The 115,343-nt window shown below is 53.8% G+C and carries 88 protein-coding genes, 4 tRNA genes and 1 pseudogene (1 of these 93 cut by a window edge); 28 read left to right on the top strand and 65 right to left on the bottom strand.

Annotation, left to right across the window (positions count from 1 at the left end; all coding sequences use genetic code 11):
- Positions 1 to 2,321: the 3' portion of a nitrite reductase large subunit NirB gene (gene nirB / locus HMPREF2981_RS08215; protein WP_070662273.1), read on the top strand. 367 nt of this gene lie to the left of the window's left edge; only the last 2,321 of its 2,688 coding nucleotides appear in the window; its start codon lies off the left edge, out of view; the stop codon is at positions 2,319 to 2,321.
- Between the two features lie 10 nt (positions 2,322 to 2,331).
- Positions 2,332 to 3,225 carry a uroporphyrinogen-III C-methyltransferase gene (cobA, locus tag HMPREF2981_RS08210; protein WP_070662270.1) on the top strand — a complete coding sequence of 298 codons (894 nt, stop codon included), beginning with the start codon at positions 2,332 to 2,334 and terminating at the stop codon, positions 3,223 to 3,225.
- A 137-nt stretch (positions 3,226 to 3,362) separates the two neighbouring features.
- Here cobA and HMPREF2981_RS08205 read toward each other — a convergent pair whose 3' ends face one another.
- From HMPREF2981_RS08205 to HMPREF2981_RS08190, 4 genes are all read right to left on the bottom strand, one after another.
- Entirely contained in the window at positions 3,363 to 4,124 is a 762-nt protein-coding gene (locus tag HMPREF2981_RS08205) for a sirohydrochlorin chelatase (protein ID WP_070662262.1), read from the bottom strand.
- A 177-nt stretch (positions 4,125 to 4,301) separates the two neighbouring features.
- A complete protein-coding gene (locus tag HMPREF2981_RS08200; protein ID WP_070662259.1) occupies positions 4,302 to 6,086 on the bottom strand; it encodes an LPXTG cell wall anchor domain-containing protein in 1,785 nt (594 codons plus the stop codon).
- Positions 6,087 to 6,435: 349 nt separating this feature from the next.
- Positions 6,436 to 7,233 (bottom strand): SDR family oxidoreductase, encoded by a 798-nt coding sequence (locus HMPREF2981_RS08195; RefSeq protein WP_070662848.1) that lies wholly within the window; start codon positions 7,231 to 7,233, stop codon positions 6,436 to 6,438.
- A gap of 199 nt (positions 7,234 to 7,432) precedes the next feature.
- Positions 7,433 to 7,729 (bottom strand): hypothetical protein, encoded by a 297-nt coding sequence (locus HMPREF2981_RS08190; RefSeq protein ID WP_037230985.1) that lies wholly within the window; start codon positions 7,727 to 7,729, stop codon positions 7,433 to 7,435.
- 539 nt (positions 7,730 to 8,268) lie between these two features.
- Here HMPREF2981_RS08190 and valS point away from each other — a divergent pair.
- Both valS and HMPREF2981_RS08175 read left to right on the top strand, forming a co-directional pair.
- Positions 8,269 to 11,001 carry a valine--tRNA ligase gene (valS, locus tag HMPREF2981_RS08180; RefSeq protein WP_070662253.1) on the top strand — a complete coding sequence of 911 codons (2,733 nt, stop codon included), beginning with the start codon at positions 8,269 to 8,271 and terminating at the stop codon, positions 10,999 to 11,001.
- 152 nt (positions 11,002 to 11,153) lie between these two features.
- Entirely contained in the window at positions 11,154 to 12,737 is a 1,584-nt protein-coding gene (locus tag HMPREF2981_RS08175) for an LssY C-terminal domain-containing protein (protein WP_246825419.1), read from the top strand.
- 74 nt (positions 12,738 to 12,811) lie between these two features.
- Here the strand turns inward: HMPREF2981_RS08175 and HMPREF2981_RS08170 are convergent, their stop codons facing one another.
- From HMPREF2981_RS08170 to HMPREF2981_RS08130, 9 genes are all read right to left on the bottom strand, one after another.
- Entirely contained in the window at positions 12,812 to 13,462 is a 651-nt protein-coding gene (locus tag HMPREF2981_RS08170; protein WP_048779216.1) for a mycothiol-dependent nitroreductase Rv2466c family protein, read from the bottom strand.
- Positions 13,463 to 13,526: 64 nt separating this feature from the next.
- Entirely contained in the window at positions 13,527 to 14,822 is a 1,296-nt protein-coding gene (clpX, locus tag HMPREF2981_RS08165; protein WP_070662844.1) for an ATP-dependent Clp protease ATP-binding subunit ClpX, read from the bottom strand.
- A gap of 330 nt (positions 14,823 to 15,152) precedes the next feature.
- Positions 15,153 to 15,827: an ATP-dependent Clp protease proteolytic subunit gene (locus HMPREF2981_RS08160; RefSeq protein ID WP_048779215.1), complete on the bottom strand. Its 675-nt coding sequence runs from the start codon at positions 15,825 to 15,827 to the stop codon at positions 15,153 to 15,155.
- Positions 15,828 to 15,844: 17 nt separating this feature from the next.
- Positions 15,845 to 16,483 carry an ATP-dependent Clp protease proteolytic subunit gene (locus HMPREF2981_RS08155; RefSeq protein WP_048779213.1) on the bottom strand — a complete coding sequence of 213 codons (639 nt, stop codon included), beginning with the start codon at positions 16,481 to 16,483 and terminating at the stop codon, positions 15,845 to 15,847.
- Between the two features lie 276 nt (positions 16,484 to 16,759).
- Positions 16,760 to 18,061, bottom strand: a complete 1,302-nt coding sequence (gene tig, locus HMPREF2981_RS08150; protein WP_048779211.1) for a trigger factor — start codon at positions 18,059 to 18,061, stop codon at positions 16,760 to 16,762.
- 96 nt (positions 18,062 to 18,157) lie between these two features.
- Positions 18,158 to 18,232 (bottom strand) — tRNA-Pro (locus HMPREF2981_RS08145).
- A 491-nt stretch (positions 18,233 to 18,723) separates the two neighbouring features.
- Positions 18,724 to 18,794 (bottom strand) — tRNA-Gly (locus HMPREF2981_RS08140).
- Positions 18,795 to 18,875: 81 nt separating this feature from the next.
- Positions 18,876 to 19,760 (bottom strand): Fpg/Nei family DNA glycosylase, encoded by an 885-nt coding sequence (locus HMPREF2981_RS08135; protein WP_070662250.1) that lies wholly within the window; start codon positions 19,758 to 19,760, stop codon positions 18,876 to 18,878.
- A gap of 239 nt (positions 19,761 to 19,999) precedes the next feature.
- A complete protein-coding gene (locus HMPREF2981_RS08130) occupies positions 20,000 to 20,488 on the bottom strand; it encodes a ribose-5-phosphate isomerase (protein ID WP_070662247.1) in 489 nt (162 codons plus the stop codon).
- Between the two features lie 36 nt (positions 20,489 to 20,524).
- Between HMPREF2981_RS08130 and HMPREF2981_RS08125 the strand changes: the two genes are divergently transcribed.
- Positions 20,525 to 20,782, top strand: coding sequence for a hypothetical protein (locus HMPREF2981_RS08125; RefSeq protein ID WP_141756680.1), 258 nt, complete (start codon positions 20,525 to 20,527; stop codon positions 20,780 to 20,782).
- 155 nt (positions 20,783 to 20,937) lie between these two features.
- Positions 20,938 to 23,487 (top strand): aminopeptidase N, encoded by a 2,550-nt coding sequence (gene pepN / locus HMPREF2981_RS08120; protein WP_070662240.1) that lies wholly within the window; start codon positions 20,938 to 20,940, stop codon positions 23,485 to 23,487.
- 164 nt (positions 23,488 to 23,651) lie between these two features.
- Here the strand turns inward: pepN and HMPREF2981_RS11135 are convergent, their stop codons facing one another.
- From HMPREF2981_RS11135 to HMPREF2981_RS08105, 4 genes are read right to left on the bottom strand one after another with little or no spacing between them, the layout of a single operon-like run.
- Complete coding sequence (locus tag HMPREF2981_RS11135; RefSeq protein ID WP_246825418.1) at positions 23,652 to 23,795, bottom strand: hypothetical protein; 144 nt, start codon at positions 23,793 to 23,795, stop codon at positions 23,652 to 23,654.
- Positions 23,785 to 24,135, bottom strand: coding sequence for a GNAT family N-acetyltransferase (locus HMPREF2981_RS08115; protein WP_246825417.1), 351 nt, complete (start codon positions 24,133 to 24,135; stop codon positions 23,785 to 23,787). The genes HMPREF2981_RS11135 and HMPREF2981_RS08115 overlap by 11 nt, the downstream gene beginning before the upstream one ends.
- 47 nt (positions 24,136 to 24,182) lie before the next feature.
- A complete protein-coding gene (locus HMPREF2981_RS08110; protein ID WP_070662236.1) occupies positions 24,183 to 24,650 on the bottom strand; it encodes a globin domain-containing protein in 468 nt (155 codons plus the stop codon).
- Positions 24,647 to 25,483 (bottom strand): DUF8185 domain-containing protein, encoded by an 837-nt coding sequence (locus HMPREF2981_RS08105; RefSeq protein ID WP_246825415.1) that lies wholly within the window; start codon positions 25,481 to 25,483, stop codon positions 24,647 to 24,649. The genes HMPREF2981_RS08110 and HMPREF2981_RS08105 overlap by 4 nt, the downstream gene beginning before the upstream one ends.
- Before the next feature lie 73 nt (positions 25,484 to 25,556).
- Between HMPREF2981_RS08105 and HMPREF2981_RS08100 the strand changes: the two genes are divergently transcribed.
- Positions 25,557 to 26,453, top strand: a complete 897-nt coding sequence (locus HMPREF2981_RS08100; protein WP_070662231.1) for an acyl-CoA thioesterase — start codon at positions 25,557 to 25,559, stop codon at positions 26,451 to 26,453.
- A gap of 116 nt (positions 26,454 to 26,569) precedes the next feature.
- Here HMPREF2981_RS08100 and HMPREF2981_RS08095 read toward each other — a convergent pair whose 3' ends face one another.
- From HMPREF2981_RS08095 to HMPREF2981_RS08085, 3 genes are all read right to left on the bottom strand, one after another.
- Positions 26,570 to 27,145 (bottom strand): HdeD family acid-resistance protein, encoded by a 576-nt coding sequence (locus HMPREF2981_RS08095; RefSeq protein WP_006887992.1) that lies wholly within the window; start codon positions 27,143 to 27,145, stop codon positions 26,570 to 26,572.
- 253 nt (positions 27,146 to 27,398) lie between these two features.
- Positions 27,399 to 29,078, bottom strand: coding sequence for an energy-dependent translational throttle protein EttA (gene ettA / locus HMPREF2981_RS08090; RefSeq protein ID WP_070524111.1), 1,680 nt, complete (start codon positions 29,076 to 29,078; stop codon positions 27,399 to 27,401).
- Between the two features lie 43 nt (positions 29,079 to 29,121).
- Positions 29,122 to 29,727: a CGNR zinc finger domain-containing protein gene (locus HMPREF2981_RS08085; protein ID WP_070662230.1), complete on the bottom strand. Its 606-nt coding sequence runs from the start codon at positions 29,725 to 29,727 to the stop codon at positions 29,122 to 29,124.
- A 90-nt stretch (positions 29,728 to 29,817) separates the two neighbouring features.
- On the opposite strand from HMPREF2981_RS08085, the gene HMPREF2981_RS08080 reads away from it, so the two are divergent.
- The 3 genes from HMPREF2981_RS08080 (at position 29,818) to HMPREF2981_RS08070 (ending at position 31,737) form a co-directional block, all read left to right on the top strand.
- Positions 29,818 to 30,570, top strand: coding sequence for an MBL fold metallo-hydrolase (locus HMPREF2981_RS08080; RefSeq protein WP_070662228.1), 753 nt, complete (start codon positions 29,818 to 29,820; stop codon positions 30,568 to 30,570).
- 99 nt (positions 30,571 to 30,669) lie between these two features.
- Positions 30,670 to 31,083, top strand: coding sequence for an MmcQ/YjbR family DNA-binding protein (locus HMPREF2981_RS08075; protein ID WP_070662225.1), 414 nt, complete (start codon positions 30,670 to 30,672; stop codon positions 31,081 to 31,083).
- 15 nt (positions 31,084 to 31,098) lie between these two features.
- Complete coding sequence (locus HMPREF2981_RS08070) at positions 31,099 to 31,737, top strand: hypothetical protein (protein WP_070662222.1); 639 nt, start codon at positions 31,099 to 31,101, stop codon at positions 31,735 to 31,737.
- A 53-nt stretch (positions 31,738 to 31,790) separates the two neighbouring features.
- On the opposite strand, the gene trmD is transcribed toward HMPREF2981_RS08070, so the two are convergent.
- The 7 genes from trmD to ffh form a co-directional block, all read right to left on the bottom strand.
- Complete coding sequence (gene trmD, locus HMPREF2981_RS08065) at positions 31,791 to 32,672, bottom strand: tRNA (guanosine(37)-N1)-methyltransferase TrmD (protein ID WP_048779197.1); 882 nt, start codon at positions 32,670 to 32,672, stop codon at positions 31,791 to 31,793.
- Positions 32,673 to 32,675: 3 nt separating this feature from the next.
- Entirely contained in the window at positions 32,676 to 33,314 is a 639-nt protein-coding gene (gene rimM, locus HMPREF2981_RS08060) for a ribosome maturation factor RimM (RefSeq protein WP_048779196.1), read from the bottom strand.
- Positions 33,315 to 33,504: 190 nt separating this feature from the next.
- On the bottom strand, positions 33,505 to 33,747 hold the full coding sequence (locus tag HMPREF2981_RS08055) for an RNA-binding protein (protein ID WP_004004867.1): 243 nt from the start codon (positions 33,745 to 33,747) through the stop codon (positions 33,505 to 33,507).
- A 2-nt stretch (positions 33,748 to 33,749) separates the two neighbouring features.
- Positions 33,750 to 34,181 carry a 30S ribosomal protein S16 gene (gene rpsP, locus HMPREF2981_RS08050; protein ID WP_013399230.1) on the bottom strand — a complete coding sequence of 144 codons (432 nt, stop codon included), beginning with the start codon at positions 34,179 to 34,181 and terminating at the stop codon, positions 33,750 to 33,752.
- Between the two features lie 203 nt (positions 34,182 to 34,384).
- Complete coding sequence (locus HMPREF2981_RS08045; protein ID WP_070536106.1) at positions 34,385 to 34,870, bottom strand: NUDIX domain-containing protein; 486 nt, start codon at positions 34,868 to 34,870, stop codon at positions 34,385 to 34,387.
- A gap of 53 nt (positions 34,871 to 34,923) precedes the next feature.
- The gene (locus HMPREF2981_RS08040; RefSeq protein ID WP_070662219.1) at positions 34,924 to 37,335 is read right to left on the bottom strand and encodes a hypothetical protein; all 2,412 of its coding nucleotides are present in this window, start codon (positions 37,333 to 37,335) and stop codon (positions 34,924 to 34,926) included.
- A 406-nt stretch (positions 37,336 to 37,741) separates the two neighbouring features.
- Positions 37,742 to 39,328, bottom strand: coding sequence for a signal recognition particle protein (ffh, locus tag HMPREF2981_RS08035; protein WP_070662216.1), 1,587 nt, complete (start codon positions 39,326 to 39,328; stop codon positions 37,742 to 37,744).
- A 187-nt stretch (positions 39,329 to 39,515) separates the two neighbouring features.
- On the opposite strand from ffh, the gene HMPREF2981_RS08030 reads away from it, so the two are divergent.
- Positions 39,516 to 39,965 carry an NUDIX hydrolase gene (locus tag HMPREF2981_RS08030; RefSeq protein ID WP_070662213.1) on the top strand — a complete coding sequence of 150 codons (450 nt, stop codon included), beginning with the start codon at positions 39,516 to 39,518 and terminating at the stop codon, positions 39,963 to 39,965.
- 140 nt (positions 39,966 to 40,105) lie between these two features.
- Here the strand turns inward: HMPREF2981_RS08030 and ftsY are convergent, their stop codons facing one another.
- Complete coding sequence (ftsY, locus tag HMPREF2981_RS08025; protein ID WP_004004877.1) at positions 40,106 to 41,221, bottom strand: signal recognition particle-docking protein FtsY; 1,116 nt, start codon at positions 41,219 to 41,221, stop codon at positions 40,106 to 40,108.
- Positions 41,222 to 41,492: 271 nt separating this feature from the next.
- Here ftsY and HMPREF2981_RS08020 point away from each other — a divergent pair, with 271 nt between their 5' ends.
- The gene (locus HMPREF2981_RS08020; RefSeq protein WP_246825413.1) at positions 41,493 to 43,097 is read left to right on the top strand and encodes an MFS transporter; all 1,605 of its coding nucleotides are present in this window, start codon (positions 41,493 to 41,495) and stop codon (positions 43,095 to 43,097) included.
- A gap of 83 nt (positions 43,098 to 43,180) precedes the next feature.
- On the opposite strand, the gene smc is transcribed toward HMPREF2981_RS08020, so the two are convergent.
- Positions 43,181 to 46,798 (bottom strand): chromosome segregation protein SMC, encoded by a 3,618-nt coding sequence (smc, locus tag HMPREF2981_RS08015; RefSeq protein WP_070662211.1) that lies wholly within the window; start codon positions 46,796 to 46,798, stop codon positions 43,181 to 43,183.
- A gap of 444 nt (positions 46,799 to 47,242) precedes the next feature.
- Between smc and HMPREF2981_RS08010 the strand changes: the two genes are divergently transcribed.
- From HMPREF2981_RS08010 to HMPREF2981_RS08000, 3 genes are all read left to right on the top strand, one after another.
- Positions 47,243 to 48,316 (top strand): 3-oxoacyl-ACP synthase III, encoded by a 1,074-nt coding sequence (locus HMPREF2981_RS08010; protein ID WP_070662208.1) that lies wholly within the window; start codon positions 47,243 to 47,245, stop codon positions 48,314 to 48,316.
- A gap of 133 nt (positions 48,317 to 48,449) precedes the next feature.
- A complete protein-coding gene (locus HMPREF2981_RS08005; RefSeq protein ID WP_070662205.1) occupies positions 48,450 to 51,380 on the top strand; it encodes an alpha/beta fold hydrolase in 2,931 nt (976 codons plus the stop codon).
- Between the two features lie 115 nt (positions 51,381 to 51,495).
- The gene (locus HMPREF2981_RS08000) at positions 51,496 to 52,644 is read left to right on the top strand and encodes an NAD-dependent epimerase/dehydratase family protein (RefSeq protein ID WP_070662202.1); all 1,149 of its coding nucleotides are present in this window, start codon (positions 51,496 to 51,498) and stop codon (positions 52,642 to 52,644) included.
- A gap of 8 nt (positions 52,645 to 52,652) precedes the next feature.
- Here the strand turns inward: HMPREF2981_RS08000 and mutM are convergent, their stop codons facing one another.
- The 10 genes and pseudogenes from mutM to HMPREF2981_RS07950 all read right to left on the bottom strand — a co-directional run bounded on the left by mutM (position 52,653) and on the right by HMPREF2981_RS07950 (position 64,269).
- Positions 52,653 to 53,648, bottom strand: coding sequence for a bifunctional DNA-formamidopyrimidine glycosylase/DNA-(apurinic or apyrimidinic site) lyase (gene mutM, locus HMPREF2981_RS07995; protein WP_070662199.1), 996 nt, complete (start codon positions 53,646 to 53,648; stop codon positions 52,653 to 52,655).
- Between the two features lie 78 nt (positions 53,649 to 53,726).
- Positions 53,727 to 54,413 (bottom strand): ribonuclease III, encoded by a 687-nt coding sequence (gene rnc, locus HMPREF2981_RS07990; protein ID WP_004004884.1) that lies wholly within the window; start codon positions 54,411 to 54,413, stop codon positions 53,727 to 53,729.
- 17 nt (positions 54,414 to 54,430) lie between these two features.
- Positions 54,431 to 54,634 carry a 50S ribosomal protein L32 gene (rpmF, locus tag HMPREF2981_RS07985; RefSeq protein WP_004004885.1) on the bottom strand — a complete coding sequence of 68 codons (204 nt, stop codon included), beginning with the start codon at positions 54,632 to 54,634 and terminating at the stop codon, positions 54,431 to 54,433.
- Positions 54,635 to 54,664: 30 nt separating this feature from the next.
- A complete protein-coding gene (locus tag HMPREF2981_RS07980) occupies positions 54,665 to 55,192 on the bottom strand; it encodes a YceD family protein (RefSeq protein WP_004004887.1) in 528 nt (175 codons plus the stop codon).
- A 208-nt stretch (positions 55,193 to 55,400) separates the two neighbouring features.
- Complete coding sequence (coaD, locus tag HMPREF2981_RS07975; protein WP_070620704.1) at positions 55,401 to 55,898, bottom strand: pantetheine-phosphate adenylyltransferase; 498 nt, start codon at positions 55,896 to 55,898, stop codon at positions 55,401 to 55,403.
- Positions 55,892 to 56,509: pseudogene (rsmD, locus tag HMPREF2981_RS07970) on the bottom strand (16S rRNA (guanine(966)-N(2))-methyltransferase RsmD); the annotation flags it as partial. The pseudogene rsmD and the gene coaD, both read right to left, overlap by 7 nt.
- Before the next feature lie 68 nt (positions 56,510 to 56,577).
- Positions 56,578 to 59,931, bottom strand: coding sequence for an ATP-dependent DNA helicase RecG (locus HMPREF2981_RS07965; RefSeq protein WP_083313876.1), 3,354 nt, complete (start codon positions 59,929 to 59,931; stop codon positions 56,578 to 56,580).
- Positions 59,932 to 60,059: 128 nt separating this feature from the next.
- The gene (locus HMPREF2981_RS07960; protein ID WP_246825405.1) at positions 60,060 to 61,274 is read right to left on the bottom strand and encodes a DAK2 domain-containing protein; all 1,215 of its coding nucleotides are present in this window, start codon (positions 61,272 to 61,274) and stop codon (positions 60,060 to 60,062) included.
- Positions 61,275 to 61,329: 55 nt separating this feature from the next.
- A complete protein-coding gene (locus tag HMPREF2981_RS07955) occupies positions 61,330 to 62,415 on the bottom strand; it encodes a thiamine-phosphate kinase (protein WP_141756678.1) in 1,086 nt (361 codons plus the stop codon).
- 81 nt (positions 62,416 to 62,496) lie between these two features.
- A complete protein-coding gene (locus HMPREF2981_RS07950; protein WP_246825403.1) occupies positions 62,497 to 64,269 on the bottom strand; it encodes a transcriptional regulator in 1,773 nt (590 codons plus the stop codon).
- A gap of 275 nt (positions 64,270 to 64,544) precedes the next feature.
- Here HMPREF2981_RS07950 and HMPREF2981_RS07945 point away from each other — a divergent pair, with 275 nt between their 5' ends.
- A complete protein-coding gene (locus tag HMPREF2981_RS07945) occupies positions 64,545 to 65,135 on the top strand; it encodes a DUF3515 domain-containing protein (protein ID WP_371326227.1) in 591 nt (196 codons plus the stop codon).
- A 111-nt stretch (positions 65,136 to 65,246) separates the two neighbouring features.
- Here HMPREF2981_RS07945 and HMPREF2981_RS07940 read toward each other — a convergent pair whose 3' ends face one another.
- From HMPREF2981_RS07940 to leuC, 6 genes are all read right to left on the bottom strand, one after another.
- Positions 65,247 to 66,371 carry a D-alanine--D-alanine ligase family protein gene (locus tag HMPREF2981_RS07940; RefSeq protein ID WP_070662187.1) on the bottom strand — a complete coding sequence of 375 codons (1,125 nt, stop codon included), beginning with the start codon at positions 66,369 to 66,371 and terminating at the stop codon, positions 65,247 to 65,249.
- A 107-nt stretch (positions 66,372 to 66,478) separates the two neighbouring features.
- Positions 66,479 to 67,591 (bottom strand): NAD(P)H-dependent glycerol-3-phosphate dehydrogenase, encoded by a 1,113-nt coding sequence (locus HMPREF2981_RS07935; protein WP_070662183.1) that lies wholly within the window; start codon positions 67,589 to 67,591, stop codon positions 66,479 to 66,481.
- A gap of 11 nt (positions 67,592 to 67,602) precedes the next feature.
- A complete protein-coding gene (locus tag HMPREF2981_RS07930; RefSeq protein WP_004004897.1) occupies positions 67,603 to 68,457 on the bottom strand; it encodes a lysophospholipid acyltransferase family protein in 855 nt (284 codons plus the stop codon).
- A gap of 1 nt (position 68,458) precedes the next feature.
- A complete protein-coding gene (gene murA / locus HMPREF2981_RS07925; protein ID WP_004004898.1) occupies positions 68,459 to 69,892 on the bottom strand; it encodes a UDP-N-acetylglucosamine 1-carboxyvinyltransferase in 1,434 nt (477 codons plus the stop codon).
- Positions 69,893 to 70,237: 345 nt separating this feature from the next.
- Positions 70,238 to 70,831, bottom strand: coding sequence for a 3-isopropylmalate dehydratase small subunit (gene leuD / locus HMPREF2981_RS07920; protein ID WP_013399252.1), 594 nt, complete (start codon positions 70,829 to 70,831; stop codon positions 70,238 to 70,240).
- 11 nt (positions 70,832 to 70,842) lie between these two features.
- Complete coding sequence (gene leuC, locus HMPREF2981_RS07915; protein WP_070662180.1) at positions 70,843 to 72,327, bottom strand: 3-isopropylmalate dehydratase large subunit; 1,485 nt, start codon at positions 72,325 to 72,327, stop codon at positions 70,843 to 70,845.
- Between the two features lie 200 nt (positions 72,328 to 72,527).
- On the opposite strand from leuC, the gene HMPREF2981_RS07910 reads away from it, so the two are divergent.
- Positions 72,528 to 73,367: an IclR family transcriptional regulator gene (locus HMPREF2981_RS07910; RefSeq protein WP_244864735.1), complete on the top strand. Its 840-nt coding sequence runs from the start codon at positions 72,528 to 72,530 to the stop codon at positions 73,365 to 73,367.
- A gap of 79 nt (positions 73,368 to 73,446) precedes the next feature.
- Here the strand turns inward: HMPREF2981_RS07910 and HMPREF2981_RS07905 are convergent, their stop codons facing one another.
- Together HMPREF2981_RS07905 and HMPREF2981_RS07900 are read right to left on the bottom strand one after the other, a co-directional pair.
- The gene (locus HMPREF2981_RS07905; protein WP_070662176.1) at positions 73,447 to 75,228 is read right to left on the bottom strand and encodes a dynamin family protein; all 1,782 of its coding nucleotides are present in this window, start codon (positions 75,226 to 75,228) and stop codon (positions 73,447 to 73,449) included.
- Positions 75,225 to 77,108, bottom strand: a complete 1,884-nt coding sequence (locus HMPREF2981_RS07900) for a dynamin family protein (protein WP_070662173.1) — start codon at positions 77,106 to 77,108, stop codon at positions 75,225 to 75,227. The genes HMPREF2981_RS07905 and HMPREF2981_RS07900 overlap by 4 nt, the downstream gene beginning before the upstream one ends.
- Positions 77,109 to 77,364: 256 nt before the next feature.
- On the opposite strand from HMPREF2981_RS07900, the gene HMPREF2981_RS07895 reads away from it, so the two are divergent.
- The 8 genes from HMPREF2981_RS07895 (at position 77,365) to epsC (ending at position 84,913) form a co-directional block, all read left to right on the top strand.
- Entirely contained in the window at positions 77,365 to 78,186 is an 822-nt protein-coding gene (locus HMPREF2981_RS07895) for a DUF6318 family protein (protein WP_246825402.1), read from the top strand.
- 38 nt (positions 78,187 to 78,224) lie between these two features.
- Positions 78,225 to 78,938 carry a DUF6318 family protein gene (locus HMPREF2981_RS07890; protein ID WP_004004908.1) on the top strand — a complete coding sequence of 238 codons (714 nt, stop codon included), beginning with the start codon at positions 78,225 to 78,227 and terminating at the stop codon, positions 78,936 to 78,938.
- 121 nt (positions 78,939 to 79,059) lie between these two features.
- A complete protein-coding gene (locus HMPREF2981_RS07885; protein ID WP_141745432.1) occupies positions 79,060 to 79,869 on the top strand; it encodes a DUF6318 family protein in 810 nt (269 codons plus the stop codon).
- 347 nt (positions 79,870 to 80,216) lie between these two features.
- Complete coding sequence (locus HMPREF2981_RS07880; protein ID WP_070662170.1) at positions 80,217 to 80,837, top strand: DUF6318 family protein; 621 nt, start codon at positions 80,217 to 80,219, stop codon at positions 80,835 to 80,837.
- 250 nt (positions 80,838 to 81,087) lie between these two features.
- The gene (locus HMPREF2981_RS07875) at positions 81,088 to 81,837 is read left to right on the top strand and encodes a DUF6318 family protein (protein ID WP_048751519.1); all 750 of its coding nucleotides are present in this window, start codon (positions 81,088 to 81,090) and stop codon (positions 81,835 to 81,837) included.
- Positions 81,838 to 82,304: 467 nt separating this feature from the next.
- Positions 82,305 to 82,916, top strand: a complete 612-nt coding sequence (locus HMPREF2981_RS07870; RefSeq protein ID WP_246825401.1) for a DUF6318 family protein — start codon at positions 82,305 to 82,307, stop codon at positions 82,914 to 82,916.
- A 261-nt stretch (positions 82,917 to 83,177) separates the two neighbouring features.
- Entirely contained in the window at positions 83,178 to 84,113 is a 936-nt protein-coding gene (gene cysK, locus HMPREF2981_RS07865; protein ID WP_004004913.1) for a cysteine synthase A, read from the top strand.
- 215 nt (positions 84,114 to 84,328) lie between these two features.
- The gene (epsC, locus tag HMPREF2981_RS07860; protein ID WP_070662164.1) at positions 84,329 to 84,913 is read left to right on the top strand and encodes a serine O-acetyltransferase EpsC; all 585 of its coding nucleotides are present in this window, start codon (positions 84,329 to 84,331) and stop codon (positions 84,911 to 84,913) included.
- Positions 84,914 to 85,253: 340 nt separating this feature from the next.
- Here epsC and gndA read toward each other — a convergent pair whose 3' ends face one another.
- Complete coding sequence (gene gndA, locus HMPREF2981_RS07855) at positions 85,254 to 86,726, bottom strand: NADP-dependent phosphogluconate dehydrogenase (RefSeq protein WP_070662161.1); 1,473 nt, start codon at positions 86,724 to 86,726, stop codon at positions 85,254 to 85,256.
- A 192-nt stretch (positions 86,727 to 86,918) separates the two neighbouring features.
- Positions 86,919 to 86,991: transfer RNA gene (locus tag HMPREF2981_RS07850), tRNA-Val, on the bottom strand.
- A 476-nt stretch (positions 86,992 to 87,467) separates the two neighbouring features.
- Between HMPREF2981_RS07850 and aceE the strand changes: the two genes are divergently transcribed.
- The 3 genes from aceE to HMPREF2981_RS07835 all read left to right on the top strand — a co-directional run bounded on the left by aceE (position 87,468) and on the right by HMPREF2981_RS07835 (position 93,753).
- Positions 87,468 to 90,203: a pyruvate dehydrogenase (acetyl-transferring), homodimeric type gene (aceE, locus tag HMPREF2981_RS07845; protein WP_070536065.1), complete on the top strand. Its 2,736-nt coding sequence runs from the start codon at positions 87,468 to 87,470 to the stop codon at positions 90,201 to 90,203.
- Between the two features lie 237 nt (positions 90,204 to 90,440).
- Positions 90,441 to 92,144 carry an McrB family protein gene (locus tag HMPREF2981_RS07840; RefSeq protein WP_070662158.1) on the top strand — a complete coding sequence of 568 codons (1,704 nt, stop codon included), beginning with the start codon at positions 90,441 to 90,443 and terminating at the stop codon, positions 92,142 to 92,144.
- A complete protein-coding gene (locus HMPREF2981_RS07835) occupies positions 92,137 to 93,753 on the top strand; it encodes an McrC family protein (protein ID WP_246825399.1) in 1,617 nt (538 codons plus the stop codon). Before HMPREF2981_RS07840 ends, HMPREF2981_RS07835 begins: the two co-directional genes overlap by 8 nt.
- A gap of 92 nt (positions 93,754 to 93,845) precedes the next feature.
- Here the strand turns inward: HMPREF2981_RS07835 and HMPREF2981_RS07830 are convergent, their stop codons facing one another.
- The 16 genes from HMPREF2981_RS07830 to HMPREF2981_RS07755 form a co-directional block, all read right to left on the bottom strand.
- Positions 93,846 to 98,078: a non-ribosomal peptide synthetase gene (locus HMPREF2981_RS07830; RefSeq protein WP_070662152.1), complete on the bottom strand. Its 4,233-nt coding sequence runs from the start codon at positions 98,076 to 98,078 to the stop codon at positions 93,846 to 93,848.
- Positions 98,079 to 98,158: 80 nt separating this feature from the next.
- The gene (locus HMPREF2981_RS07825) at positions 98,159 to 98,386 is read right to left on the bottom strand and encodes a phosphopantetheine-binding protein (protein WP_246825398.1); all 228 of its coding nucleotides are present in this window, start codon (positions 98,384 to 98,386) and stop codon (positions 98,159 to 98,161) included.
- A 276-nt stretch (positions 98,387 to 98,662) separates the two neighbouring features.
- The gene (locus tag HMPREF2981_RS07820; protein ID WP_070662149.1) at positions 98,663 to 100,378 is read right to left on the bottom strand and encodes a (2,3-dihydroxybenzoyl)adenylate synthase; all 1,716 of its coding nucleotides are present in this window, start codon (positions 100,376 to 100,378) and stop codon (positions 98,663 to 98,665) included.
- Between the two features lie 27 nt (positions 100,379 to 100,405).
- Positions 100,406 to 101,710, bottom strand: a complete 1,305-nt coding sequence (locus tag HMPREF2981_RS07815; protein ID WP_070662145.1) for an enterochelin esterase domain-containing protein — start codon at positions 101,708 to 101,710, stop codon at positions 100,406 to 100,408.
- Between the two features lie 10 nt (positions 101,711 to 101,720).
- A complete protein-coding gene (locus HMPREF2981_RS07810) occupies positions 101,721 to 102,572 on the bottom strand; it encodes an ABC transporter ATP-binding protein (protein WP_004004923.1) in 852 nt (283 codons plus the stop codon).
- Entirely contained in the window at positions 102,572 to 103,687 is a 1,116-nt protein-coding gene (locus HMPREF2981_RS07805; RefSeq protein WP_070662141.1) for a FecCD family ABC transporter permease, read from the bottom strand. The genes HMPREF2981_RS07810 and HMPREF2981_RS07805 overlap by 1 nt, the downstream gene beginning before the upstream one ends.
- On the bottom strand, positions 103,687 to 104,748 hold the full coding sequence (locus tag HMPREF2981_RS07800) for a FecCD family ABC transporter permease (protein WP_246825397.1): 1,062 nt from the start codon (positions 104,746 to 104,748) through the stop codon (positions 103,687 to 103,689). Before HMPREF2981_RS07800 ends, HMPREF2981_RS07805 begins: the two co-directional genes overlap by 1 nt.
- A 203-nt stretch (positions 104,749 to 104,951) precedes the next feature.
- The gene (locus tag HMPREF2981_RS07795; RefSeq protein WP_070662134.1) at positions 104,952 to 105,887 is read right to left on the bottom strand and encodes a hypothetical protein; all 936 of its coding nucleotides are present in this window, start codon (positions 105,885 to 105,887) and stop codon (positions 104,952 to 104,954) included.
- Positions 105,888 to 106,006: 119 nt separating this feature from the next.
- Positions 106,007 to 108,409, bottom strand: coding sequence for a hypothetical protein (locus tag HMPREF2981_RS07790; protein WP_070662131.1), 2,403 nt, complete (start codon positions 108,407 to 108,409; stop codon positions 106,007 to 106,009).
- Positions 108,410 to 108,580: 171 nt separating this feature from the next.
- Positions 108,581 to 109,654, bottom strand: a complete 1,074-nt coding sequence (locus HMPREF2981_RS07785; protein WP_013399279.1) for an ABC transporter substrate-binding protein — start codon at positions 109,652 to 109,654, stop codon at positions 108,581 to 108,583.
- Between the two features lie 241 nt (positions 109,655 to 109,895).
- Positions 109,896 to 110,615: a ribulose-phosphate 3-epimerase gene (gene rpe / locus HMPREF2981_RS07780; protein ID WP_070662128.1), complete on the bottom strand. Its 720-nt coding sequence runs from the start codon at positions 110,613 to 110,615 to the stop codon at positions 109,896 to 109,898.
- Between the two features lie 81 nt (positions 110,616 to 110,696).
- Positions 110,697 to 112,439: an RsmB/NOP family class I SAM-dependent RNA methyltransferase gene (locus HMPREF2981_RS07775; protein WP_070662125.1), complete on the bottom strand. Its 1,743-nt coding sequence runs from the start codon at positions 112,437 to 112,439 to the stop codon at positions 110,697 to 110,699.
- Positions 112,436 to 113,377, bottom strand: coding sequence for a methionyl-tRNA formyltransferase (gene fmt / locus HMPREF2981_RS07770; protein ID WP_070662122.1), 942 nt, complete (start codon positions 113,375 to 113,377; stop codon positions 112,436 to 112,438). Before fmt ends, HMPREF2981_RS07775 begins: the two co-directional genes overlap by 4 nt.
- Before the next feature lie 35 nt (positions 113,378 to 113,412).
- Entirely contained in the window at positions 113,413 to 113,985 is a 573-nt protein-coding gene (gene def / locus HMPREF2981_RS07765; protein WP_070662119.1) for a peptide deformylase, read from the bottom strand.
- A 147-nt stretch (positions 113,986 to 114,132) separates the two neighbouring features.
- Positions 114,133 to 115,017, bottom strand: a complete 885-nt coding sequence (locus HMPREF2981_RS07760; protein ID WP_070662117.1) for a cytochrome — start codon at positions 115,015 to 115,017, stop codon at positions 114,133 to 114,135.
- 82 nt (positions 115,018 to 115,099) lie between these two features.
- A tRNA-Val gene (locus HMPREF2981_RS07755) sits at positions 115,100 to 115,171 on the bottom strand.
- Between the last annotated feature and the right edge of the window lie 172 nt (positions 115,172 to 115,343).

The raw sequence follows: 115,343 nt of genomic DNA, 5'->3' as shown, positions 1-115,343 counted from the left end.
TGCGCATTCCGATTCCTAACGCAGATTGCGCCCATGTATTCCGCACCGCAGACGATGTTAAAAACATGGTCTCCGAAGTTGAACGGTTGCAGACTAAACTTGGGCGCGCACCGCGCGGTATTGTTGTCGGCGGAGGCCTTCTCGGGTTGGAAGCCGCAGAAGGTCTCAAAGACCTTGGTGCCGAACCCACCATCCTCGATGTTGCCCCGTGGCTTCTCTCTGTGGAGGTCGATCAGGGCGGCGGTTACGCGGTCAACGCCCAGATCAAAGCAACCGGGATCGACATCGAAACCGGTGCGTTCATATCCGCTATCAACAAAGATGCCTCAGGCGAGGTTATTTCGGTCTCCGTAGCAGATTCCACCTCGGACGAAGCCGTTATTCACCAGATTGATGCAGACCTCGTGGTCTTCGCTGCAGGTATTCGCCCCAACGATGAGCTGGCACGCGCCGCTGGACTAGAGACTGGCGAACGCGGTGGTATTCTCGTCAATAATGCATGCCACACAAGCGACGAGCATATCTGGGCTATCGGCGAAGTAGCCTGCGTACTTGGACGAACTTGGGGTCTGGTTGCCCCCGCCAACGCGATGGCGGATGCGGTCGCCAAGAATCTGCTCAACGGCAACGAAGATGCTCAGGTCGAAGAATTCGATATCGCCACGAAACTCAAATTCTCAGGCGTACAGGTTGCAGGCTTCGGTGACCGCCGCGGCACCACGGAAGGCTGCCTCGAAATTCTCTTCGCAGACCCCGCGCGCGGCATGTACCAGAAGATCGTAACCAGCGGCGACGCCAAGACTCTCCTCGGCGGCGTTTTCGTGGGAGACACCGCTCCTTTCGATTCCCTCAAGCCGCTGCTGGGACGAGAACTCCCGGCAGAGCCCAATGTGTATCTCACGGCGGCAGGTGGCGGCGACGGTATTCCCGATACAGAGCTGCCCGACGATGCCATTCTCTGCTCGTGCAACAACATTAGCTTCGGCGAAGTCCGTCAGGCAGTGGTTGACGGCAACCACGACGTACCCGCCCTAAAGGCATGCACCACGGCTGGCACCCAGTGCGGCTCCTGTGTGCCCATGCTACAGAAAACCCTCGAACAGCAGATGAAAAAGATGGGTATGACCGTCTCTAAGGCGCTGTGCGAACACTTCGATTTCTCCCGCGCAGAGCTTGCGGAAGCGGTACGCCTTACCAACCTCGACGACTTCGATTCGGTCATTGCACGCTTTGGGCACGGCGGCGACGGCTGTGCTATCTGCAAACCAACGGTCGCATCCATTCTTTCATCGTTCCGCAACTCCTACGTGCTCGATGCCGGTCGCGGCGGCCTACAGGAAACCAACGATCGTGCTCTGGCAAACATGCAGAAGAACGGTACCTATTCGGTTGTTCCGCGCATCCCCGCAGGCGAAATTCCCGCTAAGAAACTGGCCGTCATTGCTGCCGTTGCGGATGAGTTCAACCTCTACGTCAAGATCACCGGTGCGCAACGTATCGGTATGTTTGGCGCCCGATTGGAGCAGCTGCCCTACATTTGGGAGCGGCTGGTTGATGCTGGATTCGAGTCCGGTCAGGCATACGGCAAGTCGCTGCGTAACGTTAAATCCTGCCTCGGCTCAACCTGGTGCCGCTACGGTGTTCAAGACTCGGTGGGTATGGCCGTCGAGTTGGAGAATCGCTACCGCGGTCTGCGTTCACCCCACAAGTTCAAGTTTGGTGTCTCCGGCTGTAACCGTGAATGTGCTGAAGCACAGGGCAAAGACGTGGGCCTGATCGCCACCACCAACGGCTGGAACCTATACCTTGGTGGTAACGGCGGCGCGAACCCCGCGCATGGGCGCTTGTTCGTCAAGGATGCCTCCAGTGAAGAAGTTGTTCGTTACATCGACCGCTACCTCATGTACTACATCCGCACAGCGGATAAGCTACAACGCACTGCCCGATGGCTTGAAGACCTTGACGAAGAGCACGGTGATGGTTTGGCTCATCTGCAATCTGTACTCATCGAAGATTCTTTGAGAGTCTGCGAGGATCTGGAACGAGATATGCAGCGCCACGTGGATTCTTACCAGGACGAATGGGCTGCCACCCTCAAAGACGAACGCCGTCTGCGCCGCTTCCGTGCCTTCATCAACGAGCCCGATGGCAGCGATGAAGCAGCGCACCTGTTTGTTCTTGAACGTGAGCAGATTCGCCCAGCAACACCCGAGGAAATTGCTGCCGCAGAGAAGGGTGAAGGCAATACCGTGCTGGTGACGGGAGCGAAAATCCCAGTCGGCCCACCCAGCGCGCATAATCCTGTTCCAGCGAACGCCTAAGGACCCGCCCATGTCACCTAAAATTCCGCCGTTTCCACCGCGCGAATTTGCGACGATAGATGAGGTTCTAGCCAATATTCCGGCGGGTGTTGCTCAAGACGCGCCCTTAGTTCCAAGATCCCGGGCAGATGTACCCGGTAAGGTGTACATCGCCGGGGGCGGTCCCGGTGCTCTCGATTTGCTGACTCTACGTGCCGTTCGAGCGCTCGGTGAAGCCGATGTCGTGCTGCTAGATCATTTAGCTCCACAAGAGCTTGCCGAATACGCTCCAAACGCCCTGATCATTGACGTGGGCAAAGTACCCGGTAAGCATGCGGTGCCGCAGTCACGCATCCAGCAACTCATGATTGACTATGCACTCGCGGGCAAAACCGTGGTGCGGCTCAAAGGCGGCGATCCATATGTATACGGTCGCGGTGCTGAGGAGCTAGATGCTTGTTTTGCAGCCGGACTGGATGCTGAGGTTATTCCGGGCATTACTAGCGCTATTGCGGTGCCCGCCCGCGCTTCTATCCCCGTGACTCTGCGTAAAGTATCGTCGATCTTTACTGTAGTTTCGGGCCATTCGGGGCTTGATGCAACCGATATACAAGCTGTTGTTTCAACGCTGCGCGCTCACGGTACCGTGGTGCTTCTGATGGGCGTGCGTACTCTGCCGGATACTATCGAGCAGATAATGTTGCGCGGTGTTGAAAGCGATATGCCGTTGGCCACCATTGAGAAGGGGTTCACGGACCAAGAGCGCGTTATTGTCACGACCTTGCAGCAAGCTCTTCAAGACTGCCGAGACGTTAAATCACCTGCTATTACAGTCATTGGTGAGGTCGTCTATTATGCACGCGACGATCGGCATCAGTTCATCAGTCATGTACATGAACGGCTGCGTGAGCAATCCACGTCTTGAGTTCTCTGCCGCTCAGAAACTTGCTCCATAGTGGATTGATTATCCGCTAATTCTGGCGCATACAACGTGGCTTCCGTCTTCGTTTTCTTAGTTGTCGAAGGCGGAAGCCATTTTATATGCTTGACCGTATTTGAGTATTATTCGGCAGAGGTGGTCAGCGCCTCGTCAAGACGAGATAGAGCGCACTGAGCAATAATACGTGCGGAGGCAATATCGTGAGAGGATACCAACGGTGCAGCCACTATAGTTGAAGCGCTAACCGCCTCGATATCACGTCTCATCTTTTTGGCAAAAAATCCATCTGCAAGCAAGTACGGGCACGCGAACCTTGGTTGCTCTTGACGAGCTATATCAATTATTGTCGGCTCGATTGCTGCGATAAAAGCGTTTCTGGTAGGTGTGTGGAGAACTTCTGCGAGCAAATCGGCGGCGCGCTGCATATCTGCTCGCCCATCTTGGCGGGATGAACCTGCAGCCCCTTGAACAATCGGTGGTGCGGCAGAACCGGCAGCTATTTTTTCATGCCATCCAATTTCCTCAAGCCGAGTTCGCTGAAGATGGGCAAGCCGCGCATCCGGCCCCAGAGAGGCAGCAATATGAATATCTTTAACTCCGCTGGTACGTGCAGCGCGCCTTAGATCAACCTGGGTGTGAAATCCTGTTGACAGTAGAACCGGCACAATAACACAAGGCTCGCCATCCGGTAAGGCTTGAGCGGCTTCATCTACACTCGGTGTCTGCACGTCTACATAAGCTTCGTGAACTTTATATTCTCGCCCGTCAGACGTGCTTCGTTCATGAAGTAGCTTTTGAAGCTCGGCGCGCACGAGGGCAATCGCTTGGCGCCCTTCTGAAGAGTCAGTACCGTGAGAGGTCGCAAGAACATTGAGAACAGACATAGCTCAAGTGTACGCGCCTGAAGAACCCGACTCACCTATAAAGGTAATTACCACCTTATAGAAGGGCATAAAGAATGGGTACCCGTACGATGCGGATACCCATCCTTGTACCTATTCACAACACACGGAATTCGTGTGCTTCCCTATGTGATAACCTGCGGACTACCGCAGAGGCTCTTATGCGTTGTCTTTTTTACGACGACGAGCCGCAACGAGAGCGGTACCTGCCGCCAGCGTTGAGCCGCCAAGAGTCGTGAAGAGTACAACGCCGTCAGCACCGGTACGAGCCAGGTTACGCTTATTGGCTGAGGTCGTAGCTGCAGAGCTCGAGTTACTGTGCGCATTACCAGTATTGGCGTCCGGTTCAGCTTGTACTGCATCGCCTTCTGCAGATCCGTTCAGAGCAGCTGCACCGCCTTGTCCGCCGTTGTTGTGTCCAGCCTTCTTAGCGCCGGGACGGGTTGCGGCGACGTTGGCATTGTTATCCTCGCCACCGGGTGCCGGGTGCGAGTCATCAGAAACCATCGCTACTGTGTATGCCTGTACGTGTTCTTCACCCTTGGGATTGCTAATCGCGACGATACCGTATGAGTACCCTGGACGCAGCTTTGCAGCTTCGACTTCCAGCTGTGCAGTGAACGAACCATCAACAATTTCTGAGGGTTTCACAAAGACGCTCTTGATGGCTTCGCCTTGTGCTTTACCTTCGCTATCTAATTCGAAGATAGTAACTTCAACGCCTTCTGAGACGTGTTCGCCGCTAAAACCAGCGCCCCGGACTACAACGACGTTAGTTGCTGCATCGCCAGAGAAATGTGCGCTATCGACACGCAGAGAAGCCTTATTCGCTACATCCATCGTGGTTTCTTCTGCAGGGGATGCAGGGGCGGGAGCTGAAGAAGTTGCGGAGGGACTAGCAGATGCGGTCTCTGAAGCTTCAGCAGATGCACTGGAGGGGGTTGCACTAGCTGATTCAGACGCGCTGGGAGCCTCGCTCTTCCCTGTATCAGCGGATACGCTCGGTGCGGGAGCCGCGGACGACTCTTGGGGTTTGGGAGTTACTGTCTCTGTAGGTTTAGGCGCCTGGGTATTCTCGGGCTGCGCCGGTGCGGCAGTCGGGGCTTTTTTGTTACTAGATTCCTGAGGAGCCGGAGCCTCACTCGCTACAGTATGAGCAACGCGGCGCTGCTTGAGTTCAACGATGGTACCTGCTACAAGGTGATCTTTACCGCCGGGGTTACTGACAGCAACAATTGCATAGCTCTTATTGCCTTTCAGCCTGCTTGAGCTGACGTTCACAGTGGCGGTAGCAGTACCATCAATGAGTTCTTGGGCAGAGACACGACCGGTTGCAAGAGGGGAGCCTACAGGGCGGCCTTGAGCATTTACTTCCTGAATGCGAACCTCTATAGAGCTACCAACGCGCGGACCGTAGAAACCACTGACACGCACGGTGAAAGGGCTAAATTCGTTATCGGTGTAGATAGTGGCGGAATCAACAGAAACCTTAGGAGCGTTCTGGCGCCCCTCTGAGGTTTCATCACCCTCATTCTCAACCCCGATAACCTTTGTGCCGGGAGTAGCCTTTGAGGTTTTCTCGGTCTGTTCTGGAACGGCAGAGGTTTCAGATGGTTTAGCTTCAGGGGTTGAGGCTGAAGCAGTCTCAGAGGCGGTCGGAGATTCGGATTTTACCGGTTTTTCCTGTTCAGGCACCTGTGTAGAGGCCGCAGAAGCGGTTTCCTGAGCACCTGCCGGTTGAGCAGATGCGCTGGATTTTGCCCAAGGGATAGTCTGAAGCGGCAATGAGGAATTCTCATGCGTCGATTCAGTAGCGGAGGTATCTGAACCGGTCGAACTACCTGCTTCAGATGCAAAAGTAGCAGGAACATAGCTTAACGTTCCTGCTGTAATAACGGTCGCGGCGGCGAGTGCGTAGACACGGGTTGACTTCTTTGGAGCCATGTTTCCCTCTTTGAAGTTATGTGAGTTGAGCTACTGCATATTTCTGTGATGTGAGTGCCAGATTCAGTTACTCATTGACCCATCTCAATTTATCGGTGACGCCCTAACACTAGCATTCGTGAGGGGCTTGCAATGAGAAACTGTACCACCACCCCAAAAGTGTTACCAAATATTTATTTTTACCATTACTTAATCCACGTTAAAATCAGACCAATAGCGCATATATTACGAACACTGGGAGTAAACCTCAGGTTTCTCTTGAAGGAGTAATAAGAACGCCAGATACCGCGTGCGAAACCTTAGTTTTGCACGCCGTGTCTGTACTTGTCCTAAATACCTCTTTAAATATCTACGAGGACCGGATGACCTTGAACTGGCTTGCCTGAGCAAGCGGGCGCAAAGTCACATGATCAAGATTGATATGGTGAGGGATATTCAATGCAAAGACTACTGTCTGAGCAACGTCTTCTGCCACCAAAGGGTTCTGTACCCCGGCATATACCTTTTCAGCAGCTTCCACAGACCCCAAGCGATTCAATGAAAATTCTTCTGTATGCACCATACCCGGACGAATCTCAATGACGCGCACATTGTGATCAGCTTCCTCAAGGCGCAGAGCCTCGGTAAGTCCCCGAGCACCGAATTTCGCGGCGTTATACCCTGCACCTCCTTCATAACCGCCTTCGGCTGCTGTGGAGGTCAGGTTCAGAATACTCCCCTGACCATGAGCCCTCAGCGCGGGAGCAAAGGCACGCACCGTATGTAGAATTCCGAGCACATTCAGGCGGTACATCGCTAGGTAATCATCCGGATCTCCATCAGCAACACGATCAAGACCGATCGCTCCCCCAGCGATATTAACCAGCGCATCAAGCTGTAAGTGCTCCGTTATGATCTGCTTTGCAGCTGCGTTTACTGCCGATTCATCAGTAACGTCACAGGTTATAGGATGCGCTCCGGTCTCTGCTTCAAGCGTGCGAAGACGTTCGGTACGGCGAGCAAACGCATAAACCGTCCATCCGGTAGCCGTTAGCTGTTCAACGGTTGCGCGACCGATGCCACTGGAGGCTCCTGTTACGACGGCAACTTTACCCTCACAAGCGTTGGGGGCAAATGGATTGGCAGGAATACGAGTATTGTCTAGCATCATGAACTTACCTTTCCACGTCGGTGGTGAAAGTCTTATTCATCTATGATGCCATACACAAAATTATCGTATAGAAAGATAGGCAATGCGCGCTAACAGAGTCACACGCGCATCGTACATCTGCGGGATAGCAGACAGCATTATCGATTCTTCCCACTCTCATGAACGCTCACCTTTAAAGGTGCATAACGCAGTACTTTTAGCGTTTCCGCTGGGGAAAACCCCATTTAGAACGTTTACCGTCACGGAAACCCAGACGATGCTCAAAATGGCGAGAGCTGCTGCCCGTCTTCGTAGTATCGGGAGGAACGGTTCCTGCTTTTGCTGACATGAGGTATAAAATTCCCGCTCCCGGCAAGAAAAGCACAAGCGGAAGTATCATGTGCAGACGCTCTTCGTTGTATCCGGTTCGCGTTGTTAAATGCCAAACGCAAACCGCAACGATCGCGAGATGAAGAGCAAGTACCGTCATAACAGGAGCTGATATCTCAAACATGGAAGTCCCTTGAAAAGTTTTCCTGTGTGATACTCACCAGTCTACTCTTATGCGGTACCTTGTGATAGGGAATCGAGAGATAACACACGGTGAATAGATAAATACGTCACATAAGGCACGGAAACTACAGATATACCTATGGATCTTTTAGCATTTCGCTCTCGCAGCGCACGATGCAATGCTCTCTATACCCGCCGCGACCAGCTTCGTGCTCGGGCCGAGCAAATCCGTGCAAGAACGCGTCGCCCCTGGAGCTCCGATCTACATTTCCTCTTTGGACAGACCTACCGGGACCCAAAGTTCTATCATTATTTTTCGCATCTTCCACGCCGGGAACAGCGCCGTTTTCTCTCCTCGCAACGCGAGCTTATTGCACGAGTTGAGCGTGCATTAGCAGAGTATGAAGTACGGGCATATGGTGCGTGATAACCGATATTTCTGCACTACACAGGAATCTATACACTTACTCAACATAAAGGCGCTAACCTACGCTATGCGATACACCGCCACAGCCCATAAAGTATGAGAAAATAGCCCCTATGGCTGAAAATACTCAGGGCTCAGACTCGCCCGCACAGATTAACGTTCCTGATCGTCCCGCGCTTGAAGGCCTCGAAGAGAAACTCTCCGAACGCTGGGCACAACAGAAAACCTATGCCTTCGACGAGAACACGACGCGCGAACAGGTTTATTCGATTGATACCCCACCGCCGACCGCATCCGGCTCGCTCCATGTGGGGCATATGTTCTCCTATACTCAAACCGACGTTATTGCCCGCTACCAGCGTATGAGCGGTAAGAATGTCTTCTATCCTTTGGGCTGGGATGATAACGGTCTACCCACCGAACGTCGCGTACAAAACTACTACGGTGTGCTGTGCGACCCCTCCGTTCCTGATAACCCAGATTTTCGCCAGCTGATTCCGCTCAAGGCCGATGGCTCGCCCAAACCCGACCGCAGCCAAGCAAAGTGGCCACGTATTTCACGCAATAACTTCATTGAGCTATGTGAAGAACTCGCTGTTGAAGACGAGAAAGTTTTCGAGCATCTTTTCACAGCCCTGGGGCTTTCCGTCGACTGGTCCCATACCTACCGCACCATAGATGCGCATTCACGCAAAGTCTCACAGCTTGCATTCCTCAAAGACCTTGAGGCGGGTAATGCTTATATGGCGGAGGCGCCGACTATGTGGGACGTTACCTTCCGAACCGCCGTAGCGCAGGCCGAGCTTGAAGATAAGGAACGCGACGGAGCCTACCACCGTATAAGCTTCCACCGCGAAAATGGTGAAAAAGTCTGGATTGAGACTACCCGTCCCGAGCTGTTGCCTTCCTGCGTGGCGTTGGTGGCGCATCCCGATGATGAACGGTATCAGCCGCTCTTCGGAACGAAAGTGACTTCTCCTCTATTCGGCGTTGAGGTCGAGGTGATGGCGCATCCGCTGGCTCAGCCCGATAAAGGGGCTGGCATCGCCATGATCTGTACCTTCGGTGATACCACCGACGTTACCTGGTGGCGCGAATTGCAGCTTCCGACCCGAGCCCTCATCGGGCGTGACGGCCGTTTCTCCCGCGAGACTCCCGAATGGATTACCTCTGCCGAAGGCTGCGAGCGCTACGAACGCATGGCGGGTACCACAGTCTTTACCGGTCAGAAGACCGTAGTTGAAATGCTTGTTGAAACTGGCGAGATGGAGGGCGAGCCTAAAAAGATTAAACACCCCGTCAAGTTCTATGAGAAGGGCGATAAACCCCTTGAGATCGTGGCTTCACGCCAGTGGTATATTCGCAACGGTGGTCACGACGCCAAGCGCCGTGAAAAGCTTATTGAGCGCGGACGCGAAATTAACTGGGTCCCTTCATTTATGCGCAGCCGCTACGAAAACTGGGTGGAAGGTCTTAACGGCGACTGGCTGATCTCCCGTCAGCGTTTCTTCGGCGTTCCGTTTCCGCTTTGGTACCCGCTTGATGCTGAGGGTGAGCCGGATTATGAAAACCCGATTCTGCCGGCTGAGGATATGCTTCCTGTGGATCCGGCTTCGCAGACTGCCCCCGGATATTCGGAAGACCAGCGTGGTGTACCTGGCGGATTTATTGCCGATCCAGATGTTCTCGATACATGGGCTACTTCTTCACTCACCCCGCAAATTGCAACCGGCTGGGCTACAGATCCTGAGCTGCACGCGAAGACCTTCCCGATGGATCTTCGCCCGCAGGGACACGATATTATTCGTACCTGGCTTTTCTCCACCGCTGTGCGCGCCGAAACCCTCGCGTCCTCTGTACCTTGGTATAACACCGCGCTGTCGGGATGGATTCTTGACCCCGACCGCAAGAAAATGTCGAAGTCTAAGGGCAATGTTGTGGTCCCGCACGATGTACTCGATAAATACGGTTCGGATGCGGTACGTTATTGGGCGGCCTCGGCCCGCTTGGGCGCTGATACCGCCTATGACGAAGGCCAGATGAAGATCGGTCGCCGCCTAGCGATTAAACTTCTCAATGCCTCAAAATTCGTGCTGAATCTGGGTGCTACCGAGAATTCAGTGATTACCTCGCAGTCGCAGGGACAAGTACTCACGAACGCACTGGACCGATCCCTGCTTGTGCGTTTGGCATACCTCATTGAGGAAGCAACTGCAGCTTTCGAGAAATACGAATACGCTCGTGCCCTCCAGATTGCGGAGAGTTTCTTCTGGTCATTCACCGACGATTTCGTGGAACTCATTAAAGACCGCGCCTACGGCGCTCGCGGCGAGACCGAGCAGGCTTCCGTGCTGGCGGCTCTCGCCACCACTCTGGATGCGCTTCTGCGGCTCTTCGCGCCTTTCCTGCCGTTTGTGACCGAAGAGATTTGGTCGTGGTGGCGTGCGGGCAGCGTGCACCGCGCATCCTGGCCTCAGGCTCTGCCGGTTCTTGAAGGTGCATTATTAGCGGAGTATGCAGCAAACAACCCAACAGCCGGTATTTCGGCACAGTGGGTACTTGCTGATGTGAACCCCGCCCAGATTGAGAACCTCAAGCAGGTCCTTCCCGATGTCGCAGAAGCACTCGGCGGTCTGCGTAAGGCGAAGAGTGACGCAAAGGTTAAGCAGCGTACCGAGGTTGAATCTGCTACGATTGCCGCCTCTCAGGAGCAGCTGGAGCGCATCCAGTCTGGTCTTGAGGATTTGCGGGCGGCAGGCAACGCTCGCGAGGTTTCTCTGGTACCTTCGGAAGGAGAACTTGAAGTTCGTGACGTAGTGCTTGTTGTGGAAGAAGCTGCCGAGTAGTCTCTCTAGAACAGCCGCGTTCTCACGTTGTTTCTGGATATGCCGCATGGCATAGACTCCGTGCTGGAGCGAAGAATTAGGTTCTTCGCTCCAGCATTTTTTATACGGTGGGGAACGGTTCAGCGAAACGACGCCCTATTGCGCAACGCCCTATGGTAGCCTGTAGAATTCACATAAGCGCCGAACGCGCAAACGCACAGATTATGCAGGCAGAAGGAATCCCCATGTCACATAAACCTTCTGACATTATTAATGAGGGTGTAGCAGAAGAACATGTTAAGGCGAGCAAACCTGTAACGGTCGCGCCTCCAACATCTCCTCCAGTGTATCGGGGCGACTTTGAGTCGCGCGGCGAGCATAAGGATATTATTCCGAGGACCTTCTGGGTTGGTATTTGGGATACGGCTTTTTTTACGCTGGCAGGTATAGCCTCTGTGGTGCTTACCGTTCTGATCCTGCTTAATACCGTGGGACATTCTTGGTGGGGCATTCCGATTGCACTTTCGTTCTGGGCAGTCACCGCTTATTTGACGCTCCCCCGATTTCACGCGATCATGACGCGCATCTATGTTCCCGACTATTTTATTGGGCGCACCCGCACCCCGGATGGATTATTAGGCGACCCCGTCAATATCGGTATTATCGGCTCAGAAGAGCAAATTCACCAGGTGATGCAGGACGCTGGCTGGACTCGCGCGGATGAAGTCACCTTGGTTTCCAGCTGGAAGATTATTGTTTCGACAATTACCCGAAAATCCTATAATGAAGCACCGGTATCTCCTCTCAAGATTTTTGGGCGCGTACAGTCTTTTGCATACCAGCAGGAGGTTGAAGGGAACCCGGAGAAACGCCACCATGTGCGGTTTTGGCGAACTCCAGATGGCTGGCTGCTTCCCGGTGGTCACCGCGTCGATTGGCTGGCGGCAGGAACCTACGATTCGGGGGTCGGCTTTAGCTTTTTCACCCTGCAGGTGACGCATCGGATCGATGCCGATACGGATTTTGAGCGTGATTATATTGTCGAGTCTATTCAGTATGCGCATCCGAGCACACGGGTAGATATTCTCGAAGATTTTTCGACCGGCTACCACTCCCGAAACGGTGGTGGAGATACAATTCGTACGGACGGCGCGCTACCTATTATCACGTTAAGCAATGAGGGCGTGAAAGACCCGCGCCAGGTTAAAGACCTAAACTTGGCGAGCGCTCATGACCTAGCTTATGAGATGCCTGCGGGTCTGCTGATAGCCTCTGTGATGATGATTATTTCAACTCTCTTAGAGCTTGCTAACGCTGTTCTGACTGTAGTTAATCATCAGGAATTACGCAGCACGGTACTCAGAAGCGATGCGAGTGAAGAAATTACAGCCTTGCTTGCCGGGGAACAAGGGCAAACATTTTTGACGGTGCTTAGCGGTGTGCTTCTTGCGGTAACTCTTGTCTTCTCTCTCGTACAACTATTTCTACTCTGGAGTACGCTCCGGGGTTCGTCGAAGGCTCGTCGTCTGGTTCTCTTACTCCTTGCAGTGAGTTTTACAGTAACCGCTGGCGGTGTTATCTGGGGGCACCAGCATATGCCATTGAGCGCGCTTTTCTTCCAGCTTGGAGTCAGTGTTTTTGCCATGCTAGGTTTCACCTCGGATGCGGCGGTCAGCTATACGGCTGCACGCACATTCCATATGCGCGATATTCGCTTGCGGCATCGGGGTTCTCGGCGAAAGCAAACGAGTAGCTAATTCAAATACGCATAGCTGAGCCGTTACGCTCCTCCAGAGAAAGCGTAACGGCTCAGCTATAGTACATGGTAAATCTACTGCCCATCTTCACCGTGGAAGATAGGTCCCACGGTACGACTGCGCTTGAGCTCAAAGAACCCAGGATACGATGCCATTGCTACGGCACCGTCAAAGACCTTGCCGGCTTCTTCACCATGCGGTGAGGGCGAGAGCACGGGACCGAAGAAAGCTACATCGTTAATCGCAAGAAGCGGCACGCCAACATCATCGCCGACCTTATCAAGCGCCTCTGCTGTCGAGGCGCGTAACTGCGTATCGTATTCGTCGGTGGTAGCGTACTGAATCAGGTCCGCAGGCAAATTCGCTTCTTTGAGAGCTTCCTCAATAGCAGGCAAAAATTTGTCTCCTTCAGAGATGTTCTTCTGATGGTGGATCTGCTCGCCCAGAGCATCGTAGAGAGCCTTCAAAACGTCGTCACCGTGGAGTTCGCGGGCGGCAGCCACTACACGGGCGGGGCCCCAGGTGTTGTCGATCATAGCGCGGTATCCAGGATCAAGCTCGCGTCCTTCATTCAGAACAGCGAGTGAGAATGGGCGCCAATGCACCTGAATATCACGCACCTTCTGCACCTCGCCAATCCAGCGCGAGGTAATCCAACACCACGGGCAGGTAGGGTCGAACCAAAAATCAACGGTTGTTGTCACGAGGGTATTTCCTTTCATCATTGTATAAGTTCAAACCTCATCGAGACCTCCAATATTCCGCCAGGTTCTCACCTGCACGAATAACCTACGCAGCCTTCTTCTTGGCATGAGTACGAGCACTCTTAGAGGACTTTTCATCAGCTTCAAGAACGTATACGGGCTCAGCACCGGTGCGCACGGTATCTTCTGTGATTACCACGGTGGTAACGTCCTGACGGTCAGGAACCTCAAACATAATTGGCTGCAGAATACCCTCCATCATGGAGCGTAGCCCGCGTGCCCCGGTCTTACGGGTTTCTGCGAGCTCGGCGACCGCGTGCAAAGCATCATCTTCAAAGATAAGCTCAACGCCATCAAGCGCAAAGAGATGCTTATACTGCTTCAGCAAAGCATTTTTAGGCTTCGTAAGAATCTGTTCAAGCTCTTCGGTGGTGAGTTCTTTCAACGTAGAGATCACAGGCAAACGACCGATTAGCTCAGGGATGATACCGTAGTGGGTCAGATCTTCGGGCATGATCTGCGAAAGCGTCTGATCAGTATCCGGTGCGGCGGTCAGCTCGGCCCCAAAGCCTATGCTGGTTCGATCGGTGCGGGCTAGGATCCTGTCTTCCAGCCCATCGAAAGCACCAGCGACAATGAAGAGAATATTTGAGGTTTCAATCTCAAGATTGGTATGTGCCGGATGTTTACGCCCACCCTCTGGAGGAACCGTTGCCAGAGTACCTTCAATAATCTTCAAAAGCGCTTGCTGCACGCCTTCCCCCGAGACATCGCGGGTAATAGATAGGTTTTCTCCGCCTTTGCGGGCAATCTTATCGATTTCGTCAATATAGATAATGCCGTTCTGCGCCTTCTCGACATCACCGTCGGCAGCATTAATGAGTCGAAGCAGAATATTCTCGACATCGTCGCCAACGTACCCAGCTTCGGTGAGCGTAGTAGCATCGACAATGGCGAAAGGAACATCAAGCTTCTTTGCAAGAGACTGCGCAAGATAAGTTTTTCCGCTGCCGGTAGGACCAATCATTAGAATATTAGATTTTCCCAGGTCTACGGATTCACCCGCAGTTGCCGAAAGGGTTCGGGAGTGAAGTACCGGATTGTTTAAGTCATGGATGCGCTTGTAGTGGTTATAGACCGCCACCGCCAAGGTGCGTTTTGCAGAATCTTGACCGATCACATAATCATGCAGATAGCTGTAAATCTCGCGAGGAGTAGCGAGTTTCTTGATCTTTTTGGTCTGCGGCTTCTTTGTTTTTTGCCGTTCCTCATGCAAAATCTCGTTGCATAGTGCAATACATTCATCGCAAATGGAGACATGCGGACCGATCACAATCTTGAAAACCTGGGTACGCGTCTTAGAACAGAATGAGCAACGCATACCCGGAGCAACAGTTTTCTTGTTTTCTTCCGTACCACCGGTGTTGTCGGTGTTAGCCACGCGCTCTCTCCTTTCTACGAGTGTTTGCAAGCTATCACAAGGTGCTTGTTACCAGGCTACCCTAGTTTTTCGCTGAGGTGTGAAGACAGGCTGTCACTGCGATGCGGCGTGTCGTATTCGATGTAATTTGACAATTATGACGCTGTGTAACTTGAGGTTTTATGTACTTTTTGGGGTATAACGTATAGGTGCCGCATCCTCAATTTTGAGTATGCGGCACCTAATAATCGTATATACGTTTAGACAACAGAAAGGACTACACTCATATTTCTAATCGTGCGACGTAGCAGTATTGGTAGCAGGCTTGTTAAGTTTACGCGAATCCAGTACCTTATCTACCAAGCCGTACTCCTGAGCTTCGGCAGCAGTCAGGATATTATCGCGCTCGATCGAACGGTCAACTTCCTCATAGGTCTTGCCGGAGTGCAGAGCCAGGGTTTGTGCAGTCCACTCACGCATACGCATAACTTCGTTCGCGTGAATCTCAAGGTCAGAGGCCTGTCCGCCTTGCTGACCGCTCAGGGCGGGTTGGTGAATAAGCACGCGAGCATTCGGAAGAGCCAAACGCTTACCCGGGGTTCCAGCAGCCAAAAGCACTGCCGCAGCCGATGCCGCCTGACCTAAGCATACGGTCTGAATCTCAGGGCGAATAAACTGCATAGTGTCATAGATGGCGGTCATTGCCGTAAAAGAACCACCGGGAGAGTTGATGTACAGGGTAATATCGCGGTCGGGGTCTTGGGCCTCAAGTACGAGAAGCTGGGCCATAATATCATCTGCCGAAGCGTCATCGACTTGGGTTCCCAAGAAAATAATGCGATCCTCAAATAGCTTGGCGTACGGATCTTGACGCTTATAACCGTAGGGGGTACGTTCCTCAAAGCTGGGGAGCACGTAACGGTTCGAGGGCATCTGCGGTGCAGAATCTTGAGGTAGGTAGTTCATATGTGTATTTCCCCTCTTTACTTACCCTCGGCGGTCAGATTACCGCCAGTGGATAGTGCGATGTGATCGAAGAAGCCGTATTCCAAGCCTTCTTCAGCAGTAAACCAGTTATCACGGTCATTATCTTTCAGAATGGTCTCAAGGCTTTTACCGGTACGTTCAGCCGTGATCTCTGCCAGACGTTTTTTCATATCTAAGATGAGTTCTGCTTGAGTACGGATGTCGGATGCGGTACCACCAATACCACCAAGCGGCTGGTGCATCAGGATTCGGGCGTTGGGGGTCGCATAGCGTTTGCCCATGGCACCTGCTGTCAGAAGGAACTGCCCCATAGATGCAGCCATACCGGTTACTACGGTCACCACGTCATTCGGGATAAGCTGCATTGTGTCGTAAATAGCCATGCCAGCGGTCACCGAGCCACCGGGAGAGTTAATGTACAGGTAAATATCTGCCTCGGGATCTTCAGCCGATAGCAACAACATCTGTGAACAAATTAAGTTTGCGTTTGAGTCCCTTACTTCAGACCCCAGCCAAATAATACGTTCCTTAAGCAGGCGATTATAGACGTAATCTTCCTGCCCTGTGACGGGGTTAGCAGCCATAGTCGGGGTGTTATTCCCAGATCCAATAGGCAGAGGCATGTAGCTAGACATCTTCCCTCTTCTTCTCGATGGGTTTCACGCGCTCCCTACCATGCGGGCCCGTGAAAATATTCATTGCTACTACAATACCGGGTCATGACTGTATTCGGGCGGAGTTTCGCCGTAGTTCGCCAAAGGGCGAACGTCACTCAGCCCTCAGCACATCATATCCATTTCCGCTGTTGGAGCGTGTGCCAAAACTTAACACAACCATGCGGGCGTGCACCGCAGGATTCTTTCCTGCGCATGCACGCCCGCATCTGTTATAGGTATCTGCGGCGAGAAGGACTACTTCTCGTCTTCTTCACCTTCAGAGAGGAACTTGGAAAGGTCTACAGCCTTACCCTTAGTATCTTTGACGACAGCCTTCTTAAGAACTTCGCCTAGAGCCTTGGAGCGGCGTACCTCGCCCACAAGCATTCCAGCCTGGCCGGAACCGTCAAGCATCTGTGCGAACTGGTTCGGATCCATGCCGTACTGCGAGCTCATGGTGATGATGTAGTTGATCATCTCATTCTGGTTTACTTCAACTTCTTCAGCATCAGCAATAGCATCAAGCACCATCTCATTCTTAAAGGCGCTTTCGGTGTTCTCACGAACTTCCTGACGGTGCTCTTCGGTGTCGTGGTCTTCACCGGCTTCGGGGTTGTTGAAGTGCTGCTCCAGCTGTTCTTCAATGACCTTTTCAGGTACGGGAACCTCAACCATTTCGATGAGCTTAGCCAGCACCTTATCGCGTGCCTGCGCACCCTGCTCGGAGACCTTGGCCTCGGCAACCTGGTTCTTCATGTCTGCTTTGAGCTCATCAACAGTATCGAACTCAGAGGCAAGCTGCGCGAACTCGTCGTCAACCTCAGGAAGCTCACGCTCCTTAACGGCGGAGAGCTTCACCTTAATGGTTGCATCCTCCCCCGCGTGATCGCCGCCGGAAAGCGTGGTCTCGAAAGTTGCATCTTCGCCTGCAGACAGGCCGATCAGGGCCTCATCAATACCGTCCACCATGGTGCCGGAACCGATCTGGTAAGACAGGTCGTTTGCTGCGTCAATTTCCTGACCATCGATTTCAGCGGTGATGTCAATGGTGACAAAATCATTCTTAGCTGCGGGACGCTCAACGTTCTTCAAGGTACCAAAACGCTCACGCAGAGCTTCGAGAGCCTGCTCTTCGTCTTCTGCAGTAACCTTGATTTCGTCAACCTCAACCTCGATACCCTCATAGTTGGGAAGCTCAATTTCAGGACGAACGGTCACGGTGATGTTCAGCTTCACGTCTGCTTCACGGTCGTTCACCGTGGGCTGGCTCTGCACATCAAGTTCGGGCTGTGCCAGCGGGGAGAGCTCGTTCTCGCCCAATGCCTGTGAGTAGAAGTCATTCAAGGCGTCGTTCAGAGATGCTTCGACAATGTAGTCGTAACCTGTGCGCTGCTCAATGAGCTGCTTAGGCAGCTTGCCCTTACGGAACCCAGGAACGTTAATCTGCTGAGCCAGGTTCTTATAGGTGCGGTCCAGGTAGGACTTGAACTCTGCGAAGGGAACCTCGACCTCGATCTTCGCGAGGGTCGGGTTGAGCTTCTCGACGGCGGTCTTCACGTCCGTGTTCTCCTCATATAGTCGAATGCGGCACAAGCCTGTGAACCGCAGTTGGTTACTGGAAAAGGGCGCCGCATATGCGACGCCCGCTTCACGTCGGGGCGACAGGATTCGAACCTGCGATCTCCTGCTCCCAAAGCAGGCGCGTTAGCCAAGCTACGCCACGCCCCGTGAAACGCGAATGCTTTTAGGCATTCGGTTTTTAAGTTTACCGTGTACAAGGATAAATGCCTAACATTCGAATGTCTAATTTAGAACACGAAAACCTTAAGTCTTTCTGAGGAATTATCTGAGTACGCCCATCTATCATGCATGCTGGCTTATTCAGACGCTTCTGCACGTCCCAGTCTCATCGGATTGCCGCGTTAAATAGGCTCCTTGTATTCAGGAATTTTTCTAATTCAATACCAGGATGGATACAATCGGCTCTTTGGCGAGAGATTAAAAAACCTGTAAGAGATCCCTGTTTTGTCCTTTCAGTAAAACAACCCAGCGCGAAAACACTAAGATCTTTTTATTCCCGAGAGAGGGTGACGAGCTGAAGGGTACGTATTCTGAGCAAACGAGGCACGAAATCCGTGTCCGTAAACGATTCCCACTTCAGACCCTCGGCATAAGGAAAACGCCCCAGTGCGAAGCACCAAGGCGTTTTATGTATACCGAGGGGATGACGGGAATCGAACCCGCGTCATCAGTTTGGAAGACTGAGGCTTTACCATTAAGCTACATCCCCGCAAGAACTAGATAAGACTACCTGCCTGTACTGGAGACTGTCAAGTTCGGCGCGCATCGTTTGCGGGGACCGTAGCTAACGCTATTTCTGGCATCCAGGGCACCAATAGAGTTTACGGCCCGCGATTTCCTCCATACGAATGGTGGTGCCGCATCGGGGGCAGAGTTCTCCGTGGTGCTGGTAAACGTAGTTAGCATGCTCAGGCCAGGCTTCGGTTTCATGGATTCCCGGGCGGTCCTTTTGTTCGGTGGTGATGATGCGGCCGACACGCACGCCGATGGTGAGCAGATGTTTGTTATCTTCCCAGAGTCTACTCAGCTCATCATCGGTGAGAGTTTTACCGGGGCGAAGAGGATCTATTTCTTGGCGGTAAAGCGATTCGGCACGAAAAATATTGCCCACGCCTGAGATAGCGGCCTGATCCATGAGGATCACGCCGATAGGCCTTGAGCTTTTGCGGGCTGCTGCATAGAAACGTTCGGGATTTGCATCGGTGTTGAGAGGATCTGGCCCAAGTTTGGCGCGTACCTGGGCAACTTCGTCTGGGTTTAAGGTTCGGCAGATAGTGGGACCAACGAGGTCAGCCCAACCGTGTTCTGAAACCATGCGGCACCGGGTAGTGCCTTTCGGCGCGGGCGGTCCGGTATATTCTTCGGCCTCCCCCGCCGTATATTCTTTTTCGCCGATCTTCCGGGGTGCGCCTATGCTGGATGCACCCGTAAAGGTTTCGTCCCCTCCAAAGCTCCAGTTGCCATAAATGCCAAGGTGCACGTTGAGGGTCAGCTCATTGTTGAAGGGCACGAAGAGATGCTTACCGTGCGCATATGCGTTGAGAATGCTGGCTCCGTCAAGAAGGGCTGCGCCATCCGTATAACGCCCCTGTGGACTTGAGACTCGCACGCTCTCCCCCGTGAAAACATCGTTGAATTGGCGGGCGATACGATGTATTGAGTGTCCTTCGGGCATGGGATTCTCCTGCGAACGCGTGTCTGTGGTTGTATTTTGGTGCATGCATCTGGGGTCTAAACTTTAGAAGCCGCACCTTTAATACGGTACACCGCATATCATTCGGACGGCGCCTTGGGGGTGTTTCATACACCTATAAACTAAACGGCGAATGCAGCGGCATTTATTATTCCCCGATGTTTCGGGGTACGCTGCTGCCGCATCCGTATAAAAAATCTGTGGCTTACTGATCTACGGTGCTATGAGTCGATATGCTTACCTTCAATACGACCGGTTCGCTCGTATTCGGCAACCTGACCGATGCGGCGGGCGTGGCGCTCTTCATTCGTCCACGGGGTGGAAAGGAAAACCTTAATAATCTCTAGTGCTTCTTCGTTACTGTGCTGACGACCACCAACCGCAATGACCTGGGCATTATTGTGTTGGCGGGCAAGGGCGGCAGTATCGTTATTCCAGGCCAGTGCGGCGCGAATTCCTTCTACTTTATTAGCGGCAATCTGCTCACCGTTGCCAGAACCGCCTAGCACGATACCCAGTGAGTCAAGCCCCTGCTCACGGTCTCGTTTAACGGCAAGTGCGGCGTTAATGCAGAAACTTGGGTAGTCGTCCAGCGGGTCGTACTCTTGGGGCCCGTGATCGATCATGTCGTATCCTGCTGCGGTGAGCTGTTCGATCAGGTATTGACTCGTCTCAAGACCTGCATGGTCGGTGGCGATATGTACGCGCAAGGGGTTCTCCTGGTGATATTCCGTGGCGCTCACAGCGTGGATATTTATATCTTTGCAGTGAGTGGTGGACTGGCTTCCCGAAATGTGCACGGCGATAGTCGTCTCTATTCTGGGCGCCCTCAGCTGTTGTGTCTTTATAACTGTAGCGAATTTAAACTTATTCCTGTAACCGGTATCGGGGCAATGGCAGGTACTATTTCGGCACATATTTTTCTGCCCACACCTGCCCTTACCATCGGCACGTATTTTGCGCATGTGATGAGTAATAATGTGCTCTCTGACAGGATGCGTTAGACTGTGGTACTAGGCACTTTTTGTCGGGGCATATACACATATCTGAGTTTGTTTGATGCCCATATTCTTGAACTTAGTTTTGCGCTGTTTCTCCTGGTAGGTCCGCTGCAAAACACTACAGGAAGATTTATAAACACATATCGAGAAAGGGAATCATGCCCGGTCTAAATTTAACCCGCGATGAGGCGATTGAGCGTGCGGGAGTTATTAAGCGGGTTCACACCTACCGTGTTGATCTCGACCTTCGCACAGACAAAGATGTTTTCTCGTCGATTGTTGAGATTCGGTTCGATGCTGAGCCTGGCGCATCCACGTTTATTGACGCTATTACCTCTCAGGTAAATTCGATTGAATTAAACGGCGAGCGGCTTGATCCTGCTCTTGCCGATGGGGAGCGCATTACTCTGCCAAATCTTGCAGCGCAGAATGTTCTGAAGATCGATGCAGAGATGTTCTATACAAATACCGGTGAAGGTTTGCATCGTTTTGTGGACCCGGCAGACGGTGAAATTTATCTGTACTCACAGTTCGAGGTTCCGGATTCTCGCCGTGTTTTCCCTGTATTTGAGCAGCCAGATTTGAAGGCCGAGTTTGAGTTCAGCGTGCGTGTTCCTTCGCACTGGGTTGTGGTTTCTAACCAGCCCGAAGTGAAGATTGAGCCCAAGGACTGCGGCTGCGGTCGGGCGCAAACATGGTATTTCAAGCCTACTCCGCGCATGTCTTCATACATTACAGCCATCGTGGCGGGCCCATATGAGAAGGTTACGAGCGAGCTAACGAATTCTGAGGGGCGTGTTATTCCGCTGGGTGTTTACGCGCGTAAATCGCTGATGCCCTATGTAGATGCGGACGATATTTTTGAGCTGACTCGCCAGGGTTTCGAGTTTTATGAGGAGCAGTTCAAGACGCCGTATCCTTTCGAGAAGTACGATCAGCTCTTCGTCCCCGAATTCAATGCGGGTGCTATGGAAAACGCAGGGTGCGTAACCTATCTTGAAACCTATGTGTTCCGTTCCAAGGTTGCAGAGGCGCTGCGTGAGCGCCGCGCCATTACGATACTTCACGAGCTTGCGCATATGTGGTTTGGTGATTTGGTCACCATGAAGTGGTGGAATGACCTGTGGCTGAACGAGTCATTTGCCGAGTTTATGTCTACACTGGCTGCGGCTGAGAATACCCGATACGCACAGGAAGCATGGGCTACGTTCTCGGCTTCCGAAAAAACCTGGGCGTATAGGCAGGATCAGCTCTCCTCAACCCACCCAATTGTGGCTGAGATTCGTGACCTTCATGATGTTCAGGTGAACTTTGACGGCATTACCTACGCGAAGGGCGCATCGGTACTGCGGCAGATGGTTGCGTGGGTTGGTCAGGAAAACTTCATGGCGGCCTTGAAGAAGTATTTTGACAAGCACGCTTGGGGTAACACGGTTCTTGACGACCTGCTGGTCGAGCTGGAAGAGACTTCCGGCCGTGATGTACGCGCGTGGAGCGCCAAGTGGCTTGAAACCGCAGGGGTAAACACGCTTACGGTCGAGGTCGCCGATGATGCCGAGGGCACTATTACTTCTCTTGGTATCCGCCAATCCTATGCTGCCGGTTATGAGACGCTGCGCCCGCATCGCGCAGTTATCGGTTTCTACAATCTGACAGACGGAAAGCTTACTCGCACCGACCGCATTGAGCTGGATATTGACGGCGAGCTGACCGAGGTTGCCGAGGCCGTAGGCAAGAAACGCCCCGACCTGATTCTGCTCAATGATGAAGATTTGGCGTTTGCCAAGGTTCGCCTGGATGAGCGTTCTATTGATACTGCGGTGAAGCATCTGGGCGACATCGATTCGTCGGTGGCTCGCGGCGTGGTCTGGGGTTCCCTCTGGGATACTGTGCGTGACGCCCAGATGCCCGCGCGGCAGTATGTAGAATTTGTGCTCAACAATATTGGCAAAGAGACCAATTCAACTGCATTGCGAACCCAGCTGGGTAACCTCTCCATTGCTCTGCGTTCCTTTGTTAATCCTGAGTTTAGGGATGAAACTCGTGAACGCGCCGCCGATCGCCTGTGGTCTTTGGCTTGCGCCGCTCAGCCGGATTCAGACTCGCAGCTGCAGCTGGTTCAGGCGTTTGTGAACCAGACCCGAACCGAGGCGCAGTATGAGATTGTGCAGCGGCTTTTTGAGGGCGATATTGTGCTGGATGGCTTGGAGATTGACACCGATTTGCGGTGGACCCTAATCTGCCGCCTGGCGACGGGTGGCCGTGTGAGCGCCGCGCAGATCGATGCTGAGGCGGCGAACGATAACACGGCAACCGGTCAACAGTATGCGGCCCAGGCATATGCGTCTCAGCCGAGTGAACAGGTGAAAGCCGAGTACTGGAACAAGATTATGGTAACCGGCGAGCTGTCTAATATGATTCAGCGCTACGCCATTTTCGGTTTCAAATCGGGCGAGCCCGAGCTCATTGCGCCGTACATTGAACCGTATTTTGAGCTAATTGAGGGCATTTGGCGTTCGCGGTCACACGAGATTTCGATGCAGATTATTGGCGGCATGTACCCTTCGGAACCCACCGCCGAACTGCTGGAACGCACCGAAACCTATTTAGCGTCTTTGCCTGAGGATGCGGCGGCTCTGCGACGACAGATTGCGGAGGCGCGCGATGGCGTGGCTCGTGCCTTGAAGGTTCAGGCGGCTGACGTTTAGGGCAATAATCCCCTAAGCTTGCTGTCCCCAACCTATATAAAAAGGTTCTTGATGTGAAACAAACCGCGAAAATTACGCTTATTTCACGTCAAGAACCTTTTTTAGCGCCCATGGGTTATGTTGGGCCAAGTGGATCTTGAGAGTTATTGTTTTGGGCAACAGTTCTATTCGCTAAGATCCTTGAAATACCGAGCAACGGGCCAGCGAACAAATCCTTCGGATTCATAGAGTGCCCGGGCCGGTGCGTGCCCTGAATCGCCGCCGGTTTCGACCATCACCATGCGCATCCCGGCGTCTTTACTGCGCATAGGCGTGCTCCATGAGCTGCTGCCCCACGCCGCGCCGCTGGTACTCGGGATCGACAGCAATCACATAAATCTCACCCATCTGATCCTCAGGGTGAATACGTGTGCAAACCCAAGCGACCGGGTGCTCACCCTCAATCGCAACAGACACATTCTGAGGTTCCTGATCGAATACTTCCTTCAAATCGCTAAGCTGTCGCTGCTGCCATCCCTGAGGATAGAAAGCATCATAAACGAACTCGGGGACGTCGTTGTGCATCCGCGGAAAAACGGATCCCCAGGCGCGAAGTGAAATATCCAGAAGAGCTTCCGGGTACGCAGGGCTGTAAGAGACAATACGCATTGTTACACCCTATAAAAGCAACGTCTGAAATGCAATGCTGTCTTGAACTATGCCCGGTTCTGTATGGCACGTGCCGCACGCTCGAAATAGTCCCACATGGTCGCATCAATCATCATGGGAAGATCGAGGGTATCCATTGCCTGCCGCATATATTTCAGCCAGGTATCGCGTTCCTTCGCACCGATCGGGTACGGGTTATGCCGGATGCGCAAACGCGGGTGGCCGCGCTGTTCCTGGTAGGTGCTGGGCCCACCAAAGTACTGAATCAGGAACATTTTCAGCCGCCGCGCCGATGCATCGAAGTGGTCAGTATCGTTTGCTTCAATCTCGGCGGTCTGTTCCTCTGTGAGGTGGTCTGGCGGAAACGGGTCAAAATCCGGGTACATGGCAGAAAACTCGGGGTCGGCTTTCACGAGCGCATAGAACCTGCGGGTGAGCTTATCGAAGGTTTCTTCGCCGCCCACCTGGTCGTAAATGCTGACCTGCTCGCCCGGCTGATTCGCAGAATAACTCATGCGAGTGCTCCCGAGCCCGAACGCACTAGCACATGCCCGCCGGGGGCAGCGATGCGCACCCAGCCGTCGGAACCAGTACGGGCGGCATATATAGCGAGCTCACCGGTGAAGGTTTCGGGGAGGAATCCGAAGACCTGCAAGGCGAAAGCTGCGCCTGTAGGTATAGGGGCTCGGTCAAACTCCGGCAGGTGCTCAAGCACCATGGGAGATGACCAGATACGGGTTCGCACGGTAGTGAGTACCGCGGCACCAGGGTTTTCGGGGAGTGCTTTTTCGACGGCGGTAAGTCCGTCACGGCTAGCACGGCGGAATTCATCAGCATCAATAGTTCCTAGCTTTTCCCATCCTTGCAGGGGTGCGGCTTTCCCAGCCCATTCGGTGTGTACGGTGACGGGCGGCAGATACAGTACCATCTCGGATTCTTCAATGCGTGCCAGGCGTTCGAGCAGGGCGGCTGAATCTACCACAATATCAAGGGTTGATGGCTTTGCGAGGTTGAGGGCGCGCATCCCCAGAATGGTGGGGGTGTTATCCAGCATGGTTTCGGGGGCGAGAGAGCACGCGAAAACGGCAAGCACGCTCCTGCGGGCGGTAAGGCGTATTGCCGCGTGGGTATCGAGGGAACGTGCGCGTGAAATATAGGTGCTGAGGTCAGCAGCGGCGTCTATACCTTGCTGGTTGTTGGGGAAGATAAGGTAGGGTTCGTCGATGCCTTCGTGCGGATTGTATTTGAGGTCTATACGCCGGGTGTTGGTTGTGGCTGAGCGTGGAGGTTCTTGCGGTTCCGGTTCTGGCAGAGATGCTGCGTCGGGTGTGTGCAGGTCATCGGTCATGTTTTGCCTCTCCCTCGCATATTTTCTTCGATAAATCATCCTCAACTTTACCCCTTCGTGTCAGAATTAAAGAATGACGAAGCCCACCCCCACCCAGAACCTGATGACCATGCTGAACCTGACCCCCGCTGAGCCGGTGGGTGGTGACGACGCTTTTACCGCTGTGACGCTAACCCGCGAGACCCCGCGCACCTATGGCGGGCAAGTGCTCGCTCAGGCTATTATGGCGGCTGATAACACCGTTACCGATAAGGTGCTTCATTCGATTCATGCATATTTTTTACATCCCGGTGATATTACGAAAGAGCTTATTTTTACCTCACAACAGCTCAATAATGGGCGTTCTTTTGCGACTCGCCGGGTTCAGGCGCTTCAGGACGATATTCCCATTTTCTCTGCGATTGCATCATTTCAGAAGCCCGGTCGCGGCCCCGAGCATACGGCTGTTGAGATGCCGCAGGTTCCCGATCCCGAGGGGCTGCCAAGCGTGAGCGACTACATTGGCGAGGTGGCGCATCCGGTAGCGCAGGCTGTTGCATGGGAACGCCCGATTGATATGCGCCACGTGGATGCGCCCCTGTACACTCAGCCGGATGCCTCCTCGACACAGCCGCGTGCCTGCGTGTGGTTCAAGACCTTTGACCGCCTAGTGCATGCTGATGGTTCTGAGGCCTCGGAGGCGGAGCACCGCGCCGCTATTGCGTACGCTTCGGATTACCTGCCGCTGGAGCCGGCCCTGCGCCGTCACGGCAAGTTCTGGCTGGAGCCGGGGCTGAAGAGCGCTTCGCTGGATCACGCGATGTGGTTCCACCGTTCGGCACGCGCCGACGAGTGGCTGCTGTACGTGCTGGATTCTCCGAGCGCGCAGGGTGGCAGGATGCTCGCGCAGGGTTCGATTTTCAATCGTTCCGGTGAGCTGGTGGCGACCGTGGCGCAGGAAATGATGTTCCGCCTGCCCGAATACCGCTAGAGTTTCGGTGCTGCGACAGCGTAAAACGTCAGAGCATACAGAAAGACCGTGTGAGGTGGTTGTCTCACACGGTCTTTCTGTATCTAGTTTATGCGCTCAACGCCGCTAACGGGTGTTTATCGGGCTTCGACGTCAACCACACCGTCCGGGGAAATGTGCACGGTGCGCTTGGTGTGGCGGGAAACGAAGAAGTCACCCATGAATACAAGTCCCGCTACCAACAGCGCTAGAGCGATCAGCCACACTGCCACCGTACCGAAGAACATCGGGAACAGCAGCACGAGCAAGCCCAGGATCAGGGAACCAATAGCAGAGAACTGCAGTTGGCGTCCGGCGGCGTAGTCTAGGTATTTCATGCTCTGGGCAGTCATCATACGAATCAGCGCCCACGTAATCAGCCACACACCCACAATGGTTGGGATGTAGGTCGCCTGTGCGCCCGCCGAGGCTGACAGCAGAATCAGGCCAGCCACCACGGTCAGGATGCCGTTGATCAGGTCCCAACCGGTACGTGCCGGCTTCGGGGCACCGAAGTAACGCACCAGCTCAAACACACCACCGAGCAACACCGAAATGGAGAATACAAAACCCAGAACTACCAGCGGAGTAGCGGGGTTGGCGAACATGTAGATCGCCGTTGCAACCAGTAGCAGACCGGTGACCAAGGACATCCAGTTATATTTTGAAAGCATGATACTCTACCCTTCGTATCAAATACGTCAGTTGTACTTATGCACATACCCATTATAAACCACGAATGTGAAATCCGCCATAACATATTGGTCACCACTGGGCGAACTATTTCTACCGGCAAACAGCCAACACGTAGCGGAGCAACACGTGAGATAGCGGAACCATATCCCCCTCCCCCAGCAGGCACAGCAAAGCCCCGCCTCCGCACGCTTCAACAGCGTTAGGAGGCGGGGCTTATTACCGTGCAAAACCCTACCGGGTCAGCTTGCGGTGCACCACGCGGTGCGGTTTCGCAGCTTCCGGTCCCAGGCGTTCTATCTTGTTCTTCTCGTAGGACTCGAAGTTACCCTCGAACCAGTACCATTGATCCGGATTCTCTTCAGTGCCTTCCCATGCGAGGATGTGGGTTGCCACACGATCGAGGAACCAACGGTCGTGAGAGACGACGACGGCGCAGCCGGGGAATTCCAGCAGAGCGTTCTCAAGCGACGCCAGGGTTTCCACATCAAGGTCGTTGGTGGGCTCGTCCAGCAGCAGCAGGTTTCCACCCTGTTTGAGGGTCAGCGCCAGGTTCAGGCGGTTACGCTCACCGCCGGAGAGCACACCCGCTTTCTTCTGCTGGTCAGGTCCCTTGAACCCGAACGCCGAAACATAGGCGCGCGAAGGCATCTCAACATTGCCAACCTGAATATAGTCCAGACCGTCCGAGACAACCTCCCACAGGCTCTTCTCGGGGTCAATGTTGGAGCGGTTCTGATCGACATAGGAAATCTTCACGGTTTCGCCAACCTTGAGGGAGCCGCCGTCAAGCTCTTCCAAACCGACGATGGTCTTGAACAGGGTCGATTTACCCACGCCGTTCGGACCAATCACGCCCACAATGCCGTTCCGCGGCAGCGAGAACGACAGACCGTTAATGAGCGAGCGCCCGTCAAACCCCTTCTGCAGGTTCTCGGCCTCAATCACCAGGTTGCCCAGGCGTGGTCCCGGGGGAATTTGAATCTCTTCAAAGTCGAGTTTGCGGGTCTTTTCAGCTTCGGCCGCCATCTCTTCGTAACGTGCCAAACGTGCTTTCGACTTCGCCTGACGACCCTTCGAGTTTGAACGTACCCACTCTAGTTCTTCGTTCAGGCGTTTAGCGAGTTTCGCGTCCTTCTTGCCCTGAACTTCAAGGCGGGCACGCTTCTTCTCAAGGTAGGTGGAGTAGTTGCCTTCATAGGGGTAAAGGTTGCCGCGGTCAACCTCGGCGATCCATTCGGCAACGTGGTCTAGGAAGTAGCGGTCGTGGGTAATCGCAATGACCGCACCTTCGTAGGACTGCAGATGCTGCTCAAGCCACAGCACCGATTCTGCGTCTAGGTGGTTGGTGGGCTCGTCGAGTAGAAGCAGGTCTGGTTTCTGCAGCAGGAGCTTGCACAGTGCCACGCGGCGGCGCTCACCGCCGGAGAGGTGGGTGACGGGGGCGTCGGCGGGCGGGCAGCGCAGCGCCTCCATAGCTTGTTCCAGCTGGGAGTCTAGATCCCAGGCGTTTGCGGCATCGATAGCTTCCTGCAGCTTACCCATTTCTTCCATGAGGGCATCAAAATCGGCGTCAGGTTCAGCCATGAGCGCGGAAATTTCGTTGAAACGGTCCAGCTTCGTCTTGATCTCGCCCACGCCTTCTTCGACGTTGCCGAGCACGGTTTTCTCTTCGTTCAGTGGCGGTTCCTGAAGCAGAATACCTACGCTGTATTCGGGCGAGAGGCGTGCCTCGCCGTTTGAGGGCTGATCCAAGCCAGCCATGATTTTCAGGATGGTCGACTTACCGGCGCCGTTGGGACCAACCATACCAATCTTGGCGCCCGGGAAGAACGACATGGAAACGTCGTTAAGAATGACCTTATCGCCCACAGTTTTGCGGGCTTTGGTCATCGTGTAAATAAATTCAGCCATAGTGTTCTATTCTACCGCTATTTTTGGGATGTGCACGCGGTTTTTAGTCACCTTCAGCTTGTGCGCGTTTACGTTCATAGGAGCGGGCGGCTCGGATACGGTCACCACAACGCACGCTGCACCATCTACGTCGCGCATGGGTTCGTAACATGATGCGGTCGCAGTCGGGTGCTTCGCATTCAGAGAGTTTATCTGCTTCTTCGCCAGTCAGTAATGTGATGGCATCATAAGCGATGCGGGCGATGGCGTAATCCACCTCTTGGGTGAGGGGGTCTTCAACTCGCCGCGTGTACCGCCGGTTTTCTGCATCCCACGCTAGAGCGTTCATGGTGAGCGCTTCATGCGCTGTCTTATTAACGGCGTGAAGCGCACCCGGATAGGGAGCGCGCTGCTCTAGGTACGCGTCAAACAGTTCTTTGATGACGTATCGAAAGCTGATGAATCTGCTGGCGCAATAGGCTTGTAGCTCATACGAGTTATTCACGATGTGGTGTTCGTGCGCCCATTCGGTAGCTATTTCTGGGGTTCTGAGCAGATCGCATTGTTCGCCACCGGGTGTTGTATAGAGCGTATTTGCTAACGCTATGCAGGGGTGTTCTTGGCTTCCGGGTGCAGCAGGAAGGTGGGCGGTTCGGTGAGATTTTTCCATACTTCTCATGGTATCACTTGCATTTTTCCGTGAATATACCTATTGTTAATCATGGCAAAAACATAATTTATCCATGAGAGGAATACTTTTATGCCTACGATTAACGTCATCACCGGCCCCACCGTCCTCATCGAATACGCGGGCTTGCGTTTCCTGACCGACCCCACCTTTGACGCACCTCAGGACTACGACTGGGGCATTACCGTTCTCAAGAAGACTGCCGGCGCACCCATCACCCCCGAGTCAGTCCTCCCCATCGATGCAGTCCTGCTCTCACACGACACCCACCCCGACAACCTCGACACCAGCGGCCGCGCCCTCCTCCCCAAGGTCGGCCACGTCATCACTACCGAAGACGGCGAAAAGAACCTTCAGGCAGAAGACCTCACCAATGTCACCGGCCTGGCACCCTGGGATACCTTCATCGTGGCAAAGGATTCTGCCGAAGTTACCGTCACCGCAATGCCTGCACTCCACGGCCCGAACATCCCCGAAATTCAGGAGGTAACCGGCCCCGTTATTGGCTTCCTCCTGCAGACCGCAGGAGAACCGACCGTATATATTTCTGGCGACAACTCCGAACTTCACGTTGTAGAGGAAATTGCTCAGCGCATTGCGCCCGTTGATGACGCTATCCTTTTTGCGGGTGCAGCACGCCCCCTCGGACCCGAGCTCAGCGTAACCATGACCGCCGAGAATACCGCAAAGGCAGCAAAGCTTCTGGGTGCCCAGCGGGTGTACATTGCCCACACTGACTCCTGGGGCCACCTGAGTGAAGACTTGCAGGATACGATTCAAGCCTTTGCCCGAGAGGGAATTGACCACAAGCTCATGAATAAGTAGAGCGCTAAAAATTTCTGGGGTGTATGCGAACCACTGCATACACCCCAGTTTTTGTGTGAACACTTTAAGGCTCACTCATGACCAGTTAGACTCGAAGGTATGGGTACACCAAATTCTCACAAAATAACCGCCGAAGACCTCCATAAGGTTGTTGATCAGATTGCGCTTACTATGCCTTTGGCGACCTCCGATCAGCCTTTCGGACCACGTAATACGGTGTACCGCATTAGCGGCAAAATTTTTGCTATGTACACAGACGGTATCGGCTACCCGATCGTGAATCTGAAGACCGACCCCGAAGAATCCGAGGTTCTGCAGCGCATGTACCCAAGCATTATTCCAGGGTGGCATATGAATAAACGACATTGGATTTCGGTCGGCGCAGGCAAGGGTGTTACACGCCAGCTTCTTGAAGAGCTCATCGAAGATGCCTACCTGCGTATTATGTACGCCCTGCCCAAGGCAAAACGCCCTATCGAATTCCGCGAGCGCCCGGTTCCCGAAAAACATTAGATACTGCAGGCTCACATGTATATTCCTGCCAGCGATCCCGTTCTCTTTCTGAAGCTTTCTGCTGATTACAACTATGCATACATGGCGCATGGACGTACCGGCGGGGTGGTCTTGCGCGCCTATGATAGGTTTCAGAAGGCGCATGCTCTCGGTATTCCTGCGGTTCCGTGGGGCTTTTCATGCCCTGAGAAAACGGTTCAGCACATTCGCCAGGAAATTCTGCGTGCCCGTAAGCTAGGCGGTGAGCTGGAAATTTTGATGATCTATCGTGAGCCTGATCTGCCGGTTATTCCGGCGCCCGAATCGCACGGTTTTGAGAGGCGTGATGATGTTCCTCAGCTGATGCCTTCCAAGTTGCGTGATAGTTGGTTGGATGCCGGTTTTTCGGCGGAACGTCACGGTAGTTTAGAAGATCGGATGCTTGCTCTCGCTCAGGTAGAGGAATTTACTGACCCTGAACCTCTAGATCTTGCCCGCTATGAGCATACGAGTACTCACCGCCCGTTATCATTGTCGATGCGCGGCTCGCTCTCCCGTGCCCTGGGCGGCAGGTATAAGCCTGCGGAAGATCCGGGTGCTCCGAGTAAGATTTATTGGATCCAGGGGCGCGCCGTTGTTTACGATATTCTCGACTTTGAACGTTTTAGCCCCTAACTGTAAGGGGTTTCAACGAATGCAACGGTGCTGCGTGTTAGAGCTCTTCCGGTTTAGTCTGCTTGGCGAGATTTGGGGAAATGCACACCGCGCTCGGCAAGAAAATGTCGGTCTTTCTTATCCCAATTTTCTTCAGGATACGCCTCAAAAAGATCGGGGCGGCGGCTCATGGTACGTTCAATCTGCTGCTCGCGCCGCCACCTGGCAATAGCACCGTGATTGCCCGAAAGCAGGATAGGCGGAACCTCGTAGTCGCGCCACTGCGCCGGTTTTGTATACACCGGGTACTCCAAAAGCCCGCCGGTGTGCGACTCTTCTGCAAGAGATCCTGGGTTTCCCAATGCCCCAGGAATTAGTCGAGTAATAGCCTCGATCATCGCCATCACCGCAACTTCTCCGCCGTAGAGCACATAGTCCCCCATCGAGACGGGAAACACGCGGAAGCGGGTTTGTGCCCAGTCGAGCACACGCTCGTCAATACCTTCATAGCGCGCGGGAGCAAACGCAATATGCTGTTCCTCAGCGAGTTCATAAGCCATTTGCTGGTTAAAAACCGCGCCTGCCGGGGAAGGAACAATCAGGAGAGGACGATTATCCTGCGCAGGCACGAGTTTCTGAGGACTCGAATTTTCCTCTGCTCTTTCTCGCTGTTCTTCCGGCTCATCGCGATTATTTTCGTGGTGCTCTTCCCCTGCCTGCAGCGGTGAATTCGCAAGCACTTCATCAAGCGCAAGCCCCCAAGGTTCCGGTTTCATGACCATACCGGCGCCGCCGCCGTAGGGAGTATCATCAACCGTGTGGTGACGGTCGAAGGTATAGTCACGCAGATTATGCACGCGCAGATCGACCAAACCGTTTTCGCGGGCTTTCCCTACCAGCGAGAGGTCTAGCGGTGTCAAGTACTCGGGAAAAATAGTGATAACGTCGTAGCGCACAGGCTACTCCCCCGTATTTTCTGAGTTCGATGCGGCAGATTCTGCTTCAGCCACGTTGATAAGACCGGGTGGCGGGGTCAGAAGCACGAAACCGGGTTCGTCCTCAGCGGTGGTCACAACTTCAGGAACGATCTCTTCGACGAAAGGAATCATAATCTCGTCACCGCCGTATTCGGCAGCAAGTTTAACGAGCAGTATATCCTGCGCGGGCATGGTCTGCAGACCGGTAACCTTCCCCAGAGGCTTTCCAGCTTTAGGATTATTGACGGGGTTCTCCCCCTCAGGAACCTTCACCAGAAGATATACAGGCAGGTTCACGAGTTCCTGTTCGTAGAAGCCTTCATCATCTTCGTCCTCGGGAACCTCAAACATCAAGCGGCTGCCCCGCAGCTCTTCCGCTTGGTTGCGGGTAGTGACTTCCTCAAAACGTACCACCAGAATCTTCTTATTCCAGCGGTGCCCCACCACTTTAAGCCTTCCCGTTGGTGCAACAGTAGCCACAGGGCTTTTCGGGGTGAAGTTTTCCAAATCAAGAACTTCTCCGGGAGCAAAGCGCTCCTCGGGGATATCTGTGAAGAGTTGAACCGTAACTTCACCGCGAATACCGTGCGGCTTGCCGATGCGCGCAACCAAAACCTGCATGTTGTAAACCTCTAGAAAAACTGGGGCTTGTAGACACCTAATATTCTACCGGCAGGTCCGAAAAAGCGCAGACTCTCACAAGCTGTGGAGGCACCCACCTGCTGTGTGATTGCCTGCTGAAAATTCTCATGATTAAAGCAGAACGTTCCAACACCTTGGTGGTGATGGAACGCTCTTGATGCTATATCAGCTAACGTTTTCTATCGGTGTCGATAATATCGATCCGAACCTGATCGCCCTCAGAAATCGCATCCATCACGGTGCGAATGCTCTTAGCGGTTCGGCCCGAACGACCAATCACTCGACCCAAATCATCGGGATGTACCCGAACCTCCAGCGTCTCGCGATGGCGCTGCTGGCGCAGACGCACTTTCACATCGTCCGGATGCTCGACAATCCCTCGAACCAAGTGTTCGAGTGCATCAGCCAACATAATTACTCAGCTGCTTCCTCGGCAGCCTCTGCTTCAGCTTCAGCAGGAGCTTCCTCGGTTGCTTCCTCAGCCTTATCGGCCTTGGGGGTGATAGCCTCAGGCAGAATAACGGAACCCTTCTGGGGAACAACGAATTCAGCCTTAGGCTCAACGGGCTTGATGCTGTTCTCAGCCTTCTCACCCTTGAAAGTTGCCCAGTCACCTGAGAGCTTCAGCAGAGCCAAGACCTGTTCGGTCGGCTGTGCGCCAACAGACAGCCAGTACTGAGCACGCTCAGAGTTAATCTCGATACGCGAGGGCTGCTCGGTCGGGTGGTAGATACCGATCTCTTCGATAGTCTTACCATCACGCTTCACGCGAGAATCCGCAATTACAATACGGTAGCGAGGATCGCGGATCTTACCCATACGCTTGAGACGAATTTTAACAGCCACTGTAGTGGTTACTCCTGTTTCAATACTTGGTGCGAAACCGCGCTTCAGCACCCGTGGGGCGGGCCGTTCACGAAGTCTCTATGGACACAACAAAGCGCGAAGAGAGGGGTCACGCAATGTCGGGTACTCAGATAGGGTAACAAATAGGGCAATTTAAATCTAGCGGGCCCCCGCGTTTTCGGGCATATGTCGCTGTTATAGCGTTAATCGTCGGAGCTTATCTCAAGAACTTCGCCGGTTTCGAGGGCTTTCAGGGCTTCTTGCAGCCGCCTCACCATCGCCGGGCGCACGTAATCGCCCAAGTTTTCGCCGGCCACCCACTCATAGGTCACCAGTTCATCATTCTGCAAAGTAATGGGGGTGTCGCGCGGAATAACGCCCGCATCGTACATGTAATATGTGGAGTCGCCCCAGACACCTAATGCGAGCCCATGGAAAATAGCCACCAAACGACCCGGAGTCAGGGTAAGCCCTAGCTCTTCCTGAACCTCACGGAAGCATCCTGTTTTCGGTGCCTCGCCCGCCTCTACGGTTCCGCCCGGAAGAATCCAGCCGTCCTTGTAGTTCGGCTTCACCACAAGTAGTTCGCCTTCTTCATTGCGAATAAGCGCTCCGGCGGCAAGCCGACGTGTTGGAAGTGATGCGATAAAAGCTACCAATTCCTCGTGGCTTAAATATGTATCTTTCATAGATTCCGCTTTCGTCTGTGTTTAAGCATGGTTCTTAGGAGCGTTAGAGAGTTTTAGGAGAAGAACTTACGAACGGTACGACGTACCCGCTCTCCTAGCTCTGCGGTGGATGACGTATCGGGCGCGGAGTTCGCGGCCTGCGAGCGGACTTTGCGGGACTTACGCGGAGCTTCCACGTAGATGCCGTCACGCAGGTCATCAACTAAGGTTCGCCGGTGCAGCCCCTCCGACGATGCGCCCTGCGGGTTATCGCCCCGGCGCACAAGCTCCGCGTTTACGGGAGCGTCTGAAGCTTCTTTACTGCGATGCTCATCAAGTTTCTCGCCAGCAAGCCGAGCGAGACGAGGCGCTAAGAGAATCTCACTCGTGCCGCCAGCTGCGAGAACAGTGCTCAGAGCTGTCAAAATTGGGGCGCTCTTACCCTGCGCTTTTTTGCGGCGCGCAACAGTCCAAAACACGGTTGCCAGCCCCAACTGCGCGGTACCGTCCACCCGAAAAACACGGGTAAGCAAACGATTTTTGGGGTCTTTTCCGGTAGAAGTCTCGCCGGGCGATTCCGAGTGTGCGGGCTGAACTGTATGCGTTGAAGAGTTCGTCTCAACGACCGCTTTGCCTGATGCACCGCTAGGACTATACGCATCCACACGCGGACTTGAGGAAGGCTTTTTCACCAAAGACTCTTTCTGCTGATTATCACGTTGTTTGGTGGTACCCACATGAGTATATTCGTAAGGAATCTCGCCGCTTTGAGACGCAGCAAGCCACTCCGCAAGAGTCACACGGCGGTTTGTAGCTACCAGACGATAGCTACGTTTTAAAGCCTCTATATCAGGAAGTTTATCGGACTGGTAATGCGCAGACAGTGAGTTATCGTCACTCTGTGCCGGATCCATGTCTGCTTGAGACGAACTTTCGTCATGAGGTGCCGCCAGCAATTCAGCAGGGTCTTCACCGAATACACGAGCGGTTCCAATCGCACCGATCTCAAGCCCTTCCGTCGGTACCGCTGCCAGCTCAACGGGAACATGCAATAGCTGAAGCACCGATTCGAGAGCAAGAGTATTCTTCGTATCTCGCAGATAGCTTTCAAGGCGCCTTCCCGCAGAAGTTCCAGAAGGAACGCCGAAAAGCAGGGAAAGCTCAACAATAGAGCGAGTAAGCTCGTCTTGGTCCAGACCAAAAGGCTCGGGCGGCAAACCTGGCAGACTCGTCAGAATATCTTCTAAAGATCCCTCATAAGAATCGCAATGTTCACGAGTCATAGTTCGTGTGAGGGTCTTCGGAACAGACTGCCAGAAGAACTCCAGAATGGTCGAGTCCTTCTCCTCCGGCTCGCCCAACATCCAGGCAGGTGCGTTCTCGTTCTGCTCTAGCTCTTGAGGGGCCTCCATAAAGATGAGATGCTGTTGATGCGCATTCCCCTCCGCAATCAAGGCATGACACTTTGCTTCGGCGATAACAGCCAAAATGTCATGCGGATCGCCGCTAATAATCGTCCATGTTCCTGCCGGGGCTGCGACAATCTGGCGTTCCGGCTGGGTGAGGAGCATGCTGGTGAGTGCATCCAGGTTAATATCTAGAAGCGCCGCAGCATCGCCATCAACTAAAAATTCGATCTGGTAAACATCATGCGGTACCGGTACCCACATCCCTGGTTCTTCTTCAAGAGCAATACCGGTTACTGGCATTCGTTCAAGAAGCCACTCAACGTATTCTTCCAAGGGTTCACCCTTGCGAATCTGTCCGTGTGCCACATGCAAAACGTTCAGATAGCCTGCGGGATTAAGCGAACACAAAACATATATCTGAACTTCACGCTCGCCCATCTCATAGGCGATAAGTTCGGGCCGTTCCCGAGTCAGCTCTATAAGAGCCTGAATCACATCATGATCGCTGGCGGCGCGCGCCAACATGCGGCGACGGTGCAGGTTCTCATCCTCAACGTCAGAAAAAGTCACATCAAAGATTTCTTCGGGAGAACCCGCATGGTCATGCTGAGGAGCCGAATAATGTTCGCCGTTTTCTTCGGAGTTATCCGGATCTTGGGGAGCCGGAGTATCCTGCCACATCTGGTTAAGTTCTTCGACCGTCAGATCATCATGGGCTAGTGAGGCGGCAACATCATCTACTTCACGCGGATCAATACGGTGTTCTTTATCCTCATGAAGTTGTTTCGCCCGCCGGATCAGGTCAATAATAGCGCTCGCAACATCCGCAGTTTCAGGATCAGCATCATCACTAGAGTCACTGGAATAGACCACTTTAGAACCGGCGATGTCGGGGGTGTTTTCACCATACTCTAAAGACAGGCGAACCCATAAATAATCCGGGATAGTGCCATTTTGACTGGCAGATGCCTCCGGCTTGGTGTAAGTCCAAGGGTTAGCAGTTTCATGGCGCTCACGACCGTTCTGTTCAGCGCCGCCCTGCGCCGAGTCTCGGTGATGTTGCTCGTTGTTCTGCATTCTTCCCCTTAATAGCGTTCTGCCGTTTGCCTCATCTGCCCCGCTACTAACACCGTAAAGCCTTCTGCTAATCTGTAGGCGCAGTTCGCTTTTAGGGCATCGCCGGTGAGAAACGGCGTTACGAATCATCGGATGCACACTGTAGAGATCTGCATTCCACGCCTATCAATCGGATCCGTTTTCTCATGCAGGTTTTCAGCCTGCAGCACGTGACCTGATGGTGTGTGTCATAGGCGCGGTATTATCGAAACCTCTATACCAGAGTAACGCGTATGTCTTCATGATGTGTGAATACGGAGTGAGTCGTCTTCATACACCGGTAAATTCTTGTCAAACAACGTTCACGATGTTTGACGGCTCTTTCATAAAGCTGCCAGAACACCGCGAACACCATTTCACAGTCCCTCTACTGTAGGAACTTCTCAAAGCCCTTCGGCAGATTCATCTTCGAAAGATCAAGATCTTCTTGCTGCTGCGCCTGCTGCCCGAAAGCCGCACCCTGGCGTGCCTTCTGAGCGGCAAGTGCCTCTGCCTCTTGCTGCTTACGCTTCATGGGGTTGCCTGAGCGACCCGCCTTCTTCTTGTTATTATTTTTCTTATTCTTTTTATGGTTACTTCCGCCAGCCGCGGCCATACCGGGCATCTGCATGCCGCCAGGCATACCAGACATCTTGCCGGTGGCAAGCTTCTTCATCATCTTCTGTGCCTGAGCAAAACGCTCCATGAGCTGATTCACCTCAGAAACAGTCACGCCCGAACCTTTCGCGATACGCGCACGGCGTGAACCGTTAATGATCTTCGGTGCCACACGTTCATGCGGGGTCATCGAACGTACAATAGCTTCAACGCGGTCAATTTCACGTTCGTCAAAAGACTCTAGCTGCTGGCGCATCTGGGCGGCACCGGGCATCATCATGAGAAGTTTCTTCATGGAACCCAGCTTGCGAATCTGCTGCATCTGCGCCAAGAAATCATCAAAGGTGAAATCTTCCTGATCGATGAATTTCTTGGCCATGCGGTCGGCTTCTGCCTTATCCCACGTGGCCTCTGCCTGCTCGATCAGGGTGAGCACATCGCCCATATCCAGAATGCGGCTGGCCATACGGTCGGGGTGGAATTGCTCGAAATCATCCACGTTCTCACCCGTGGATGCGAACATAATCGGTTTGCCGGTAACCGAAGCAACGGAAAGAGCCGCACCACCACGGGCGTCACCATCAAGTTTAGAGAGCACTACGCCGGTAAAGTCCACACCCTCGTTGAAGGCATTTGCGGTATTCACGGCGTCCTGACCAATCATCGCGTCGATTACGAACAGGACTTCTTGAGGCTCAATAGCATCGCGGATATTACGCGCCTGCTGCATGAGTTCAGCATCCACACCCAAACGGCCTGCGGTATCAACGATCACCACGTCATGGAGCTTCGCACGCGCTTCAGCAACGCCATCTCGTGCAACCTGCACAGGATCGCCAGTAGGGGTATCAAATTCACTGGTCACGCCCGGGTGGGGCGCGAAAACGGGTACGCCCGCGCGCTCGCCCACAACCTTCAGCTGGGTTACCGCGTTTGGGCGCTGCAAGTCAGATGCCACCAGGATGGGGGTATGCCCCTGCCCCTTGAGCCACTTCGCGAGTTTACCCGCCAGCGTGGTTTTACCGGCGCCCTGCAGACCAGCCAGCATAATAATGGTGGGACCGGTCTTAGCCATGTTAATGCGGCGAGTCTGCCCGCCCAGAATGGTAATAAGCTCTTCGTTTACAATCTTGACGATCTGCTGTGAAGGGTTGAGTGCCTCTGAGACCTCAGCACCGAGGGCACGCTCTTTAATATGTGTGGCGAATTCACGGACAACAGGCACGGCGACATCCGCATCCAGCAGGGCGCGGCGAATTTCGCGGACGGTTGCGTCAATGTCTGCCTCAGAGAGGCGGCCCTTGCCACGCAGGTTTTTAAAGGTTGCCGTCAAACGGTCAGAGAGAGAATTGAACACGAGCCGTGATCACTTTCTTATCGTCGAGGAAACGGACTGCACCCAGCTTGAACCCAAGATGGTCGCCCATTTTTAAGATGCTTACTCAATCTTCAAGGATACAGGATGTGCCAAGATCTACTGTCGATGACACCCTCCAATGAGCGTTTGGCGAAACTGTACATAATACGCAGTTGATAATAAAGGTATGGATTTTCGAACGACAGCTGCAGAATATCAGTACGGTGTGCGAGCTTCGGCACTGATCATACACGCCGGTAAGCTCTTGACCTACAGTCACGACGGCAAATATTTTGTGCCCGGCGGCGCTGTACAAGTTGGTGAGCACAGCGCGGATGCGGTGCGTCGCGAAGTACGCGAAGAACTAGGCATCGGCTGCACGGTTCGGAAGCTTGCGTTCGTAGGAGAGCACCTTTTCACAGTGCACGATATACCGAACCATCGCATTGAATTTCACTACCTCGTGGAGGTTGATTCTGAAGCGGTTCCGATAACCACCTGCGAAGAGGAGCATCGCTACCCCTGTGCCTGGCTGCCGCTCGATTCCCTGGCGGATTATCCGCTCAAACCTAAGTTTCTTGTGCACGAGCTGCCGCAGTGGAACGGAAAACTCAAGCACCTGGCAACCCATGAATAGGGTGTTCTGGCAAGCGAATACACAAACCGGGAGCGTTTTCTTCATCTGGTAACAATTTAAGATGAAGAAAACGCTCCCGGAAATATCACCTCATTATGTGCTCCGCTAAAATGCACGACGCACAAAAGCAGGTTCAGCCGCTAATCGAGAAGCGCATCCACGAAGCCTTCGGGGTCGAAGGGGGCCAGATCGTCCGGACCTTCGCCGAGCCCCACGAGCTTGACGGGAACACCCAATTCTTCCTGAATAGCCACCACAATGCCGCCCTTTGCGGTACCGTCGAGCTTGGTGAGCACAATACCGGTCACGTCCACGATTTCGCCGAAGACCTTCGCCTGCACCATACCGTTCTGCCCGGTTGTCGCGTCAATTACCAAAAGCACCTCGGTCACGGGGGCTTCCTTCTCAATCACGCGTTTGATCTTACCGAGCTGATCCATCAACCCAGCCTTATTCTGCAGGCGACCCGCAGTATCGACCAGCACCGTGCCAATACCCTCAGCCTTAGCGGTCTTCACCGCATCGAAAGCAACAGAGGCAGGATCAGCACCTTCCTTTTCGCTGCGCACGGTCTTCACGCCCACGCGGTCGCCCCAAGTCGTCAGCTGTTCGGAAGCCGCAGCACGGAAGGTATCAGCCGCGCCCAGCAGAAGCGAATTTCCGTCCGCAACCATCACACGGGCGATCTTACCGACCGTCGTGGTCTTCCCTACGCCGTTCACGCCGACCACAAGCACCACGCCGGGATTACCGTCGGTGCCCTCGGTCTTTAACTCACGATCCATTGTGGGACCGATAATCTCAAGAAGCTCTTCATGAAGCATCTTCTTCACGGCGGCAGGGTTATCGGTTCCCTCCACACGCACCCGCTTCTGAAGCGCCTCCACCAAACGGGTTGTCGGCTCAGCACCCAAATCAGCCATGAGCAGAGTCTCTTCGACCTCATCCCAGACATCCTGATCGATGCGATCTCGTGAGAGCAGAGCCAAAAGCCCCTTGCCCAGCATGTTGTTCGACCGCGCCAAACGGGCACGCAGCCGCACCAGACGCCCCGCCGAAGGATCAGGAATATCGTAACGGGAGGCTGGTTGCTCGGTCTCTTCCGATGTGTCTTCCGCCTGCGTATCATCAGCATCACGTGTGCTCGGATACCCGCCACGCGGCGCTTTAGCACCGCGTGTAAAGGCGAAAATAACGCCAGCAATCACTAATACACCCAGCACAACTGCCAGGATTATCCACATTGATTCATTCACACTACTAGCTTACCGGCTGGTATGAAGATGAAAAGGGGGCTTGTGAAGGAAAATCCGTTCTGCAGCGCACTTCCGCATAAAATAATTCTTCACTCAGGCGTTTCACGGCAGGCGAGGAACATACAAAATTCTCCTACCTGACGATTCTTATGAAGAGTAGACTAGTGAGAGCGAGCGGTATCAGGCAAGATTCTGATGCGCTCCCCCTAACCAACACGCACGGCAGCTTCGCTGCCAGGGTGGTTCTACCGCCAAATACTCAGAAAGAGTTATGACCCCGCACGAACACAACGCACAGTCCAAAGGCTCCTCCCCCGCAGAAACTCAGCAGGATACCGGGAAGAAAGAACCTTCCAATACCGGCAGCACGCAGCAATGCACACCGGACTACATGAGTGCAGCAACCGGTGCGATCCATATCGTCAGCCCCGGAGCGGATGCCATCGCATCCGCAACTATTGAGGATGAGAGCGGCAGACGCATCCAGCTCACGAAGGCTGACGAAACTGAAAGTACGCCGCCTGAAACCCCCGCAAAAACTCGTATTCCTACCGGGTTGAAGGTACTCATTGCCGCATCTTTTATGATCGCGCTCGGGTACGGACTCGTAGCACCTGTACTCCCCAGTTTTGCGCGTAGCTTTAACGTGGGAGTAGCGGCAACAACGATTGTGGTCTCGGCATTGGCAGCCATGCGGTTAGTCTTCGCACCGGGGGCGGGCAAGCTCATCTCACGGTTTGGTGAGCGCCCTATCTACACCTGCGGCATGGTTATTGTGGCGGTTTCGTCCTTCGTAAATGCCGCTGCCTGGGATTACTGGGTGCTGCTGGCTTCGCGCGCATTCGCAGGTATTGGTTCGGTCATGTTCACGGTTTCTGCGATGGGTCTTCTGGTGCGTTTAGCACCTTCGCATATGCGCGGGCGGGTTTCGGGATACTACGCTACCGCATTCCTGCTCGGGAACATTATGGGACCGGTCGTCGGCGGTGCGCTCAGCGGCTTGGGGATGCGCCTGCCATTTGCCCTCTACGGCTGCTCTCTGCTGGTAGCTGGGGCTATCGTCTGGTTCATGATGCCTCCTGCCGATCAGATTGATGCCGAACGTGAGGCATATAGTCTTCCCACCCAGCATGATACTGGCTCCAAAGCTTCCCCCGATACTAACGATGCTTCTGCAACCGATGTACCGGCTTCGGGCGAGGAATCACCCCGGCAGAAACCCCCTATGCCAGCCACGATGACCGTTCGGCAAGCACTCAAATTTACGAACTACCGATCGGCGCTTTTCACGAACTTTACGATCGGCTGGGCTGTTTTAGGTATACAGTCTTCTCTTATTCCTCTGCTCGCGGCGTATTTGGCGACGGGCGGCGATGCGTCTAGGGCACCGGAGGGAACCGTCCTTGCCTCTACGGTGATGGCGGTTGGTTCGTTAGCAAATGCTCTTACCCAAACCGTTTCGGGGCGTCTATCAGACAACTTGGGGCGGCGCATCATGATTTTTACCGGTTTGCTTATCGCCGGAACCGCCATTTCGACTATTGGTATTTCTTCGGCGCCTTGGATGCTTGTGGCTCTCATCGTGGGTATGGGTGCTGGTGCCGCACTGATCACGCCCTCGCTGCAAGCCTCTGTTGCCGATGTGATCGGTAGCAAACGCGATGGTGCACCCGTGCTTGCAACTTTCCAAATGCATAGTGATTTCGGCATGATTCTGGGCCCGCTTCTCGCCGGTGCTGTTGCCGATACGTGGGGCTTCACACCTGCATTCATGCTCTGCGGAGGTTTACTCCTGGCAGCTTCACTCACCTGGCTACCGTTCCGTACTCCACACTGGCCCCGCGAACTGGCGGATAAGAACTATACCGGAAGGTAGGGGAACATTCACAAAATACTGTGGGCTAAGAACATCTTCGAGCATTCTTAGCCCACAGTATTTTATTTTGCGCCTAGAAAACGTTAGAGCAGCTCGCGCAGCTCATCCATATTTTGTGAGATTACAGTCGAAACACCGTTGCGCATCGAAACGCCATAAAGGGTTTGTGCAATCTGCATCGTACGTTTTTGGTGGGTTACCACGATGAGCTGCGAGCGCTCCCCTAGTTCTTGCAGTACTGTGAGGACTCGCCCTAGGTTGCGGTCGTCAAGGGCTGCTTCTACCTCATCAAGGGCATAAAACGGTGAGGGGCTTGCCATAAAGATGGCGATTAACAACGCCAGGGATGCGAGCGATCGTTCCCCTCCGGAAAGAAGCGAGAGACGTTTGACTTTTTTGCCAGCCGGACGGGCATAAATATCTACGCCTGAGTTAAGAATATCGTCAGGGTCGGAGAGTTCCAGGCGTCCCTCGCCTCCGGGGAAAAGTATGCCGAAGATACGTTCATAATGCTCGTTTACGGTGTTGAATGCCTGCGTGAAAACTTCGGCTATGTGGGTGGTGACTTCGTCCATGACGGTCATGACATCGCCGCGAGATTTTTTGAGGTCAGCGATTTGTTCTCGCAGGTAGGTGTGTCGTTCGCTAAGCGCTTCGTATTCTTCGAGGGCGAGGGGGTTGATTTTGCCGAGCTTTTCGAGTTCGCGTTCGGTGGCAGCAAGCCGTGTTTGAATGGTCTCGGTGGGTACATAATCTTCGGCGTTTTCGTCTGGGTTGGGGTGTGTCTGCAGAATTTCGTCGAGAGGCAGCTGGGTCAGAAGCCGTGAGCGTTCTGCCAGAGTTTCACGACGGATTTCGAGGCGTGCGAGTTCGGTTTCGGCGCGCGAGATGAGGGCGAGGGCTGCTTGATGGGCCGTCGCAAGGTCTTGTTCTTCGGTATAAGTTTCGGCGCGTTGCTCTGCGGTTTCACCCATGCTGCGCGCGATTTCGTCAAGACGATTTTTCCAGGTTTCTACTTCAGCAGCTAGAGCATCAGCTAGCGCGTGAGCTTGACGCTGTTGTGAACGTGCTGCGGTAGCTAGGCGATGCGCTTGCTCGCGCACTGCCTGCGCTGCGGTGAGAGCACGTTCTGCACGGCTATAAACCTCCCGGGTGCGTTCCATTGAGGCTTCTGCAGCATGCATTTCGGCGACTCGTTGTGCAGCTTCGGCCTGGATGCGGGCATGGTGCTGTTCTGCCTCATGCAGTGTTTTGCGTGCCTGCGCGAGAGAGCCTTCGAGATCGGCGGGGTTATCCGGGGTGCCGCCAGATTCAGCCTCTTTACTCCCTATGATGCTATGCGTCATACGAGCTTCTTCATGGGCGGTCAGCTCGTCGTATGCCTGTTGGTATGCGCTCTGAAGTTCCTGTGCTTCATCTGCGGCATGGTGCAGTTTTTCGGCAGCACGCGCGATCTCGGCATGCAGACTTTCGGATCGGCTTAGGATGCGCGCATGTTCAGCCTCGGCACGGGCGTGGGCGGCACGGGATTCGCCTAGAAGTTTGGCGATTCCGCGTTCTGTCTCGAGTGCAGCGGTGAGAGCGCGTTCGGCGGCCGTAAGTTTTTTCTTGGCACGTTTGAGTTTTTCTAGAGCCTTTTCGGCGTCGTCACGGGCAGCCTGCGCGGCGGCGGCAAGTTCGAGAGCGCTCTGCTCGAGTGCCGGGTGCAGAATACTGTAGGCGGTGTATTCGATTCCCTGCCTGTCGTAAACACGGTGAGCGCCGGCGGTAAGTGCCAAGGCAGCTGCGGGCGCATCCTGCACAAAGTAAACTCCGTGCAGGCGTGCGTAGAGTGCCGCGTTAAGAGCTGTGCGGGCGGGTTTATCGAGTAGATTCTCTGCCGAGTCTGTGGCAGGAGTAATGGCTGTAAGTGCCGCTACGGCATCTGGTACATCTGGAAGGTCCAGAGTTTTTTCCGCTGATTCTTCTGTCTTTCGAGATGTCTTCTTAGTCTTCGCTATCTTCATCCCAACATCAGAGATAAGACGAGAAATATGGGTGTCTTGCGGGGCATTGATTGCTGCCGATGCAAAAGCAGCCAGTGCGGCAGAGGCGGCGCGCTCCCAGCCTTTCTCGATGGTAAGAACCTCAAAAACACGCACGAGCTGATCGAGATGTACTTCCGAGAGATTGTCGGCTATCTCTAGGCTTTGCCCAAGGGCTTCTCGCAGAGTTGTGGCGCGTTCATGGGCACCAGCATATGTTTGGGAGGCCTCTAATACCTGGGCACGAACCTTCTCACGGGTTTCTTCGGCTTTAGTTCGTACGCTAGCGGCGGCGGTGAGATCCCGCTGGTGAGTTTCTTCTTCTGCTGCAGCTGTCTGCAGGGCAACCTCCGAGTGTGCCACGGTCTCGACCAAACGAGTAGATTCAGCGTTCAAGTCTTCGTGTTCAGCGCGGCGAGTCTCTTCCACGGCACGAGCGCGTTCATAGGTGGCGCGTGCCACGGCGGTAGCTTCAGCAAGTTCGGCACGGCGTTTTCTAGCGCGGTCACGCTCAGCCTCGTGTTGAGCACGGGTGTTTTCCAATGTGGCGAGAGCACTTGTAAGTTCCTGTACTCGACGTTCAGACTCCTGAGCCTCCGTCTGCGCTTTTTCGTACTCAACAGCCGCGCTGTCACGATTTTTTTCATCCTCTGCAAGACGTTGTGCACAGCGCTCAACTTCCTGCCGATAGTCTTCAAGAGCAGGAGCGTTTTCTTCCGCTTGGGCACGCTCAGCCGCTACCGCAGTTACCGCGTTAACCCGTGCCACAAGCTCGCGGATGCGCGCAAGGTGAGCGTTCGCCTCCGTTTGCTCGCGGCGTGCTGCCTCAAGGTTCTCGTCGAGGGTTTTTCGCCGCGTCCGTATTTTTTCGCGGCTTTCATCGAGTTCATGCGCCTGCTCACTCGTATCGCTAAGTCGCCGGGTCTGTTCCTGTACTTGGGCGTTGAGCGCATGGGTTTCTCGGGTGATTAGTATGCCGTGCAGTTCGCGGATGCGCGCTTGCAGTTCACGCGCGGTTGCCGCAGACTCTGCTTGATCCCCAAGCGGTTCCACCTGGTTGCTGAGCTCGGCAGCCAAGTCATTCAGGCGGGTCAGATTAGCACTCATGGCCTCAAGTTTGCGGGCGGTTTTATCCTGGCGGCGGCGGTATTTTAGGATTCCGGCGGCCTCTTCCATAATTTCGCGGCGTTCGGCGGCAGAGGCGTGCAAAATTTTATCGAGCTGACCCTGCCCGATAAGCACGTGCATCTCACGCCCCATTCCAGCTTCCGCGAGAATATCATGCACATCGGACAGACGAGCAGGCGACCCATTAATCTCATATTCGCTGCCACCGGCACGGAACATAGTGCGTGAGATTTCGACAGTGTCGGCGGGTATCGACAGCGCACCATCTGTATTATCTAGGCGCAAAACAACTTGGGCACGCCCTAATTGGGATTTTCCGCTGTTTTCGGCTCCACTCGTACCAGAACCCGCAAAAATAACATCCTGCATGGAACCACCGCGCAGAGTTTTTGCCCCCTGCTCCCCCATAACCCAGGCGAGCGCATCCATAATATTTGATTTTCCCGAGCCGTTAGGACCTACCACAGCGTTAATACCGGGGGCGAATTCAAATGTGGTGGACGATGCGAAAGACTTGAAGCCGCGTAGGGTGAGCGAAGTCAGGTGCACGGATTGCCTTTCATCGGGTGGAAACCGCGCCGGGATTTTAGCAGGCGCAGAGTAGTTCTATTGTACTCAGATGCATCATCAGCGTTCCGGGCATGAAACGAGCTTATCCAGATTTTAAGGATGCACAACGGACGTTGCCCGGCTTTAGGAAAGTTTACATCCTGAACTGCCGGGAAGCGTCGGCTTCCAGTTGAAGGTCTTAAGCGATAGGTGAACGAATATTCCGTATCTCGAAGCCGCCATGGGCTGCACAATAACTTTACGCCTTGATATTCTAGGGATGTTTGCCATGCGGCGCACGGAGTCATAAATGCGGAATTTCGGACTTTAGGGCGCGGGTACGGTAGATTTAACTAAGTCGACGATGCGGAGAGCGCACCAGCGCCTCCGCTATTTCTTCGTTGTACCCATCATAGACGTACCTCCCTGTAAAGGTCATACAGATTGTCCGAACACACTGCAGCCGCGACTTCTGACGCAGATAAGCCCGGCGTAAATTCTGATATCCGGCATCGTAACGCTGCTTTACTTTCTATCGCGCATGAACTTCCTCCCCGTGTAGTTACAAGCTCATATTTTGACGAACAATTGTCCAACACCTATAAGCGTCTGAAGATGCCTAAGGGGTTACTGGAGCGTCTGGCGGGGATTAGCGAACGTCGTGGCTGGGCTGAGGGCCAAACTTTTGAAGATGGTGCCGTTGCTGCAGCAGAGAAAGCGCTTCAAGCTGCGAAGGTTGACCGGGACCAAGTGGGGCTGCTCATTAATGCTTCTGTAACCCGCGACAATTTTGAACCCGCAGTATCTGTGGGTATTCACGACCGCCTTAATCTGCCTCGTCACGCCCTAAACTTCGATATTACGAACGCCTGCCTAGGGTTTGTAAACGCTATGACTGTGGCATCTACGATGATCGATTCCGGTGCCGTTGACTACGCTCTCGTTGTTGCCGGTGAAGATCCTTCCCCGTGGCATCGTACCGCCCTGCGGATTTTGAGCCAGCCTCATACATCTCGTGAGGATGTGCTCGCCCAGTTTGCTACCCTCACCCTCGGCTCGGGTGCGGCGGCGGCGGTACTCGGTAAGGCAGATGCGCATCCCGAAGGGCACCGCATCATCGGTTCAGTATCGCGTGCGGGAACTGAGCATCGTAATCTGTGTATTGGCGGCGAAGCTGATCAGGGCATGAATACTGATGCCGCTGGTCTTCTTGAGCATGGTCTGCAGCTGGTAGCTCAGGCTTGGGAACAAGCTCATGAGGACGGCTGGGAGTGGACCGATATGGATTCCTATGTGACTCACCAGATTTCTAATGCTCACACCAACGCTATTATCGAAGCCGTGGGAATTAAACGCGACCGTATTCCGCTGACTTTCCCCGTTTGGGGTAACGTAGCGGCAGCGGCACTGCCTATGACTCTTGCGGAATGCGCCCCCACCTATAAAAAAGGTGACCGTATTCTATGCATGGGTGTGGGTTCCGGTTTGAATACTGCGCTCATGGAAATCGACTGGTAATGTGAATTAGTATCGTCTCATCGCGTGGGAGCCTCGGCAGGTGCGGGGCTCCTCACTGTATCGGTACATAGCCCCACGCCAAGGTACTCTGAATATCACCGGCGACGAGCCGTCGCAACAGCAAGGACAGTATATGCGCCACCTTAACTTCCCGAAGACCCAACCACCATATAACCCACACGAGTGGACGGGCGTTGATCCTCGCTACTCGCACATGCTTGAGGTACCTACCACCGCCCCGATTGAGGTGCGGGCCGCCCAGGCGCAGGCACGACGGTGGCATTACCTCGACAATACTCCAGCGCTTCAGGAACATGGGCTTGACCCTATCGGCACGATCCTGTGCGTACACGGCAACCCCACCTGGTCGTATCTGTGGCGTACCATACTCGATGCCGGCGTGAACAGTACAGCACCGTGGCGTGTTATCGCTGTCGACCAGCTCGATATGGGGTACTCCGAACGCACTCACCTCGACCTGGAGGACGAACGGCGCTCGCTTGAAGACCGCATAGCAGACTTGAGCGATTTTACCCGCGAACTCGGGCTGGATAAAACCGATAAACCGGTGGTGACCCTCGCCCATGACTGGGGCGGTTTAATCTCGCTGGGCTGGGCGATTGAACACCAAAATATTCTTTCGGGCGTCATGCTCACGAACACAGCCGTGTATCACGATGGTGTTGAGCGCATCCCGGCGGCGCTGCGCCTAGCTTTGGGGGTTCACGAGCTGGGTACACGAGACTCTACAACTTTTCTAGACGTTACTCTGGGGCTGGCACAGAACCAGGGCCGGGTGCCCTCCGAAGGTGAGCCAGGCTCTTCGGAACGGGCTCTAGCCGGGCCACAGGAATCCCAACCGCGTGCGCTTTACCCCAGCAAACTTCACGAGGGAATTCGCCGCACCTACCGGGCGCCTTATGCGCATCCGGCGTGGCGCGAGGGTATCCGCAATTTTGTGGGCGATATTCCCACCGGAACCTATATACCCTCATACGCTCATATGGTGCGCATCGCGGAAGGTGTTCGGGATTTGAAGGTTCCCGCATTCTTCCAGTGGGGTACTAAAGACCCGGTTTTTCAGCGGCGCTACCTCTTCGATCTGATGGATCGTTTTCCCCAGGCCAAGGTACACCGCTATGAAAAGGCGTCGCACCTAGTTGCCGAAGATGAAGATATTGCCGCCCCTATCTTTGCTTGGCTGGGGCAGAACTTCGGCACGCTCGTTGAGGGTTATCTAGAGAAACCGGTCAACGCAGAGGCGCAGCATCGTGAGGCTCGGCGAGCTTTGGACGAACGTATTCGGAATCTGAAAACTTCCGAAGAAGCAGCACACGAAGAATTCCGCCCGATGATAGCAGCGTTGAACGAACGCGCGCAGGACACCTCACTCGCAATTGTAGATATGGACTCCGCAGGCGATGGTACCCAGGTTGCAGCACAGCTTACGTGGCAACAGCTCGCAATGCATGTAGATGCGGCGGCGGCGCGCCTGCACGCCCTAGGGGTACGTCCCGGTGACCGTGTGAATCTGATGGTGCCACCTGGGTCACGCCTGACAACGCTTATTTATGCGTGCCTTAAACTGGGCGCAGTCATTGTGGTGGCGGATACCGGTTTGGGACTTACGGGCCTTACGCGCGCACTCAAGGGCGCCAACCCGCAATTTATCGTGGGCATTCCCGCCGCTCTCGCCGCCGCACGATCCCTGTTATGGCCCGGGCACCGCATTTCCGTAGAACCGCTCGGTAAATTCCAGGATCGGGTGCTCGGTGTAGAAGGTTCTGTCTTTGAGTCCGCTCACAAACATTCGGCGCGTTCTAAAACATCCGAAAACACACTCAGCGCCCCTATTGCCACTCCTGCGGTTATCGAGTTCCCCGACCCCGATCCGGATGCGGATGCCGCTGTCCTGTACACTTCCGGCTCAACCGGCCCCGCAAAGGGTGTTGTGTACACCCAGCGCCAGCTGGCGGGTATGCGCGATGCCATCGTCAACACCTACGGGTTCAAGTCCGGGTCAGGTCTGGTAGCTGGATTCGCACCCTTCGCACTTCTAGGCCCTGCACTGGGCGCTACGAGTGTTACCCCAAAGATGGATGTGACCAAGCCCAAGACACTCACCGCAACCGCGTTAGCCTCCGCAACCGAGGCAATTGGCGCATCCACCGTCTTCGCCTCCCCTGCGGCACTCGTGAACGTGGTGGCCAGCGCCTCCGAACTCACCGATTCGCAGCGCACAGCCCTAGCGGGGGTCACCACCGTGCTGTCGGCTGGGGCGCCTATTCCTGTTCCTCTGCTTGACGAACTCTCGAAGCTGGTGCCTCATGCCTCACTGCACACCCCTTATGGTATGACCGAGGGGTTGCCGGTTACCGATGTATCTTTGGATATGATTCGCCAGGCACTAGCTGAGGGAACCCCAAATGCCGAGGGCGATATTCTTGATCCTTTTGCACGAGATGGGGTATGTGTAGGGTACGCGGTATATGGTGCGGCGGTGGCGATCGCTCCTTTGCAGGAGGATGGAACCGTGGCTTCGGAGATGACTCACGAACCGGGGGTGACCGGTGAGATTTTGGTATCGGCTCCCCATGTTAAAGACCGTTACGATACTCTGTGGGTGACTGAAGAACAATCGATTTCGACCCCCGGCTGGCATCACACCGGCGATGTGGGGCATCTGGATGCCGCCGGTCGTCTCTGGGTTGAGGGGCGCTTGGCGCATGTTCTTTTGACTGCCCAAGGTGTGCTGACCCCGGTTGCCGCCGAGCAGTCCGCTGAGACCTTGGATGCGGTACGCCGCGCCGCACTGGTCTCGGTCGGTCCTGCAGGCACAGCCGCACCCGTGCTCGTCATTGAGGCCGCCGACCGCAAGCTTAAGCAGGGGCAGGCACCCTTCGAGCTGAGCCGACAGATCCGCGAGCGTGTTCAGGACGATACGGGTATCGAGCTGGCGGCTGTGTTGGTTATCAAGGAGCATCCGACAGATATTCGCCATAACTCGAAGATTGATAGGCCTGCCCTTGGCGAGTGGGCTTCAAAGGTACTTGCGGGTGCTTAGTTCTTAAGATAGCGGCGAGAGGATACGCAGGGAATCTGCCTGATACTGTTCTCCCGTCATGTTTTCGCATATAGATTCTTGAAGATCAGGAGAAACCTGAATTTTGGAGGCTTTTATGGCTACCCCGGCTCCTTTAGCGGCTCGGTATACCGACCCTGCGCCGCGGTCTTTGCGTCCTGTCGATGAATCGTATTTTGCTGCCCGTAGCGGCGAACGTGTGCTTATTACCGGTGCAAGCGGTATGCTCGGTCGTGAAACCGCCATCGCGCTGTTGCGTGCTGGGTATGATGTGCGCGTATTCCAGCGCAGTGATGCGGGTATTGCAGCGCTGCTGCCAGATACGATACGCCCTCGTTTCGATCAGGTTCGCGGTTCTCTTAATAATGCTGAGGTTATTGAGCAGGCTCTTGTGGGAGTGGACGGCATTGTGCATGCCGCTGCGAAAGTCTCGGTTTCGGGCGATTGGGAGGATTATGAGCGTACCAATATTGTGGGCACGCAGGCTCTTCTGGATGCCGCTATAGAGCGTTCGATTCCTAAGTTTTTGTATGTATCTTCTCCTTCGGTTGCTCATGCCGGAACGGCTCTCATCGGCGAGGGGAACGGGGTGGCATCCCCCGAGCATGCTCGCGGAAACTATGCTCGTTCCAAGGCGACGGCAGAGCTTGCGGTTTTGGCGGCGAACGGCACGAAGCTCGCCTCGGGATCTACCTTGCGCGTGGGGGCGTTACGCCCGCATCTGATTTGGGGACCGGGCGATACTCAGTTGGTGGAGCGCATCCTAGATAGGGCTCAGTCCGGGCGGCTGCCCCTGCTTTCCGGGGGCACAGGTCTGATCGATACGCTCTATATTGATAACGCGGCGGATGCGCTGGTACGTGGTTACGAGCGCCTAGAGTCAATAGCCGGGCGCGCGCTGGTGGTCACAAATGGTCAGCCCCGCACGATTGCTGAGCTGATGAGTGGTTTCTGCACGGCGGTTGGGGTTCCTGCGCCGCGTTTCTCGGTTCCCGCACCGACGGCGGCTTTTGTGGGGCGTTTGATCGAAAAGGTGTGGGGGCGTCTGCCGAAGTCGGTAACAGCCGGAGATGAACCTCCCATGACCGAATTTTTGGCGGAGCAGCTTTCAACGGCGCACTGGTTCGATCAGAGGCTCACCCGCGAACTTTTACAGTGGGAGCCCGCCGTTACGATCGACGAGGGGTACCGTCGTCTGGGTCTTTTCTACGGGGATAAATATTCACGTTCCTCTTCAGCAGTGTAGGAAAAACGTTAGCTGATTTTTAGCCCGCGCGGGGTGCGTTGGCAGTGCGGGCAGCGGTATGAGGAACGGTTCATAAATGGTTCACGCACAATAATGCTGGTGCGCCCAGCCTCTAAGCACCGGCGGCAGGGTTCGCCGGCACGGCCGTAAGCGTTCAAGGACCTATCAAAATAACCGGACTGCCCATTGACGTTCACATAGAGCGCATCGAAACTGGTCCCGCCTGCGTGTAGCGCTTCGGTCAGTACCTGGTGTACGGCGGCGAATAGCTCCCGGGTTTGGGCGGCACTGAGAGATTTTGCGGGTTTTGCGTAGTGTATTCTGGCACGCCAGAGCGCCTCATCCGCATAAATATTCCCGATCCCAGATACCACGGACTGGTCCAGAAGCAGGCGTTTAATGCCGCTGGAGGTACGCAGCATGATGCGGCGAATCTTTGCCACATCAAAGTATGGATCTACCGGGTCACGCCCAATATGCTCAACAGCTTCAGGAACCAAGAGCTCCTCTGGTATTTCCTCCGCACCAGCGAGCGAGGCGCCCGCAGGAATGCCGGGAACTACTTCCGAAAGGAACATTCCACCGAAAATACGCTGGTCGACAAACCTTAATTCGATGGTTTTACCAATATCACCATTGGCGGGTTCGAGTTCAAGTACGATTTTGAGGTGCTTCTCAGCGGGGAATTCTGGAGTCTTCACGAGTAGCTGCCCGCTCATCCCCAAATGAATAACAAGCGCGTACGGCAGTAACGTGTCATCGCTGTCACCGGGTTTCGGGGAAGGCTCGTTATCAGAGGCAGAGAGCGTGAGCCACATATACTTACCGCGCCTATATGCCCCGCGAATACGGGTTCCTTCTAAACGCATCGTAAAATCCGCAGAACCCCCGATATGGCGGCGAATAGAGCGTTCATCGAGAATGCGTACCCACTCGATTACACAACCGACAGCATGATGATGCACACCCTCACGCACAGTCTCAACCTCGGGTAGCTCCGGCATCTCTCCCCTTCACAGCGTCATGAACTCGCCACTCGGCACAAGAGCTAGTTTCTCCCACCGGGCGGCGCAAACTTATTTTTAGACTAGTATGCGATACGCAGCTTCTGCGGCGAGACGCTCTGCTTCCTTCTTGCTGGGTCCGCTTCCGGTACCCGCGGTCTGCTTTGCCACGATAGCGCGGGCAGTATACACGCGAGCATGGTCGGGGCCTTCTGCTTCGATCTCGTAGGTTACATCTCCCCAAGACCGCGAGGTTACCAGCGTCTGCAGATCGGTTTTCCAGTCGCGTCCGGAATTGAGAATTTGCTCGTCTTCTAACATGGGCGCAATCAACCTCAGAACGAGCTCACGGGCGGCTTCCCGCCCCAAGCTGATGTACGTTGCTCCAAAGATAGCTTCCATGGTGTCGGCAAGAATCGAATCTTTATCGGCACCTCCCGTAAGCCTTTCCCCCTTACCTAGACGGATATGCTTACCCAGCTCTAGTTTACGGGCGGCTATTGCCAAAGCGGGAGCCGAAACCACCACATGGTGCAGTTTCACGAGCTCACCTTCGGGAAGTTCGGGGTGGCGGCGGTACACCTCCTCTGCAATGGCGAGAGAAAGTACAGAATCACCCAGGAACTCTAGGCGTTCATTATGCTCTACTCCGGGGTTTTCAAAAGCGTAGGAACGGTGTGTGAGAGACAGCAAAAACGTCTCGGCGTCAATATCGACACCGAGACGTTCAAGCAACTCCCCAGCTTCGCTAGGAATGTTAGTCATCAGGAATACTCGTGTGATTAAGCGTCGGCGACCTTACGGCCCTTGTATTCCAGGAACAGGGCATTGCCTGCAGCGTCGGTTACAACCTTTGCCTGGTGAGGCAGGCTGTAAGTCACGCGACCGTTTTCAACAGTCTTAACCAGCGGCGGCACAGATGCCTTCCACTGGGAACGACGCGCGCGGGTGTTAGCGCGGGACATCTTGCGCTTGGGAACAGCCACAGCTATCTCTCATTCTCTCGTAACAACAATTTAGTTTTCGGTATCCTCGCTCAGCAAGCCCTGTAAGGCTGACCAGCGCGGATCCAACACCTCGTGATGATGCCCGGGGTCTTCCTCCAGGCGCGCTCCGCATTCAGAGCACAGTCCCTGGCAGGTTTCCCGGCAGACGGGCTGGAACGGCAGTTGAAGGATTACTGCATCCCGCAGTGCCGGCTCAAGGTCAATAGATTCACCTTCAACGGCATACTGCTCATCGTCTTCGTCTTCGGGGCCGCCAGAGGGGGCCTTCTCGAAAACAAAAAGCTCTTGTATGTTGGTCGACATTTCGTAATCAATCGGATCCAAACATAGGCTACACTCGCCGTGTACATCCACTACGGTTGTGCCGCTTACCAGGATACCATCTACTACCGACTCCAGCCGAATGTTCAGATCCATGTCGGTGCCTTCTTGTACACCAATCAGGGCATTACCCATCTCAGCGGGTGCCTGTACAACCTCGTCGAGGGTTTCCATAGATCCGGGACGGTGCACCAGATTTTTGACTGACACCACCAAATCAGAGGAGTTTTGAGGTGAAATGGCATATCTCCTTATACAAAATGCTTAAACCAAAGAGATATTCTATCCGCTCAACCGCCGTTAATCAAGGTTCGGGCGGCAAACTATGACATTCGACGCATCAAAATTCACATAAAATACGCGCAAAACCCAGGAAAAACGCCCTTGATCGTGGGAGAATCGCGCATAAAACTACGCAATCGTGTTATCGGCCCGATACCTGTGAGTGCTTAGCGACGAGCGCATCCGAAACCACACGCGGCACATAAACCGAAACGTCACCGCCTAAGGATGCAACCTCACGGATAATCGTCGAAGAAACCCCGCCGAAGCGGTCTTCCCCCGCCAAGAACGCTGTCTCCAAGTTTGCCAAATGACGGTTCATACTCGCCATTGGAGCCTCATACTCGTAATCCGCCCCCGAGCGGAGGCCCTTAACAAGCACCTGGGCCCCGTGTTCCTGAGCCCACTGTGCCAAAAGTACCCCCGGCGGAATAACCTCAACCTTCACGGTGGTAATACCGCGCTCTGCTAGGGAACACTCTACTAGGTTCACGCGCTCCGACAGAGAAAAAAGGTATTTTTTAGAGGAGTTATGCGCGACCCCCACGAGCACCTCATCAAAGAGCGTAGCGGCGCGAGCAATAATCTCCAGGTGTCCATGGTGAATCGGGTCAAACGATCCGGGGCAGATAGCTAACATGAAGCATTCTCGCTTTCGGCGGGTTCAGAACCAGTATCCGTATATGATTCATCTGGTTCAAGATAGTACAGCACCGTCTCGCCATATTTCTTCATTGCAAACCGGTGCAGCTGAGAGTTCCACGCAGGTTCCGCATCGCGTGAGGAACGCTCCACGACCACGATGGCACCCTCCGCTAAATTCGGGGCGATGACACGCAAAATATCAAGAACCTGCTCTTGTGTAAACGCATATGGAGGGTCAAGAAATACAAGATCCCAGGGGCCGCTATGGACCGCTACATAGCTTTGCGCGCTCCCTTGAGTCACTCGGGTAATACCGGTTGCAATTTTCGACGTTGCCTCAACATTTCGGCGGGTTATCTCACATGCCTTTGGGTACTTCTCCACGAACTCGACGGATGCGGCGCCCCGCGAGAGCGCTTCGCATCCGAGGGCACCCGACCCGGCATAAGCATCAAGAACACGCGCTCCCTGCACAGCATCATAGCTCTCCAGCTTCGAGAAAAGTGATTCCTTCACCCGCTCGGTCGTGGGGCGAGTGTTCTCCCCCGGCACCGAGGCAAGGCGTAGACCGCCAGCGGTTCCGGCAATAATACGGCTCATGCGTTCCTCACGTCTGTTTGTTGATAGTCTCTAGTGGCGGAGGCCCAAGGTAACAAAACCGCCAAACCCGTGTGTTAGCCACGCCCCAAAAATGCCTCACGGTCGGCATCAAGCGCCCGGTCAATCGTACGTGCCAAGTTCGGATGCTTCGCCAGCGTGGGATCCGCCGCGATCAGCGCCCGCGCATCCTCACGAGCGCGCTCAATAATGGTCGCGTCGGCGAGCGCCCGCAGGAATTTAAGGGTACTCTTCTTCCCGGACTGTGCGGCACCTAGGATATCACCCTCTCGGCGCTGCTGCAGGTCTATCTGCGAAAGTTTAAACCCGTCGGTGGTGGCCGCTACCGCGTCTAGACGCTCGCGGGATACTCCCCCGGCCTGTTGCCGGGTAACAAGCAGGCAGGTTCCGGCAAAACCGCCACGCCCCACGCGACCGCGAAGCTGGTGCAGCCCGGAAATACCGAAGCGATCGGCGTCCATAATCATCATGAGGGTTGCGTTCGGTACGTTCACACCCACTTCAATAACAGTGGTGCTCACCAGAATATCTATCTCGCCGCGTTCAAACGCGGTCATTACAGCAGTTTTTTCCTCGGGGTCCATACGCCCATGCAGGCTTGCAATCCGGGTTCCAGTCAGCGCCGGATTCTGTTTTAGATAGGCGGTCATCGCAGTCACGGAAGTCAGGCGTATTTTGCCGTCAGAACTCTGAGAACCTTCACGCCCGGCATCGCCGAAGAGCTGCTGGCCTTCTTCAAGTTCTTCATCGTCATCGCCAATTTTGGGAACCACCACGTAGACTTGGTGCCCTGCATCAATCTCTTCGCGAGCGCGTGTCCACAGGCGATCTGCCCAGGTCGGTTTTTCCGCAAGCGGTACCACATGGGTTGCGGTCTGCTGCCGTCCGGCGGGCAGCTGATCGAGTACGGAAACATCAAGGTCACCAAACACGGTCATGGCGACGGTACGGGGAATGGGGGTTGCCGTCATCACCAGACGATGCGGCAGCTCGCCGTTGTTCCCACGCAGAGAGTCACGCTGTTCCACACCGAAACGGTGCTGTTCATCGACCACAACCATGCCAAGGTCGCGGAAGATGACCGTGTCCGAAAGCAGGGCGTGGGTTCCGATTACCACGTCGGCGGTGCCGTCGGCGATCTCGGCGAGTACGGCACGCTTGTGTGCACTAGGCATTGAGGCGCTGAGTAGCCTAACCCGCACACGATGCTCGGTTTTTTTGCTTTCTTTTTGGTTTTGGGGGTGAAAAAGCGTAGTCTCATATCCCGGTATACCCTCGGTATCCGCTAAATCCCCAAGAATATCGAGGATCGAGCGGAAATGCTGTTCGGCGAGCACTTCGGTGGGTGCGAGCATCGCGGATTGCCCACCAGAGTCGGCTACCTGAAGCATAGCGCGAAGGGCTACCACCGTTTTGCCCGAGCCGACATCGCCTTGCAGAAGCCGATTCATGGGTGACGGTGAGGCTAGATCACGGGAAATTTCCTTGCCCACTCGTTGCTGCCCCTCGGTGAGCTCATAGGGAAGCACGTTCAGCAGAGCATCTGCTGCCCCATCCGGCAGAGCGGACCGGGCCACGGTGGCGTGGGCGGCACGTGCGGCGTGTAACCGGGCCAAGGCGCTCTGCAGAACAAAGGCTTCTCGGTAGCGCATCTGAGCTTGAGCGGCGCGCCAAGTGTCCTCACTATCGGGAGTATGCAGGGCGCGATAGGTCCACTCCAGCGAAGGGACTTTTCGGGCGCGGCGTATTTTATACGGTATTGGGTCTTCAAGCTCTTTTAGGGGCACAGATTCGATGAGCTGAGCAATAGCGGTCGCGATGCGATCCGTTGGCAGTTTCACCGGAGCACGATAAACGGGAATGGGCGCCTCGGCACGTTCGGGGGCGTTCGCATTTCCATCGTCTGAAAGCAGGGCGTAATGCGGGTTTGTCAGTGTATACTCCCCGCGATAAATCCCCACCTTCCCGGAGAACATCATGGTTTCGCCAGCATGGATCTCGCGTGCCGCGGTCCATGCGTTGAAGAAGGAAAGCTTCATGGTGGAGCCCACCCGCCCAGTTCCTGATATATCCGAACTGCCGAATATATGTTGCGGCACGCCGAAGAAATTATTCCCGCTGCTCTGTTGTCCGTAGGAATCCGCATAGCCCGAGTAACCGGCGGAAGGCACGGCTAATCCGCTCACGCGCGGGTTGGTTTTACCCGCAGACATTCGTTGCGGTGTATTGGCCCTGCCCTCGCGTACGGCGAAGGTACCTGATGAAGAATTATCGACCGAATTCTGGTCGGATTCTGCAAGGGTATCGGTAATCGTGACTTCGGTGATTTTTCCTCTGCGTGCCGCCATAGTTCGGGTCGAAACGTTCGTGACCCTGGCGATAATTGTCACGTCCTGTCCCTCAACAAGGTCGGCAAACCGGCTAAGTTCTCCACGAGGCAGGTATTTCCGTGGAAAATATTCCAGCAGCTCCCCCACCGTGCTTATGCTCAGGTGAGTTTTGAGGGCGCGTGCCGTTGCCGTCGGCAGGTAACGTGTTAAGGGTGCGTTTTCCAGGCGTTTCTCATCGTTATAGCGTGCTAAAACCTGCGACCGTGCGGCACGTTGCTGTTGCTTTTCTTGCTCTTGAGAAGAGTCCGAATTATATTTTATATTCCGCACTCGCGCGGCTGGCTTATCTGTTTTCTTTGGGTCGGCGGTTTTCTTGCGCGCAGGTTTCTTTGCCGGTGTTTTTACGGTATTCTTTGGTTTGCTCTTTTCCTGATGCGACTCTTCCACATGAGAATCGAGGCTATTTTTTTGTTCCGAAGAGGAGGTCTCTGCACCTGATCGAGTATGCTTAGATTTTTTTGGATTGGTTCGTGTGGGTTTCGCTTTCTTTGCTGCCGGTTTTTGCGATGCTGTTTGTGTGCTCTTCTTGGTTTTTCCTCGGATAGACGTTCCACGCTGGGACGGTGCTTCGGTACGTGCCGTATACGCAATATCAGCCAGTTCGTACAGTTCCGCTGTCTCCATATTCTGAGCCGCCGCGCCCAAAGAAGCACGCAGAGCATCCACAATACGCTGATACTCCGAGCTTTCACGCTGATGCGCGAGGGTGGAGAGCTCCGTTAACGTTTTAGTACCGCGTGCATACTCGGCAAGGTCGCGAACCGTTACATATTCATGGGCTACAAGTTCGTCCTCAGAGAGAATGGCAGACGATTTGGGGTCAGAATGCTCGGTATCGGTTGGCTGCTGTTTGGCAGCTTTCTTGGCCTGTCCAAGACCGCTTTCTAAAAATTCATCAGCAAAAAGGCTGGGAGTAGCGCCCTCATTATGCGCTTCTTTCGAGTTTTGAGGTGACACGCTTTCCCTCCTTTCTACTCGCAGCACTCCGTCATCCCGAATGCCTTCGGCTCGAACGGTCATATAAGACGTATCGTAGGTTTAATACTACCGTTGCGCATTTGGGGCACGCTACGAACCTCGTCAGCTCATGTCACCACGCAGCGCATACCCTGATCGCCCGCCCTTCCCGTGAACACAGGCTCTAGACATCAATCTTGAGAACACGATTGTGCGGCGCTCTCGTCCTCGTAAACAGTCAGCGAGCTTACTCGTTCGTCCGCTAATACACCGTAATGAGCGATAACTTTGCGGGCTTCTTCCAAAGACGGCACATGCACGTGTAAGGTCCACATATTGTTCTTGAAATCGAGCGGAGTGAGCAACAGCGAGTCGCCAAGCTCTTCTAATTCTGCTCGAAGCTGCACCAGAGTAAGGGGGTCTATAGTTAGCGTCCCCATGATCTCCCAGGTTGACCCTGGGTTTTCCCGAGTACCGGTCGCATCAGTATGATGCTCTGCCTGGTCCTGCGTTCCTTCGGTCTTTCGCGCTTTCCGAGCAGACGTACTGTTCGGCTTTGTAACATCTGTAGGAGGCTCCGCCAAGGCATAAACCTCCTGCGCAGGCATACGCGAGCTCATCCAGCGCGGATTTGATTGTACCGCTGCCAAATAAAAGCCTAGGGCACCTGCATCTACGTATCCCTTGAGTTCTGGCAGCGGCGGATTCTGCGCCGTGCCCTCAAGCGCTCGGCGCATCGTGGCGCGACGAAACTCTGCACGTGCCGTCACATCGGTAAGCTCCGATCCTGCACGATAGTGAAAACGGTAATCTGCGAGCGCAATCATAATCGCTACCATAGTGCCCTGCTCTAGGCTTTCATCCGCAATAATACGGCGTACTCGTTCGGCGGCAAGCGCTAACGCATAGCTCTCACGGTACGCGCTCTCGCGTGTACCGGTTTCCGTAACGGGTGTTTCGCGGTACATCGCCTCAAGCTCCTGAAGAAGTGTCAGATTATGTGCCTCTTCGCCCAGCTCTTCTGCTAAACGGCCGGGAAAATTCCAGTAGGTACGCACTGCCTCCAACGCCCAGGCGCACAGGAGCGTCCCAGAATTGCCGCGAGCCATCCGACTGGCTTGCACGAGAGCGTTCTCATAGATTTCACCCAGACGTTGGTTAACGCTCTGTATATCCATCGTGAGAGCGTGAAGATCATGCAGAAGGGCATCAAGCTCCTCACTAAAGGCCTTATTGAGGGCCTCTAAAGTGTGTACCAAATTCGAGCCTGTGTCCTGGTCGGGAACAGGGAAAGCGTTCAGAGAGTTAAGTGTGTCGCAATATACTCGCACCGTTGAGAGCGCCTCGCCAATCCACGTGACCCCGAAGTTAAGCGGGGTTTGTGCGGCAAAGTGCTCGCTCGTCATAACGTATCCTTCCCATCCGGGGTTGGGTAACCGTGCTCTTTCTAGCATACGACGGTTATGCTCGGTAATGTTCCCAACCATAGTTTTGGAGCTCATATCCATCGCACAGAATTCGTGATGCACTTCGTTCTTGAGCACTGCAAGAGCCTAAAGCGACAAATCCCTCAGGAATCGTGGCACCCGCCGGAAAACATGCTAAAAGCCCGTGGTCCTCGCCACCGCCCAGAACGCATTCATGGGCCAAGCTGACCGCAGAATCACCATGATCGTTATGAGGCTGATGTTCAAGAATAAGACTTGCCACTGGTACCAGCTCACGTGCCAGCTCGGTAATCGCAGGATCATTGAACACGATATCGACGCCGGATGCTTCGGCAATTCGACGCGCGTCTTTAACGAGTCCGTCTGAAAGGTCTAGCATAGCGTTGGCGCCGTATACTGCAGCGCGTCGCCCTGCGGGTATGGGCGATACGGGTCTTAGCTGATGGGTAACAGCGCGTTCGATACGTTCTTTCTCCGTAAAAGGCAGCTGCTCTATCAAGTCGAGAGAGCCTGTGATTGTCAGTAGCCGCAGCCCGGCATCAGCCCACCCGGTACAGCCCGCCAAAGCTACGGTATCGCCCGGTTGCGCCCCGGACCTCAGCACGGGGATTTCGCATCGTCCAACAGCCGTTATGGTAACGCTGGCATCACGTGCGCTACCTAGATCACCGCCGCCTACCGTACAGACTGTAGCGCCGCATGCATACAGCGAGTCGAGGATACCGCGGGCAAAGTCTTCAACCCAACCATAGGGGGTTTCGGGCGGCAGACTTAGAGATACAAAAAGGCTAACGGGTTCAGCACCCATAGCCGCAATATCGGCAAGGTTCTGGGTGGTGGCTTTCCACCCTACCTCGTAACCGCCGCTACGCGGACCGGCAGGCCAGATATCGAGAAAATCTTGCCCATGTACCAGAGTATCTGTGGTGATAACCGTGCGTCGATTATCGCCCGTGAGCACTGCGCAGTCGTCACCGGGACCTACTTCAAGCACCGGTTCCTGCCCATGTGCGGAGGCAACCTGGATTACGGAGCGGTTATGCTCATCCAGCATGGGCATAAACAATTGCAAAACACGGGACTCCCCCAGCTGAGCCAATGTACTCTTCCGGAGTGAGCTTTCCCGTGCTTTATGCTTTTTGGTCCGAGGGTTCATTCCCCAATAATCGCCCATACCCTGTTACCTGGCACGGATAAAGTACCGAATCGCCACAATGGTAATCGCGAGAATTAGCAGGGAGAAGAACGCCAACGGCACGAAACCTGAGAGTCCAGGGCCACGAGAATCCGTTGAACGTTCCTGAACGCTCTTAGGGCTATCGCCGTTCCGTTGCGCTTGCGAACCAGCGGACGTTGCAGGCGGACGGGCAACCGGGTTCACGGCAGATGGAACAGAATAAGAACCGTTTCTAGACTCCTGTGGATTCGCCATTCTCAAAGTTGGCGAGCCATTCCGGGCGTTCTCTCCACGGGACAAATATCCCTGTACCCAGTCCGCGGCGCCGGGGAACGCATTGGGGAACCCTGAATTTGTTGCAAAACGCCCCAACGTCGCGATGCTATTGGGGAAGGGTTCAGCAGATGTAGACGGCGCGGGTGCTGGAGAGACATTACTCGACGGCGTTGCTGAAGGGCTGGCATCTGGGGCTGGCGAGTCGTCAGACCCCGGGTTTCCATGCCCCGAAGGACTCGGGCTAGGAGTTGGAGCTGCCGATTCGGAAGCACTTGGGCTCGGGAACGGAACAGGCTGGCTAGTAGGCTGCTCCGAAGGCGCAGGGGTCCACCCAGGATCCTGAGACGGTGCGGGTGCGGGGTCTGCAGGAGTAGGTGTTACGGGCGACGGGGTCGGCGAGACCGGTACCGGTGTGGGGGTCACGGGTGTTGGCTTAGCCGGAGCCGGTGTTACGGGAGTGGGGGTAGGATACACCGGTGTCGGGTTGGCCTGTGTAGGCGTAGGGTTCGCCGGTACCGGTGTGGGATTCACCGGAGCAGGGTTAACCGGGGTCAGATCCGGACTAGGCACAATGGTCGGTACCGGATCAGGCGCAGGGTTAACTGGTGTTGGGTTGGCAGGCACAGGCTCCGGGTTCACCGGGGTCGGATTAACCGGTGTGGGCGTAGGGGTTACCGGTGTGGGATTCACCGGAGTCTGATCTGTAGGAGCCGGAGTAGGCGTCACAGGAGTAGGGTTGGCAGGCACAGGCTCCGGGTTCACCGGGGTCGGATTAACCGGTGTGGGCGTAGGGGTTACCGGTGTGGGATTCACCGGAGTCTGATCTGTAGGAGCCGGAGTAGGCGTCACAGGAGTAGCCGCTGGTTCTTCTCCGAGATCCGGGGAAGCTGCCTCAGCGTCGTCCTCAGCAGGAAGGTTCTGAACGGGAGCATCAGGAGTTGGAGTTACAGCCTCTGTTTCAGAATCCTCAGTAGGAACTTCGGCATCATAAGGCTGCGCCTGTGGACTCTCATATTCGGGGGTGACAGGCTGAACTTCCGCTTCATCTTCATCAGTTTTCTGAGCCGGGGTAGCTCGTTGCGCAGGGGTCTCGGTAGCCTCAGGAGTCCCGTCGTCCTGCTGGTCATAGTCAAGCGGAGGTGCAGCGGCAAACTCGGCACCTGCAATGGGAGATTCCGATTGCAGGGCAACGGCGGGTTGAGCAGCATAGGTCACGTTGCCCGAGGCCATGCCGTACATAGTCAAGGTAGCGGTTGCAGACGGCATGGGCATAGGAGTCACGGCATTTTTCTGACCTAAAGCTGCAAAGGTAGCTGGTACGGCAGGCTGCGTGGTAGCTTGACCGGGCGCGGCAGCCTCAGAGGTCGCAGGATGGTTTGCGACCTTCCCGGAAGCGCCACGTGCCTCCTGTGTCAGCGTTGCGGCGATCGGCACACTACCGAATGCAATCAATGCAGTCGCTAGGCTAGCCGACGCTACTTTGCATTGTCTGTTTCCCAAAAAGTGTCCTTATACCGAATAGCTACCGAACAATATGCGTGCTTGGGTGAGTCTACACCCTAAATAACAAGGATGTGCTTCTCTCAAAAGTTTATCGAATTTTAAGAATCTTTTCACGATCAACTATTAACTGTTACTTTCATGGTACCTGGACTATGGGCAAATTGTCGTGACTTTGAGCTTTAAATTGGTATTCAAATTTTTGCTTTCCTCTGATCTGCCGCGCTATGTTTCTGCGACACGCCAGTGAATATACCGTACGTTAGAATGAGAGAGTGACTTTTACGTCTTTTAACTTTTTCGTCATGTCCCCAACGAAGCGAGCAGGCTTGGGTCTTGCGCTCACCGGGGTGCTGTCACTCAGCGCGTGTGGAGCAGGCAATGTCAATCTTGATCCGGCTCCAGATGCCGCCAACCCCGTATGCGCTTATGCGATGGTTGCTATGCCAGAAAAACTCGTTGGCCTACAGCAGCGTGAAACTACGGCGCAAGGAACGACTGCTTGGGGCGAACCAGCCTCCGTGATTCTCAAATGCGGTGTTACCATTCAGGAACCCGTATCGGACCCATGCGCTGAGGTCAATGGGATAGATTGGGTACTGCGTCCCAAGGATGCGCCAGAGAACTCAGCACCGCCAGTCTCTGCGTCTTCCTCCGCCGCTGCAGGCCCTGAAAACCGTGCGACGGGAACGTGGACGGCAACCACGTACGGACGAACGCCCGCCATTGAAGTAACCTTCGACGCAGATAAGGTTTCATCATCAACTCTTCTTGCTGAGCTCAACTCGGCGGTCAAACAAATTCCGTCTCAGAAGAAATGCACGAACATCAACGATACTCTCAACGGTGTCAAAACCGGAAAATAGAGGATTCAATACCTCTGGATCCTTACCTTCAGTTCACTTCACGCAAACGCAAATTTTAGAGCCCTCAAGACCTAAGGTCTTGGGGGACTCTAATGCTGGAATTTCCTTCTATTAGCGCAGCCCTAAAGGACGCTCCAGCGCAAGAGTCAGCAGTTCATCAATCAGTTCAGTATAGGAAATTCCGGTGTTTTCCCACATGGTTTTGTACATTGAAATCGGGGTAAATCCTGGCATAGTGTTCACCTCGTTGATCACCAAACGACCATCCGGAGTATAGAAGAAATCTGCGCGTGACAATCCTTCGCCGTCAAGGGCCAAAAACGCCTTAACCGCCAGAGCACGCAAACGCTCCTGCATATCCTTCGGTAAATCGGCGGGGCACCGGGTAACTGCCGAAGACTTTGAGATATATTTAGCATCAAAATCATAGAAACCGTGGTCCTCATCAACAACCTCGATTTCGCCAGGGTATGATGCACGCGGCATATTACCGTGGTGACCGTCTAAGACGCCACACTCGATTTCACGCCCCACAATGCCAGCTTCCACAATAATCTTTGCGTCATGGAGGCGCGCTTCTTCGATAGCCGGAACAAGTTCCTCAAATTTATCCACTTTGGTAATGCCAAAAGAAGAACCTGCACGCGTGGGTTTAACGAACATGGGGTAACCAAGGGCGGTTATACGTTTAAGCGATTCCTCGCGCTCATGAGTCCATTGGCGATCGGTCACCACCTCATAAGGCCCGACCTCCAGCCCAGCCGACTCAAATGCAACCTTCATAAAGTGCTTATCCATACCTACGGCTGATGCCGTCACGCCGCATCCTACATAGGGCAACTCAGCGAGTTCCAGAAGACCCTGAATTGTTCCGTCTTCGCCGAAAGGACCGTGTATGAGGGGGAATACCACGTCAAGGGCAGGACCATACTCAAGATTTCCGTCAGCATCTACTAGGTGCACTCGCGAATCCCCGGCTCCAAGAGGCAGGAAAACCTGGTGCGAACCACCCGTAAACTCTGCATGTGCAGGGGCAGCGTCGAGAAGTGCACTCAGCTCTTCCAGATTCGTCAAATACCAACGACCGTCTTTTGTAATGCCAATAGTCACCACGTCGTAGACGCTGCTGTCAATGGCGCCTAGCACGCCTACGGCAGTAATCAGAGAAATAGGGTGTTCCGAAGAACGTCCGCCACACAGTAGAGCAACAGTTTTCTTCTGTGCGTTTTCGGTCATTGTATCTCCTTCGTAAGAGGGCGCCCCTCAAGCGCCCATGTCTGCGCACACGTGCTGTATTAGTTGTTTTATTTGCCGCAAAAATTTTCTTGCGGAAGATCTTGATGTTAATGGCCTTCGCGCTTCAGGCGGCGTCCCAGCAGCAGCGGTGCCAGCTGTCCGATCTCGATGCGTCCAGTCAGGACAGCAACGACCGCTTCCACGATAGGCATTTCGACTCCGTGACGGCGTGCCAATTGCGCTACGACGGGGGCTGATTTGATGGATTCCGCTGTCTGGCTCATATGTTCGCTGAGTTTATCCGGGCTTACCCCTTCGGCAAGTAGACGCCCGGCAGTATGATTTCGTGAAAGCGGCGATGAACAGGTAGCAATCAAATCTCCCATCCCCGCAAGCCCGCTCATTGTTGCTGCTTCACCACCCAGTGCGACCGCAAGACGAGTAATTTCGGCAAGTCCGCGCGTCATGATTGAGGCTTTGGAGTTATCACCGTAATTGCGGCCTTCACAGATGCCGACGCACAAGGCGATCACGTTCTTCACCAAACCACCGATTTCCGTACCCACCACATCGGTATTCGTGTAGGGGCGGAAATAGCTACAGGCACAAGCCTGCGCGACAATTTCTGCGATGGGCAGTGTGCGTGCCGCGACGACGGAAGCAGTTGGCTCCTCCCCCATAATCTCAGTAGCAAGATTCGGCCCTGAAAGCACGCATACCCGATGCGGTATATGCCCGATAGTGCGGATGTCTGCGCCGCGCATCGCCAAGGCTTCCTCAAGTTCCTCGGTAATCACCTGGGACATGCGCAAACCGGTGCCGGTTTCTAATCCCTTCGCAAGCGAAACCAGCAGGGCATGCGGCTCAATATAGCGAGCATAAAGTTGAAGCTGCGAACGTAGCACCTGTGAGGGTAAAGCCAGTACCACCAAATCGGCATCAGTAAGCCCGGTAGGAGCATCCGCCGTAAATTCCAGGTTCTCAGGTAGCTTCATCCCCGGAAAATATTTACTATTTTCCCTAGTCTGAGAGCACTCTGCCATAGCTTGTTCGCTGCGGCCAATAAGGACTACCTGAACGCCCGTTTTATTTTCTCGTGCCGAATCAGCCACAATTTTGGCGAATGCGGTCCCCCAGCTTCCCGCACCCAAGATCGCAATTTTTACTACCTTACGTGGAGCCGGTTCGCTGTTGTCAGCGGAATTCGTGAAAAGAGCCATAACCTCGCCTCCTATTTAGGATCCGGTTCGCCCAGGTTACCAGCTATCCCCGTCATTTCACCGGGAGCTTCACGACGTTTGGTTCGGGGATTCCAACGACCGATTGGCGCCTTTTCGCCACGTATGTCTTCCAGCAGTTCGGTCACGGCGTCAAGCATAGCGTCGGTCACGATCCCAAGCTCAGTGCGTGTATGCTTTGCCTCTGGCGAGTGATCATCGATCAAAGAGGTGATATCAAGAGGCTTACCCACTTTCAATTTGACCGTTTTACGGGGAAATAGGGAAACCTTACGATGCTCTTTGACGCGGCCACCATCCACGGTTTCGTAGTCATACCCAAGAATCTGCTCATCACCCCAGTGCGCCACCGGTACTACGGGAGCACCAGTTGCGAGGGCAAGACGGGCAGCACCCGTACGGGCCTGCATGGGCCAGCCCTCGGGGTCGCCAGTAGTTGTCCCCTCAGGGTAAATCACTACAGCGCCGCCAGCCTCTACAACTTTACGGGCAGTAATAAGCGCCTTGCGAGCGTCTACAGAGCCGCGTATCACGGGAATATGCGCCATTTTACGCATAATATATCCCAGAACGGGCGCTCGGAACAAAGAGTCCTTCGCTAAAAACCGCGGGAAGACTCCGTTATTGAAAATAGGGAGTGCAACGGTCACAGGGTCTATCTCGGTGGAATGGTTAGCAACCACGATATAGCCTCGGTCGGTCGGGAAGTTCTCGCTCCCGATAATTTCGATGCGGGCTATGCCTTTATACACCACGCGCGCAGCGTTACCAAGAACCTTAAAGAGCTTATCTCCTTGAGGGGTAGGCTCAAGTGTGGGTAGTGCTTTTTTCCCCTGTTGACCGCTCATACTAGCCCTGTACCTCAACCTCTTCTGGCACAACAATCTCAATTTCTGCATCGGGCTTAGGAGTCTTGCTCTGTTTGCGGGCAAGTACCTCAAACTTTGCGCCCAGAGCTTCGAGTTTCTTTTCAAAGTTCTCGTAACCGCGCGCGATAATTTCAACACCCGTAACGTGGGATGTACCTTCTGCTGTTAGAGCGGCGATAATATGCGAGAATCCACCGCGCAGATCGGGAACCTCAATGTCAGCGGCCTTAAGCGGGGTAGAGCCGCTAATAATAGCGGAGTGCCCGAAGCTCTTACCGTGGAAACGACAAAACTCGCTGCCGATGCAATCGCGCATAACCACAATATCGGCGCCCATCTGTTTGAGGGCATTAGTAAACCCAAAACGCTCTTCGTACACGGTCTCGTGCACAATAGAAGTTCCTTTTGCCTGCGTGAGCGCAACGACAAGCGGCTGCTGCCAGTCGGTCATAAAACCGGGGTGCACGTTGGTCTCAAACACGATAGGGTTCAGCTCTGCGCCGGGGGTAATCACGCCGGGGTGAGTAAAGCGGATTCCTTCCGGGGTAACCTCGAATTCACCGCCCATCTTCCGGAACTGGTTGAGGAAAGCAGTCATATCCTTCTGTGAAGCGCCGCGCACAAAAATATCTCCGCCGGTTGCCAACGCGGCGGATGCCCAGGAAGCGGACTCATTGCGGTCTGCCAAGGCGGTGTGGTCGTACCCGGTTAGGGCGTCAACCCCCTCAATAATAATGGTGCGGTTTTCGTTAATGAAGATGATTGCACCCATCTTCTGCAAAACCGCAATAAGATCAATAATCTCGGGCTCAATAGCGGCGTTCTTCAAAACCGTGGTGCCGCGGGCGCGCACACCAGTCAGAAGAACCTGTTCGGTAGCCCCTACGGAGGGGTAATTGAGTTCGATTTCAGCACCGTGCAGGCCTTCATCGGGAGCGTTCAGAGTAGTGCCGCTTTCATCATCTTTCTCAACGACGGCACCAAATTTACGGAGCGCATCCATATGGTAATCGATAGGACGATCACCAATTTTGCATCCACCTAGATTAGGGATACGCGCGGTACCGAGCGTATGCAGAAGCGGGCCTACCATCAGGATCGGAATACGTGAGTTACCGCCGAAGAGTTGAATCTCTTCAGCGTTATCGGCCGCAGTCTTCGCGTCTTGGGCGGGATCTAACGTGAGAATACCGGCTTCAGGATCATAGTTAACTTTCGCACCGTGAAGTTCAACAAGGGTAGTTACAATCTCAACATCGCTTAGGTCTGGTACGTTACGCAAGGTCGAACGGGTGGATCCGTGCAACGCTGCTACCATCGCTTTAGGTACGAGGTTTTTGGCGCCTCGAACGTGGACTTCGCCTTTAAGAGGGGTACCACCCTCAATGCGAAGTTCGCTGATGTTAAGGGACATAACTAATCCTTCGAACGGTCGGCTCGGTGGGGCCGACAAGAACTGCTGTTAGTGCTGAGGTCCGGCGCCATTAACGAATTATTAATAGGTCTGCACAGACTTTCAAGCTATCATTTTACGTTCTCGAACGGGCTGCTACAAACGGAAGAGCTGTGTAGAACCTGTGCTTCGCGATGTTTATCGAGATAGTTCAAAGATGCCGCTCATAAACTTCCTCGAAGAACCACCTCATATAACCATCAAACCCCAGCAACATACCAATAATGTGTTTCTGATACACCCCGTAACGCTCGGTGAGGTGCGTACCCTGATGTCACAGGGTACGCACCTCACCGAGTGTCCAGTCTAGACTTCCTGAGTTCGGGGCATCCACGCGGGGCGGCGCGCCTCGTAGTCTTTAATGGCCTCAATGTTCTGAAGGGTAAGCCCGATATCGTCAAGCCCTTCCATCAAACGCCAGCGTACATAATTATCAATCTGGAAAGGCACCACGAGGGCACCCACAGTTACCGTCTTATTCTCTAAATCAACGGTAATTTCGGTACCAGGTTCCCGCTCAAGAGCTTTCCAAATCAACTCGACATCATCCTGAGCCACCTGAGCGGCAACGAGTCCTTGTTTACCTGAGTTACCACGAAAAATATCGGCGAATCGTGACGATATAACGACTCGAAACCCGTAATCCTTAAGCGCCCAGACCGCGTGCTCACGCGAGGACCCTGTGCCAAAATCGGGGCCCGCCACCAGCACTGACCCATTTTTATAAGGTTCTTGGTTCAGAACAAATTCGGGGTTCTTACGCCAATTCACAAAGAGGGCATCGTCAAAGCCTGTTTTCGTTACGCGTTTGAGGTAAACCGCCGGGATAATTTGGTCGGTATCCACGTTCGAGACGCGCAGAGGAACACCAATTCCGGTGTGTTTAATAATTGGTTCCACAATGTTCTCCTTTACGCCGCCGCAGGGGCATTGTCTGCGTGTGGTTCTAAGTCAGAAGGTGATGAGAGGGTTCCGCGAACCGCCGTTGCGGCAGCGACTAGCGGCGAGACAAGATGGGTTCGTCCGCCTTTACCCTGGCGTCCCTCAAAGTTTCGGTTCGAGGTGGATGCGCATCGCTCCCCCGGTGCCAGTTGGTCGGGGTTCATGCCCAAGCACATAGAGCATCCGGCAAAGCGCCAATCTGCCCCAAAGTCTTTGAAGATTTTATCTAGGCCTTCTTCTTCGGCCTGTGCGCGAACTTTCTGTGAGCCGGGAACGACCATCATACGCACGCCTGAGGCAAGGGTACGCCCACGAATGATTTCGGCGGCAGCACGCAAATCCTCAATGCGTGAGTTAGTGCACGAACCTAAGAATACGACGTCCACCGGAATATCTTTCATGGGAGTTCCAGCTTTAAGGTTCATGTACTCCAGGGCACGGGATGCGGCTGCCTGGTCGTTTTCATCCTCAAAGTCTTCAGGTGCGGGAACCGCTTGGCTCAGCGGCACACCCTGACCCGGGTTTGTTCCCCAGGTAACGAAGGGCTCAAGCTCGTCTGCATTAATAAAGATTTCTTTGTCGAAAACAGCCCCTTCGTCGGTGGGAAGGGTCTTCCAGTAGGCGAGCGCATCCTCCCAATCTTGCCCCTTGGGTGCGTGAGGGCGTCCTTTAACATACTCGAAAGTAGTCTCGTCGGGAGCTACCATACCCGCACGCGCGCCTGCCTCAATCGACATATTGCAGATGGTCATACGCCCTTCCATAGACAAGGAGCGTATCGCGGAACCGCGGTATTCGAGTACGTATCCCTGCCCACCTCCGGTACCGATCTGAGCGATAACGGCAAGAATAATATCTTTGGCGGTTACTCCAGGTTTTAGGGTTCCTTCGACATTGATTGCCATTGTTTTAAAGCGCGCCAGCGGCAGGGTTTGGGTTGCCATCACGTGCTCAACCTCAGAGGTGCCGATGCCGAAGGCAAGTGCACCGAAAGCCCCGTGGGTTGAGGTGTGCGAGTCACCACAGACGACGGTTATTCCGGGCATGGTCAATCCCAGCTGCGGGCCGACTACGTGTACGATACCCTGTTCGATATCGCCGAGCGGATGAAGGCGCACGCCAAATTCCGCGGTGTTACGACGCAGGGTTTCGATCTGGGTTCGCGAAGTAATATCCGCAATGGTCGAGAAAATATTTTCGGTGGGGGTATTATGATCTTCAGTTGCGATCGTCAAGTCGAGACGGCGCAGGGGCCTGTTTTCGAGGCGTAGTCCTTCAAAAGCCTGGGGCGAGGTCACCTCATGCAGAAGATGCAGGTCAATATAGAGAAGGTCGGGTTTGCCATCTTGCCCGGGCACCACGACGTGGTTCTCCCAGACGTTTTCGGCGAGAGTACGCGGGCGCTTCACAAATGTGGGTATAGCGCTTGTCGCAGCAGTATTGTCCCCTGCCATTTTTCCTCCTGCTTTGATATGGCGGGCTTTCCGCCAATCATAGATATATAGTGCCTTATAACACATATATTCTTGCCCCTGGAATATATTTCAAAAATTTGGTATTCAGGGTTCCTCCATCATGGGCAGGTTCAGAGGAAGAGTCTATGAAGTGCGCCCTATCTTCCACATTTTGAGATGCACTGAGCTAAACTAGAGTTATGACATCTGCACCATCGTCTACACCGTTGCCTGGAGCACGTCACCCTCGCGATACGTCGGGGCTTTCGACTCCTTTGAAGACTCCCCATACTCTCACGGATGACCAACAGGTTGTTGAGGTCGAACCAAACATCTCCTCTGGCGTGGGGGTACTTGATAAAGCCGCGCTTATTCTTTCATGCCTAGAGGCTGGTCCGGTCACGCTGGGGCAGCTTGTTAAAGCCACCGGATTAGCTCGCCCAACGGCGCATCGTTTGGCGGTGGCGCTCTCTCACCACCGTATGGTGGCACGCGATGTTCAGGGGCGCTTTATGTTGGGTCCTCGCCTGATGGAACTGGCAAATGCGGCTGGTGCCGATCACCTCCTGGCGGCTTCAGGAGCGGTTTTAAATCAGCTTCGCCATGTAACCGGCGAGTCGGCACAGGTTTACCGGCGTCAAGGAAACTGGCGCGTATGCGTAGCATCCGCAGAACGTCCCGTTGGACTGCATGATTCAATTCCTATAGGAACGCAGCTCTCCATGAAGGCTGGTTCCGCCGCCCAGGTTCTCTTGGCGTGGGAAGACCAGAACCGCCTTGTTGAGGGTCTGCAAGATGCGTATTTCAGCGCTGCCATGCTTGCTTCCGTGCGCAGATTAGGGTGGGCACAGTCGGCAGGTGAACGTGAGCGCGGCACGGCTTCCGTGTCTGCTCCCGTACGTTCACCGTCGGGCAAAGTTATTGCAGCCGTTTCTATTTCCGGTCCTATCGAAAGACTTGGCATGCAGCCCGGTCGCAAATACGCCGAGGTTGTTGTTGATGCGGCTCATAAGATTTCACAAGCGCTTCGGAACGTATAGTAGCTTAGGTCAAAACCATAGAGGGGTGTGGAACCGACTAGTTGGTTCCACACCCCTCATGCTGTTTAAATGTTCATTCTTATGTCAGAGCCTGCCTATAGCGCCTGAGCTTCTCGCATTCTGCCAATACGGGCGCTACGATAACCTGCTGTGCCGCGTTTTCACACTGTTGGATCATGCGCATTCGCAAGGAGCGCCGGTATGCACGGGCACTCACATTCACCAGTGCCCTACCCAATACAGCACCCAGGATCCCTAAAAGCACCCCCAAGATAAGTAGAAGTGTGGGTACAGGTACGGGGGATCCTTCGGGTACGGGCGCAGGCGGCAGAGGTATCTGCAGGTAGCTTGCAAATGCCATTGCAGTCAGCCAGGCTACGCCTCCCAAAAGGCTTAGAAATGCAATCCATTGCACCGCGTTAAGTAGCTTCCACCAGAAACGTGACTGGGTAGTGTTATAGTCTACACGCGCGATCGCCCTCTCAAAGGCCTCCGGAAAATCCTGTTCTCGGGTCAAGGCGGCGTTCTGGATACGTTGCTTCCAGGGAGCTTCAATATTTTGGGCTACAGACTCACCATAACCGCGCGCTGCCTGAGCTAATGCTGCCTGCTGAGCTGCAGTAAGCGGCGGTAACGAACTAGCCGTTAGATGCATCGGAGATTTCTGTGGTGCAGATTCACTCGCGCTATGAGTACCCGCAGTATCGTCTCCAAGATGCAGACGCTTAAGCGGGTCGGCACGGAACTTAGCAACCCACCGCGTAGCTATCCATCCTGTGTTGGCAACGGCACGACGACGATACGAGGCTTCTGCAGCATCAAGAACTTCAACAGCCCCGCAGGCTTGAAAGCAGCCTTCCGTCAGCTCATCAACGGCGTAGTCAGGCTCATGAAGAGGTGCTTCACCACCCTGATAGTCTGCAAGATCACGGCGAATCGCATATAGCTGCGCCTCAGTACGCTCATACGCCGCATTTTTCTCAGCCGCCACACGTCCTAACAACGACCGCAGGGCAGAAACGCCTTCGCCGGTATGCGCCGAGAGTGCAAATGGGGCTGTAATGAGCAGAGGCGTAATACCGTCCGCTTCTAAAAGCTCCGTGAGCGCATCAAGTACTTGTGGAACCTCATGGGAATCTAGGGTATCTGCTTGGTTCAGAACGCATACCATGCGATGCCCACGAGTGGAGAGGGGAGCCAAAAAATCGTGGTGTACCGCCGCATCCGCGTACTTTTGGGGGTCGAGGACCCACACCAACACATCCACATAGGAGAGCATGCGCTCTACCTGCTCCCGGTGGTGATGCGCTACCGAGTCAAGGTCGGGCAGATCCAGCAGGATCAGCCCGCCAGATCGTGTGCGGGTCTGCCCGCGCCCAACCGCCGTTTTGAGCTTATTCCACATGCCAGGAACGGGCTCTACGATTTCGTGGGGTGCTGCAAAATCTGCCGCCGAATTTTGTGTTTGGGTACGAATCTGGCGTATCGATTCGTTCTCCTCGGGGTAGACCCGGTTTTCGATCTTGAGCCAGTCCAGAAGCTCTTCGCTTCCGTCCCGCCCCCAAATCGCCGCCTGAATTTCTGAGGTGGTCGGTCGTGTAACGGCGGTACGTGCCAGGGGCATCCCAGCAATGGTATTGAAAAGGGTGGATTTTCCACTTCCGGTGGCCCCGAAAAAACCAATTACAGTGTGTTCCGCCGAAAGCTGCCGACGTTCCATGACACGGCTCAGCGTTGCGGATGCGTTCTCCTGCACGGTATCAGGAATAACGTCAAGACCCAGACTGAGCGCATCGTGAAGGCGAAGCGCACGTTCTTCAAAAGACCCGCGCGGCGTAGCGGATGCTAAAGATGAGTTCATCGTGTGTGCTCCTGGCGAGAGTTCGTAACAGGTAATGGCTGTGTTGTATCGTCATGCATGTGCTGAACAAGCCCCGAGTTCTGAAGCGAGTCTTCACGTCGAGCCAAGGGATCATGATCTAGTTCTTGACCTAATTCATGAAGCTGTTCGGCAGCGACACGAATTTCGTCCGGCTGTATGCGCGGTTCACGGGAAGAAAGCACCTGCCGGTAATCTTCGGATTGCCGTTTGAGCAGGGTTTCTAGGCGTGCCACTAGATCACTGCGAGCGCGAGTCGCCATGCGGCGCACAGCGTCCTCCCCGAAGACCGATTCAAGAAGCTTAGATCCAACGACCCCAGATCCTCCCGCAATACCAATTTCGATGCCGGTGAGTCCGCCAGTCGCCGAAAAAGCCACCATCATGAGCAGCACCGCTGTCGCGTTAACTCCCAGGGAGAGCACGCGCGCTCGCTGGCGTTTGCCGCTGCCTTCAGCACGGATCATATCAAGTACAGAACTTTGCCAGGCTCGTATTTCTGCGGCGATAGTCTCATCAAGCTCCGCACGAGCCTGGGCGCTGTGCGGAGGGTACGGGCTCTCGTCAATCTCCTGTAAGAGTACGCGCCCTGCTCGTTCCGCTCCCCAGCTTCGATGGATAGTTTCATGCGCACGTTGAGCGGCATCAAGAACAACGGCGTGCAGACCCGTTTCGAGAGCCTGCTCAACCCGCGTGGTCGCTGCCGGTTTACCGGTCAACATTCCGGCAAACCTGTCCCGCAGCCGTCCGATGCGGTTCTCCAAAGAGCGGAAGAAGTCGCCCGTTCCCACAAAATCGTGCCACCGGGCCAGAACCTCGCCACGAAGCAATGAGCCGTCAGTGAGAGAATCTTCCACACGGGCGAGCGCATCCTCATAGGCTAAGGTCACCGCAGTTTCTAATCCGGTGTAGGTTTCCACCTGACGGGTTTGTGCATCAGCAAGTTCTTGTAGAGAGTTACCGGCACCGGTGATAGCGCCCGCCAGGGTGCGACGCGCGATCGCTGCACGGGCTGGCGCATCCGCACCAAGCTGTTCAAGCCAGGATGTTAGAGGCGCTACCGCTTCTGCGGGCAGCATCCCCTGTTCGTCTCGCGGCTGTTCATGGATACTATGCAGAATAACCGGTGTTATACCGGCTTCGGTGAGCATCCGCATAAGGTCGGACTCGATCTCATCCGCAGCCCCTTCGGGAACTCGGTTGAGAACGACTGCTACAGCAATATTCCGCTGGGCAGTGCGATGCAGCAAATCCCAGGGTACGGCATCCGCATAACGGTTAGCAGTTGTGACGAAGAGCCACAGGTCGGCGGCAGATAAGAGCTCGTTGGCAAGCCTGCGGTTCTCGTCGGAGACCGAATCAATATCGGGGGCATCGATCAGGGCGATGCCGCGCGGCAGAGCGCTAGTTTGCACGCTGATAAGCGTATCGTGCAGATGATGTTCGGCACCTGGCAGCTCCCAAATGTCACTCCGGCGTGGTGAAGTTTCAGAGATAGATGCCATCTCCTGCCGTTCTAGGGTAGGCAGAAAACGTTCGGGGGTCAGGTATTCGGAGTCTTCAGCACGATAAAGCAAGATTGGCTGCCGAGTGGTGGGGCGAAGCGCACTGGAACGGGATACGGGGGTTCCCATCAAGGTATTCACCAAAGTCGATTTACCGGCACCCGTAGAACCACCAACTACCACGGTAAGGGGTGCCTCCAAAGCGGTAAGCCGCGGCAGAATGTAATCGTCGTACTGTTTACTCAGAGAACGCACTTGTTCCCTCGCCCGAGTAACATCAGCGGTATCGAGGGGTAGAGTGAGCTCATCTAGGAGTTTGCGTGCAGAATATACACGCTCATCGTTTGTGTGTTGCACGTGCGCTATTGTTTCACACTTTATTGCATGCTTGCTGAGGAAACTTAGAGTGTTTCCTGTGAGTTTAAGTTGCTTACCTCACGAATTTTAGGTGCCGTAAACAGAGTCGAAGCGCTGTATTTTGCGTAACTCTAGCCTAATATCATGGTTTAGGTCGCTGTACGTTTGTGCTTTCACCCACCACGCCCTAGTCTGGTTTTACACACTAAACCCGGGTTTCAGATTTTCTGGAAATAACGATATTTTGGGAGTTGCTATGCGCCCTTCACGTCGCCAGTTCTTCATCTTTACTGGCAGCACCGTTGCCGCCGCGCCATTATTAGTTTCATGTGCCTCTAGCGATTCCTCTGATTCTGCCGCTGGTTTAGCAACCGCTGAGGGAGCATCCCCTTCAGAGACAGGCGCGCACTATGGAAATCTTTCGGGAGAGCTACTCTGGCAACGTTACGATTCCGCCACCCCGGTCACTCCCAGTATGAACCCCGAAACCGGGGAAAAGGTCGTTCCGGTTCCCCAGGCAGACCCGGCAACTGCCGATCACAAGGCTCAGAACGTTCCCATCCCCCAAGAAGACGACCTGATGTTCAAAGAGGATTTTCAGGGGTTGCGAAACACCTTCGCCTATTATGTGGCGTGTATTAACTATGCACGCATGACTGGAGATCTCACCCCTGCTCTCAAAGTGGTACATAGCGAAAACACCGTCGATCTTGAGCGGCTTAAGGCCTGGGAAACTCTGTACGCCGAACCTAATAATAGTTGGATCGTTGGAGGTACCTGGAAAATCTCCGTCTCGGAGAAACCGACAGAGCATAACGGCAAATTCTCGTGGGAATGCACCGCTACCCAGGAAAACGGAACACTCATCAATAAAACGACAAACGTGACGAAACCGCTTTCGCAGGATGAAATACGCGATTTTACGGCTCTCTACGCGCAATGGGTGAAGGACAGGTGGCTCATCATCTCCCCACAGCAGTTTGACCCAGCGGCAAAGCCCACACGAGCCTATACACCCGCTCCACAACCGACTTCTACCTATACCCCAAAGGTGAGTACCATACCCGCCGATTACTAAACCCCTAATCCTTTATTTCTTAACGTGAAAGGTTCCGCGTGATAACTTCACTTCCCTATTCCCGACGCTGTGTATTACGTACCGTTGGGGCAGGGTTATTCGGCACTGCAGCCACCACTTTGATAGTCGCATGCTCTCGAAACCAGCAAACTCATGCTACGAGTGACCCTTCGGTAAGTCAGTATGTACGCAGCGATTTTAGCGGTGAGGTGGCTTTCGAGAGCTTCAACACCTCGGCAGGGTCTTATGTACCCGCAAACGCAGAACATCCGGCGCAAAACGTTCCGGTCCCCATCAAAACAGAGAATATGGGCAAAAACTCCATTGCAGGTTTTTACGATACCATCGGTTACCTCAATGCGGCGCTCAATTATCTCTTGGCTACCGGTGACACCAATCCTCTGGAAGTCATCACGATCAACCCCGAGTTCACCAAAGCTCTCCTGCTTTTCACTGACGAGACTGGTGAGAGTCAGGCTGCCAAAAGCTGGTATGTTTCTCCTCAAGCCACGCTCTCCCTCACCTCACGCATGCCAACAGCCGTGAACGATTATCGAAAAGATTGGCGATACACCCTCGATATCAGTTTGGGAGAACAGCAGGTCGTCAACTCTCAGGCCAGTGCAATACCTGCCGAGCAGCAGAAATTCCACTATGCGGGTACTATCCAAGGCACCTTCGAGAAAGAAGCCTGGTCCCTCACACTCACAGTTCGTGACCAGCAGTCCACGGCAGGCGCGAGTCCGTCCTAGAACTAAGAAGGCTCAGCGGCACCTCCGCATGAGAATATAGAGACATAATATTTTCTTCTCCAACCGCATCCGGGTGAAGGTGACTATGCGCTTTAACCCTCATAATCATCGAAAGGCTTCCATGTCACAGCACTTAACTCGCAGGCAAGCTGTTACAGCCGTTTTAGCAGGTGCCGGACTCACTATGCTCGCCGCTTGTTCCTCGAACAGCTCCACCAACACATCAAACGGCAATAACGCTAACGGCTCTGCACCAAGCCCAAAATCCTCAAACCCACACGGGTATAGCGACGACGGCAATAACTATTCCGGGCGTATTACATTTGACAATTTTGAACCGGGTAGCACTTATGAACCAGGCAACACCGAACATCCCCCACAAAACGCACCTATGCCTAAGCTGCCTGATAACGCCAACGAAAATAGCGTGACAGGCTTCCACGCGACCGTCGCTTACTATGCTGCAGCCATGGATTACCTAGTGAAAACCGGCAGCCTTGACGCCGTAAAAAAGGTCAAACTTGCAGGTAACGATGCCCAAGAAAATGAGGCGCTTGCTAAATCCATCGCTCAAGGAATTGAACAGAAAACCTGGTATGTAGATCCATCTGCTTGGTATGAGCTCAAGGAGTCGCAGCCCGCCATTATGAGCGATGGAAACCTGCTCTTCAAGAGCGTTTACACGTTCGATTACGGTGCTGAAAGCGTGACAAACGGCGAAATAAAACCGGTTAAGGAGGAAGAGCGAGTCTCTACCCAGGACTGTGATTTCCGTGGGCGTTACAATCCCACCACGAAATCCTGGGAACTCAATCTATCCTATGGCACGAAGAGCTCGGGAAATGCGGCAGCAAGTCCTGCTGCATCGGCAACGGGTGGAGCCTCAGATCCTGCGGCAACCGAAGAGCAAGCAGCTAATCCCAAGAAATAATAGCTGTTCGTTACCCTTGCCCAGCCTTCGGGGTTCTGTTGATGCAGGAACCCGGAGGCTGGGTATTTTGAATTCCTGCTCTTCACCTTGCGTTCTTCAAAGTCAAACTAAGGGTTTTATGTCTCGACATATACCCTCTAGATATGTATTTTCCCTCACATGTCGGAGAGCCCTGCATATACGGTATTATCTGCGCAGCAGTGTTACTTTCCCTGTGAACTATTGGGGTTCCTGCACAGCAACGTATAACTATTTCGCGGGTCCCCTATATCTATCTTGCCAGGGCGTCTTCTATGTAGAGCTACACTTGAGAAGCTAGTGCTATTTCAACGTTGAAGGGGCATTTTATGTCTTTCACTTTTTCGCGCCGAATCCTCCTGCGCATCACCGCCCTCGGTACTGTTGGACTGGGCGGAATCACCGTACTCTCTGCGTGTGGCAATACGTCGCAAAACAGCGCCGAAAGATCGAGCTATAAGGGCGAGGCTAAGCTTGATAGCTACGATACATCTGCCGGAACTTATGAATTAGCGTCACGCGAGCATCCGGCACGGAACGTACCCAAACCTGTCAAGCCTACTAATATGAATGACAACTCAGTAGCGGGCCTTTACTCGACTATCGCGTTCTTTGCGGCTGCACTGCAATACCGGCTTATTACGGGCGATGCCCAGTACCTCAAAGAGGTCAAGCTAGAACATACTGTAGATTCCATCGAAGAGATCACCAATGGTTCTACCTGGCTCTCCAATCCCACGGTTACGATTGAGCTCACTACCGATCAACCGGAGCAAAAGGACAACGAATACTTTTGGCCTGCAAAGCTCACACTCACCAAGGGCGACTGGGCGGTCGCTCAACACAGAGCAATCAACGTTCCAGAAAATGAGCAAAAAGTTACAAGTGAAGGAAAAATCAAGGCAAAATACACCGATGGCGCATGGGCTATTCGGGATATTGCTGACTAGTCTTCACCGGATTCTCTAGAGAAAAATACGGGACTTCTAAGTCTGCGCTGGGCATGGCAATAAGCCTTTGCCCGGGCATTTTAAGTACGTATGAGACCCATGCCCTCTCCATGCCAGGTATTACCTTATACGGTAACGTTACTCACCTTCGGTTAGGGTTAGGTCACATTCCTCGGTACAATCAAGTATCTCGTTTTGTTTTACGTTTAGACTTATACGGGATTAATGCATTCACACGAAAGGTATAACGATGTCTTCGGCTCTGAATCGTCGTGCAGCATTGGGGATTCTCAGTATGGGAAGTGTCGCGTTCTTAGCGGCGTGCGGCAGCGATAAGAAAGAAGAATCTAATTCTTCAGCCTCCGCAAGCACTTCTCAGACGAAGAGCTCCAGCGCTTCCTCTTCAGCTTCTGCTACCCCCTCAGCTTCCGAATCACCTACCCCCACCCCGACTCCCACGGAACTCGTCAACGACGGTAAAGACTACTCCGGAGTCGCTAAGCTAGAGCAGTACGAAACCCCCGGAGAGTACCAGCCCGCTACGGCGGAATCTCCCGCGCAGAACGTACCCACCCCCGTTATTCCCGAAGCAATGCACCAAAACACAGTTGCAGGATTCGCCTCTGCGCTTGCATATTTTGGTGCTGCTGTCGATTACCTCCTGCAGACCGGCGATATGAAGTATGTTCGGGAGGTCAGCACCGATGCTGATACCCTGAATGCACTCCAGAAATACGCCGATCGTACGATGAAGGGTATCGAAGAAAAGACATGGTACGAAAAGCCTTCGGCCACAATGGTTATTAGCAGCAAGCAGCCTACTATCGCGCAGGGTGCCTATAACTGGACCGTCGATTTCACCATTGATTTGGGCGAAAAACTCTTCAATAAGGGTAAAGAGCAAGATACCCCTTCTGATAAACGCTACGTACGTATGCAGGGCGAGGCTGTAGGCCGCTACATCAATAACGTGTGGGATCTACACATGGATATCGACTAATAGGTATCGTTCCGCAGCACAACACCGTATGCTCACAAACGTTGAGTATACGGTGTTTTTATATCTTCTCGATTATTTTTCAAATCTCTTTTCTGTACCGCATACCAAGATACGTGCGGCAGAAAAATATTTATGTGAGGCTCCCCCTACCCACCAAAGCAGCAGTCTTCGTACCGATAAGACACCAATTAACAAGAGTCCAGCAGACGACACAACGCGGGTATCAGAATGTGTGCGACGACTCTCTCGACTCTTGTGCTTAACTCTAGTTCTACGAGCAGCTGGCAGTCAGTCACCTGCTCGTCAAAATGCTGTCTTTCCACGCTTGTATAAATGCGACTCGAACAAAAGCGTTTAGAGTGCGTGTTAACTTTGTGCGAAATACATTAAAAGCTTGTACCAAATAATAAAGTTTAGGTAAGCTAAAACCATCACCAACCCATCCCATGAGAGAGGACTACTTCATCATGCCTACTTCCGGGGTATTTTCCCGCCGTAACACGCTCAGATTTACCACTTTAGGAATACTGAGTCTCGCGGTTATTCCAATGCTCACCGCATGCGGCAAAGAGTACCAAGGCGAAGTCAAACTTGATTCCTATGACGAATCTGCAGGTTCTTATGAGCCCGCAACAAAGGAGCATCCAGCGCAGAATGTTCCAAAACCCAAGAAGCCTCAAGACATCAACGATGATTCAACCGGCGGGCTATACTCAACCCTCGCTTTTGCCGCGGCTGCCATGCAATATGCATTGCGTACTGGAGATACGAGCTATCTTCAAGAGGTCAATATTCCTGAGAGAACCAAAGTATTCTTTATGTCTAACTCCCCTTTCCTCGGGGGTAATACGTGGACCGATAACCCCGTTGTAACCATCGCCCTCAAAGCTGGTTCTCCCACCAAAGATGGTGATACATATACCTGGCCGGGTCATTTCAAAGTCGATTTTGGCGCATGGACTGTTAAAGACGGTACGGCAACCGACACTCAAAACAACAGATTAAATCTAGATCAAGATATCGATATCAAAGCAAAGTACCAGAATAACGCTTGGACTATTCTTTCACTCGACCATTAGTACCGCTTAGAACCTCGAGAAGGAACGCCGTGCCGTATAATTTTCCAATGGGAAATATATACGGCACGCGGACTATTAAGGGTGAAAAATTATTGCCTGCTACACCGCCGCCAGCGTTTTTATTCCCAACTCAGTAGCATATTACGAACTGTGACGGGTAAACTTACACCGCTACCCGCAGCGTAGTAAAGTTTCTCACGTACCCAAGGTTCCCCGGAAAATCAATCGGATTTTTCACCACACACTAAAGGATTAAATACTGTGGCAGAGATCGTAAACAGCATTGTTGATGCTATTGGTCAGACTCCCCTTGTTCGACTCAACCGCCTCGATGCTGGTTTGCCCGGCAACGTAGCCGTCAAGCTCGAATTCTACAACCCCGCAGGCTCTGTGAAAGACCGCATCGGCCGCGCCATCATTGATGCCGCTGAAGAAGCCGGAGCTCTCAAGCCCGGCGGTACCATTGTCGAAGGGACTTCTGGAAACACCGGTATTGCCCTTGCAATGGTTGGTGCAGCACGTGGATACAACGTTATTTTGACAATGCCCGAGACCATGTCGGCTGAACGTCGAGTACTGCTTCGCGCTTACGGTGCGAAAATTGTTCTCACTCCCGGCACCGACGGCATGCGCGGCGCTGTTGAGAAGGCACAGGAGATCGTTGCCACCACGGACAACGCAATTCTCGCATCGCAGTTCTCCAATGAGGCAAACCCTGCTATTCACTACAAGACCACCGGCCCTGAAATTTGGGATGCGACTGACGGCAAGATTGATATTTTCGTATCGGGTATCGGTACCGGCGGTACTATCTCCGGTGCTGGCAAGTACTTGAAGGAGAAGAACCCCAACCTGCAGATTGTTGCCGTTGAACCTCAGGATTCACCGCTCCTGTCTGAAGGCCGCGTTGGTCCGCATAAGATTCAAGGCTTGGGCGCTAACTTCGTGCCGGATACTCTCGACCGCGAAATCTACGATTCGGTCATCGCAGTATCTGGTGAGGAAGCAATCCGCACTTCCCGCGCACTAGCAACCCAGGAGGGTATCCTGGGTGGTATTTCTTCCGGCGCAGCCGTCTATGCAGCATTGGAAGAAGCTAAGAAGTCCGAAAATAAGGATAAGCTGATCGTTGCAGTTGTTCCCGACTTCGGTGAACGCTATATCTCTACGGTACTCTACGAAGATATCCGCGGCTAACCTTCCTCAAGAAACAACGCCCCACGCTTCCGTTCGCTACGGTGCTGTGGGGCGTTTCCTCTGCTCAGAGAAGAATAGGGAATTTCAGCATTCTTTTCTAGTTGTACGCAATAAAGGGTCAACATCAATATTGTGCGGCGCAGGCGCGCCTAATATGAAAACTGGCTTCGATGTTGGTACCTTGGGGAAGTATCTACGGTAACAGAAAGAAGATTATGGGATTTTTTGCCCGTCTGCGCGAAGACATTGAAAATGTTCGAGAGCATGATCCAGCGGCGCGTGGGGCTGGCGAAATCATGCTTAACTATTCGGGCATGCATGCGATATGGGCTCACCGGCTTACACACAAACTTTGGCAAAAGGACGGCACGAAATCTCTAGCTCGTACCCTCTCGCAGCTCACCCGTTTTTTGACCGGTGTCGAGATCCATCCAGGGGCCGTCATTGGGCGGCGTTTTTTTATCGATCATGGCATGGGTATCGTTATTGGTGAGACCACCGAAATAGGTGATGATGTGATGCTCTATCACGGCGTTACTCTCGGTGGCCGTTCGCTTGAAAAAGTTAAGCGCCATCCTACGATTGAAGATAGAGTAACAATCGGTGCTGGTGCTAAGGTTTTGGGGCCAGTAGTTATTGGGGCAGATAGCGCTATCGGAGCAAATGCCGTGGTGGTAAACGATCATCCGCGTGATTCCATAATTACGGGTATCCCTGCGAAACATCGTCTGCGTACACCCGAGAAGAAGAAGCCTCTGGTCGATGCTGTGGAATATATCGACCCAGCAATGTGGATCTAATCTTGAGTGGTGCTCTCTATGAGGTTTGTGGTGTTTTATCTATGACGGCATCTCGCTGCAAACCTCAATAGTGCAACTACTACGATATAAGGTTTCTGTACCCTGAATAAGGTCATTAAACCCACCGATAATCCGGTGTTACCCGTGTGAACCACCCACGACTCCAGGTCTTCTTTGGGCAGACGGAGCATCATTGTTCGCAGCGTGTTCTCAAGATTCTCAGTCTTGTCGGTCACTGGATCGCGCACATACGGACAAAACACAGGCAAAAAGGGGTGTGGCTGCTTTCTCACGAAGCAGCCACACCCCTTTTATTGACGCTGTTCTTAAGATCCAGGTTCTAGTGAACGTGGATATCTGCAGCGTTTACTTCTGAACGGTCACCGCTCCACATAGTGTGAAATGCGCCTTCTGCGTCCACACGTCCATAGGTGTGCGCTCCAAAGAAGTCACGCTGCCCCTGAATAAGGGCTGCGGGCAGACGGTCGCGGCGCAGTCCGTCATAGTAAGAGAGCGCCGAGGAGAAGACCGGAACCGGCACGCCCAACGCGGTAGCCTTTGCAACCACACGGCGCCAAGAAGGAACAAGCTCTTCCATCAGATTCTTGAAGGCGGGCGCGAGAAGCATATTGGCCGGTACCTCGCCCGCATAAGCCGCCATAATATCGCCCAGAAGCTCCGCGCGAATAATGCATCCGGCACGCCAGAGCGATGCGATAGTGTCAAGGTGCAGATCCCAGCCGTATTCCTGCCCGGCACGAGCGATCATATCCATACCCTGTGCATACGCCACCAGTTTGGAGGCAAAGAGCGCACGGCGCACGTCTTCGACAAATTCGGGATCGCCTGCACCAACTCCGGTGGTCGCGATGAGACCAGCAGGAAGTTCCTGCTGAGCCTGTGCACGCGCCTTAACATCTGAAGAAGACAGGGCACGAGCGAAGACAGATTCAGCGATAGCGGATACTGGAGCTCCCAAGTCAAGAGCAGCCTGAACGGTCCAACGACCGGTACCCTTCTGACCGGCCTGGTCAAGAATAACGTCTACCAACGGTTTACCAGTCTTCGCATCAACCTGTGCCAAGACTTCCGAGGTAATCTCAATCAGATACGAGTTGAGGTCGGTCTCATTCCATTTCTTGAAGATTTCAGCCTGCTCGACGGGTTCAATACCTGCAACAGAACGTAGAATATCGTAGGCTTCGCCAATAACCTGCATATCGGCGTACTCAATTCCGTTATGCACCATTTTGACGAAATGTCCTGCGCCATCGGTAGAGATCCAGGCGCAACAGGGAGAACCATCCTGCGGCGCTTTTGCTGAAATTTTCTCTAACATAGGGCCTACGTGCTTGTAGGATTCAGCCGAACCCCCCGGCATAATCGAGGGTCCCCAGAGGGCACCTTCTTCGCCGCCAGAAACGCCGACGCCCACAAAGTGCATACCTTTTTCTGCAAGAGATCGTTCACGGCGAATAGTATCGGGGAAATGAGAGTTACCGCCGTCAATAATAATGTCCCCCTCATCAAGAAGAGGAGTTAACTGCTCAATAACAGCGTCTACGGGGGCACCCGCCTTTACCATAATCAGGATGCGGCGGGGAGATTCGAGCGAGTCAACCAAACCTTGAAGTGACTCGGTGCGGATGAAGTCACCGTCTGCGCCGTGCTCAGAGAGCAAGGCATCAGTCTTCTCAACAGAACGGTTATGCAGTGCTACGGTGTACCCGTTACGTGCCAGGTTGCGCGCTAGGTTAGCGCCCATGACGGCAAGCCCGGTAACACCAATCTGTGCCTTCTTGTTTTCAGTCATGTATACAAGAATACGCTGTTTTACGTTTTATCCGCGTGTATCCAAGGAATTAAGCGTTTGGATTAGACAGGAATAACATTCGGCAGTCTTTGAATAATTGTTGTGAGCATTCCACGATATACCCATGATGCGCGGAGAGAATGGATATAAAGGAAAATCCCATACCGCCTGTTACGGTACGGGATTTATATGTGGGTCCTACCGGGATCGAACCGATGACATCCACGGTGTAAACGTGGCGCTCTACCAGCTGAGCTAAAGACCCAATTTTCGCGATAAAACCTTTGTTTTCCTGCGAACAAGGTAATACTATACGGGGTTTCTCATGTACTCGCAACTGAGATGTGCATGTTATATGTCACATCAGAATTAGATAGTGGTTACTACGCCCTCAAAGCCTTCACCCCATGACTATACCCCTCATAAAACCACATAAACACAAATAACAACATGCCTCAAGGTGTCAAATTTTAAGGAGGAAAGCCCCTATATCGGGAAATTTGCACATTTTAGGCAAAAATTCTTACCGCGGAATATCGCACCAACCTGCCCACTTTCATTCATAACCCAAAGCCTCCAACGAAAAAACCTCAAAAACAGTCATCGGAGATCAAAATAAGGTCTAAGATAGTAGAGAAAGAAGTATGCTCCTAGAACACTGTGCGCATGCTTACCGAAGGGTGCCTCGCACCAGCGCCATAAGCGCCTTCACAATTGGATAAGAAGAGAGGTTGGATTAGTTTGGCTAACGTACCGAACGAACACTCCCTGAGTACTCTACTTGACGGCCTCAAGGACGTCGACGTTGAGGAGACCCAGGAGTGGACCGAGTCCCTTGAGGACCTCATCAAAACTCACGGCACCGAACGTGCGGAGTACATCCTGCGATCCCTAATTCAGGAAGCAGGCAAGAAAGGCGTTGAGGTACCGGTTCTAACCAAGACCGACTACATTAACACCATCGCAGTCGACCAGCAGCCTGAATACCCCGGCGATGCTGACCTTGAAGAACAATACCGTAACTGGATTCGCTGGAACGCTGCCATTATGGTGCAGCGCGCACAGAAACAGGGCATCGGTGTTGGTGGACACATCTCCACCTATGCAGGTATCGCTGATCTTTATGAAGTTGGGTTCAACAACTTCTTCCGCGGACGCAATCACCCCGGCGGCGGTGACCAGGTATTCTTCCAGGGCCACGCCTCTCCCGGTAACTATGCGCGTGCTTTCGTTGAGGGCCGCCTCAGCGAAGAGGACATGGATGGCTTCCGTCAGGAGAAGACCAAGGGCGAGCACGGCATTCCCTCTTACCCGCACCCCCGGTGCATGCCTGAGTTCTGGCAGTTCCCCACAGTATCGATGGGTCTAGGCCCCCTTAATGCTATTCACCAGGCTTCCTTTAACCGCTACTTGCAGAACCGCGGTATCAAGGACACCTCACAGCAACACGTCTGGGCATTCCTCGGCGATGGCGAGATGGATGAGCCCGAGTCACGCGGTGCACTGCAGCTCGCGGCTAACGAAAAACTCGACAACCTGACCTTTGTAGTGAACTGCAACCTGCAGCGTCTCGATGGTCCCGTGCGTGGTAATGGCAAGATCATCCAGGAGCTCGAAGGGTTCTTCCGCGGTGCCGGATGGCATGTCATCAAGGTTGTCTGGGGCTCCGAGATGGACGAGCTTCTCGCTAAGGACAAGAGCGGTAAGCTCATCCAGCTGCTGAACGAGACTCTGGACGGCGACTATCAGAACTTCCGCGGTGAAGACGGCGGTTACATCCGTGAGCACTTCTACGGCAAGTACCCCGAAACCAAGGAGCTCGTTGCCGACCTGACCGATGACGAAATCTGGGCTATTCGCCGCGGCGGTCACGACTACAAGAAGATCTACGCTGCATACAAAGAAGCGCTGGAGACTAAGGGACGTCCGACCGTTATTCTGGCACAGTCCATTAAGGGTTACGCTCTTGGTCCCTACTTCGAGTCGCGTAACTCGACCCACCAGATCAAGAAGTTCACCATGGAAGCGCTCAAGGGCTTCCGCGACCATCTGAACATCCCGATCTCTGATGAAGAGCTGGAGAAGGACCTCTACAACCCACCGTACTACCGTCCCGGTCAGGACAACCCGGCAATTCAGTACATGCTCAAGCGCCGCGAAGAGCTCGGTGGCTTCCTCCCCGGTCGCCCCAATACTCAGCCTGAGATTCAACTGCCGGACGACAAGGTCTACGCGGGTACCAAGAAGGGGTCAGGCAAGCAGCTTGCCGCATCCACGATGGCATTCGTGCGCCTTATGAAAGACCTGATGCGAGTCAAGGGCTTCGGCCACCGTATCGTGCCTATTACTCCCGATGAGGCACGTACCTTCGGTATGGACGCATTCTTCCCCTCAGCTAAGCTGTACAACCCGAACGGACAGAACTACGTTCCTGTTGACCATGAGCTTATGCTCTCCTACACGGAGTCGCCGCTGGGTCAGATTCTGCATGTAGGTATTAACGAGGCTGGTGCAACCGCAGCATTTATCGCGACCGGTACCTCCTTCGATACACACGGTGAGCCGATGATCCCGATTTACATCTTCTACTCGATGTTCGGCTTCCAGCGCACCGGCGACGCTTTCTGGGCTGCTGCCGATCAGTTGGCACGAGGCTTTATTATCGGCGCTACTGCGGGTCGTACCACGCTTTCCGGCGAGGGTCTGCAGCATATGGATGGCCATTCCCCTATCCTGGCAAGCACTAACCCTGCAGTGAAGCACTACGACCCTGCATACGGCTACGAGATCGGGCACATCGTCAAGCGTGGTCTTGAGCAGATGTACGGTAACCTCGATGAAGATCACGATGTCATGTACTACCTGACCGTGTACAACGAGCCGATCCACCAGCCTGCAGAACCCGAGAACCTGGATATTGATGGTCTGCTCAAGGGCATCTACAAGCTCAAGGATTCTGAGCTTACCTCCGGACCCAAGACTCAGCTGCTCGCCTCCGGTGTTGCTGTACCGTGGGCTTTGGAAGCTCAGAAACTCTTGGCTGAGGACTGGGGCGTTTCGGCTGATGTATGGTCGGTAACCTCGTGGAACGAGTTGCGCCGCGAAGGTCTTGCTGCTGAGGAAGAAACCTTACTCAACCCCGATAAGCCTGCACGTGTACCCTACGTGACTCAGAAGCTTGCCGGTGCTGAAGGTCCTATTGTGGCGACCTCCGATTACATGTCGGCTATGCCTGACCAGATTCGCCAGTTCCTCCCGAACGATTTTGCAACTCTGGGAGCCGATGGCTTCGGTTTCGCGGATACCCGCCCCGGTGCACGTCGCTTCTTCCACATTGATGCTCAGTCAATGGTAGTTCGTGCCCTGCAGCTGTTGGCAAAGGACGGTAAGGTGCCCGCCGATGCGGCTGCCAAGGCGTTTGCCAAGTACGATCTGAATAACGTTAACGCAATTCAGGCAACACATATCGATGACTAGTTCCATTGTGTTCTAGCCAGGCTTTCAGCGGAAAGCCAAATTAACTGGTTCCCTCGCTCTTGTACGGTGCAAGAGCGAGGGAACTTTTTACCCTTGAAAACCGTCCAGTACAACTTCCGAGGGGCTTCTATCACAGGTGGAGCTTTATCAAATAAATATGTTTTGATGATATTTTTTACTCCATGTCTCGGTATATAATTGGAAGGTCAGAATCACCACAATCACCAAGGGACTTCAGTGTCTAACAACCTCCAGGCAAACTTTAAAAGTATAGACGCGGAGATTACATCGTCGTGGGCTTTTGGAGAAAGTATCCACGATTCCGAATTTGTATCTTTTTATACTTTTGTCGAGAAAATTAAATCCGCACAACAAAAGAATACTCAAATACTACCGAGTAAACCTTTTAATGGTAGCGTGCAGGTATATTACTCCTTTAAATACAACGACACTATCGTTCAAACAGAACATGCTTTCTACGAGAATATTTGGCAAGGTTTTCGGGAAACTCTGCGTATGATCCTTGATGGCCATGACAACCTGCTTCCGGGTGGCATGAACCGTATTATCGATCGTCAAATTAAAGCTGCCGAGAATCAAAACCCTAATATTTCTGCACTCCAGCTTGTGGAGTGCATTCCTCTTTTTAATACCGCAGTACAGGAAGCCCATAAACGTTCACAAGATACCGTAAAAAAGTTTTCCATATACCGCGATATTCGTATTTGTATCTATTTTGGAAATTCTGCCGGAATGCCATATTCCCGAGTTCCTGTACAACTTCAGGATCTCATTTCGCAGCATATTAAACCTTTAATCGGAAAACCGCCTACTCAACGGAAAAAACCCACGCCTAAAGATTTTGAGAATACCCTCAATGCAGTTGAAGAAGAAAGCGGCAGGTTTTATCCCACCGGGCCTGTTGCAAAATCTCTTTTTAAAAATAAATGTGTTGTTCTTGAGGGAGTCGCGGGCTGTGGAAAGTCTTACCAGATCAATACTCTCTCACGTGAGGATACTGGGTACGGCAAGGCCAACATTACAACGGTAGTCTTCCACCCGTCCACGAGTTACGAAGAGTTCGTGAGCGGTCTGCGTCCAAACTTTTCACGCCAAGAAGATGAGCCTGAATTTGTGTCTCACGAAGGTGTATTTCTTCAAGCCTGCCGAAAAGCTGTTGAGAACCCCACGACACCACATCTGCTTTTCATTGACGAGATTAACCGCGCCAATACCTCCCGTGTTTTCGGCGACCTTATGCTCGTTATTGAAACGTCAAAGCGTGTTTCCGTAAAAAAACTTCAGGATCATCGTGAAAAACTTTACGGTTCAGTATTTGCAGCTGATGCGGATATTCCCCAGGGTTTCACCTATGCGACTTTGCAAACTCCGCTTTATTATCAGGGTAAAATATATAACCGTTTAGTAGTTCCAGATAACCTGCACATTCTGGGAACTATGAATTCTACCGACCGCTCTGTGGGTACCATTGATTTGGCTTTGCGCCGTCGCTTTATCTGGATGGAAATGAATCCTCACAATGAAACAGATTTGCGTACAGAGCTTGAAGCTGAACGAGGTGCTATTTCTGAAGAATTAGACATCGTTATAGAACGGTATGCGGATATTAACGCCATTCTTGAATCCGAGGTTGGCCCGGATGCACGTCTAGGACATTCCTATTTCTTCTCTCGAAATTCCACCCCCGAAGACATTGCACGGGCTTTGTTAACCCAGCTTGCGGAAATTGCAGCGACTTTCAATATCAGTTCCGGCATTCTCGAAAAGATCGGTTCTATCAATGGGCTATCCGTCAAGATGGTGGGCCAGCGACTCGGCAGCCGCCCACGCGTGGTTGGTTCATGGAGCGGTCCCGGTCTGCCTTCTGCTCCTAAGCCCGCAGGTCAAATTCCCTGGTTGGAAGTAACGAGTGGTGAGTGAAGTTCGCTACTTTCAAGCGAGCGCGCGCGGTAACGGTGTCGGCGTTACGATCCTAAAACACACGCATCCTCAGCCGGGTGTCGTGCATACTCTGGTTATCCATGTGCTGCCCAAGCTCTGGTGCAAACAATGGGTATCGGCTGAGCAGCCGGAGGTTATTGCGCCTTTTAATGTGAAAATCGCCCCTGAGGCAGGCGGACAGTTCTCCTCCGTGCAGGATCCTGAGTCTTCGCTTTACGAGCATAGCGATGACGGTACGTTATCTCTCTATGTCTATGAGACTGAGATTCTGGTGCTTCCGAAGCCTTGGGCTGGGTATTTAGAGACGGTTTCGGGCTCTGCCCTGCCGCCGCATGATGATGATAATGAGGGCGGTGCCTCAGATCCACTGTGGACAGCGCTGGAGTACCCTGAAAAGCCTGTCTATGCAGTGGCTGCTACGGTTTGTGGACGGGTTTTAGGACCGGCTACAGCCCGTGAGAATATGGACTTTTCGGCAGGTGGTCAAGGTACTGGCTGGCAGAAGGTTTCTTTGTTATGGCGTATGCTGGCAGAGCATCATGAGGAACAGGCAATTATTCAGGGACATCGTGACATTACCCCGCAGGGTTCCGAACTTTTTCCGCATATTCCTTCGCTCAAAGAGGCTATGTACCGCGTTTTTGTTGATTCAAGCGGGCAGGCTTTGGCGCATCGTCGTCCGGTTTTTGAGCCTGAGGTGGATGAATTACTTTTTGTGCGTGGTCGTATGCTTCCACGCGAGCTTGTAAACCGGCGGATTAACCGACGTATTGGGGTTGTTTGCGAGTTCGATTCTCTGACGACAGATACGCATTTATGGCAAATGATCCGCGCCGGATTACAGCAGGTGGCAACTCATGCCGCCGATAATGAGGTCGTCGACGATGCTTTAGGGTACGAGTCTGTGTTGCGTGATGTGAGCACGCAGAATATTCGTAGTCTGCTGACCGAAACGCTCTCCCCTGCTTTTGCTATGCGATTGTCGGCACAAACTTTGCGCGCTTACCAATATGCGCAATCTATTTTGTCGCAACAATATGGCTTTGGTTTAAGCGATAGTCCGTATGAAGCGGGTGTGCTGGCAAATATTAAATTTGATACTTCGTCATTATGGCGAAAAATGTTGGTGCGGGCCCTCACGGATACCGGTTTAGAAGTGCGTGTGGAAAGCCCCGTTGGTATGCTTTATCACCGCAATGCTGAGGGTCGCCAGCAGGGTGTGGCCTTTGCGAAACCAGATATGATGCTGTATTCCCGAGGCATTCTGGTCGCAACCCTTGATGGCAGGTACACCACGTATTGTGAAGATTTAATGCAGCGATCCGAGCATGAACGGTACCGAATGCTGGCGGTCGCGTACCGCACGGGTGCGGACGGTTATACAGCATATCCGGTAGCCGGTAACGGAACTCTAGGCAGGATCCTGACGGTAGGCGAACCCGGGACGTATCCTCAGGCACCTATGTCTGCGGAACATCATGTGACTACCTGCGGGGTGCGTTTCCCTCAACCCGAGGATGGACGCACTACCGCTGATGCCTCGCATTTGGCGAAGGTGCTTAGGAAGGTTCCTGCTGAGCCTTCATAGAGTGCAAAAGGCCCGCAGGCGTGACCTATGCCGAACTCCTAGCGTGGTGCTGTTGATGTCTCTGTTCTTCCCCCAATACCCATAGGGCGCTTTTAGAAGGCTTCTGCAATAATTTCAGGAATGCGCTCCGGGTTCACCAGATCGGGATGGGTACCGTTCTTCAACGTGACGGTACGGAACGAGCCCACATGAGGCTCCCAGCCGTGCGCATCCAGATAGGGTTGATCGTCATGGCTCACTCCAATCAATACGACTTTTCCGCCAAAGTTAAGGTGGTTCGAGCCGCGCATAAGGGCGGCAGAGGCACGCATAGATTCCAAACATACTTCTAGCTTGTCTTCGGGTAGATATCCCATAGCCGACCCGGCATCTCGCAGTCGTTCGAGCGTCTGTGGCAAGTCAAGAACGGTCTGCGCCGATACTTCGGGAAGACCGCCCATACGTAAGAGGGCACGAAAGCTCTCTTGCTCGTCCGGTTCAGGAATCCCCTGCCACTGTTCGACGGGGTATGCATCCAGAAGCGTAACCTGTTGTACATCGTAACCGGCAGTCTCGGCAAGCGCGGCTACCTCGACGGCGGCAGTACCGCCAACGGACCAGCCCATCAGGGAAAATTGTGATGGAAGCTGACGTTCCTCAAGGGTCTCACGAATACGCGCAAGATACCCCTCGGCGAGTTCACGAAGGCTCTGGGCGTAGCCAGCATTTGGGTTCGTGAATGCCTCATGTTGCAGTGCGTAAACCGACGGATGCCCGGGTATGTAGGGCAGATAGGCGGCATAGCACCATCCCAGGCCGCCGGCAGGCGGCAGGATAAAGAGCGGTACGGTATTTTTCGATGTTGCGAAGTCCGCCGAGTCCACCTCACGCAGAGGCAGAACCGGGGCGAACTCGATATCAGGAGAATCCTCGTTCAAGACCGCAGCGAGCCCCTTGACCGTGGGATTAGCGAAGAGGGCACCAATACTGAGCGTCTTTCCAAGGTTTTCTTCAATCTTGGCGATGACGGAGAGTGCCGCAAGGGAGTTACCACCCGCTACGAAGAAGTCTTCGGTTACGCCGAATTGTGAGCGTCCCAGCACACCCGCGATAATCTCGCTAATTTGCTGTTCTAAAAGTCCATGGGGGCCGTCTGCGGTGTTGGTATCAAAGGTAAACTCGATCTGTGCCAGGTTTTTGCGATCTGTCTTGCCTGAGGGGCTAACCGGGAACTGAGCCATGGTGTGCCATAGGTGCGGTGCCATATAGTCCGGCAAGGTGTTCTCACAATGTTGGCGAGCTTGAGCAACGATACGGTTGCGTTCTGTTTCAGAAACGTCACCTATCTCTAGGAACGCCGCGAGAGCAGGTTCGGGCATCTTCGTGTAGAGCAAAACGACGGCGCTATGGACTCCCTCAACGTGGGAGAGTGTAGTTTCGATATCGCCAAGCTCTAGACGTTGCCCATGTAATTTTACTTGGTAATCGGCACGACCACGGTAGAGGATGACTCCGCGAGGGTTTTTGTCCAGGGTGCCGGGTTCCTGGTTTGTGGCGGTGAGGTTCCACTCGGCAAGATCGCCAGTACGGTAAAGCCGCTCCCCCGTAGCGTTGTCCAAGATAAAGGCTTGTGCAGTTGCCTCGGGATTGTTCTGATACCCCACAGCAAGCTGTGCACCCGAAAGGTAGAGTTCCCCTACGAATCCGGGCGGTATCGGCTGTAAAGCCTGGTCGAGAATACGGGTTTGGGTGTTCCAAACGGGCTGGCCGATAGGAACAGTACTGCACTCTGGGTTTTGGGAGCTATCCCAGAAGGTAACATCGACGGCGGCTTCCGTAGGTCCATAAAGATTTAAAAGGTAAACACCCATAATATTATGCGCGCTGAGAATATGATCCTTCTGAAGTGCCTCGCCCGAGCAGATAAGATAGCGCACATGGTGTCGCTGCTCCCCCGATCCAAAACCTGCTTCAGCTAAAGTACGTTGAGCGTAGGGAGACTCTAGGAAAGCGGTGAGCATCGTGGGTACGAAATGCAGACAGGTAACGTTCTGTTCGGCGATAACACGCGCCAGGTAGGCCGGATCCCGGTGCCCATCAGGAGCGGCAATAACGACGGCGGCCCCTTCCTGAAGCGGCCAATAAAGCTCCCACACATGAACATCAAACGATATAGGCGTTTTATGTAAGATGCGGTCCCCCGCACGGTCTTGTGTGGATGCGCCGACCGGAATCTGTGACTGCTGCCAGCGTAACCGGTTATCAATGGAACGATGACTAATCGCAACACCTTTGGGTCGCCCTGTCGAACCCGAGGTAAACAAGATATACGCGGTATCACCCAGTGCTGTGCCGATACCCGGGAATGTTTTTGCCTCGGGAACATCTACAAGGTTTAGAGGTTCTCCGACAGGAGCAGTTAAGGAAGTAAATTCAAGTTGCTGCAGCCCGCACAAACTCTGCGTATTCGCTGGTTTTAGCTCGGCCTCTGCAATAGGACTCAGCCCGGAACCATACACAAGCGCCGAACACTGCGCATCTTCCACCATGGAGCTCACACGTTCGGCGGGCAGATCCGGCAAAATCGGCACATAGACAAACCCTGCATAGAGCGCCGCATATAAGGCGATATATTGTTCAAGTCCTCGATGAAAACGTAGGCCTACAGCAGTTCCAGGGCAGACGCCAGCTTCCAGCATCGCCTTTGCTAGGGCGCGGGCTCGCACATCCAGCTCGTGATACGTGAGTACCTGCGAAAACTCATAGGCCTGCGGAGATTGCGGGGACAACGTACCGTCCTCATCCGGCGCGCAGGCGTAGAGTGCGGGTTCGTTCGGGTAGCGTGTGAGCGCACCCTGAAAACGCTGAAGCAAAGTTTTATACTCTATCGGATGCGCGGTAGCGTTAAACAATTCCAGCAGCTCCACCTCATGCGGTAACGCAGTCGTCAGGGTATCCATCGACCGCTCCTCAAGGGCAGCCTGAGCCCAAGATTCCAACCAATTTTGTAGGTGCCGGGCGTGAAATTCTACGTGCTCATGGGTGTAGAGGTTCGGGTTGGCATCAAGCTCTACAGAAATTGTGTGACCGCGCCCGGGTATGCCTCGCAGGGTAATGGTCATATCCGCAACTGGTCCCGCAGATATGTTATGAATATACCCCACAGAAGCAGGCGTGTTTTCGGTAGGTGCACCTAGCGGTAAAGCGGCATCAAACGGTATAACGTTGATCTGGGCGCCAAAGAGGCGGCTGTCATTGGACTGCGCTAAACGTTCTAGGTCTTCTTGTCGAGCAAGCGGATGTGAGGCGTTTCGTGCATACTGGTTCTTTACGCTATCGAGTGCCTGTGCAATACTTCCCATACCTGAAACCTGTACAGGAAGCACGTTCACGGCGGTGGTTCCAGTCTGAGTGCTGGTCTTGCCGAGAGCACGGGTTTCTGCGGGAACCTGAGCCCCAAATATACGGTTCATCTGGGGTACACCAAAAGCAGCGCTTCTATGCCCACCAATACGGGCCAGATAAGACCCTACGGCACCGGTTACAGTAACGGGCCAGGAGGTTCCGTACATTTTGCCAATTTCCAGCATATCTCGCTGTAATTTATCAGGCAGGGTCAGTACCTCACGCAAGGCCTGTGGTGCCGGTGATGCACTTCGTGCTGCCAGCGATGTATCGGGTTGGCTAAGTACTTCCACTTGCTCAGAAGTCCACAAGGCCAGGTCCTCTTCTCGGGCATGTTCGGCAGCGTGATCAGCCCGAAGAAGCTCCATTAGAGAGGCGCGTTTAACAGTAGGCAGAGGTTTTCCGGCGCTCAAAGCACGATAGATAGCTGCTACGCGAGACAGAGCGTTAAACACCGCAAAACCGTCTGCCACCACATGACTAAAGCTGTGGTAAACCCAGAGTTTACCCCCGTAGTATGTGACAGCGGAGCGTACCGTAACACCCGCATCGGTGATCAGCGGTTCGCGGATCAGCTCGGATGCCCAATCACGCACCGTTGCCGGAACGGGATTCTGCTCTTCCGTTTTTTCCTGAGTCGGGAGGGAAATTACCGGAAGTACCTCAAGATTAGTCAGAAACTCATCAAGTGGCATGACTCGTTGCTCTGGACGCCCAGTCTGCACGCGCGTCTGCACCCGGAAACCTTCATTTTCACGGTAGAGCTGAATAAATGCCTCACGCAGGTAATCAAGATTCGTCTCGGGTGGGCATTCCATGATCTCTGCCGTGTTATAGCAGGGATTTTTGGGATCGATAATAGCGGCAAGATAAATACCTTGAGCGCTTTTGGTCAGGGGAATCCAGTCATGCTTGGACCCACTATGCTCGGTGATGCTCATATTCCGGTCTATTCTTTCAGGCGGTGTCGTGTGCTGGTTGGGTGAGTATCGGCCTTATACAGGTACCGATTTCGTCAAAGTTAGCTGATGCGATTGAGCAAAAATTCGACGGTCGGGTTTTCTACCAATTCAGTGAATTCGATAGTAATCCCCTTGCCCGCGAGGTCATCGAGCAGGGCAAAAGCGCCCATTGAGTCCATCCCCAGAGAAAAAAGGTCGGTCGTAGACTCGGAAAAGGCGGTATCCAGCGAATCCGCCTCGTGGATGTACTGAGCAAGCAGGGGGCGAAGAGTAGTCTCTGCGGACATTATGTTCCTCTCTGGCATCATGTCTTATGTATGCGAAAATTTATATACACATAAATTGTAGATTAGGTTACCCTATATGAAAACTATGTAAATCTTTACATAACCGTCATATAGCGGGTGTTGACTACCTATACGTGACTATTATTCTCTGCGCATGCCTCATAGAGCACCTGCTTTTGAGTTAAACTTCCGGGGTAAGAACCTCAAGATTCTTACCCCGGTATTATGGTATCCGCACGCTTATTTAGCCCGCGCTAATGCTTACCTTAGTTACTCTTACTCCTGAGCCAGCATCTCAACTAGTTTAACGCGAAGTTCACGGCGTGAGATCTTACCCACGTTTGTGGTTGGCAGAGAGCTCAATACCTCCACACGTTCGGGGATCTTAAAATCAGCCAGCTTCTTTTCAGTGAAATACTCATACATGGTACGGCGCGGATTCTCACCGAGCGATTTCCCAGCCTGAGGTACAACTATCAAGCAGACGCGCTCACCCACAGCTTCATCGGGCAGGCCAAGGGCTACTGCATCCAAAATATCCGGATGCTCTAACGCCAACTCCTCAATTTCATCCACCGAGATCTTCTCACCGTTACGGTTAATTTGATCTTTAGCGCGTCCAGTAACTTCAAGATACTTTCCCGCGACTATACGCACGATATCGCCCGTGCGGTAGAAACCGTCTTCAGTAAAGCTGAGCTGATTAGCGTTTTCTTCGCGATAATACCCGCGAATCGTATAGGGCCCGCGCGTGAGGAGGTGACCGCTCTGCCCTGGCTCGACCGGGTTATCCTGTTCATCCACTACGCGGATTTCATCAGCCGGGCTGATAGGGTATCCCTGAGTATTCATGCGTATATAGGGTTCATCACGCAGACGAGTGTAATTCACCAAGCCTTCCGCCATGCCGAAAACCTGTTGGATTCTCACATCTAGGGTTGTTTCGAGCTCCCCCGCCACCGTCGGAGCAAGTTTCGAGCCACCCACCTGAAGCACGCGGAGCGAGGGCAGATGCACGTCACGTTTCTTTACAGACGCCAGCCAGGCCTGCGCCAAGGGCGGTACGAGTGAGGTGAAGGTAACGCCTTCCATCTGAATCAGATTAAGCGCCGTCTGAGGGCTAGGATCAGCAGCAAATACGAGCTTACCCTGCATGCACATCACGCCCAGGATCCCAGGCGAACTCATCGTGAAATTATGTGCCGCAGGAAGCACCACCAACATGGTTGTGTTGTTATTCAGCTTGCAGATATCGGCGGAACCACGCACCGAGTACAAGTAGGCTGCGTGAGTGCGCGGAATTAGCTTTGACATACCGGTTGTACCGCCGGAAAGCTGCAAAAATGCGATCTGCTCGCTTGCCAGAGTATTTTGGGTATTCTGCACAACACCGGGATGGAACGGTTCAGCCAGCTCCGCCTCGCTCAACGGGGTTACCGGGAGCGCAGCATCAAGGGCAATAGGCGGTTCTAGACCATCAGCGCGCATCGTCTGTGCCACATCGTCGGCGAGCGCTGCAAAATCTGCTCCCGGGGTTTTCGAGGAAAATATATGCGCAGCGGCATCAGTGCGGGTTGCAAAATGGACAAGCTCACTCGTGCGGTGCTGTGGCAGGCAAAAGACCGGTAAGGCTCCTGCCCAAAAAATACCCATGAGATATATCAGGTATTCGGCGATATTTCCTAATTGTAAAAGCACACGATCGCCGGGTTGCACCCCGGCATTCTCTAGGCGACGTGCTGCGGCACGAGCAGCCGCCTCCAACTCGCCATAGCTCAGTCGAATCTGCTGCGGTTTGCCCTCTGCGTCGCTCTGTGCATGCGAAAGTGCCACTAACGCCGGAAAATGTGGCTTAGCACGGCAGGCATCAAGCAGAAACTCGGGTATGGTCTGATCAATCCAGTACCCTTCTTCACGGTAACGCCGTGCGAAATCCTCAGGAATCAGTGGGGTTTCAAGCAGTTCGGAGCGTTCCACAATCTGTTCGGTCATGTTTATGTCTTTCTCGGCTATAAGATTTTAGGGGTTGGGCATAAGAATGCGATTCAGCGCGGGTATGATAGCTCCACGCCAGCAGGCGTAGTCGTGGCCGCCGTTGAATACAGTGTAGTTCAGGCGTGTGTCCACAGATTCGAGTTCCTGAACAAAACGCTGATGCGGCGGCAGCAGAATCCATTCCTGCTCGCCTACCTCGACCTCAAGGTGAAGGTGGGACAGACGGTGTAGTTCATTGGCTTCACGAAGCTGTGAGAGTTTGTCGAAAACTTGGGGCTGCCACAGTGAAGATGACTGGGCAATTGCGGCTCCGAAGGATTCTGGGCGTGAGAAAACCGCCAGCAGAGAAGACAGTCCGCCTAAGGATTGTCCGTTGATGATAATATCCTGTGGCTCTGGCCGCAGCCCGTGATGACGCCTCAAATGAGGAAGCGCTTCTTCCACAATATAGTCGGCTATGGGGCTGTCTCCATTGAGCTCTTGCCAGCGGCGTTCTCGGCCGCCCGAGTGCAGAAAGAAGACATTCATATCCGGAATACGCCCGGCGGCACAGGCTCGGTTGAGCATATGCTCCATACCGTGCCCGTACCAGACTTCACCGTCGAAGAGGATGAAGAGCGGAGAATCGGGGCTTGGGTTTCCTACCCGTCCCAACAAATATTGGTGTCCGTCCGCAGTACTCATCCAGCGTGGTTCAGGAAGGCTGTCGAGTTCCTGTTGGGTGAGCAGAAACTCATGAACCGGCGCATCGGCAAGTTCAACCACGCCCATACAACGGCCAATACGGTTGCAGACGGTCTTCGGGTTAAGCGGGTCGCCTTCACCAGAATCAAGAGCGGTGCGCAGTGTCACCTGATCGTCCTCCCCCAGCCAGATCGGGCGTTCCCCCGGCAGTGTGGGAATAAAGTTATAGGAAGCCCGCCAGTCGGTGCGCATCTGGAAGCTCAGCTCCCACCAATCGGTGCCTGGAATACGTTCCATCAGAGACAACGGCAGGTTTTTCTCATCTGTCAGTCGATTGACAAAAATGAGAACCTGCTCTGCCGTGGCATGCTGATACAGGAATGTGACAATGCGTTCGTTCTCATTCGCTGTTCCGTCGTCATAGTAAGCCTGCTCTATAAGTGGAGTTCCATCCGCTACGATCTCTGTGATGCGGGCGTTAAGTTCCTGCGTGTCCACGGCTTCGTTTACGATGCGCGTCATAAGCGGGCTGGGTACGCGCGGGGCAGGTGTTGGGCGCGGGGTTTTAGGCGGCATAGGACGCGCCATGATCTTTGACTTGAGATTCTGTGTGATTTTATGTGGAAGGGTCTCAAAATCACCCATAAAAGGCTCCTTAGTGACCTTCGCGGGCGGCGGCAATTGCGTCCGCGGCAATAGTAATCTCTTGGTGAGCTGCCGGAACTACCAGTGGTGTTCCGGTACAGGGGTCATCGCATATAACAGATTCTAGGTCGAAAACTTCCTGAATTAGCTCGGCAGTGACAATTTCCTGAGGGTCACCCTGAGCGATAATCCTACCTTCCTTCATGAGCACCGCATGAGTGGCGTATCGGAAAGCCAGGTTCAGATCGTGCAGCACAACCGCAACGGTATGCCCCTCAGAGTGGAGCTTCTTGGTAAGGTTTAGCACCTCAATCTGGTGGGTAATATCCAGGTAAGTGGTTGGCTCGTCCAGCAGAATCAAAGGCGTCTGCTGGGCAAGGGTCATGGCAATCCACACGCGCTGACGCTGACCGCCGGAAAGCGCCTCAATAGGACGTTCGGACAGTTCCAACACGTTCGCGGCTTCCATAGCCTCAACGCAGGCAGCCTCATCTTTCTCAGACCAGGAACGCAGAAGGGATTGATGCGGGTACCGGCCGCGTGCCACAACATCCGCCACGGTCAACCCGGTGGGTGCCTCCGGCGTTTGAGGAAGCATGGCGAGAATCTGCGCGATGGAGCGGGATTTCATCTTTGAAAGCGGCAGACCATCAAGAAAGACCTTTCCGCCTTTGAGAGGATTCACACGCGCCAGAGCTTTGAGTAAGGTAGATTTACCGCAGGCGTTAGGACCCAAAATAACGGTAAGCTCACCCTCAAGCACCTTGAAGTCTATACCGCTGAGCACTGTGTGGTCGCCATAGGCTACGACCATGTCTTCGCCTGCGAGTCGGCTTTCGCTAATCTCTGCACGAGCCTTCACTAGCTCTTCTTCCTTTCAAGGTAAATCAGGTAAATCAGATATAAACCGCCCAGGGCGCCGGTAACCACACCGACCTGTAGGGTACGGCCGGGAATTGCAAACCTTCCAATAAGGTCTGAGGCCAGCACCATCAACGCACCCATGAGGGCAGATCCGAAAAGGGTAACTCCGCCACTTCGCCCCAGGGTTTTCACGATATGCGGGGCAGCAAGTGCCACGAATGCGATGGGACCGGCGGTCGCGGTTGCGAGCGATACGAGAAGCACACCGAGGAAGAGCGCACACACCCGATAGGCGTTGACATTCACGCCTAGTCCTGACGCCACGCTATCGCCAAACCGAATGGCCCCGAGAGGGCGTACTATGGCTAGAAGCGCGGGAACTGTGACAATCAGAAAAATCATCAGTGTAATCGTACGCGGCCACGACATATCATCGAGAGAACCGGCAAGCCAGGATGCCGCCGTCTGCGCCTGAGTCAGTGATGCCCGAACTACTAACAGCGAGTTGAACGCCGCAAGAGTCGATCCTACGCCAATACCCACAAGCACTAGGCGGAACCCGCGTAAACCTGTATGTCGAGTCAGTAACCACACCGTAATGGATGTTGCGATACCGCCAATGAGGGCACCGATAGCAACTTCTACCGGGCCAGAGTCGAAGACGATAATCTGCAGGAGTGCACCAGTTGCAGCACCGTGTGTAAAGCCGATAATATCCGGTGAGCCCAGCGGATTACCTGAGATTACCTGGAACAGCGCCCCTGAAAGCCCCAGAGCTGCGCCCACAAGCAGAGCTGCCACGATGCGCGCTTCACGCTTCTGTACTAAGACCACTGTGATGCGTTTACCCCGCCCAACGAGAGCATTGATAACGTCCATCGTCGTCACTTTGTATTCGCCCTGTTGTAGCCCCCACAGGCTTAGTGCCACAATGAGAGCGATCAGCACAATGTTAAGCACAATAACCCGCCAAGGAACCTGCGCCTGAATGAGTCCGCGTGAGTTAAGAACGAGCCTGCCAGCCAAGTCGTGACCGCGCCGTGCGCCTCGAGGGCGCGAAGCTTCCTGTTTCTGAGTCTTGAGGTTCGTCGCCTTAGTCTGTGTATCTGTCATCAGAGAGCCTCCACCTTACGACGAGTCATCAGGAATAGGAAGAGGGGTGCCCCTGCAAGGGTAGCGATAATTCCTACCTGAGTTTCCTGCGGGTGCTCCGGGGTCGCCATAATAACACGGGCTAAGACATCGGACATGAGCAGCCAGACAGGACCTAGAAGCGCGGAGCCGTAGTTAACCCAGCGCACATCATTGCCCATTATGGCACGCACTACGAAGGGAACTGCCAAACCGACGAAGGAGATTGGTCCGATGGCAGCGGTTGCCGCACCTGCAAGAAGCGTTACGGCAAGAAGTGTGAGGTTTTGAGTTTGATACACTCGTACGCCTAGGGAGATAGCGGCTTCTTCACCCATACTTAGCGCGTTGATCGAGGGTGCTACAAAAAACGCTAAAAGGAGACCCACGAGGATCACGGGGGCAACGGCCTGTGCAACTGATATATCGCGCCCTTCTAAAGACCCAGTAACCCACACACGAAATTCGTCAAAAGCATCTTGGTTCGAGAGCATAAGTCCCTGCGCTACAGCGGCAAGGGCGGCAGAGATAGCCACACCGGCGAGAGCTAACTTAACAATAGAGCCGTCTCGACCACGCCCGAGGGTATAGACGACAGTGGCGGCTATAGCGCCCCCAACAGCGGCGGCAATCATATACTGCCAAATACCGAGAACACCGAAAAGTACAACAGTGAGGATGACTGCAACGGCGGCACCGGCGTTGACACCCATCAGACCAGGTTCGGCGAGTGGGTTACGGGTGAGTGATTGCATGAGTGATCCGGCAACTGCGAGGGCCGCCCCGCAGGCTATCCCGATGAGTGTCCGCGGAATGCGCTGCTCAAAGATAATGGCATGACTTTCGGGGGTTGATTGCCCCGCTAAGGTTTCTACGATGCTGTCGGGGGAGAGTGATTTTAGCCCAACAGTTAGCGAGGCAAGAATACTCACGCCGAGCAGAACCGCGAAAATAATAAGCCAGGTTATTCGTCGGCCGTTTTTTTCGTTGCGCCCACTTTTCATGGTTCGTGAGGCTCCTGTGCGTTCCAAGGTTACGCTCAACGAGACTCCTTTATTATGTGTGGTCTAAGATACAGTGCTATCAACAACGCTACCGTAAAGGTAGCTAAGACCGCCTTATCTCGATACCGTGTCTTGATCCCTATTGCGTTAGGGTACCTTTGGTTCTTCTCCTGAGCAAGAGTGCCAAACGCGCGTCGCAAAGGAGCGTTACCTCCCCTGCGGCGCGCGCTTGTCACCATTGTCTATGGACGCTTCCGAATAATCAGTACAGCAATAGCACCGATAATAGCAACGCCAAGCACAGATACGCCCAGCCACGGGAATTCCTGACCATACGTTACCGTTGTGTTACTGGTTTTATGGCTATCTGCCTGTGTCTTTGCGGAGCTAGAGGCCGACGCGCTACTCTTCGCACTGCTGGATGCAGAGGCGCTGGCGGTCTTCTTCTGCTCGCTCTTGTTAGCGTTCTGGTCGTTTTTCTGATCGGAGGAATCTTTATTCCCGCCCTCGTCAGCCTCAGCGTTCAAACGATCATACTCTTCTTTAGAGATAGGGTTGCCATCAGCATCAAGATAGACGGTCTCTTGCTCAGATGAACCACCGTCCTGTGCCGAGTTACCGCCGTTATCTTCGGAACCATTATTACCCGAACCTTCAGATCCGGCGTTATTGTTGGACGAAGAATCGGAGCCGCCCTTAGAGGACCCTCCGTTATTTGACGAGCCGCCATTATTGCCGCCCCCATTATCGGATTCTCCAACGGTAAATACAGGGCTCTTATTGGTGGTACCTGGTTCCTGTCCCATCTTTTTTCCGTTGGCATCGTATTTAGCGGCACCGGGCGCCAAAAAACGCAAAGTATGTTCTCCAGAGCCAACGGAATCTGGTAAAACAAAGGATCCGTTCAGATTACCCTTGCTATCAGCCTGTTGCTGATGTACACGACCTTCATCGTCGATCTTGACCGTCACGGTAGAGTTGGGTGGAAAACCGGATAGCGTAAAGTTCACTACTCCGCCGGGAGTCACATGAGGACTTACAGTTGAGCTAGTTCCTGGAGAGTTGTTAGATGCACCTCCGGGTGGGATCGCATTCGCAGCTCCCATCCCCAGGCCAAGACTAAGGGATATTGCCGCGCAGGCAGTGAGCGCCTTTGATACTGTCTTTGTGGTTCGCATGAGTTTCCTCTTCTGTGCGACTAGTGGTAATTTATACCGGTTCCCTCCCCCACCGACGGTGTGGGAGGGAACCCTAATGTTTGAGATATTGTGTATATTTCCTCAGGTGTGAGAGGTGATTACGCCCTCTTGCGGAAGGTTAGTGCAAGCACCAAGATAATCAGACCCGCGATAGAGAGCAACACGTTATTTGCATTGTTCGCAAACCAACGCGAGAAGCCGCTAAGCTCAGCGCCAATGATATTGGGGGCACTATTGCTGTCGGACTGTGTTGCCGCGGTAGTTGCATTGCCCTGGGTACCGTTTTTACCGGGCGCGGCCTTGGCCGTGCGGGTTTTCTTGGGTGCGCTCTTGGCGTGGGCACCGCTGTTACTACCGTTCTTTGCGGCAGCTTTAGCGCGTGCCTGCACACGGTTAATGAGCGTATCGTTTTCCAGTTCAGCAGCAGCCCCAAGAGAAGCCTGCTTCGTAATGCTGCCTTGACGGGCTGCATAGTTGATTCCGGAGCTCTGGGTGGGAATAGGTGCCACAGAGCCATATCCTGATCCGTTGTTACCCAACCCGGCATCATAGCCGCCTGCGATTGAACCATTGTTAGAGGCGTGATTACTACTTACAGGGGCTAACGTGGAGCCGTCAGCGCCAGCAATCGTAACGGACAATGTCACCGAATGCTGCTCGTCGCCCTTCTGTAAACTACCGGTCAGGAACGTGATATCGTGAACGGTGCCCACGCCCCATTTATCGCTATTTGGGAACGGCAAAGTATAGGTAAACTTGCCATCAGCATCAGCCTGAATAATGGCCACAACACCACGAGACGCATAGTCTTTACCGTTATAGACCACGGCACGGTCAAGTTTGATGTCACCGCCATCGTATTTAACGGCGATAACGCTATAGGGGCTCCATCCAGAACCGTTAACGACGATTCCCTGACCGTGGGTCACAGTCTTAGGACCGGTTACGGTAGCATCACCGTCGGACGCAGTCTGAGTCTCAACGACAGGAGCAGGTGCAGTAGGTGCAGGTGCATTATTTTGTGCACCCTGTTTCGCAGTACCGCTCTGATTATCTGCTGGGCTAGGCTGAGCGCCGGTGTTACCATCATTTTGATGATCCTGTGCAGGAGGTTCGGTAGGCTGAGGCTCTGGTTTCTTGGTGTTATCAGCCGGAGGGTTAACTGTCTGCTGACCGGTGTCTTTCGGAGTCTCAGCAGTAGCAGGGGCATCACCTACAGTCACGTTGAGAGTTACCGAATGCTTCGCAGCGTCGCCCTTTTGCAAACTGCCGCTTAGGAAGTTAATCTCGTGCTGTGAACCGTCCGTCCACTTCTCAAATCCGGTTGAATTCTCAGCGTTCGGGAACGGCAGCTTTGCGGTGAACGTACCATCAGGATTAGCCGTAACGACGGCTACAACACCGCGTCCAGCTAAATCCTTACCGTCATACGTTACGGGATTCGTAGACTTGACTTCACCGCCGTCGTACTTCACGGCGATCACAGAACCGGTACCGTCGGCATTCTTCCAGCCGGTACCGCTAACCTCGATTTCCTGACCATTTTTCGCGTATTTCACACCGGTCACGGTAACGCCGTTGGACTCAACAGTCTGCGAGTTCTCAGAAGCGGCAGGAGCAGGATTATTTTCTGCCGGTTGAGGAGCTGGTTTCTCTTCTGCCTTAGGCTGCTGCTCTGCTTCGTTCTTAGCAGCGTTGTCAGCTTTGGGCTGTACCGGAGTTTCCTCAGCTTTAGGGGTCTCTTCTGCCTTCGGAGTATCAGCAGGAGTCTCATTCTTAGCTACCTCATCAGTCTGAGGCTGCTGTGCAGGCGTTTCTTCAGCCTTTGGAGCTTCTACAGGGACCTCATTCTTGGGGGTTTCTTTCACCTGAGGCTGCTCGGGAGTCTCAACTTTTGGAGTTTCGGCTGCCGGAGCTTCTTCGCCCACAGTTACCGTGTGAGTTGCTGAGTGCTGCTCATCGCCCTTCTGCAAACTGCCGCTCAGGAAGTTAATCTTGTGTTCTGAACCGACGGTCCAGTTAGCATTAGTGGGGAAAGGGATGGTTGTGGTGAAGTTACCGTTCTCGTCTGCCTTAATAACCGCTATAACACCGCGTGCCGACAGATCCTTACCATCGTGCGTCACCGGTTCTGTGGGTTTAACCTTACCGTCATCATATTTCACAGCGATAACGGCGTTGGCACCCCACCCCGAGCCGCTAATCTCAAGGCCCTGACGGTTCTTAATAATCACGGAGCCGGTAACAGTAGCACTGTCGGTTGCTTTCGCGGCGGGTTGTTCTACCTTCCCTTGAGGCATTCTCTCGTTGCCTTCACCGGGAACCTTCACAGCAGGATCCTGCGCCTGCGCATTATTACCGGCTTGGGCGGGGGTAGCGTCCGGAGTTTGACCCGGATCTTCAAGAGCAGTTGCGGGAGTTGTTACGCCGGGTGCAAGCAAAGCACCCGCAAGCGCTACCACGGCACTGTAGCGGGCGGCATGATGTGCGTGCTGTGTCATCGTTATGTTCCGTTTCGTGTATAAGGTTTTCAAGCTCTTTTAAGACAGCCCCAGGGGCATGTTGCTGTCTTTCAAAAGCATTTTGTGTATCTTCAGCGTATTCGTCGTTGAGTATTCAAGAGCCTAGATGCGGCACCTCCTCAAGCGAGGTGCCGCGTCTAAAATCTAATCCTACTGTCCCTGATTATTGTTTTGATTTTCGAGTAGTTTGCTGCGAACATCCGCAACAATACCGTTCATCAACAGAGGACCACCGGTTGAGGTCCATTTAGAACCCTCAACCGTAATAATATGTTCGTTCTGGTAGGCTTTCAAATTCGTGAAGCCAGATGTGGCCTCTGCCTTCTTCAAAACTTCTGATGCACCATTGGCGCTAGCATCACCTTGAACATTCGGGTTCTTCTGGCTTGCGCCACCCAAAGTACCAATAAACATGTAGTCGGCGTCAATATCTGAGAGGTTCTCTAAAGAGACCGGCTCTGAGTGACCCTGCCCTTCACGATCCTGTGCCGGGGGACGCTGCAGCCCCAAATCTGAAAGCACCTGACCGGCAGGGAGTTCCTTCAAGATCAGTGCGGGGCCGTTACCTGCCCAACGCACGATGGAGAAGGTCTTATCACCGTACAGAGGTTCTAGCTCCTTCTTGAGCTGCTCAGTAAGTTTTTCGTAGTCTTCCTCAACCTTCTTACCCTGGTCTACCAGGTTAAGAGCATCCGCTACCCGCTCAAAGTTGATAGTCCAATCACCGCCGGCGTATCCGGTGTACACCACGGGAGCAATATCCTGCAGAGTCTTGTATGCCTCTGAACGTTTATCCACGCCTGTGGAATCAGCCAGAATAAGGTCGGGCGTGAGGGAGGCAACCTTATCGTAGTTAACCTCAGACACAGAACCGACAAGTGTAACGTCGTCTCCTACCTTATCTTTGAGGTAGTTAGGCACAGTCTGCTGACCGCGACCAGAAATAGCGCCTACAGGCTTAACGCCAAGTGCGAGTACCGCATCCAAAGTAGGTTCTGAGAGAACTACAACGCGCTGCGGTTTAGTAGGTACCGTAATTTCTTCCTCATCTACATTTTTAACAACGCGAGTCTCACTTTCGGGAGATTCCGAAGAGTCAGAAGTCGTAGATTCCTGACTGCATGCTGCAAGTGTAAATGCAGTGCCCGAGGCAAGCGCCATACCTAGAAAGTTACGGCGATTTACCATGAATTGAGCTAGTGACGCTGGGTGTTCAAAAGACATATTTCTCCTAAGACAAATAAACTCTACCTAACCTTACCGTCATATATGCCCTACTTCAAGGAAAAACTCTCATGGTTAACGTTAAGAACCGTCAATCTTTTTACCGATATGTGGTTTTTTCATTGGAAATACAGGTTTTTTATAGTCATTACATAAAGCTATAAAGACGTTATGTCATCAAAAATATTTCACGCTTTAACCGTTTACAGCGTCACAATACGCGCACAATGCACTCAAATTTTTAAGAACAACTGCATCCATCAGAGAGATTTATCCCGGTGTGAGGATGTGACCTCCACGTCTTTCGTACACTCTCTCCTAGAGAACGCAAAGCAGCAATCGCGGTCTGCGGATCTTCTGCCCCATACACCGAGCTGCCTGCAACGAAACAGTCCGCTCCGGCTTCCGCAGCTCGCACAATCGTTTCCTCCGTAATCCCGCCATCAACCTGAAGCCGCACCGGGATACCGGACCCTTCAAGCGCCGATGCGGCACGACGGATTTTAGGCAAAGTGACATCAAGGAATTTCTGCCCGCCGAAGCCTGGTTCCACCGTCATAATCAGGAGCATATCTATTTCTGTGAGTAGATCAAGGTATGGTTCTACGGCAGTTGCCGGGCGTAATGCCAACCCAGCTTTTGCCCCGGATTCTCGCAGAGTACGCGCCAGCTTAATAGGTGCGGTAGCCGCCTCCGCGTGGAAGGTTACCGATTCGCTGCCTACGTCGGCATACTGGGGAGCCCAACGATCAGGATCATCAATCATCAAATGCACATCAAAAGGCACGGGCGAAACTTCGCGCAGACGCTTAACAACCGGAGGCCCCCACGTCAGATTTGGTACAAAGTGGTTATCCATCACGTCAATATGTGCCGCATCCGCAGTCGAAATGCGTTCTAACTCGTGCTGTAAATTTGCAAAGTCGGCAGAGAGTATAGACGGATTAATAGCAACAGACATGAGAAAACCTCCTCAATATGACATACGGATGTTCGGATAACAATAATCGCCGCACTAAAAATACGGTTGTATTGCGCGATTCTAATTCTTACGGAAGAGTGCGAGGAACATAGCATCAGTACCATGAGTATGCGGCCACAGCTGTGCAGTTGTTGATGCTTCATCCAGAATATCTTCCTGACGAACCGAGGAGGATTTTTTAAGGCGTACCTGTGGACGATACCCGGGAGCCTTATCGCCCGCAAGAGCGCTTCGTCCTTCAGCGCTCGGCAGGGCAACGCTTTGAAGTATCGACTGTGTATCCAGCAGACACACTTTTCCAGTCTCCAGTATCTCCGCAACAATATTTTGAGTCTCAGCAGCATGCGGTGAGCAGGTTACGTACGCGATCACACCGCCAGGCCGCGTAACTTCACACGCAGCCTCCAGAAGCTGACGCTGCAGAGGAAGCAAATCGGCAATATCACGCGGGGATTTACGCCAGCGTGCCTCCGGACGCCTGCGAAGGGCACCTAGCCCCGAGCAGGGAACATCAACCAGCACACGGTCAAATTTCTGCTCCGGCTTGATGCCCTCGGGTAACCGCTCAGCATTTTGTTCAAGCGTTTGAGAGATCTCACGCCCGTCCCCGGTGAGAACAACATACTCGTCGTGAGAAAGCGGTCGTAAAGATTGTGAAACCAGTTTTGCACGATGCGCTGCCGACTCATTCGCCACCACCCGAGCACCACGTTGCGCGCCCAAAGCCGCCAACAGTGCAGCCTTACCGCCCGGACCGGCGCACAGGTCAAGCCACGCAGAGTCTTGCCCTTCAAGAGGAGCTGCAACAAGCGCGCGAGTAACCAGCTGCGAACCTACATCCTGTGCACGCACGGTACCCTCGCGAACACTTTCCAACCTGCCTAAATCGCCAGCGGAATATAAAGCGGAATCCTCCACCAGTTCGCCCTCTACCGCGCCTTTCTCGAAGGCTTCCTGCAGGTCTCCTATCCCGGGAAGCGCTATAAGATTTACCACAGGTGCCTGGTTATCGGCATCAAGAAGCTCCTGGATTTCGGCCGGAGACCTGCCATGAGCCGCAAGCGCTTGGCGCATGGAACGCACAATCCAGGTTGGATGCGATTTTGCGAGCGCAAATTTTTCGGTGTCGTCCTTGGCATCAGCTTCCAGACGGGCGTACCACTCCTCACGGCTACGCTCACTGACGCGTCGCAGCACCGCATTCACAAAGTTCGCGGGACCACCGCCGATCTGAGCACGGGCTAATGCGACGCTTTGGTTAAGGGCTGCATGGGCAGGCACGCGCATACTCAAGAGCTGGTGAACGCCCATACGCAGTACAATCAACGTGGTTGTACCGATTTTCTCTAACGGACGATCCGCACAATGCGCCAAAATGGCGTCGTAGGTGCCTTGGCTACGCAGGGTTCCGTAGGTGAGTTCGGTGGCAAAGCCCGCATCCCGATGGTCAAGATGATGGGCACGAATCGTGCCGGGCAACACGAGATTTGCGTAGGAGTCGTTTTGCGCTACCGCGTTGAGAACCTCAAATGCGACGAGGCGCGCGGGGTCTGCAGAGCGTGAGCGCTGTGAGGGCGCAGTCGCAGAGAACTCACGGGACGAAAGCTGCTTACGGTTGCGCTCATGCCCACTCTTATTGCGTTTGGAAGCACCACCTCCGCCGCGTTTCATGCCATCGTGGGAGCGCTGGGCACGTTCGTTTCGGCGTTGTTCACTAGTCTTACCGTCAAATCGTTTCGATGATGTACCGCGATTTCGCGGATTCCGTGAGCCATTCTTGTCGTTATAACGTCGTTCCGTCATGAGAGCACTACCTTTCCTTCGGCGAGGCCGCTACCGAGACCGCGTGCCCAGGCGAGCGCGTCCATCATTTTTTTACCGGCAGGTTGTACACGCACCAGTTCTAAAGCACCGTCCGCCGTACCCACATAGAGTTTTTTACCACGAAGTTCAAGCTGTCCAGGAGCCAAGGTACCGGCCTGATCGCTCAGACGCACACCGCCGATCTTAAGTCGGTTCCCCGAAAATTCACACCAGGCGCCAGGTTCCGGGGTTACTGCGCGAACTTGAGCAAGAATTTTGTGGGCGCTTTGGGTGAAATCTATGCGCGCATCGGCGTTGGTCACCTTTGCCGCGTAACTGACGGATTTGTCCTCGCGCTGCGCGGTTCCGTGCTCGCCTGCCTCAAGCCGTACAAAGGTGTTCGCCAACAGCTCTCCTCCGCTTTGCGCCAAACGTGTGAGAATGCTCCCGGCAGTATCGTCTTCCGTCACCAGCGTGGATTCTTCTTCGAAGACCGCGCCAGTATCCAACCCGGCTTCTAGAAGGAAGGTATTCGAGAAAATCTCGTTTTCTCCCGCCATGAGAGCACGCTGTACGGGTGCGGCCCCTCGCCACGCAGGCAGCTTCGAAAAGTGCAGATTAACCCAGCCGTAGGGAAGCATGTCTAGTGCTTGCTGGGGCAGAATTGTGCCATATGCGACCACGGCAGCAGCTTCGGCTCCCAGAGGGGCTATCTGCTGTTGGGTCTCCGGCAACCACCGGTTCGCTTTAACGATAGGCAGCCCGAGCTCTTCAGCGCGTTGTGCTACGGGCGAGGGGGTCAGGATGCGTTTTCGACCTACCGGCGCGTCCTCACGCGTGAGCACTCCAACTACCTGAACCCGCGGGGACTGGACAAGCGTATCAAGAGGGTGTACAGCGAGCTCGGGGGTTCCCGCGTAAAGAATTTTGAGGGTCATGGGCGAGTCCTTAAACCTGGTGGAGTACGGTATATCTATGCGCTGAAGCTGCCTAGAGAGGCGCCGAAGCTGCCGCCAACCCGCATTGCTCGTTCGGCAGAGGTCTGTGCTGTCACCTTGTTGTAGTCTGCGGCTCGGATGGCGCGCATAACCCGTTTACGATCTTCGCCGACAAGGCGATCGATAAAGAGTTTGCCGTGAAGATGGTCGGTTTCGTGTTGGAGCATACGCGCGAATAGTCCTTCCCCTTCAAGCACTAGGGGCTTTCCCATCTTGTCTACGCCTCTCACCCGGGCCCAGTTCATGCGCGGAGTATCCGATTTCATACCGGGTACCGACAGGCATCCTTCCCCTCCCTCTTGAGGCTCCGTTCCGGTCTCAAGTACGGGGTTGATAATATATCCTTCGCGGCCGTCAATGCCACCAAAGGTAAAAATTTGTTTGGAGATACCAATCTGAGGCCCAGCCAGCCCGACTCCTTCAACGTCGTACATGGTGTCAAGCATATCGTCGATCAGTTTGGCAAGCTCCCGATCAAAAACGGTGATAGGTTCACATTCGCTGCGAAGAACGGGGTCGCCTACGGTACGGATACTCAGAATTGTCATATGTCTCCCTGATGCGCTTGTTATGGTACGCAGATATGCTCCAAATAGGGTGAAGGGCTGTCAAATACCAGCATTCTATTGTACCGGCTGAGGTATTCGTCCAAATAGAACACTCGTGATTATTTTGTTGGTCTTCTACCGGGTTTACTAGGCTACCTGTGTGTGATCTCCCGAAGACGGTTGACCTGCCACAGGAGGCGGAACTACCGGCATGAGCGCGTCGTCCGGGAATTCGTGAACTGTACGGTTATATTCCCAGACCCTCCGCAATGCACAGAATTTATACCAGTTCTGTTCAAGAATCTTTGGATTTGCCTGATGCGGCACCACCTGCGTTTCGCCCAGTGCCACGCCCATCAGGATGGGGGCATCGCCGTATTTCCAGGGTTCCCAGGTTCCCGCGACAGGGTCTACCAGCGATTCTTCGGCTTTGAGCCCAGCAACCAGCTGCATAACCACCTTGTCGTCAAGGGGTTTAACACGCCCTCGCCGGTCGGTGCCTTTAGTTTTATAGTCAATAATGCAGGTTCGTCCGGCGATCTGGGCGACAAGGTCCAGCGTTCCGGCGTAACCTACGGACTTATTCCAGATAGTAATTTCTGCGGCGAGTGGTTGAGGGCGAAAAGCGTCCCACCATTCATCGAACCTATCCGCATAGGCTTGTTCGCCGTTGAGGATAAGCTGTTCTCGACATTCTTCGACATTGTGTTCCGCTCCCATGGCGCGTAACGCAATATTCTCGGCGTAATTATGTACCCTGTCACCGCGCTCGGCTGCAGCATCTCGGTACCGTTCGGATGCGGCGGCGGCATCCCGAATAATAGCGTACTTGAGCCCCGAGGATCCGGCAGCACGATAAGCTCTCTGGTCTTCGAGAGCAGCTTTTGCAGCCATATAACCGTGCCATCCGCTCATATCGGTAGCGTGCTGACCGATAACGGTCGTGATGGAAGGAACTAGCAGCTCTCCGCCGCGTTTACGAGAGTACATGCGACCGTAATCGGTTGGATTTGCTAGTTCTGGTGCTGTCACCGAGTACCTTCTTGATCTGCGGATAGTGATTGGGGCTGTATGCAAAAACCCCCGTTGCGGATGTACAAACGGGGGTGGCTCGTGCGTGATACTGGGTTCGAACCAGTGACCTCTTCGGTGTGAACGAAGCGCGCTACCACTGCGCCAATCACGCCTACAGGTAAACACTATACCGAGTGGGAAGATAGCGCGTCAAATATGGGTTGTTGCCCTTATTTGAGGCGCCAGAAGGGCATTTGGTGTCCCGTTAAAAGCAACAAAAAATCCCCAGATCTCCGTGATCTGAGGATTATTCCTAGTGTGACCCCAACCGGATTTGAACCGGT

Origin of the sequence: Rothia sp. HMSC069C01 (assembly GCF_001814655.1) — a bacterium.
Classification (GTDB): domain Bacteria; phylum Actinomycetota; class Actinomycetes; order Actinomycetales; family Micrococcaceae; genus Rothia; species Rothia dentocariosa.
The sequence above is the reverse complement of the archived record's forward strand: the minus strand, read 5'-3'. Positions and strand labels throughout refer to the sequence as shown.

Coding starts and splice junctions, on each gene's coding strand:
- HMPREF2981_RS07795 (WP_070662134.1), bottom strand. CDS start 105,887: ATGCGAACCACAAAGACAGTATCAAAGGCGCTCACTGCCTGCGCGGCA.
- HMPREF2981_RS07785 (WP_013399279.1), bottom strand. CDS start 109,654: ATGTCTTTTGAACACCCAGCGTCACTAGCTCAATTCATGGTAAATCGC.
- HMPREF2981_RS08070 (WP_070662222.1), top strand. CDS start 31,099: ATGTATATTCCTGCCAGCGATCCCGTTCTCTTTCTGAAGCTTTCTGCT.
- HMPREF2981_RS07905 (WP_070662176.1), bottom strand. CDS start 75,228: ATGAACTCATCTTTAGCATCCGCTACGCCGCGCGGGTCTTTTGAAGAA.
- HMPREF2981_RS07895 (WP_246825402.1), top strand. CDS start 77,365: ATGCGCCCTTCACGTCGCCAGTTCTTCATCTTTACTGGCAGCACCGTT.
- ettA (WP_070524111.1), bottom strand. CDS start 29,078: ATGGCTGAATTTATTTACACGATGACCAAAGCCCGCAAAACTGTGGGC.
- HMPREF2981_RS08100 (WP_070662231.1), top strand. CDS start 25,557: ATGACGAAGCCCACCCCCACCCAGAACCTGATGACCATGCTGAACCTG.
- HMPREF2981_RS08200 (WP_070662259.1), bottom strand. CDS start 6,086: ATGGCTCCAAAGAAGTCAACCCGTGTCTACGCACTCGCCGCCGCGACC.
- HMPREF2981_RS08205 (WP_070662262.1), bottom strand. CDS start 4,124: ATGTCTGTTCTCAATGTTCTTGCGACCTCTCACGGTACTGACTCTTCA.
- HMPREF2981_RS08195 (WP_070662848.1), bottom strand. CDS start 7,233: ATGCTAGACAATACTCGTATTCCTGCCAATCCATTTGCCCCCAACGCT.
- HMPREF2981_RS07820 (WP_070662149.1), bottom strand. CDS start 100,378: ATGACCGAACAGATTGTGGAACGCTCCGAACTGCTTGAAACCCCACTG.
- HMPREF2981_RS08105 (WP_246825415.1), bottom strand. CDS start 25,483: ATGACCGATGACCTGCACACACCCGACGCAGCATCTCTGCCAGAACCG.
- HMPREF2981_RS08160 (WP_048779215.1), bottom strand. CDS start 15,827: ATGAACTACCTACCTCAAGATTCTGCACCGCAGATGCCCTCGAACCGT.
- rpe (WP_070662128.1), bottom strand. CDS start 110,615: ATGTCTGTTGCTATTAATCCGTCTATACTCTCTGCCGACTTTGCAAAT.
- epsC (WP_070662164.1), top strand. CDS start 84,329: ATGGGATTTTTTGCCCGTCTGCGCGAAGACATTGAAAATGTTCGAGAG.
- HMPREF2981_RS08030 (WP_070662213.1), top strand. CDS start 39,516: ATGGATTTTCGAACGACAGCTGCAGAATATCAGTACGGTGTGCGAGCT.
- def (WP_070662119.1), bottom strand. CDS start 113,985: ATGACAATTCTGAGTATCCGTACCGTAGGCGACCCCGTTCTTCGCAGC.
- HMPREF2981_RS08095 (WP_006887992.1), bottom strand. CDS start 27,145: ATGCTTTCAAAATATAACTGGATGTCCTTGGTCACCGGTCTGCTACTG.
- HMPREF2981_RS07805 (WP_070662141.1), bottom strand. CDS start 103,687: ATGACAGATACACAGACTAAGGCGACGAACCTCAAGACTCAGAAACAG.
- murA (WP_004004898.1), bottom strand. CDS start 69,892: ATGTCCCTTAACATCAGCGAACTTCGCATTGAGGGTGGTACCCCTCTT.
- HMPREF2981_RS08045 (WP_070536106.1), bottom strand. CDS start 34,870: ATGAAAGATACATATTTAAGCCACGAGGAATTGGTAGCTTTTATCGCA.
- mutM (WP_070662199.1), bottom strand. CDS start 53,648: ATGCCGGAGCTACCCGAGGTTGAGACTGTGCGTGAGGGTGTGCATCAT.
- HMPREF2981_RS07870 (WP_246825401.1), top strand. CDS start 82,305: ATGCCTACTTCCGGGGTATTTTCCCGCCGTAACACGCTCAGATTTACC.
- HMPREF2981_RS08040 (WP_070662219.1), bottom strand. CDS start 37,335: ATGCAGAACAACGAGCAACATCACCGAGACTCGGCGCAGGGCGGCGCT.
- HMPREF2981_RS07875 (WP_048751519.1), top strand. CDS start 81,088: ATGTCTTCGGCTCTGAATCGTCGTGCAGCATTGGGGATTCTCAGTATG.
- HMPREF2981_RS07965 (WP_083313876.1), bottom strand. CDS start 59,931: ATGACCGTTCGAGCCGAAGGCATTCGGGATGACGGAGTGCTGCGAGTA.
- leuC (WP_070662180.1), bottom strand. CDS start 72,327: ATGGCAGGGGACAATACTGCTGCGACAAGCGCTATACCCACATTTGTG.
- HMPREF2981_RS08115 (WP_246825417.1), bottom strand. CDS start 24,135: ATGCGTATTGTCTCTTACAGCCCTGCGTACCCGGAAGCTCTTCTGGAT.
- HMPREF2981_RS07930 (WP_004004897.1), bottom strand. CDS start 68,457: ATGAGCGGTCAACAGGGGAAAAAAGCACTACCCACACTTGAGCCTACC.
- HMPREF2981_RS08020 (WP_246825413.1), top strand. CDS start 41,493: ATGACCCCGCACGAACACAACGCACAGTCCAAAGGCTCCTCCCCCGCA.
- HMPREF2981_RS07885 (WP_141745432.1), top strand. CDS start 79,060: ATGTCACAGCACTTAACTCGCAGGCAAGCTGTTACAGCCGTTTTAGCA.
- gndA (WP_070662161.1), bottom strand. CDS start 86,726: ATGACTGAAAACAAGAAGGCACAGATTGGTGTTACCGGGCTTGCCGTC.
- HMPREF2981_RS08110 (WP_070662236.1), bottom strand. CDS start 24,650: ATGAGTTATTCTGCGAATCAGCCGGGCGAGCAGGTCAGCATTTACGAC.
- HMPREF2981_RS08085 (WP_070662230.1), bottom strand. CDS start 29,727: ATGGAAAAATCTCACCGAACCGCCCACCTTCCTGCTGCACCCGGAAGC.
- HMPREF2981_RS07880 (WP_070662170.1), top strand. CDS start 80,217: ATGTCTTTCACTTTTTCGCGCCGAATCCTCCTGCGCATCACCGCCCTC.
- fmt (WP_070662122.1), bottom strand. CDS start 113,377: ATGACCCTCAAAATTCTTTACGCGGGAACCCCCGAGCTCGCTGTACAC.
- HMPREF2981_RS08075 (WP_070662225.1), top strand. CDS start 30,670: ATGGGTACACCAAATTCTCACAAAATAACCGCCGAAGACCTCCATAAG.
- HMPREF2981_RS08055 (WP_004004867.1), bottom strand. CDS start 33,747: ATGTTGGCTGATGCACTCGAACACTTGGTTCGAGGGATTGTCGAGCAT.
- HMPREF2981_RS08155 (WP_048779213.1), bottom strand. CDS start 16,483: ATGTCTAGCTACATGCCTCTGCCTATTGGATCTGGGAATAACACCCCG.
- HMPREF2981_RS08005 (WP_070662205.1), top strand. CDS start 48,450: ATGCGCCACCTTAACTTCCCGAAGACCCAACCACCATATAACCCACAC.
- HMPREF2981_RS08170 (WP_048779216.1), bottom strand. CDS start 13,462: ATGATGAAAGGAAATACCCTCGTGACAACAACCGTTGATTTTTGGTTC.
- HMPREF2981_RS08175 (WP_246825419.1), top strand. CDS start 11,154: ATGGTAGCCTGTAGAATTCACATAAGCGCCGAACGCGCAAACGCACAG.
- HMPREF2981_RS08135 (WP_070662250.1), bottom strand. CDS start 19,760: ATGCCCGAAGGACACTCAATACATCGTATCGCCCGCCAATTCAACGAT.
- coaD (WP_070620704.1), bottom strand. CDS start 55,898: ATGTTAGCTATCTGCCCCGGATCGTTTGACCCGATTCACCATGGACAC.
- HMPREF2981_RS07910 (WP_244864735.1), top strand. CDS start 72,528: ATGACATCTGCACCATCGTCTACACCGTTGCCTGGAGCACGTCACCCT.
- HMPREF2981_RS07940 (WP_070662187.1), bottom strand. CDS start 66,371: ATGACCGAAAACGCACAGAAGAAAACTGTTGCTCTACTGTGTGGCGGA.
- HMPREF2981_RS07775 (WP_070662125.1), bottom strand. CDS start 112,439: ATGACGGAACGACGTTATAACGACAAGAATGGCTCACGGAATCCGCGA.
- HMPREF2981_RS08000 (WP_070662202.1), top strand. CDS start 51,496: ATGGCTACCCCGGCTCCTTTAGCGGCTCGGTATACCGACCCTGCGCCG.
- HMPREF2981_RS08190 (WP_037230985.1), bottom strand. CDS start 7,729: ATGTTTGAGATATCAGCTCCTGTTATGACGGTACTTGCTCTTCATCTC.
- HMPREF2981_RS07815 (WP_070662145.1), bottom strand. CDS start 101,710: ATGGGTGATTTTGAGACCCTTCCACATAAAATCACACAGAATCTCAAG.
- HMPREF2981_RS08080 (WP_070662228.1), top strand. CDS start 29,818: ATGCCTACGATTAACGTCATCACCGGCCCCACCGTCCTCATCGAATAC.
- rimM (WP_048779196.1), bottom strand. CDS start 33,314: ATGCAGGTTTTGGTTGCGCGCATCGGCAAGCCGCACGGTATTCGCGGT.
- clpX (WP_070662844.1), bottom strand. CDS start 14,822: ATGCGTTGCTCATTCTGTTCTAAGACGCGTACCCAGGTTTTCAAGATT.
- cobA (WP_070662270.1), top strand. CDS start 2,332: ATGTCACCTAAAATTCCGCCGTTTCCACCGCGCGAATTTGCGACGATA.
- pepN (WP_070662240.1), top strand. CDS start 20,938: ATGCCCGGTCTAAATTTAACCCGCGATGAGGCGATTGAGCGTGCGGGA.
- valS (WP_070662253.1), top strand. CDS start 8,269: ATGGCTGAAAATACTCAGGGCTCAGACTCGCCCGCACAGATTAACGTT.
- HMPREF2981_RS07935 (WP_070662183.1), bottom strand. CDS start 67,591: ATGGCTCTTTTCACGAATTCCGCTGACAACAGCGAACCGGCTCCACGT.
- HMPREF2981_RS07825 (WP_246825398.1), bottom strand. CDS start 98,386: ATGTCCGCAGAGACTACTCTTCGCCCCCTGCTTGCTCAGTACATCCAC.
- HMPREF2981_RS11135 (WP_246825418.1), bottom strand. CDS start 23,795: ATGCGCAGTAAAGACGCCGGGATGCGCATGGTGATGGTCGAAACCGGC.
- HMPREF2981_RS07960 (WP_246825405.1), bottom strand. CDS start 61,274: ATGACGAGCGAGCACTTTGCCGCACAAACCCCGCTTAACTTCGGGGTC.
- HMPREF2981_RS07790 (WP_070662131.1), bottom strand. CDS start 108,409: ATGACACAGCACGCACATCATGCCGCCCGCTACAGTGCCGTGGTAGCG.
- rnc (WP_004004884.1), bottom strand. CDS start 54,413: ATGACTAACATTCCTAGCGAAGCTGGGGAGTTGCTTGAACGTCTCGGT.
- HMPREF2981_RS07830 (WP_070662152.1), bottom strand. CDS start 98,078: ATGAGCATCACCGAGCATAGTGGGTCCAAGCATGACTGGATTCCCCTG.